The 113425-nt window shown below is 44.8% G+C and carries 122 protein-coding genes, 1 tRNA gene, 1 rRNA gene, 2 pseudogenes and 1 riboswitch (1 of these 127 cut by a window edge); of the genes and pseudogenes, 44 read left to right on the top strand and 82 right to left on the bottom strand.

Annotated elements, in window-relative coordinates:
* A 16S ribosomal RNA gene (locus tag ACINLD_RS19460) occupies positions 1-121 on the bottom strand; the annotation flags it as partial.
* A gap of 747 nt (positions 122-868) precedes the next feature.
* Positions 869-1972 carry a GntR family transcriptional regulator gene (locus tag ACINLD_RS19465; RefSeq protein ID WP_026588404.1) on the bottom strand — a complete coding sequence of 368 codons (1104 nt, stop codon included), beginning with the start codon at positions 1970-1972 and terminating at the stop codon, positions 869-871.
* A gap of 161 nt (positions 1973-2133) precedes the next feature.
* Positions 2134-2233, top strand: a riboswitch (TPP riboswitch).
* Between the two features lie 109 nt (positions 2234-2342).
* Here ACINLD_RS19465 and thiT point away from each other — a divergent pair.
* A complete protein-coding gene (gene thiT, locus ACINLD_RS19470) occupies positions 2343-2927 on the top strand; it encodes an energy-coupled thiamine transporter ThiT (RefSeq protein WP_026588405.1) in 585 nt (194 codons plus the stop codon).
* Between the two features lie 20 nt (positions 2928-2947).
* On the opposite strand, the gene ACINLD_RS19475 is transcribed toward thiT, so the two are convergent.
* Both ACINLD_RS19475 and ACINLD_RS19480 read right to left on the bottom strand, forming a co-directional pair.
* Positions 2948-3520: a class D sortase gene (locus ACINLD_RS19475; protein ID WP_410207165.1), complete on the bottom strand. Its 573-nt coding sequence runs from the start codon at positions 3518-3520 to the stop codon at positions 2948-2950.
* A 93-nt stretch (positions 3521-3613) separates the two neighbouring features.
* A complete protein-coding gene (locus ACINLD_RS19480; RefSeq protein ID WP_410207126.1) occupies positions 3614-4612 on the bottom strand; it encodes a processed acidic surface protein in 999 nt (332 codons plus the stop codon).
* Positions 4613-4792: 180 nt separating this feature from the next.
* Here ACINLD_RS19480 and ACINLD_RS19485 point away from each other — a divergent pair, with 180 nt between their 5' ends.
* The 6 genes from ACINLD_RS19485 to ACINLD_RS19510 all read left to right on the top strand — a co-directional run bounded on the left by ACINLD_RS19485 (position 4793) and on the right by ACINLD_RS19510 (position 9232).
* Positions 4793-4981 (top strand): hypothetical protein, encoded by a 189-nt coding sequence (locus ACINLD_RS19485; RefSeq protein ID WP_026588408.1) that lies wholly within the window; start codon positions 4793-4795, stop codon positions 4979-4981.
* A gap of 136 nt (positions 4982-5117) precedes the next feature.
* The gene (locus tag ACINLD_RS19490; RefSeq protein ID WP_077735459.1) at positions 5118-6227 is read left to right on the top strand and encodes a RapH N-terminal domain-containing protein; all 1110 of its coding nucleotides are present in this window, start codon (positions 5118-5120) and stop codon (positions 6225-6227) included.
* Between the two features lies 1 nt (position 6228).
* The gene (locus ACINLD_RS19495; protein WP_256860181.1) at positions 6229-6357 is read left to right on the top strand and encodes a hypothetical protein; all 129 of its coding nucleotides are present in this window, start codon (positions 6229-6231) and stop codon (positions 6355-6357) included.
* A gap of 93 nt (positions 6358-6450) precedes the next feature.
* Positions 6451-7098, top strand: coding sequence for a pyroglutamyl-peptidase I (gene pcp / locus ACINLD_RS19500; RefSeq protein ID WP_077735460.1), 648 nt, complete (start codon positions 6451-6453; stop codon positions 7096-7098).
* Between the two features lie 152 nt (positions 7099-7250).
* Entirely contained in the window at positions 7251-7907 is a 657-nt protein-coding gene (locus tag ACINLD_RS19505) for a potassium channel family protein (protein ID WP_026588411.1), read from the top strand.
* A gap of 2 nt (positions 7908-7909) precedes the next feature.
* Positions 7910-9232 (top strand): TrkH family potassium uptake protein, encoded by a 1323-nt coding sequence (locus tag ACINLD_RS19510; RefSeq protein ID WP_026588412.1) that lies wholly within the window; start codon positions 7910-7912, stop codon positions 9230-9232.
* Between the two features lie 9 nt (positions 9233-9241).
* Here the strand turns inward: ACINLD_RS19510 and ACINLD_RS19515 are convergent, their stop codons facing one another.
* The gene (locus ACINLD_RS19515) at positions 9242-10153 is read right to left on the bottom strand and encodes a DMT family transporter (RefSeq protein ID WP_077735609.1); all 912 of its coding nucleotides are present in this window, start codon (positions 10151-10153) and stop codon (positions 9242-9244) included.
* Positions 10154-10270: 117 nt separating this feature from the next.
* Between ACINLD_RS19515 and ACINLD_RS19520 the strand changes: the two genes are divergently transcribed.
* Positions 10271-10759 carry a DinB family protein gene (locus tag ACINLD_RS19520; protein ID WP_026588414.1) on the top strand — a complete coding sequence of 163 codons (489 nt, stop codon included), beginning with the start codon at positions 10271-10273 and terminating at the stop codon, positions 10757-10759.
* A gap of 112 nt (positions 10760-10871) precedes the next feature.
* On the opposite strand, the gene ACINLD_RS19525 is transcribed toward ACINLD_RS19520, so the two are convergent.
* The 3 genes from ACINLD_RS19525 to betB form a co-directional block, all read right to left on the bottom strand.
* Positions 10872-11456 (bottom strand): MOSC domain-containing protein, encoded by a 585-nt coding sequence (locus ACINLD_RS19525; protein ID WP_026588415.1) that lies wholly within the window; start codon positions 11454-11456, stop codon positions 10872-10874.
* Positions 11457-11563: 107 nt separating this feature from the next.
* Positions 11564-12772, bottom strand: a complete 1209-nt coding sequence (locus tag ACINLD_RS19530) for an iron-containing alcohol dehydrogenase (RefSeq protein WP_026588416.1) — start codon at positions 12770-12772, stop codon at positions 11564-11566.
* A 17-nt stretch (positions 12773-12789) separates the two neighbouring features.
* Positions 12790-14262, bottom strand: a complete 1473-nt coding sequence (gene betB / locus ACINLD_RS19535) for a betaine-aldehyde dehydrogenase (protein WP_077735462.1) — start codon at positions 14260-14262, stop codon at positions 12790-12792.
* A 323-nt stretch (positions 14263-14585) separates the two neighbouring features.
* Between betB and cudC the strand changes: the two genes are divergently transcribed.
* Together cudC and ACINLD_RS19545 are read left to right on the top strand one after the other, a co-directional pair.
* On the top strand, positions 14586-15140 hold the full coding sequence (gene cudC, locus ACINLD_RS19540) for a choline uptake/conversion transcriptional regulator CudC (protein ID WP_277691554.1): 555 nt from the start codon (positions 14586-14588) through the stop codon (positions 15138-15140).
* A 117-nt stretch (positions 15141-15257) separates the two neighbouring features.
* A complete protein-coding gene (locus tag ACINLD_RS19545; protein WP_409444164.1) occupies positions 15258-16886 on the top strand; it encodes a sodium:solute symporter family protein in 1629 nt (542 codons plus the stop codon).
* 57 nt (positions 16887-16943) lie between these two features.
* Here the strand turns inward: ACINLD_RS19545 and ACINLD_RS19550 are convergent, their stop codons facing one another.
* On the bottom strand, positions 16944-17861 hold the full coding sequence (locus ACINLD_RS19550; protein ID WP_277691555.1) for a class I SAM-dependent methyltransferase: 918 nt from the start codon (positions 17859-17861) through the stop codon (positions 16944-16946).
* Positions 17862-17996: 135 nt separating this feature from the next.
* The gene (locus ACINLD_RS19555) at positions 17997-18911 is read right to left on the bottom strand and encodes a VanW family protein (protein WP_026588421.1); all 915 of its coding nucleotides are present in this window, start codon (positions 18909-18911) and stop codon (positions 17997-17999) included.
* 163 nt (positions 18912-19074) lie between these two features.
* On the opposite strand from ACINLD_RS19555, the gene ACINLD_RS19560 reads away from it, so the two are divergent.
* The gene (locus ACINLD_RS19560) at positions 19075-19749 is read left to right on the top strand and encodes a DUF421 domain-containing protein (protein ID WP_026588422.1); all 675 of its coding nucleotides are present in this window, start codon (positions 19075-19077) and stop codon (positions 19747-19749) included.
* Positions 19750-19763: 14 nt separating this feature from the next.
* Here ACINLD_RS19560 and ACINLD_RS19565 read toward each other — a convergent pair whose 3' ends face one another.
* From ACINLD_RS19565 to ACINLD_RS19595, 7 genes are read right to left on the bottom strand one after another with little or no spacing between them, the layout of a single operon-like run.
* Positions 19764-20630: a DUF421 domain-containing protein gene (locus ACINLD_RS19565; protein WP_201278490.1), complete on the bottom strand. Its 867-nt coding sequence runs from the start codon at positions 20628-20630 to the stop codon at positions 19764-19766.
* 26 nt (positions 20631-20656) lie between these two features.
* Entirely contained in the window at positions 20657-20863 is a 207-nt protein-coding gene (locus tag ACINLD_RS19570; RefSeq protein ID WP_026588424.1) for a DUF1657 domain-containing protein, read from the bottom strand.
* 16 nt (positions 20864-20879) lie between these two features.
* A complete protein-coding gene (spoVAE, locus tag ACINLD_RS19575) occupies positions 20880-21230 on the bottom strand; it encodes a stage V sporulation protein AE (protein ID WP_026588425.1) in 351 nt (116 codons plus the stop codon).
* Complete coding sequence (gene spoVAD / locus ACINLD_RS19580) at positions 21231-22244, bottom strand: stage V sporulation protein AD (protein WP_026588426.1); 1014 nt, start codon at positions 22242-22244, stop codon at positions 21231-21233.
* Positions 22244-22723, bottom strand: a complete 480-nt coding sequence (spoVAC, locus tag ACINLD_RS19585; protein ID WP_026588427.1) for a stage V sporulation protein AC — start codon at positions 22721-22723, stop codon at positions 22244-22246. The genes spoVAD and spoVAC overlap by 1 nt, the downstream gene beginning before the upstream one ends.
* A gap of 11 nt (positions 22724-22734) precedes the next feature.
* On the bottom strand, positions 22735-23202 hold the full coding sequence (locus ACINLD_RS19590; RefSeq protein WP_077735468.1) for a YhcN/YlaJ family sporulation lipoprotein: 468 nt from the start codon (positions 23200-23202) through the stop codon (positions 22735-22737).
* A 59-nt stretch (positions 23203-23261) separates the two neighbouring features.
* Entirely contained in the window at positions 23262-23468 is a 207-nt protein-coding gene (locus ACINLD_RS19595) for a DUF1657 domain-containing protein (protein ID WP_026588429.1), read from the bottom strand.
* A 582-nt stretch (positions 23469-24050) separates the two neighbouring features.
* On the opposite strand from ACINLD_RS19595, the gene ACINLD_RS19600 reads away from it, so the two are divergent.
* From ACINLD_RS19600 to ACINLD_RS19610, 3 genes are all read left to right on the top strand, one after another.
* Positions 24051-24737 (top strand): DUF2278 family protein, encoded by a 687-nt coding sequence (locus ACINLD_RS19600; RefSeq protein WP_410207127.1) that lies wholly within the window; start codon positions 24051-24053, stop codon positions 24735-24737.
* A 197-nt stretch (positions 24738-24934) separates the two neighbouring features.
* The gene (locus ACINLD_RS19605; protein WP_077735469.1) at positions 24935-25288 is read left to right on the top strand and encodes a helix-turn-helix domain-containing protein; all 354 of its coding nucleotides are present in this window, start codon (positions 24935-24937) and stop codon (positions 25286-25288) included.
* 50 nt (positions 25289-25338) lie between these two features.
* Positions 25339-25701 carry a VOC family protein gene (locus tag ACINLD_RS19610; protein ID WP_026588431.1) on the top strand — a complete coding sequence of 121 codons (363 nt, stop codon included), beginning with the start codon at positions 25339-25341 and terminating at the stop codon, positions 25699-25701.
* 258 nt (positions 25702-25959) lie between these two features.
* On the opposite strand, the gene erm is transcribed toward ACINLD_RS19610, so the two are convergent.
* The 14 genes from erm to ACINLD_RS19680 all read right to left on the bottom strand — a co-directional run bounded on the left by erm (position 25960) and on the right by ACINLD_RS19680 (position 35783).
* Positions 25960-26814 (bottom strand): 23S ribosomal RNA methyltransferase Erm, encoded by an 855-nt coding sequence (erm, locus tag ACINLD_RS19615; RefSeq protein ID WP_026588432.1) that lies wholly within the window; start codon positions 26812-26814, stop codon positions 25960-25962.
* A 278-nt stretch (positions 26815-27092) separates the two neighbouring features.
* A complete protein-coding gene (locus tag ACINLD_RS19620; protein WP_156177705.1) occupies positions 27093-27137 on the bottom strand; it encodes an erythromycin resistance leader peptide in 45 nt (14 codons plus the stop codon).
* A 201-nt stretch (positions 27138-27338) separates the two neighbouring features.
* Positions 27339-27530 (bottom strand): hypothetical protein, encoded by a 192-nt coding sequence (locus ACINLD_RS19625; RefSeq protein ID WP_142246038.1) that lies wholly within the window; start codon positions 27528-27530, stop codon positions 27339-27341.
* A 1386-nt stretch (positions 27531-28916) separates the two neighbouring features.
* Positions 28917-28989, bottom strand: a tRNA-Ala gene (locus ACINLD_RS19630).
* A gap of 117 nt (positions 28990-29106) precedes the next feature.
* A complete protein-coding gene (locus ACINLD_RS19635) occupies positions 29107-30051 on the bottom strand; it encodes an ADP-ribosylglycohydrolase family protein (RefSeq protein WP_409444443.1) in 945 nt (314 codons plus the stop codon).
* Positions 30052-30060: 9 nt separating this feature from the next.
* Positions 30061-30429 (bottom strand): DUF4234 domain-containing protein, encoded by a 369-nt coding sequence (locus tag ACINLD_RS19640; RefSeq protein ID WP_163170546.1) that lies wholly within the window; start codon positions 30427-30429, stop codon positions 30061-30063.
* A 14-nt stretch (positions 30430-30443) separates the two neighbouring features.
* Complete coding sequence (locus tag ACINLD_RS19645; protein WP_142246039.1) at positions 30444-30614, bottom strand: IS1 family transposase; 171 nt, start codon at positions 30612-30614, stop codon at positions 30444-30446.
* Between the two features lie 365 nt (positions 30615-30979).
* Entirely contained in the window at positions 30980-31384 is a 405-nt protein-coding gene (locus tag ACINLD_RS19650) for a hypothetical protein (RefSeq protein ID WP_410207128.1), read from the bottom strand.
* Between the two features lie 332 nt (positions 31385-31716).
* The gene (locus tag ACINLD_RS19655) at positions 31717-32184 is read right to left on the bottom strand and encodes a DUF6985 domain-containing protein (RefSeq protein WP_410207129.1); all 468 of its coding nucleotides are present in this window, start codon (positions 32182-32184) and stop codon (positions 31717-31719) included.
* The gene (locus tag ACINLD_RS19660) at positions 32181-33989 is read right to left on the bottom strand and encodes an HNH endonuclease (RefSeq protein WP_410207130.1); all 1809 of its coding nucleotides are present in this window, start codon (positions 33987-33989) and stop codon (positions 32181-32183) included. The genes ACINLD_RS19655 and ACINLD_RS19660 overlap by 4 nt, the downstream gene beginning before the upstream one ends.
* 18 nt (positions 33990-34007) lie before the next feature.
* Positions 34008-34334, bottom strand: coding sequence for a hypothetical protein (locus tag ACINLD_RS19665; RefSeq protein WP_077735473.1), 327 nt, complete (start codon positions 34332-34334; stop codon positions 34008-34010).
* Positions 34331-35038, bottom strand: coding sequence for a DUF5081 family protein (locus tag ACINLD_RS19670; RefSeq protein WP_026588518.1), 708 nt, complete (start codon positions 35036-35038; stop codon positions 34331-34333). The genes ACINLD_RS19665 and ACINLD_RS19670 overlap by 4 nt, the downstream gene beginning before the upstream one ends.
* Positions 35039-35057: 19 nt before the next feature.
* Entirely contained in the window at positions 35058-35402 is a 345-nt protein-coding gene (locus ACINLD_RS19675) for a WXG100 family type VII secretion target (RefSeq protein ID WP_277691560.1), read from the bottom strand.
* A gap of 18 nt (positions 35403-35420) precedes the next feature.
* Positions 35421-35783, bottom strand: a complete 363-nt coding sequence (locus tag ACINLD_RS19680; RefSeq protein WP_026588520.1) for a hypothetical protein — start codon at positions 35781-35783, stop codon at positions 35421-35423.
* A gap of 388 nt (positions 35784-36171) precedes the next feature.
* Between ACINLD_RS19680 and ACINLD_RS19685 the strand changes: the two genes are divergently transcribed.
* The gene (locus ACINLD_RS19685) at positions 36172-36381 is read left to right on the top strand and encodes a zinc ribbon domain-containing protein (RefSeq protein ID WP_026588521.1); all 210 of its coding nucleotides are present in this window, start codon (positions 36172-36174) and stop codon (positions 36379-36381) included.
* An 82-nt stretch (positions 36382-36463) separates the two neighbouring features.
* On the opposite strand, the gene ACINLD_RS19690 is transcribed toward ACINLD_RS19685, so the two are convergent.
* From ACINLD_RS19690 to ACINLD_RS19700, 3 genes are read right to left on the bottom strand one after another with little or no spacing between them, the layout of a single operon-like run.
* Entirely contained in the window at positions 36464-36667 is a 204-nt protein-coding gene (locus ACINLD_RS19690) for a hypothetical protein (protein ID WP_026588522.1), read from the bottom strand.
* A 40-nt stretch (positions 36668-36707) separates the two neighbouring features.
* The gene (locus ACINLD_RS19695; protein ID WP_077735475.1) at positions 36708-38207 is read right to left on the bottom strand and encodes an alkaline phosphatase family protein; all 1500 of its coding nucleotides are present in this window, start codon (positions 38205-38207) and stop codon (positions 36708-36710) included.
* Between the two features lie 16 nt (positions 38208-38223).
* Positions 38224-39357, bottom strand: coding sequence for an MGDG synthase family glycosyltransferase (locus ACINLD_RS19700; protein WP_277691562.1), 1134 nt, complete (start codon positions 39355-39357; stop codon positions 38224-38226).
* A 103-nt stretch (positions 39358-39460) separates the two neighbouring features.
* Between ACINLD_RS19700 and ACINLD_RS19705 the strand changes: the two genes are divergently transcribed.
* The gene (locus tag ACINLD_RS19705) at positions 39461-40009 is read left to right on the top strand and encodes a YkoP family protein (RefSeq protein WP_409444178.1); all 549 of its coding nucleotides are present in this window, start codon (positions 39461-39463) and stop codon (positions 40007-40009) included.
* A 38-nt stretch (positions 40010-40047) separates the two neighbouring features.
* Here ACINLD_RS19705 and ACINLD_RS19710 read toward each other — a convergent pair whose 3' ends face one another.
* From ACINLD_RS19710 to ACINLD_RS19720, 3 genes are all read right to left on the bottom strand, one after another.
* The gene (locus ACINLD_RS19710) at positions 40048-40863 is read right to left on the bottom strand and encodes a metallophosphoesterase (protein ID WP_026588526.1); all 816 of its coding nucleotides are present in this window, start codon (positions 40861-40863) and stop codon (positions 40048-40050) included.
* Between the two features lie 118 nt (positions 40864-40981).
* Positions 40982-41812, bottom strand: a complete 831-nt coding sequence (locus ACINLD_RS19715; RefSeq protein ID WP_026588527.1) for an undecaprenyl-diphosphate phosphatase — start codon at positions 41810-41812, stop codon at positions 40982-40984.
* An 87-nt stretch (positions 41813-41899) separates the two neighbouring features.
* Positions 41900-43051: an AI-2E family transporter gene (locus ACINLD_RS19720; RefSeq protein WP_026588528.1), complete on the bottom strand. Its 1152-nt coding sequence runs from the start codon at positions 43049-43051 to the stop codon at positions 41900-41902.
* Positions 43052-43247: 196 nt separating this feature from the next.
* Between ACINLD_RS19720 and ACINLD_RS19725 the strand changes: the two genes are divergently transcribed.
* Positions 43248-44243, top strand: a complete 996-nt coding sequence (locus tag ACINLD_RS19725) for a Gfo/Idh/MocA family protein (RefSeq protein ID WP_409444180.1) — start codon at positions 43248-43250, stop codon at positions 44241-44243.
* A 28-nt stretch (positions 44244-44271) separates the two neighbouring features.
* Here ACINLD_RS19725 and ACINLD_RS19730 read toward each other — a convergent pair whose 3' ends face one another.
* The 6 genes and pseudogenes from ACINLD_RS19730 to ACINLD_RS19755 all read right to left on the bottom strand — a co-directional run bounded on the left by ACINLD_RS19730 (position 44272) and on the right by ACINLD_RS19755 (position 51344).
* A complete protein-coding gene (locus ACINLD_RS19730) occupies positions 44272-44796 on the bottom strand; it encodes a type 1 glutamine amidotransferase domain-containing protein (RefSeq protein WP_277691563.1) in 525 nt (174 codons plus the stop codon).
* A gap of 112 nt (positions 44797-44908) precedes the next feature.
* Positions 44909-45859, bottom strand: a complete 951-nt coding sequence (locus tag ACINLD_RS19735) for a methyl-accepting chemotaxis protein (protein ID WP_410207166.1) — start codon at positions 45857-45859, stop codon at positions 44909-44911.
* A pseudogene (locus tag ACINLD_RS19740) lies at positions 45854-46891 on the bottom strand (cache domain-containing protein); the annotation flags it as partial. The gene ACINLD_RS19735 and the pseudogene ACINLD_RS19740, both read right to left, overlap by 6 nt.
* 118 nt (positions 46892-47009) lie before the next feature.
* Positions 47010-47960 carry a methyl-accepting chemotaxis protein gene (locus tag ACINLD_RS19745; protein WP_372708721.1) on the bottom strand — a complete coding sequence of 317 codons (951 nt, stop codon included), beginning with the start codon at positions 47958-47960 and terminating at the stop codon, positions 47010-47012.
* Positions 47955-48995, bottom strand: a pseudogene (locus tag ACINLD_RS19750) (cache domain-containing protein); the annotation flags it as partial. The gene ACINLD_RS19745 and the pseudogene ACINLD_RS19750, both read right to left, overlap by 6 nt.
* 363 nt (positions 48996-49358) lie before the next feature.
* Complete coding sequence (locus tag ACINLD_RS19755) at positions 49359-51344, bottom strand: methyl-accepting chemotaxis protein (protein ID WP_026588533.1); 1986 nt, start codon at positions 51342-51344, stop codon at positions 49359-49361.
* Between the two features lie 135 nt (positions 51345-51479).
* Between ACINLD_RS19755 and ACINLD_RS19760 the strand changes: the two genes are divergently transcribed.
* Complete coding sequence (locus ACINLD_RS19760) at positions 51480-52217, top strand: protein-glutamine gamma-glutamyltransferase (protein ID WP_077735479.1); 738 nt, start codon at positions 51480-51482, stop codon at positions 52215-52217.
* Here ACINLD_RS19760 and ACINLD_RS19765 read toward each other — a convergent pair.
* The 7 genes from ACINLD_RS19765 to ACINLD_RS19795 all read right to left on the bottom strand — a co-directional run bounded on the left by ACINLD_RS19765 (position 52210) and on the right by ACINLD_RS19795 (position 58816).
* Positions 52210-53250, bottom strand: coding sequence for a nitronate monooxygenase (locus ACINLD_RS19765; protein ID WP_277691565.1), 1041 nt, complete (start codon positions 53248-53250; stop codon positions 52210-52212). The genes ACINLD_RS19760 and ACINLD_RS19765 overlap by 8 nt on opposite strands.
* A gap of 16 nt (positions 53251-53266) precedes the next feature.
* Positions 53267-53668: a secondary thiamine-phosphate synthase enzyme YjbQ gene (locus ACINLD_RS19770; protein ID WP_026588536.1), complete on the bottom strand. Its 402-nt coding sequence runs from the start codon at positions 53666-53668 to the stop codon at positions 53267-53269.
* Positions 53669-53698: 30 nt separating this feature from the next.
* Positions 53699-55399, bottom strand: coding sequence for a glycoside hydrolase family 13 protein (locus ACINLD_RS19775; RefSeq protein ID WP_409444183.1), 1701 nt, complete (start codon positions 55397-55399; stop codon positions 53699-53701).
* A 106-nt stretch (positions 55400-55505) separates the two neighbouring features.
* Positions 55506-56291 carry a GH12 family glycosyl hydrolase domain-containing protein gene (locus ACINLD_RS19780; protein ID WP_026588537.1) on the bottom strand — a complete coding sequence of 262 codons (786 nt, stop codon included), beginning with the start codon at positions 56289-56291 and terminating at the stop codon, positions 55506-55508.
* Between the two features lie 180 nt (positions 56292-56471).
* The gene (locus ACINLD_RS19785; protein ID WP_026588538.1) at positions 56472-57761 is read right to left on the bottom strand and encodes a hemolysin family protein; all 1290 of its coding nucleotides are present in this window, start codon (positions 57759-57761) and stop codon (positions 56472-56474) included.
* A gap of 52 nt (positions 57762-57813) precedes the next feature.
* Positions 57814-58488 (bottom strand): zinc metallopeptidase, encoded by a 675-nt coding sequence (locus ACINLD_RS19790; protein WP_026588539.1) that lies wholly within the window; start codon positions 58486-58488, stop codon positions 57814-57816.
* A 103-nt stretch (positions 58489-58591) separates the two neighbouring features.
* Complete coding sequence (locus tag ACINLD_RS19795) at positions 58592-58816, bottom strand: hypothetical protein (RefSeq protein WP_026588540.1); 225 nt, start codon at positions 58814-58816, stop codon at positions 58592-58594.
* A 172-nt stretch (positions 58817-58988) separates the two neighbouring features.
* Here ACINLD_RS19795 and ACINLD_RS19800 point away from each other — a divergent pair, with 172 nt between their 5' ends.
* Positions 58989-59243, top strand: coding sequence for a protein mistic (locus ACINLD_RS19800; RefSeq protein WP_026588541.1), 255 nt, complete (start codon positions 58989-58991; stop codon positions 59241-59243).
* A complete protein-coding gene (locus ACINLD_RS19805; RefSeq protein ID WP_409444185.1) occupies positions 59240-60223 on the top strand; it encodes a potassium channel family protein in 984 nt (327 codons plus the stop codon). Before ACINLD_RS19800 ends, ACINLD_RS19805 begins: the two co-directional genes overlap by 4 nt.
* Here ACINLD_RS19805 and ACINLD_RS19810 read toward each other — a convergent pair.
* Both ACINLD_RS19810 and ACINLD_RS19815 read right to left on the bottom strand, forming a co-directional pair.
* Entirely contained in the window at positions 60220-60624 is a 405-nt protein-coding gene (locus tag ACINLD_RS19810) for a YugN-like family protein (RefSeq protein WP_026588543.1), read from the bottom strand. The two genes, ACINLD_RS19805 and ACINLD_RS19810, sit on opposite strands and share 4 nt — an antisense overlap.
* Positions 60625-60670: 46 nt before the next feature.
* On the bottom strand, positions 60671-61237 hold the full coding sequence (locus ACINLD_RS19815; protein ID WP_026588544.1) for a DUF421 domain-containing protein: 567 nt from the start codon (positions 61235-61237) through the stop codon (positions 60671-60673).
* Between the two features lie 252 nt (positions 61238-61489).
* On the opposite strand from ACINLD_RS19815, the gene ACINLD_RS19820 reads away from it, so the two are divergent.
* Positions 61490-61870 (top strand): VOC family protein, encoded by a 381-nt coding sequence (locus tag ACINLD_RS19820; protein WP_026588545.1) that lies wholly within the window; start codon positions 61490-61492, stop codon positions 61868-61870.
* Between the two features lie 106 nt (positions 61871-61976).
* Positions 61977-62495 carry a GNAT family N-acetyltransferase gene (locus tag ACINLD_RS19825; RefSeq protein WP_409444187.1) on the top strand — a complete coding sequence of 173 codons (519 nt, stop codon included), beginning with the start codon at positions 61977-61979 and terminating at the stop codon, positions 62493-62495.
* Between the two features lie 45 nt (positions 62496-62540).
* Here ACINLD_RS19825 and ACINLD_RS19830 read toward each other — a convergent pair whose 3' ends face one another.
* Positions 62541-63893 (bottom strand): glucose-6-phosphate isomerase, encoded by a 1353-nt coding sequence (locus ACINLD_RS19830; protein ID WP_026588547.1) that lies wholly within the window; start codon positions 63891-63893, stop codon positions 62541-62543.
* A 300-nt stretch (positions 63894-64193) separates the two neighbouring features.
* Positions 64194-65357 (bottom strand): iron-containing alcohol dehydrogenase, encoded by a 1164-nt coding sequence (locus ACINLD_RS19835; protein ID WP_409444189.1) that lies wholly within the window; start codon positions 65355-65357, stop codon positions 64194-64196.
* Positions 65358-65492: 135 nt separating this feature from the next.
* On the opposite strand from ACINLD_RS19835, the gene ACINLD_RS19840 reads away from it, so the two are divergent.
* Positions 65493-65729, top strand: coding sequence for a DUF378 domain-containing protein (locus tag ACINLD_RS19840; RefSeq protein ID WP_026588549.1), 237 nt, complete (start codon positions 65493-65495; stop codon positions 65727-65729).
* Between the two features lie 51 nt (positions 65730-65780).
* Here ACINLD_RS19840 and yugI read toward each other — a convergent pair whose 3' ends face one another.
* The 3 genes from yugI to ACINLD_RS19855 all read right to left on the bottom strand — a co-directional run bounded on the left by yugI (position 65781) and on the right by ACINLD_RS19855 (position 68051).
* Positions 65781-66170 carry a S1 domain-containing post-transcriptional regulator GSP13 gene (gene yugI / locus ACINLD_RS19845; RefSeq protein WP_026588550.1) on the bottom strand — a complete coding sequence of 130 codons (390 nt, stop codon included), beginning with the start codon at positions 66168-66170 and terminating at the stop codon, positions 65781-65783.
* 219 nt (positions 66171-66389) lie between these two features.
* A complete protein-coding gene (locus ACINLD_RS19850; RefSeq protein ID WP_026588551.1) occupies positions 66390-67550 on the bottom strand; it encodes an aminotransferase in 1161 nt (386 codons plus the stop codon).
* A complete protein-coding gene (locus ACINLD_RS19855; RefSeq protein WP_026588552.1) occupies positions 67551-68051 on the bottom strand; it encodes an Lrp/AsnC family transcriptional regulator in 501 nt (166 codons plus the stop codon).
* A 203-nt stretch (positions 68052-68254) separates the two neighbouring features.
* Here ACINLD_RS19855 and ACINLD_RS19860 point away from each other — a divergent pair, with 203 nt between their 5' ends.
* Entirely contained in the window at positions 68255-69076 is an 822-nt protein-coding gene (locus ACINLD_RS19860; RefSeq protein ID WP_026588553.1) for an alpha/beta fold hydrolase, read from the top strand.
* Between the two features lie 49 nt (positions 69077-69125).
* Here ACINLD_RS19860 and ACINLD_RS19865 read toward each other — a convergent pair whose 3' ends face one another.
* Together ACINLD_RS19865 and ACINLD_RS19870 are read right to left on the bottom strand one after the other, a co-directional pair.
* Positions 69126-69380, bottom strand: a complete 255-nt coding sequence (locus tag ACINLD_RS19865) for a DUF1871 family protein (protein WP_026588554.1) — start codon at positions 69378-69380, stop codon at positions 69126-69128.
* A 77-nt stretch (positions 69381-69457) separates the two neighbouring features.
* The gene (locus ACINLD_RS19870; protein WP_277691568.1) at positions 69458-69955 is read right to left on the bottom strand and encodes a hypothetical protein; all 498 of its coding nucleotides are present in this window, start codon (positions 69953-69955) and stop codon (positions 69458-69460) included.
* Positions 69956-70059: 104 nt separating this feature from the next.
* Here ACINLD_RS19870 and ACINLD_RS19875 point away from each other — a divergent pair, with 104 nt between their 5' ends.
* On the top strand, positions 70060-71223 hold the full coding sequence (locus tag ACINLD_RS19875; protein WP_409444191.1) for a MalY/PatB family protein: 1164 nt from the start codon (positions 70060-70062) through the stop codon (positions 71221-71223).
* A 14-nt stretch (positions 71224-71237) separates the two neighbouring features.
* Here ACINLD_RS19875 and ACINLD_RS19880 read toward each other — a convergent pair whose 3' ends face one another.
* Positions 71238-71435: a hypothetical protein gene (locus tag ACINLD_RS19880; protein ID WP_077735484.1), complete on the bottom strand. Its 198-nt coding sequence runs from the start codon at positions 71433-71435 to the stop codon at positions 71238-71240.
* A 55-nt stretch (positions 71436-71490) separates the two neighbouring features.
* On the opposite strand from ACINLD_RS19880, the gene ACINLD_RS19885 reads away from it, so the two are divergent.
* Complete coding sequence (locus ACINLD_RS19885; protein WP_026588558.1) at positions 71491-71877, top strand: kinase-associated lipoprotein B; 387 nt, start codon at positions 71491-71493, stop codon at positions 71875-71877.
* Between the two features lie 28 nt (positions 71878-71905).
* On the opposite strand, the gene kapD is transcribed toward ACINLD_RS19885, so the two are convergent.
* Entirely contained in the window at positions 71906-72523 is a 618-nt protein-coding gene (kapD, locus tag ACINLD_RS19890; RefSeq protein ID WP_026588559.1) for a 3'-5' exonuclease KapD, read from the bottom strand.
* A 246-nt stretch (positions 72524-72769) separates the two neighbouring features.
* Here kapD and ACINLD_RS19895 point away from each other — a divergent pair, with 246 nt between their 5' ends.
* The 3 genes from ACINLD_RS19895 (at position 72770) to ACINLD_RS19905 (ending at position 76414) form a co-directional block, all read left to right on the top strand.
* Positions 72770-74011, top strand: a complete 1242-nt coding sequence (locus ACINLD_RS19895) for an MFS transporter (protein WP_035428450.1) — start codon at positions 72770-72772, stop codon at positions 74009-74011.
* Between the two features lie 97 nt (positions 74012-74108).
* The gene (locus tag ACINLD_RS19900) at positions 74109-75986 is read left to right on the top strand and encodes a transglycosylase domain-containing protein (protein ID WP_410207131.1); all 1878 of its coding nucleotides are present in this window, start codon (positions 74109-74111) and stop codon (positions 75984-75986) included.
* A 20-nt stretch (positions 75987-76006) separates the two neighbouring features.
* Positions 76007-76414 (top strand): thiol-disulfide oxidoreductase DCC family protein, encoded by a 408-nt coding sequence (locus tag ACINLD_RS19905; RefSeq protein ID WP_026588563.1) that lies wholly within the window; start codon positions 76007-76009, stop codon positions 76412-76414.
* 57 nt (positions 76415-76471) lie between these two features.
* Here ACINLD_RS19905 and ACINLD_RS19910 read toward each other — a convergent pair whose 3' ends face one another.
* Complete coding sequence (locus ACINLD_RS19910; RefSeq protein WP_026588564.1) at positions 76472-77029, bottom strand: YufK family protein; 558 nt, start codon at positions 77027-77029, stop codon at positions 76472-76474.
* Between the two features lie 185 nt (positions 77030-77214).
* Between ACINLD_RS19910 and malK the strand changes: the two genes are divergently transcribed.
* From malK to ACINLD_RS19940, 6 genes are all read left to right on the top strand, one after another.
* Positions 77215-78816, top strand: a complete 1602-nt coding sequence (gene malK, locus ACINLD_RS19915) for a malate sensor histidine kinase MalK (RefSeq protein ID WP_026588565.1) — start codon at positions 77215-77217, stop codon at positions 78814-78816.
* On the top strand, positions 78809-79516 hold the full coding sequence (locus ACINLD_RS19920) for a response regulator (protein WP_026588566.1): 708 nt from the start codon (positions 78809-78811) through the stop codon (positions 79514-79516). The genes malK and ACINLD_RS19920 overlap by 8 nt, the downstream gene beginning before the upstream one ends.
* Positions 79517-79791: 275 nt before the next feature.
* Positions 79792-80328 (top strand): CDP-diacylglycerol--serine O-phosphatidyltransferase, encoded by a 537-nt coding sequence (gene pssA, locus ACINLD_RS19925; protein ID WP_026588567.1) that lies wholly within the window; start codon positions 79792-79794, stop codon positions 80326-80328.
* Between the two features lie 6 nt (positions 80329-80334).
* Entirely contained in the window at positions 80335-80817 is a 483-nt protein-coding gene (locus ACINLD_RS19930; RefSeq protein WP_077735486.1) for a DedA family protein, read from the top strand.
* A gap of 44 nt (positions 80818-80861) precedes the next feature.
* On the top strand, positions 80862-81653 hold the full coding sequence (locus ACINLD_RS19935; RefSeq protein ID WP_410207132.1) for a phosphatidylserine decarboxylase: 792 nt from the start codon (positions 80862-80864) through the stop codon (positions 81651-81653).
* Positions 81654-81878: 225 nt separating this feature from the next.
* Positions 81879-83222: a 2-hydroxycarboxylate transporter family protein gene (locus tag ACINLD_RS19940; RefSeq protein WP_409444195.1), complete on the top strand. Its 1344-nt coding sequence runs from the start codon at positions 81879-81881 to the stop codon at positions 83220-83222.
* A gap of 59 nt (positions 83223-83281) precedes the next feature.
* Here ACINLD_RS19940 and ACINLD_RS19945 read toward each other — a convergent pair whose 3' ends face one another.
* Positions 83282-83515 carry a hypothetical protein gene (locus tag ACINLD_RS19945; RefSeq protein WP_026588571.1) on the bottom strand — a complete coding sequence of 78 codons (234 nt, stop codon included), beginning with the start codon at positions 83513-83515 and terminating at the stop codon, positions 83282-83284.
* A gap of 245 nt (positions 83516-83760) precedes the next feature.
* On the opposite strand from ACINLD_RS19945, the gene ACINLD_RS19950 reads away from it, so the two are divergent.
* From ACINLD_RS19950 to mnhG, 7 genes are read left to right on the top strand one after another with little or no spacing between them, the layout of a single operon-like run.
* Positions 83761-86163, top strand: a complete 2403-nt coding sequence (locus ACINLD_RS19950; protein WP_277691571.1) for a Na+/H+ antiporter subunit A — start codon at positions 83761-83763, stop codon at positions 86161-86163.
* Positions 86160-86591, top strand: a complete 432-nt coding sequence (locus ACINLD_RS19955) for a Na(+)/H(+) antiporter subunit B (RefSeq protein WP_277691572.1) — start codon at positions 86160-86162, stop codon at positions 86589-86591. The genes ACINLD_RS19950 and ACINLD_RS19955 overlap by 4 nt, the downstream gene beginning before the upstream one ends.
* Positions 86591-86932 carry a Na(+)/H(+) antiporter subunit C gene (locus tag ACINLD_RS19960; RefSeq protein ID WP_026588574.1) on the top strand — a complete coding sequence of 114 codons (342 nt, stop codon included), beginning with the start codon at positions 86591-86593 and terminating at the stop codon, positions 86930-86932. The genes ACINLD_RS19955 and ACINLD_RS19960 overlap by 1 nt, the downstream gene beginning before the upstream one ends.
* Positions 86925-88403: a Na+/H+ antiporter subunit D gene (locus tag ACINLD_RS19965; protein ID WP_026588575.1), complete on the top strand. Its 1479-nt coding sequence runs from the start codon at positions 86925-86927 to the stop codon at positions 88401-88403. Before ACINLD_RS19960 ends, ACINLD_RS19965 begins: the two co-directional genes overlap by 8 nt.
* Positions 88404-88408: 5 nt before the next feature.
* On the top strand, positions 88409-88885 hold the full coding sequence (locus ACINLD_RS19970) for a Na+/H+ antiporter subunit E (protein ID WP_026588576.1): 477 nt from the start codon (positions 88409-88411) through the stop codon (positions 88883-88885).
* Positions 88885-89169 (top strand): Na(+)/H(+) antiporter subunit F1, encoded by a 285-nt coding sequence (locus tag ACINLD_RS19975; RefSeq protein WP_026588577.1) that lies wholly within the window; start codon positions 88885-88887, stop codon positions 89167-89169. The genes ACINLD_RS19970 and ACINLD_RS19975 overlap by 1 nt, the downstream gene beginning before the upstream one ends.
* Entirely contained in the window at positions 89153-89527 is a 375-nt protein-coding gene (gene mnhG / locus ACINLD_RS19980; protein ID WP_026588578.1) for a monovalent cation/H(+) antiporter subunit G, read from the top strand. Before ACINLD_RS19975 ends, mnhG begins: the two co-directional genes overlap by 17 nt.
* A 40-nt stretch (positions 89528-89567) precedes the next feature.
* Here the strand turns inward: mnhG and ACINLD_RS19985 are convergent, their stop codons facing one another.
* From ACINLD_RS19985 to degQ, 6 genes are all read right to left on the bottom strand, one after another.
* Positions 89568-89957 (bottom strand): hotdog fold thioesterase, encoded by a 390-nt coding sequence (locus ACINLD_RS19985; protein WP_026588579.1) that lies wholly within the window; start codon positions 89955-89957, stop codon positions 89568-89570.
* Between the two features lie 19 nt (positions 89958-89976).
* On the bottom strand, positions 89977-90615 hold the full coding sequence (locus ACINLD_RS19990) for a response regulator transcription factor (protein WP_026588580.1): 639 nt from the start codon (positions 90613-90615) through the stop codon (positions 89977-89979).
* A gap of 86 nt (positions 90616-90701) precedes the next feature.
* Positions 90702-93008 (bottom strand): ATP-binding protein, encoded by a 2307-nt coding sequence (locus ACINLD_RS19995; RefSeq protein WP_026588581.1) that lies wholly within the window; start codon positions 93006-93008, stop codon positions 90702-90704.
* A 22-nt stretch (positions 93009-93030) separates the two neighbouring features.
* Complete coding sequence (gene comX / locus ACINLD_RS20000; RefSeq protein WP_026588582.1) at positions 93031-93195, bottom strand: competence pheromone ComX; 165 nt, start codon at positions 93193-93195, stop codon at positions 93031-93033.
* Positions 93196-93203: 8 nt separating this feature from the next.
* Positions 93204-94085, bottom strand: coding sequence for a polyprenyl synthetase family protein (locus ACINLD_RS20005; protein ID WP_026588583.1), 882 nt, complete (start codon positions 94083-94085; stop codon positions 93204-93206).
* Positions 94086-94271: 186 nt separating this feature from the next.
* Positions 94272-94412: a degradation enzyme regulation protein DegQ gene (gene degQ / locus ACINLD_RS20010; protein WP_026588584.1), complete on the bottom strand. Its 141-nt coding sequence runs from the start codon at positions 94410-94412 to the stop codon at positions 94272-94274.
* 494 nt (positions 94413-94906) lie between these two features.
* Here degQ and ACINLD_RS20015 point away from each other — a divergent pair, with 494 nt between their 5' ends.
* Entirely contained in the window at positions 94907-95236 is a 330-nt protein-coding gene (locus ACINLD_RS20015) for a hypothetical protein (RefSeq protein WP_026588585.1), read from the top strand.
* A gap of 49 nt (positions 95237-95285) precedes the next feature.
* Here the strand turns inward: ACINLD_RS20015 and ACINLD_RS20020 are convergent, their stop codons facing one another.
* The 7 genes from ACINLD_RS20020 to ACINLD_RS20050 all read right to left on the bottom strand — a co-directional run bounded on the left by ACINLD_RS20020 (position 95286) and on the right by ACINLD_RS20050 (position 101051).
* Positions 95286-96503, bottom strand: a complete 1218-nt coding sequence (locus tag ACINLD_RS20020; RefSeq protein WP_409444199.1) for an EAL and HDOD domain-containing protein — start codon at positions 96501-96503, stop codon at positions 95286-95288.
* A 164-nt stretch (positions 96504-96667) separates the two neighbouring features.
* A complete protein-coding gene (locus ACINLD_RS20025; protein ID WP_026588587.1) occupies positions 96668-98137 on the bottom strand; it encodes a nicotinate phosphoribosyltransferase in 1470 nt (489 codons plus the stop codon).
* 17 nt (positions 98138-98154) lie between these two features.
* Positions 98155-98706 (bottom strand): cysteine hydrolase family protein, encoded by a 552-nt coding sequence (locus tag ACINLD_RS20030; RefSeq protein WP_026588588.1) that lies wholly within the window; start codon positions 98704-98706, stop codon positions 98155-98157.
* A 152-nt stretch (positions 98707-98858) separates the two neighbouring features.
* Entirely contained in the window at positions 98859-99257 is a 399-nt protein-coding gene (locus ACINLD_RS20035; protein ID WP_026588589.1) for a YueI family protein, read from the bottom strand.
* Positions 99258-99345: 88 nt separating this feature from the next.
* A complete protein-coding gene (locus tag ACINLD_RS20040; RefSeq protein ID WP_026588590.1) occupies positions 99346-99594 on the bottom strand; it encodes a YueH family protein in 249 nt (82 codons plus the stop codon).
* Between the two features lie 75 nt (positions 99595-99669).
* Entirely contained in the window at positions 99670-99891 is a 222-nt protein-coding gene (locus ACINLD_RS20045; RefSeq protein WP_026588591.1) for a spore germination protein, read from the bottom strand.
* Between the two features lie 56 nt (positions 99892-99947).
* On the bottom strand, positions 99948-101051 hold the full coding sequence (locus ACINLD_RS20050) for an AI-2E family transporter (RefSeq protein WP_026588592.1): 1104 nt from the start codon (positions 101049-101051) through the stop codon (positions 99948-99950).
* Between the two features lie 282 nt (positions 101052-101333).
* Here ACINLD_RS20050 and ACINLD_RS20055 point away from each other — a divergent pair, with 282 nt between their 5' ends.
* Positions 101334-102788, top strand: coding sequence for an esterase/lipase family protein (locus ACINLD_RS20055; RefSeq protein ID WP_077735489.1), 1455 nt, complete (start codon positions 101334-101336; stop codon positions 102786-102788).
* Here ACINLD_RS20055 and ACINLD_RS20060 read toward each other — a convergent pair.
* From ACINLD_RS20060 to essB, 6 genes are all read right to left on the bottom strand, one after another.
* Positions 102785-103315, bottom strand: coding sequence for an HD domain-containing protein (locus ACINLD_RS20060; protein ID WP_026588594.1), 531 nt, complete (start codon positions 103313-103315; stop codon positions 102785-102787). The two genes, ACINLD_RS20055 and ACINLD_RS20060, sit on opposite strands and share 4 nt — an antisense overlap.
* 239 nt (positions 103316-103554) lie before the next feature.
* The gene (locus ACINLD_RS20065; protein WP_409444202.1) at positions 103555-104286 is read right to left on the bottom strand and encodes a (S)-benzoin forming benzil reductase; all 732 of its coding nucleotides are present in this window, start codon (positions 104284-104286) and stop codon (positions 103555-103557) included.
* A gap of 88 nt (positions 104287-104374) precedes the next feature.
* Positions 104375-104872: a type VII secretion protein EssA gene (gene essA, locus ACINLD_RS20070; RefSeq protein ID WP_277691575.1), complete on the bottom strand. Its 498-nt coding sequence runs from the start codon at positions 104870-104872 to the stop codon at positions 104375-104377.
* Positions 104856-108017, bottom strand: coding sequence for a type VII secretion protein EsaA (esaA, locus tag ACINLD_RS20075; protein WP_409444204.1), 3162 nt, complete (start codon positions 108015-108017; stop codon positions 104856-104858). The genes essA and esaA overlap by 17 nt, the downstream gene beginning before the upstream one ends.
* The gene (gene essC / locus ACINLD_RS20080; protein ID WP_409444206.1) at positions 108014-112498 is read right to left on the bottom strand and encodes a type VII secretion protein EssC; all 4485 of its coding nucleotides are present in this window, start codon (positions 112496-112498) and stop codon (positions 108014-108016) included. The genes esaA and essC overlap by 4 nt, the downstream gene beginning before the upstream one ends.
* Before the next feature lie 36 nt (positions 112499-112534).
* A protein-coding gene (gene essB / locus ACINLD_RS20085; protein ID WP_026588599.1) for a type VII secretion protein EssB crosses the window boundary here: on the bottom strand, positions 112535-113425 show its 3' portion. It continues 444 nt past the right edge of the window; only the last 891 of its 1335 coding nucleotides appear in the window; its start codon lies off the right edge, out of view; its stop codon occupies positions 112535-112537.

Genomic DNA, 113425 nt, shown 5'->3' on the forward strand with positions numbered 1-113425 from the left:
ACGTGTTACTCACCCGTCCGCCGCTAACCTCAGGGAGCAAGCTCCCATCGGTCCGCTCGACTTGCATGTATTAGGCACGCCGCCAGCGTTCGTCCTGAGCCAGGATCAAACTCTCCATAAATGGAACACAGATGAGTCTGTGTGACCTGCATCGTACAGGCCTGTTTGATAATGACTACGCACACTCGCATGTGCGATTTATAAAAATGAATGAACAGGTACGTTTTGTCTTGTTTAGTTTTCAAAGATCATTTCCGCCTCAAAGAAGCGACTTTATTAATATAACATTCTACCAAAGTGATGTCAACAACTTTTTTAAATCCATTTCAAAACGTTGTTTTTATAAAGCCGTTTTTTAGGCACGGACATTAATATAACATCTATTTATGTTTTGTACAATAGTTTTTTCAAAAAAATAATAATCAAGATGAACGATATTGCACATCGAACGTATATGCACACCTAAAGGATAAACTTTTGCCTTCAATAACCATAGCCAATCAAAGGATAGTATTGCACCGTTTTGTTTCTTCTATTAGATAGGAGATAACTTCCGCTTTATAAGATGAAGCATTTCCGCCCCTTTCTTTAATGAATAAAATGGAGCAAGTTGCCGACCATACTCATAAATGCTTTTCTTCCATTATAGGTTATGTGCTGACAACATAGTTTACCGAAAAAACGTTGACCACTCTTTTCGGCAGCGGTTTCTCTTGTTTCGGGGAGATCTCGGAGCTGTTAAAACCGGAAATCACACCAACACATTTTCATTTATCTTTCCGCTTTAGCTAGCGGTCAGTTGATCCAAAATAAAGACCGCCATTCATTCAGGTGATGGCAGTCCACTTTTTCGATTCCCTTATATTTTTCAGCGCTTTTTTAATTCCGCCGTCGATTGTCTGACAATCAGTTCAGGTTTATAGACAGTGGAATGCTCAAGCTGATCGGCGTTTCGCCCTTCGACTTTAGCGATCATCCACTTGGCCGCATCAATTCCCATCTGCATTTTCGGATGGGTGACTGAAGTCAACTTGACTTCCGAGGCCTGGCTTAAATGCGAATCATCATAGCCGACAATCGAGATGTCCTCAGGTACTTTCAGACCGAGTTCCCTAATCACATCAAGCGCTAAAAGGGCAATTTGATCGTTATAGCAGAAAATGGCCGACGGACGATCTGAAGAAGACAGGCGTTTTCTCACCTCAGAGACGGTCTTTTCTTCCTTGTTTTCTGTCGTATAGGTGACAACCATGTCCGGATAAAAAGACAGGCCGTTTTCTCTGAAAGCGCGGATAAAACCTTTCATTCTGTTGACGCCTTGCATGTCATCCTGTTTAAAAAGGCCGAACACTTTTTCATGGCCGAGCTTGATTAAATGGTCAGTCGCTATAAATCCGCCGTATTCATCGTCTAAAATAAAATGGGGCGGATTCAGCTCCTGATAAAGCTGATTGATCATCAGGTAAGGGATATGATGCTGTTCAAGCGTCAGGTAGTAGTTCAAATTCGGATTGAAGCTTCCGGTTTTCGTCGGTTCAACGATCAATCCGTCAATGTTTTTGTCAAGCATGTTGACAAGGCATTGTTTTTCTTTCTCTATGTCATTATTCGTGCTTGCGACGAGCAGCGTATACCCTTCACTCGACAACGTCGATTCGATCCCCCTGATAATGTAGGGAAAAATGTAGTCAGACAAATAGGTCGTGATGACGCCGATCATTTTATGTCTTTCCCTGCCTTTGTCAGAAGGTCGGAGGCGATGTGAGCAATATGTTCCTGAGCCCTGTTCCCTGTACAGAAGGCCTTCATGAACCAAGTCACCGATCGCCTGCCGAATCGTATGTCTGCTGACATCAAAAATTTTCATTAATTCATTTTCGGAATGAATTTTTTCCCCAGGCTTGACTTTGCCCTCATATATCCATGATTTAATTTGATTTTTGACCATGCTGTATTTTGTATGCTCACTCATCAGATCAACCCTTTACTGCATCTTGTACGTACGAATAAGTCCTATTATAAAGAAAGGAAGATGTGATTGCTACATATTGGAGAAAATAAGCAAATTTTTTTGAATATTTATCTTGTCGTCTGTTTTCTTTTTTAGTATAGTAGAAAATAACTAAATAACATGATGACCACAAGGGGAGCCTTCAGGCTGAGAGTGAACAACCGTTCTGACCCTTTGAACCTGTTAGTTAACGCTGGCGTAGGGATGTGGCAAAGTCATTCTAATTGCATCCAAAGCAGTGCGTGGAAAACTTTCCTACTCCTTCCCCGCATTGCTTTTTTATTGGGAAAGAAGTCCAGTATCCCTTTGTTCATCAAAAGTGAGGGTTACAATGAATCAATCAAAACAACTCGTACAGCTTATTGAAATTGCAATCATGACAGGAATCGCAATGATTTTAGATGCGATTTCCGGGATGTTTTTAAAAATGCCCCAGGGCGGTTCGATTGCCATCATGATGATCCCGATTTTTTTAATCTCTTTTCGGCGAGGACTGAAAGCCGGGCTGATGACCGGATTGCTGGCCGGATTGCTCCAGTTTGTCACAGGGGGGCTTTTTTACGTTCATCCGATCCAATTTCTGCTCGATTATTTTATCGCGCCAACAGCCGCTGGAATCGGCGGTTTATTCGCAGGTCCGATCCGAACTTCGGCCGCGGAAACCGCAAAAGGGAAGCTTGTTGCTTATGTCACGCTTGCGGTCTTTTTTGGAAGCGGACTGAAATTTCTCGCCCACGTCATCAGCGGTGCGGTCTTTTTCGCAAATTATGCGCCGAAAGGGACTCCGGTTTGGATTTATACCTTAACGTATAATGGCACATATATGGTTCCGTCATTTGTCATTTGCACAATCGTGCTCTGTCTGCTGCTGCTGACGGCTCCGAGGCTTCTGAGGACGGGCGATGATATGAGATAAAAAAACAGCGGACACCTGGTTTAGGTGCCGCTGTTTTTCCGTTCCAGCAAATCAGCTACCAGAACATAACGCTCTGGCGCAGAACCGATAAAATCAAACGGGTAGCAGGTGGAAACAGTCAGCGTCGCTCTCGGTTTGGGGACGATCACCGTCCGATCATCCGCATCAACGATTCGAACCTTTTTCACTTGATAGGTAAAGGTTCCGTAGACGGCTTTTATCATTAAGCGGTCCCCTTTCCCCACTTCCCCGAGCCTCTTGAAGATCGTATCGCGATGGCCCGACAGAACGGAATTATCATCTTCACCAGGCAGCACTGATCCGGCAAAATGGCCGACTCCCTTTTGAAGTTCATCCTCGTCAGTTCCATGATAAATCGGAAGCACGGCATTGATTTTCGGGATCACAAGATCACCGATTTTTTCACCGTTTGCAAACGACTGCTCAATCACGGTTTTTTCTTTTTTTTCGGCTGGAACGGGCTTTGTTTCTGGGACTTTCTCTTTTTTCATCTCCTGAAATGAAAACAGGGTATAGCCATGAAGCAGCTTAAATCCATTTGACGTCGTTAAATAGAGCCCTGCCGCTATCATCATGATGGATAACACCAATAACATTCTTTTTTTCCGGGATCTTCTGATTTTGACTCACTCCCCATAAAAAAGCGCCCATTCGCTTGCGTTTCTTTAAGCTGCCTTCCGAAGCCTTCTGACCATGAAAAATCCGCCAGCCATCAAAACGAATCCAAGCATGGACCATTCCGCATAATGCCCTGCAGTTTTTGGAAGCTTTGCCCCTGTAACCGTCTTTTTCACATGAGATTTCTTTGCATCATGCTTAACAGCGGTTTGCGTTTGCTTCACTTTTGAACCTGTATCATGAATGAGATCAGAGCCGATCATTTCAGGTGTAAGCAACACATCCAAAATGAAATTTCCTTTCAGATCGTAGACTTCCACAAGAAGGCTCGCTCCCTTCAGCTCATCTGCGCTGACAAGGGTTGTCAAAGTCACCGCTTTTTTCTTGCCGTCCTTGACAAGGTAATATTTCGTTTTCACTTCAAGCGTCTTTTGAAGATCATTCAATACAGAAATCATTTCCGCGATGTCTTGGCCTGACAGTTCTGATACCGACTCAAAATCAGCTACCGCTTCAAGCCGTTCCCCCAGCGCCAACAGATCGTTTTCAAAATTGGGATTTTTGTCCCGCACATTGCGAAGATGATTGACAAGCCTCTCCCATTCAGAATCGTCAACGCCTAATTCCTGAAAGATGTTGCCGATTTCCACATCATCACCTTCTTCATATGTCACTGAAAAAAGGGCGTCATCCAATTCATATTCAAACAGAAACACGTCAAGGATGTTTTGTCCGCTTTCCATATAGCCGTTTTCCGCGAAAAGCCCGGCGGCTTCTTGTTCAGTTAACCCATATTCTTTTAAATATGAAGCGAGAAGTTCTTTCGTCAGTCTTTCCCCCAAAAAATCTCTTAATTCTTCCGTTGAATCAAAATCTTTCAGACTTTCATCATACGTATTTTGTAAGTAGGCTTCCAATTCTTTTTCTGTCATTCCTATCTCTTCAAGGTACTCTTTAAGCTCCGCCTGTTTCGGTGCAGCAAAAACCCCAGCTCCAGGCATGAATAACAATACGCAGATTACAAGCGGCATCAGCCTTTTTTTCATTGAATTGTCCCCCCTAAATCTATCTTTTCTCTTTGATTATAATGGAATATTTTTAAAAAACATGTATTGTAATAAAAATTGTTTTCATCTATAATATTCCGTCCATTTTGCAGCTTAAAAAAGTCATAAACCTTGCTTCTATTGAATGTAATATAGTATAGCGAATAGGGAGGTATGAAAATGAATCCTTACTATATGATGCTTATATGTTATGTGCTATCCATCATCCATTTTTTAATAGGCTACCGGGAAGCCTTGAAAATTAGCGGAGCCGACGGATTGGTGAATGGAACGGCAATGATCTCCTGTATTCCGCTCGGTGTCGTTTTTGCTTTTTTCTCTCACTTCTTTTGGAAAATGACCATATAGACCGAAAATTGTCCTTTATCAGCTTGCCGACAGGGGCAAACTCGGATTTCAGCGATATTCACAGACGGCGGCAGTTTATGCTATGATTAATAGAACTTCAATTTACAAAAAATTCACAAAGATTGGAGGGAAGAACATGGCTAAAACCGTGGCTTCTCAGGAAGTCGCCAACATGCTGAACGATTGGTACATACTGATGAAGAAACGAGACATTTCACGCTCGATCGAAATGAAAGATGACATAGATAAAGCCATTGAAGAAATGGAACAAGATCAGGATGTCCTCCTCTATTATCAAATGTTGGATTTTCGCTTAAGGCTCCTTCTTGAGGATATCTCCCAATCATCCACCGAAAAATTAGAAGCCATCAGCTTTCATGATAAAGACCCAAAAAGCACCGATGACAAGTTGAACTATTATTTTTATCTTTTCAAGGGAATCTATGAAGACTACAAGCAAAATCATACGGAAGCGCTCAATTTTTTCAGAATAGCGGAAAAAAGGCTTGGAGCGATTCAAAATGAAATAGAAAAAGCCGAATTTCATTATAAAATCGGCGTGCTGTACTACAATTTAAAGGCGACATGGCTGTCGATCCACCATATTCATATCGCCTCGGGAATCTTTCAAGGATACGACGGGTACGCCAAAAGGGTCATCAATTGCAAAATGCTGATGGGGCTTAACTATATTGATCAGTTTAAATTTTCAGAAAGTGAAGATTTATTAAAAGAAGCGATCGCAAAAACCGAAAAAATCGGCGACCGGTATTTGTTGCCTTACGCCTATTACAATATGGGCTTTTTAAAAAGCAAAGAAGAGAAACATGAAGAAGCGCTGGCGTTTTATTCGAAAGCTTTCGCCGTCAAGGATTTTGAAAAAGCAAATTATGCTTATATTCTGTGCGTTTATGAAAACACCAGATCTCTCCTGAAAACCAAAGCATATGATCAAGCTTTTAAATGGATCGATATAGGCTTTAAAAAATCCCGGGAAATGGACAGCGAAATCCTTGAATTAAAATTCAATATTTTAAATACATTATATTCAGATATCGAGAATAAAATGGAAATTATCAAGGACTTTGTTCATCAATTAGAAAATAAAAAAGCTTGGGTAGATCTGGAGGAATTATTGATGGATGTGGCGAATTATTACCGGGAACAGAAATTATATAAGGAAGCGATTTACTTTTATATTAAAACAGATAAGGCGAGCAAACTCGCCGGAAGAGGAGGAGATTAATATGAAAAAGTTTTTACTGGCATTATGCTTGTTGGGAGCTGTTTTCAGTTTTTCATTAGCAGATGATGCATCCCAAGCCGCCTCCCAAAGCGATCAGATGATTCTGGCTTCCCGAGGTGCAAGCGGCTGATCATAACGAAACAATACCCATTCGGCATTTTGCCCGGATGGGTATTTTGCCGTAGCCATGTCTTAAAACACATATTTTAGAGGAGCGATTCGTATGAAAAAGAAAGTTCTTCTAACAGGATTTGACCCTTTTGGGGGTGAGCCTGTCAACCCGTCCTGGGAAGCTGTTAAACGGCTGGACGGCGATCGCACCGATGACACGGTCATTGCCGTCGAGCAGATCCCGACCGTCTTTCACCAGTCGGCGGACGTTTTGGAAAAAGCGATCGCAAAACATGCACCTGATGCGGTCATTTGTGTGGGACAAGCCGGTGGAAGACTTCATATCACACCGGAACGTGTCGCGATTAATATCGATGATGCGAGAATTCCCGATAATAGGGGACAGGAGCCGATTGATGAATACATTTCACCCGAAGGTCCTGCCGCTTACTTGTCCTCGCTCCCGATTAAGCGAATCGTTAAAAGCTTGCGGGAAAACGGGATTCCCGCATCTGTCTCCAATTCGGCCGGCACCTTCGTATGCAATCATTTATTTTACCGGCTGATGCGCTACATTGACCGCACTTCCTCCAATATGCGCGGAGGCTTCATCCACATTCCGTACCTGCCTGAACAAACGGTCGATAAAAAAGAGCCCAGCCTCAGTCTGGAAACGATCATCAAAGGATTGCGAATTGCCGCATCCGTCACTGCCAATCACAAAACAGACATCCGCGAAACCGGCGGCTCGCTCAGCTGACTTTCCGCTTGATAAAGCGAGCCCGCTCCCCAAGACCGTCTCCGCAAATCGTTCATCTCACTTTTGCTCTTTTCCCAAAGATGTAAACCGAGGCGTGTTTTTCGGAAAAAAACGTAAACACTAAAAGAAAAACAGCCAAAAGGGTGAGCAGGATGCAGAAATCTTATGCCGTTTTCGGGCTCGGCCAGTTCGGCGGCAGCCTTGTCAAGGCGTTCCACGAAAAAGGAACCGAGGTCATAGGCATCGATAAATCAGAGGAAAAAGTAAACGAATATTCGGCCTATGCCACCTACACTGTTTGCGCCAATGCTGTCGATGAGAACACATTAAAACAAATCGGCATTCGCAATATTGACCATGCGTTTGTTTCATTTGGAGACGACATTGAGGCCAGTATCTTAACCTCGCTTTTGCTGATCGAAATGGGTGTTCCCCAGGTATGGTCAAAAGCGCAGAATGATTATCATCAAAAGGTCCTTCGCAAAATCGGCGTCAACCGAATCATTCATCCTGAAAAAGACATGGCAAGAAGAATAGCAAACCATATTACGTCTGAAAAAATGATCGATTTCGTCGAGCTTTCGTCAAACTACAGCATTGTCGAAATTGTCGCAACGAAGAAACTGGATGGAAGAAGTCTGGGCGATATTGATGTCCGTGCAAATTTCGGCTGCAATATCGTGGGGATCAAAAGGGACGGTCATTTTATCATTGCTCCCAGCGCCGAAGATATCATTTATGAAAACGATGTTTTAATTGTGATTGGCCAAAATAAAGATATTGAAGCCTTTGAAAAAAAGGGTGATTAAACATGAAATTCAAACAGATTCAGTTAAGCCCGTCGCAATTGCTTGTCCTGGTTTTTTTATTTTTTATCCTGTTGGGCACCCTTTTGTTAAAGCTTCCGATTGCAACACCGGAACGCGTGAATTGGATTGACACGCTGTTTACCGCGACATCGGCCATGACCGTAACCGGGCTGGTCGTCGTTGATACCGCAGCGGATTACACGGCGTTCGGCCAGGCGGTGATTCTTATTTTGATTCAGCTCGGCGGACTCGGGATTATGTCTTTTGCGGTTCTTATATTTATTATGCTGGGAAAAAAAATCGGTCTTAAAGAACGGCTGCTGATACAGCAATCTCTTAATCAGACTTCTTTGGGCGGCATCATTCAATTAATCCGGAGTTTATTTATTTTTTCTTTTACAATTGAAATGACGGCGATGATCATACTGGCATTGAAGTGGGTTCCTGAATACGGCTGGAAAAACGGGGTCTACTACAGCCTTTTTCACTCGGTATCGGCCTTTAACAACGCCGGTTTTTCCGTGTGGCCTGACAGCTTGATGCGCTATGAAGGCGATCCGCTTATCAACCTTGTCATCACTTCGCTGTTTATCATCGGAGGAATCGGCTTTACCGTGTTGTCGGATTTGTGGCATAAGCGAAATTTTAAACATTTAAGCCTGCATTCAAAATTGATGATCTACGGGACATTTGCGATGAATGTTTACGCCTTGATCATGGTCTTCCTGCTTGAAAGCCGGAACCCCAAAACACTGGGGCCGCTGCCGTTCGGCGAAAAACTGTTAGGCGCCTATTTTCAAGGCGTTACACCAAGAACGGCCGGTTTTAACACGGTTGACATCGGAAGCTTGCACGAAGCCACGATCACACTGCTCTTGCTGCTAATGTTTGTCGGGGCGGGAAGCGCTTCAACCGGAGGAGGAATCAAGCTGACAACATTTATCGTCATCCTTCTCTCAGTCGGTTCCTTTCTGAAAGGAAAAAAACATATATCCGTCGCCCGAAGAACATTGAAAGACAAAATGATCGTTCGTTCTCTCGCCATCTCGACCATCAGTGTGCTGTTGATTTTGGCTGCCGTTTTTATTTTAAATATCACAGAGCCCACCCCTTTTTTGAACATATTGTTTGAGGTGGTTTCCGCTTTTGGCACGGTGGGGCTGTCGATGGGCATTACAGCGGACCTGTCGCCCATCGGGAAGGTGATCATCATCTTTATCATGTTCCTTGGGAAGCTCGGACCGCTGACATTGGCGTTTTCACTGGCAAGGCCCGAACAGGAAAACAACATCCGCTACTCAAGCGAAGACATTCTGACCGGATAAAAGCCCGCTTCAAATCATTCTTTTCGCCCTGTTGTTTCGCACATCAATTCTTCCGGGATTACGCTGCGACGCCATGAACAGTAGAATGCCGGCAAAAATGACCGCGCCGCCGACAAGCTGTGTGGTCATGACGGACTCATGCAAAATCCAATAGGCCAGAACAATCGCGCCTGCCGGTTCAAAAAGAATTGCCACAGAGATCATGTTGGTGCTCAGCCACTTTAATACCCAGTTGAACAACGAGTGTCCGAGGAGAGTCGGAATGACGGCAAGCAGAACGAAATAGCCCCAGTCCGCAGGCGGGTAGGAGAAAAAAGCCGCGCCATCAAACAGGCAGTAAACGAGTAGAACAACGGCGCTGATTCCGTAGACGATGAACGTATAAACAGACAGGCTGTGTCGTTTTCTGACGTGCTGCCCGAACAGCAGGTAGGCCGTCACCCATGCGCAGGCGATCAAGGCGAGAATATCGCCATACAACGCCTGCCCGCTCACCTTAAAGTCCCCCCAGCTGATATATGCACTTCCGCCGATAGCCAGAAGCGCGCTGACAACTCCAGCCGCTGAAACCTTTTCTTTAAATAAAACATAAGTCCCCAGAAAGGAAAAGATGGGCTGAAGCGTAACAAGCACGACTGAGCTTGCCACTGTCGTGTATTCAAGTGACTGAAACCATAAAATGAAATGAAACGCTAAAAAAAATCCGGCCGCCCCGGAAAATAGCCAGTCCTTTCTGGAAAAACGCAAAACCTCTTTTCGTTTTCCCCAAAAGAAAGGAAAGATCAGCAAAGTTGAAAAAAACAGCCGGTAAAATGCGATGATGCCAGGTTCGGCTGTTGACAATCTGACGAAAACGGCTGAGGAGGATACGGCCAAAACGCCGACCACCAATGCCGCATACGGATACAGATTCGATTTCAAAAAAGCCCCTTCTCTCATTCATTTTTCTTAAGCATATCTGAATATGATATAAAAATCGAGCGCTTATTTATTTTACCAGCGTTCATTATGGTAAAGTTAACACAGGGGGGATTCACGATGAGCATTTTTAATGAAGCGAGAAAAGAACTTTGGAGCGAACTTCAAGGCCTGTCAGATGAGGATTTGAATAAAAGGCCGGCAGAGGAAGAATGGAGCGTTCAAGAAGTGCTGGATCATTTGAAAAAGATCGATTTGATGGCCGCTCATTTGTTCAAAGAAAAAATTCAGCATGCACCGATCAAAACAATAGAAGAAAAGCCCGTCAAGATCGCGGAGGAGCGAAGCCCTAAACGAAAAGCGCCTCAACATGTCGAGCCTGAAAGAAAAAACACAGATTTGTTAACGATCAAGGCTGAGCTGGACAATGTCAGAACACAGCTGACCTCCGTCATCGCCGCCTTTCAGGAAGAAGATTTTCAGCGGGTATTGCCTCATCCGGTCTTTAAAGAACTGACGGTCAGGCAATGGATCGATTTTATCGGTCATCATGAAAAACGGCATATTCAGCAAATCCAGGAAATCAAACAGAAATTGGGGCGTGATTGAAACCTCTCCGCTGTCTAAGGAGGCCTTGGCATCGGAACGATTTTCACAGCTGCTGACAAGGGAATCGCCGAAATGCTCCAGGAGACCCTTTTTCAAGGGTCTCCTGCTTCGGCTATGCAAATGACCTGGCGTCACCCTTTACCGCATTAGGCGAATAGGACCATACTTCCGCATGATCACCTTGAAAAATAAGGCCCGGGCGTTCGACAACGCAGACGATTCCTCTTCTGCCCATCGCATGACGCACAAATCGGGAAGCAAGCTTCGGCTTGTCCGGAAACTGTTGCTGAATGACTTCCCCGGGCTGAATGCACGGTTCGTTTTCACCTTCGCATAAAAGTGCGGCCCCGCTCGGAAAGATCAATCGGCTTCCCTCTCTCAAGGATGTCAAATGAGGCAGGCCGCTCAAAGCGATATTGGCTCCGAGCCATTCGGGCAAAACGGCGGGAACGCCGAGCTTTTCAGCCATCACCAGACATTCCTCGACTGAGACGATCGAAATCTGCCTTCTGTTAAAAATCTCCGTCCCCTTTTGATACATCGGCTCCCGCGCCCCCGCCTTCTTTGTCAAACCGAAATGAAGGTCGCCGGGAATTCCCCCGTAATCAAGCGAAATCTTTTCTTTTTTGTCTGTCACAAAGGACGGAGTTTCCGCTATGTAAACGTTCTCGGCTACGGCGGTCCATTTTTTCCACATTCGATCCATCCCCTTTATTTGAATATGTGATTTATTTTACATTGCCTGTCTATTTTTCTCAAATTGAAAAAACCCGCTGTGTGAGTTCACAGCGGGCCGCATGTTTTTTATACCGTTTTCGGTGTTAAATCAAAGCAGCGTTTGTAAATCCAATTGTATGCTTTTTCGTTCAGATCCCTTGGATTTCCGACCGTTTGCGGATCTTTCATTGCTTCTTTTGAAAGGCGGTCGATCATCTCAGGTGATACACCTTGTTCCTCAAGGCTAGGAATCTCTAAATCTTCTACAAGCTGATACATCCAATTGACTGAAGCTTTCGCCGCTTCGACCGTTGACATACCGCTTGTATCGATGCCGAATGCTTTGGCGATGCGCGCAAATTTTTCAGGGTAGCCCTTCCAGTTGTATTCCATAACAGGTCCCATCATAGCTGCCACACATTGGCCGTGTGCGACCGGAATGATTCCGCCGAGTGTCTGGCTCATTGCGTGGGCCGCACCCGCTGATTCGCTTCCATATGAAAGACCTGCAAGCATTGCAGCTTGAGCCATTCCGTATCTCGCTTCAAGGTCTTCCCCGTCAGCAAACGCTCTGCGGATGTAATGCGCACCGTATTCAATCGCCAATAACGCTACAGCGTCAGTGATCGGCTGTGCAAATTTCATCGTGTAGCACTCGATCGCATGAGCCAATGCGTCAATACCTGTCATCGCTGTAACATGCGGTGGCATGGATACATGCAATTCAGGGTCGATGACTGTCAAGTGTGCCGCGATCAGCGGTCCGCCTGTATTAAATTTAAATTCGCGCTCTTCATCTGTGATGACCGCCCATTGTGTAACCTCTGAGCCGGTTCCGGCTGTCGTCGGAATGGTCGTGAGCGGAGGGATCCGGTTTTCAAGCGGTTTTTTTCCTTCTGCGGCTTCATAATCAAGGACTGAGCCTTCATGAGTCGCTTCAACACCGATCGCTTTCGCCGTATCCATTGAGCTTCCGCCGCCGACTGCGACAAGGCCGTTGCAGTTTTCTTCTGCATAAAGCTTTGATCCTTCAGCTACAAGGCGTACAGGAGGGTTTGGCTCTACTTTATTAAAGACGACAACTTCAACGCCGGCTTCCTGCAGAGATTCAACGACTGGGTTTGTCACGCCTGCATTGTAAATGCCAGGGTCTGTCACGAGAAGCGCTTTTGTGACGCCAAACTTTTTCACTTCTTCCCCCACATGCTTAACAGCGCCGATGCCGTGCTTAATGACAGTCGGAATTTCAAACGTGTGGAATTTGTTCATTGCTTCTACTTTCATATTTAAAGTCATCAATAATCTCCTCCTTTTTATGCTTTAAACCAATTGACGGCTGCCGGTTTTGTATTGCGGTACACATGCTTGACTTCCGTGTATTCTTCAAGACCCATACGGCCAAGCTCGCGGCCGATGCCTGACTGCTTGTATCCGCCCCAAGGCGCCTGAGCGAAGTAAGGGTGGAAGTCATTGATCCAGACCGTACCCATCCGCAGCTTGGATGCGACGCGTTCCGCTTTTTCGATATCCTGTGTCCAAACGGCGCCGGCAAGGCCGTAAATCGTGTCGTTTGCAAGGGCTGCGGCTTCTTCCTCTGTCGCGAATGCTTCGACTGTTAATACAGGTCCGAACACTTCCTCCTGTACGATTCTCATGTCAGACTTGCAGCCTGAGAAAATCGTCGGCAGGTAGAAGAAACCGTTTTCGAGCTCCGGATCTTCCGGGCGCTTACCGCCAGTTTCAAGTTTTGCACCTTCTTCGAGGCCGATTTCGACATATTTTTCGACTTTGCTGCGGTGCTCAGCGGAAATGAGCGGACCGCTTTGTGTTTCCTCATGGAATCCGTTGCCAAGCTTGATTTTTTTCGCGCGTTTTACAAGCTCTGCCACGAATTCGTCATGGATCGATTCTTCGACAAGCAGACGGGCGCCCGCAGAACAAACCTGTCCGGCGTGGAAAAACACCGCATTCAGCGCCTGGTCAACCGCTACATCAAAATCGGCGTCTTTAAACACAATATTTGGATTTTTCCCGCCAAGCTCAAGCGCGATTTTCTTAACATTCGTGCTTGCCGCCTGCATGATTTTCTTCCCTGTTTCAATTCCGCCGGTAAAAGAAATCAGATCGACGTCTGTATTTCTGGCGAGCTCATCACCCACAGTGGCTCCAGGCCCGAGCACAAGATTGGCAACACCTTTCGGCACGCCCGCTTCTTCCATCAGCTTGAAGATTTTGATCGTTGTCAGCGGCGTGATTTCGCTTGGCTTCACAACGATTGTGTTGCCGGCCGCAAGAGCCGGAGCAATCTTCCAGCTTGCTTGCAGGAGCGGATAGTTCCACGGTGTAATTTGCCCGCAGACTCCGACAGGCTCTCTGACGATTTCGCTTTTTGAATCCGGTATCGGTGAAGAGATCACCTCTCCCCCGTCTTTATCAGCAAGCCCTGCATAATATTGAAAAACGTTTGCAATATCATCCATATCGGCTCTGCTTTCTTCTAATGTTTTACCTGTATCAAGCGATTCCAGCTCTGCCAGTTCTTCATGATCGCGTCTGATCAGTTCCGCGATCTTTAACACGATATTGCCGCGTTCCAGACCTGGTGTATTCGCCCACTCGCCGTCGTCAAAAGCGCGGCGTGCAGCGGCAATCGCTTTCACAGCGTCCTCTCTGTCTCCCTCACTGACGGTTTCAATATGTTCTTGATTGTAAGGATTGATAATGTTGCGTGTTTCGCCTTTTTCGGCGCTCACCCATTTTCCGTCAATGAAAAGTGTTTGACTCATAAAAGCAACCTCCTCATCACGCAAAGTTTGTTAAATAAAAATTTAACGTTTTGAACACTTTGAATTTATCATGCGGATTTTTTTGTGTCAAAGAAAATTCTGCCGATTATTTTTTTTGAATTTTATATGAACGCACTCCTCACATGGGCTGAGCCGGATTTCAAAAAAAATTTAATTTTGACATTTTCATTTCTTTCGTTAACATAAAGAACATACAGAAATAACTTAACAAACTTAACGCGGAATTCGGATTCACCCCTTTATTTCTAAGGATGTTGATCTCGATGATGAATGTTTCCGCTCGCCCTGAAAGGAGGCAAGTTATGAACGATACCCGTGATCTTGCAGCAAAAGAAACCATTGCTCAAGCAAAAGACTTGGTCATTGATTCCATCGCAGAAACGATGGATCTGTACGGAATTACCCGAAGCGCGGGAATTTTGTACGGAACGATGTACTTTTCAGATGAGATGACGCTGGATGAAATGCGGGAAGAGCTGCAGATGAGCAAGCCCAGCATGAGCACGAGCGTAAAAAAGCTGCAGGACTTAAACGTCGTGAAAAAGACATTCCATAGAGGCAGAAGAAAGCACAGCTTTGTCGCTGAAAAGGATTTCTTCAAATTTTTCACAAGCTTTTTCCCGCAAAAATGGGAAAGAGAAGTTAAAGTCAATCTGACAGCGATTAAAGACGCCCAGCAAGCGCTAATGGACATCATCGATAGCGATGATGCCGGTCAAAGCGTTAAAGAAGAGGCAAGTGCTCTTTATGAGCAGCTTGAACATTCAAAACCGTATTACGACTGGCTGCTGAGACTCGCCAAGTCTGTTCAGTCAGGAGAGATATTCGAGTTTATACCAATTGAAAACGAGAAATAAAAAGGTTTTATCCGCTCTGAAGTCATTTTTATGCTTCTCTATAGAGTGGCGCAAAACCTTTTTCACATTTTAATTTCAAGAAAATTCAAAAAATATTTTCGGAGGCGATGTGCATACATGAATTATGCTGAAAAGAAAAAAAATTGGCTGAAGTTATTGATATTTGCAATATTTCTGGGAGGAATATTGGCTTATGTCGGATTTTCCAATGCGGATATCCATTGGGGCGGTTTTATTTCGATGATGATTTTCTTTGCTTTTACTTATTATCTGGGTGCTTTTTACGCAGCGAAGAAATCAAATTCGTTTTCCGATATGATTGTTGCCAAAAGAAGCATGCCGTTTTTCGTCGGAATGGTGACCATGGCCGCAACCTGGGTCGGCGGAGGCTATATCAACGGAACCGCGGAATCGGTCTACAGCAGCGGAATCGTCTGGGCCCAAGCGCCGTGGGGTTATGCGTTAAGTCTGATCATCGGCGGAGTTTTCTTCGCGAGAAAAATGCGCCGTTATGAGTTTATGACCATTATCGATCCTCTCGAACAGCGCTTCGGTAAGCGGATGGCCGGGATTTTGTATATACCGGCGCTGTTAGGAGAATTGTTTTGGAGCGCCGCGATTTTAACGGCATTGGGCACGACATTCGGAATGATTCTGAATATCGATTTTCAAACCTCGATCATTCTCTCGGCAATGATAGCGATTGCATATACGGTTGCCGGCGGAATGTGGGCGGTTGCCTTTACAGATGTATTTCAAATGATCATCATTTTGCTCGGATTGATTCTCGTTGTCCCCTTTGTACTATCTAATGTCGGTTCATGGGATGTCGTATGGACCAATTACAAACATGATTTCGGCGGCGCTGCCAGCCTGTTTCCTCCATTGGACGGCTGGAAGGATTCAGAATGGGGAAACCTTTTTTGGAACTGGTGGGATTATGCGTTTCTCTTGATTTTCGGAGGGATTGCATGGCAAGTCTATTTCCAGCGCGTTCTTTCAGCCAAATCGGAAAATGCTGCCATGTGGCAGTCTATTATCGCAGGAGTCATCTGCATTATCGCCGCTATTCCTTGTGTGATGATCGGAGCTTCCGCAAATAGTGCGGATTGGAGCTTGTTCGGTACAACCGCACCGGATAACCCGGCGATGGTTTTGCCACAGGCGCTGGCTTATTTAACACCGGGTATTGTGGCAGGCATCGGATTGGGCGCGATAGCCGCAGCTGTCATGTCAAGTATGGACTCATCGATTCTGTCGGCATCGTCAATGGCTGCATGGAACATTTACCGTCCGCTGATCAAGCCCAAAGCCACACAAAAACAGCTGCAAAAAGTCGTCAAACGGTCAATCGTTTTGTTTGGGGCAGGAGCAGCCGTGATCGCCTTAAATGTCAAAAGCGTTTACACATTATGGTATTTATCTTCAGATTTAGTTTATTGTATTTTATTTCCCCAGTTAACAATGGCCCTCTTTTATAAAAGAGCAAACTTATACGGGTCAATTGCTGGGTTTGCAGTCGCCATCATTTTGAGGCTCGGCGGCGGGGAACCTGCTTTCGGCATTCCTCCACTTCTGCCGTATCCGATGATTGAAGACGGTGTGGTTCTCTTTCCGTTCCGTACATTGGCTGCAATCACAGCATTTGCGACGATCTTCGTTGTGTCTGAACTGACGCAGCGCAAATGCCCTCCTAAACAGCTTGTACTCCCCCAAGAAAAAAAGAAAGAAGATCAAGCAGCGTAAAATGGAAAAACGCCCGAAGCCGGGCGTTTTTCTTGATTTACAAAGACCTGAGCCGTTTTATTTTTTGACAGCATGAATATAGTGAATCGTTTCAAATGCTGACAGATCATCTTGTCGATCTTTAAAATAGCGTTTATCGATTTGCTCAGGAGATAAATGTTCATAAATCAGCAAACCGGATTGTTCCATCATCATCTCCATTTCACGATAGGAATAGCACGATTTCATCGGTTCTCCGCTTGCCGCAGCCATTTTCACCATATTCTCGACCCGGTTATACAATCCTTTTTCTTGAAACAGATTTTCGTCTGCATAATCAAAAACGATCGAGCTTCCGGAAGGGACTTCGTCCATTACACAACGCATGAGTCTGACCGTTTCTTCTTTGGTTAAATAATAAGAAACACCTAAAAAGCTAAAAAACGTTTTTTTGTTAACATGAAATCCCTTTTCAATGAGATCTTGAATGGAAAACGGTTTGGTGAAATCCAAAGGAATCAAATGAAGATAATCCGGGATTTTCACACGGGCTTGATCGAGCCTGTTTTGTTTAAACTCCTGTGTTGCAGGATAATCAATTTCAAATATATCAATGGTGTCCTTCAATTCGGGATGTCGGAAGCAAAATGTATCTAAACCGGCTCCAAGAATCACATATTGTTTGACCCCCAATGTCACTTCATGATGCAAGATGTTTTCGCAATAACTAGCACGCGCCAAAGGGGTGGGAGAAAGCTGCACGTGTGTCACCCATTTTAATATCTCTTCTTTATCCCCTTTAAGCTTTTGCGCTATGTCTTTGTTGAAAAACTGGATGCCTTGAATCAAATTCTCTTTGATGTCATGGCATTCTTGCGGAGACATCAATTGTTCAGCGATATCGTCGTCAAAGATTTTAGGTTCGTCGTACTGATGATGATAAGCTCTGGCAAAAGCGGATATTAATGAAGTTAAACTGGATTCGTCTTTTTTCATGGAAAGCAACTCCTTCACTTTAGAGCAAAAAAATAGGATTCCCCCGGCCAGGAGAATCCTATTATATAGCTTATATCCAAAATAGTAAATTATAGCATAAATAAATTTTTTTGTCAAGTTTTTCGCAGGCAGCTTTCACGGTTCCTCCGTTTGGATTTCTTTTGGCAAGCTTGACGGGGCCTTCGGAACTTTACGCTCTTCATTATTGATCACATCTGATGAGTAAAGCGTAACAATCATGCTTCCGCCATACCGTTTCGCCCGAATCAACACCGGCTGGTTGTATTTGTTTTGAAAGCGAAAGTCAGGACCGCCCCAGCTCACAGTGGCATCGCGTCCGGGCGGCACATAAGGAACCCGCCTGCTGTGTGAATAGCGCTGAACGATTCGCAATCCGGCGCGATCGACGGCATTAAACAGGGTCGATGAGACCTGGCAAATTCCCCCGCCGACACCTTCGGACAACTCACCCTTGACGATGATCGGAGCGCGCATGTATCCCTTGCCTTGCGTTCTCATACCTACAACTTTGTTAAACGAGAATGTTTCATTCGGGAAGACAACGTGATTGTCAATGGCTTTTGCGGCAAGCGAAATATTGTGTGACCGGCTTTGATTGCTGGAATTAAAATAAGTCACATACTGGCCAATCTGCTGACTCCGGATGTGGGCAAGCAGTTCGCTGTCCACTTTTGGAAAAATGCTCAATTCAGGAGCTTCGATTTTGGAAGGGCCATGGCCGAAAAAATAGTCATAAAACTTTTCCTTAAACGCCTGCCGATACAGTCTGTAACCTATCTTTCCCGGGACGATTCTCCCCTGATCGTTGATCACAGCGTTTACGGGCTTGCGGGAAATCTTCTGATCAAGCCGATCGACAAATTGGCGATATTTTTCATCATCGATCAGCGGCGTACCTGGAAGCGCCGTCTTAAAGTCGGAACGATCGACAGTGGCAATCGTCTCTCCTTGCTGGGTAATCGTCAAGCTATCAGAATGATCGGCGGGCTGAGCCAACAACAAAAGGCCGGTAATCCATATATGTAACATCAAGCGTGCACCTCCAATCGTTATGATGAACTATTGTCGCTCCTTTCATGTATTTCTCCATGAGGAATGATATAAAATAGGGCAATTAAAAATTTTTCTTTTAACCCGCCTCAGAAAAGGGAATATTTAGTAATGATAACAAACCGCGAAATGAGGCCCTGTCATGTTTGTTTTTGTCGCTAAATTGATCCTTTTATTTCTTATATTCATTTTGGCTGTTAAGCTCTTAGGGAAATCTGCACTGGCGCAGCTTACCCCCTACGATTTCGGAGCGATTATCTTTTTAGCCTATTTGGCCTTTGCTCCCATTAAAATTAAAGGGGTTCACGAGGGAATCATCGGAATCGCTGTGATCACGATCGTCCATCTGATCATTTCAAAATTAAGCTTATTCAATTGGCTGAACGACTTTATTATTGGGAAGCCGACGATTCTGATCAAGCACAGCAAAGTCATTTATTCAAATTTGAAAAAAAGCAGATATTCTTTGGCGGAACTTCTCTCGAATCTAAGGGCTTCAGGCTATCCTGATATTCAAGATATTGAGTATGCGATCCTTGAGGCGAACGGGGAAATCAGTATTTTGCCAAAAAAGGATCTGATTCCGGTGACGCCGAAGGATTTGCATATCAAAACAGACTACAGCGGATTACCGATTGCGCTCATTATCGAGGGAAAGGTTCAAAAGCATAATTTAACATTAATCAACAAAGACGAAGATTGGCTAAAGAAAGAACTGAAGGAAAAAGGGTATGACAACATCCATGAGATTTTTTACGCCTCTGTCAGGGACACCGATCATTCATTAACGGTTAATATGATAAATGCCGATGACTAAAACTAGACAAAACGTCAATCATGTAAGGCGGGATCCAGCTTTTTCAGCATATCTTTCAGTTTTTTTGCATTTTTGGCATACATCGCTTTCGCCGATGCTGAGTCAGTGGCAAGAGCGAACAATTCGAGATCAGCCTGGCATTTTTTAATCGTTGCCAATAGTAAAGGCTTTTCTTGAGGAGACGGAACTTTTATTTGATCATCATACAGATCCACGCTCAGCTGCCCGTCAGAGTCGACTTGTCCAAGGTAGACGTTTTCCATCGCAACGCCTAATTTGTCAAGCTCTTCGTTGAGCCAACGGCGGTTTAGCCCGGCTACAGACAACGGTTCATCCAAAACTTCCCCGTCCATGATCACCGTTTGCGGCTCTTTCTCCGACTTGTAAGGCATCTGCAAATCCTTCATGGTAACCGGCCTGTGTTCTTTTTTTAGCAGCACATTTAAATCGCCGCTTTGCTCCAGGATGGCAAATTGCACCTCGGAGACGTTGAATACATTCTTTTTGCGCAGCAGTTCGAGGAGCTCGTCTGCCGAGTATTTTTCTTTTTTCAAATTATCTTCCATGATTTTTCCGTCTTTAATAAAAACCGTTCCGGTTCCTTCAAGAAAATCGCGGGCTTTTTTATTTTTTAAGGAAACCCACTCGACCAAAAAGGGGACGGAAGAGAAACATACAATCGCGATGATTGCGTTAATGATGCTTCTTTCAAGCCCCATGACGACTTCAGAGGTAATGCCTCCAATGGTGATGCCAGCGATATATTCAAACACCGAAAGCTCTGCCAACTGTTTCTTCCCTAACAATTTCGTCATGAGAAACAGAACGATGACAAAAATAACCGAACGTACAATAATATCGAGCCACTCAGGCACATTCATCCCTCCTGCCATAAAATAAAACTAAATCAGAAGCCTTTATATTGGTATTCCTCCCGCTCAAGCTCACCGACCCGCTTTTTCAAGTCTGATACCACTTCTTCGCTTACCATCATCGTTTCATGAAAAAGACGCTTCACATCTTCATCCTGGGATTTCTCCGCCAAAGCCGAAAGACCCGCTTCAACGCTCTTGAGACTGGCCAGGCATTGCTTCACTTGAGCTCCAACTGTCATATTTTAAAAAACCTCCTTACCCTTTTGGTTTAAATAGAAGCGCGCCAATCAATCCGAAGATGATCGCAGCCGAAATTCCGGAACTCGTCACTTTAAACATTCCGGTGATGACACCGATCAAACCATACTGCTCCGCTTCTTCCATCGCTCCGTGAAAGAGCTGATTTCCGAAACTAACGATCGGCACGGTCGCTCCTGCTCCCGCAAAATCAATAAATGGTTCGTAAAGGCCAAACGCATCAAGCAATGCTCCCAGAACAACGAGGATCGACAGCGTGTGGGCGGGCGTCAGCTTAAAAACATCAAACATAATTTGCCCGATCACACAGATGAGGCCCCCGACTACAAAAGCCCAAAAAAATATCACCTATTGTTCACCTCCGAACTCGATTGAGACAGCATGAGCAATGCACGGAATCGTCTCCTTTTGCTGATATGACAATGGAGACAGCAGCGCTCCCGTCGCAACGACGAGAAGGCGCTTGATTTCGCCTTTTTTCATCCGATTGAACAAATGCCCGTAGGCGACGGCTGCCGAACACCCCGCACCGCTTCCTCCGGCAAGAACGGGCTGTCCTTCCCTGTAAATCATCAAGCCGCAATCCTGGAATTGCTTCTCATGAATCGGTGTTCCGTGTTTTTTGAATAAATCCAAAGCGATTTCCCTGCCGATATGTCCGAGATCACCGGTCGCGATGACGTCGTAATAGGAAGGATCAACACCGCGCTCTTTTAAATGGGTTTCAATCGTATCAACTGCCGCTGGAGCCATCGCACCGCCCATATTAAAAGGGTCTGTCAATCCCATATCGACAATTCTGCCGATGGTAGCGGATGTGACAACAGGTCCATCCCCTTGATCTTTTAACAGCGCCGCACCGGCGGCGGTCACCGTCCATTGTGAAGTAGGAGGCTTTTGCGATCCGTACTCCGTTGGGTAACGGAACTGTTTTTCAACTGCCGCGTTATGGCTGGCGGCCCCTGTCAGCAAACAGTCGGCTCCCTTATGATTGATCAGAAAAGCAGCCAGAGCCAAGCCCTCCATTGACGTCGAACACGCGCCAAACAATCCAATGTAAGGCGCTCCCAATGTTTTGGTCGCAAAGCTGGTGGGTGTGATTTGATTGATCAAATCTCCGCCGAGAAAAAACTGGACCTGATCCTTTTGGATGTCTGCCTTTTTAACCGCCGCTTCACAGGCATCTTCCAAAAGAACCTGCTGAGCTTTTTCAAACGAATCCTGATTCAGCCAGATATCGTTGTGAAGGAGATCGAAATCTTCCGGGATTTTACCGTTGCCTTCAAAAGGCCCCGCCGCCGTTCCCGTAGCGGCAATCACCGGTTTATTGTCAAAAATCCAAGTCTGGTGCCCTGAAAGCATTACAGTCCCCCCCACATGATGAGGATCGTTTTGATCGTCGCAAAGACAAACGCGGAAAAAACGCCAAACATAATGACAGATCCAGCCAATTTGAACATATTGCCCCCTACACCAAGTACAAATCCTTCGGTCCGATGTTCAATCGCAGCGGAGATGACCGCATTTCCAAACCCGGTGACAGGAACGGCCGAACCTGCCCCGCCAAACTGTGCGATGCGGTCGTAAACCCCAAACCCCGTCAGCAGCATGGAGATGAATATCATCGTGGCCACCGTCGGATTCCCGGCCGTCAAAGTTGTGAAATTAAAAAAATACATGTAAAACGTTTGAATCGCTTGTCCGATTAAACAAATGATTCCGCCTGTTAAAAAGGCCTGCAGACAATTTTTCAAGACAGGCCGTTTGGCTTCCCTTGCTTTTGCGAATTGCTGATACTCCTGCATAACAGGCGTTAAATTTTTCTTTTTTTGATCAGCCATTTGACCACCTCTTAAGGCTTTTCTTTCATCAATTTTTTGATTTTCTCGATTCTTTTCTTCAGTTTTTTATCGCTCATTTTTTTGCTTTCAATTCTTTGTTCCAGTTTGTCTAACTCCCAAAAAATCTTTTGATCTGTCGAAACTTCAATGCGGTAACCGGGAAAATGTTTTTTGAGCATGTCTTTCGACTGTTTCTCAATATCCTTCAGCCGAAAGCGGTCAAACTGTTCAACCTGAACGGCGAGGACGATATCTTTGTCACGGCTCGCGCCCCTGACTTCAGTCACTTCCTCTTTTTTGAATAACAAGTCTTTCGCTTTGTTTGCAGCTGTTTGGTTCGTCGCCTCATTTCGGGCATTTACGTGCCGGACCGCCATCGACTGGTTTTGGTCGGCGGGATCGTCGGCATTTTGACAGCCGCTGGCGAAGAGTTGAGTAAGCAAAAAAAACCCAATCAGAACATACCTGGAAAAAACCATCTGCGAGGCACCCCCCTTTCAAGAAAAAGGCTGGCTTCATTGACCAACCTTTTCGAACACTACTGCTGCTTATATTGCGGTTCTTCCTGCTCGATTTGCTGAACGCGCGGCTCAAGCGAATCAACGATCGTCTGCGTCTGTTGAGCGGCCTGCTGATACAGCTGTTTGGCCTCCTGATTGTCAGTGCTTAATGAAAAAGTCTCCAGGCTCGCCTGGGCGCTTTTCAGGCTGGCTACAGCCTGTTTAACTTGATTGATAACAGTCATTTGTTTGCCTCCTTCACCTTTTTGCAAAAACTGTATTTATCTTGTAGGTTGAATAACTTTGCCAATCATATACCATCCAATATTTTCAAAACCCAAAAAAATCACCCGTAAGCCAGGCAAAGCATATCATAGATAGGGAAGCAGCTTTAAAAGAATTGACAAAACATTCTTATCAAGCTAAAAGGCTTCATGCCGCATCTCTTTCACTCCTTCAGATATGTTATATAGACGCATAAAAAAGAGCTGCACCCGCTGCGGGCTCTTTTTTTCGAAAACACGCAGAATAAAAACGTTCATCGATGAGTATGCTTTTAGCAAGAACCTCTTTAGCGTTTTTGATACACCGGTTAAGCGATCGGTGTTTTTTTGTGCAATCTATCAAACTTTAGCAGGAAAAGAGAGCAACACGGCTGCTATACCACATTGGCGGCATGCCTTTGCATCTAAATGTTTTATTTCATCATACAATTTGAAGAAATCTTTAGAAAAATGTAAATTTTCTTGCGATCAAATGAGGATTGAATATACACTTATGAATAAAGAAGCGCCTCACCACATTTCAGCAGTGAAGGAGGAAGAATGATGGCGGTTGAAAATTACGGGGTTTTAAAAGGGATTGTGCATGATACGAAAAGAGAGGTCGATTTTGATACGCCCCATTACCAAGTAGATGTGATTGGAGAAGATGACAAACACTACAGGTGCGCCATTAATGTGATGTCGAGTTCAGCCGAATCCGAAGTGCTGTATTATGCGGACGATCAATTTAACGCCAGTGAAATCACCCATGTTCAAAACCTGCCGAATGGATACACTCCGATTCATGAAGATGAGACGAATCAACGAATTGCGCTTGATTATGTAAGAGGCAGCCTGTTCGATCCGACTAAAATGGTCCCTCTGCCCCATGAAGTGACTGGTGAACATAATGATTTGAATGATTTTATCGAAACATATATGAACAAAGCGAAAAACGAAAAAGCTTCGATTTATATTTACGGCTCAAAATTCGGGCCGGAAAATAAAGAGGATAAAATATTTGGCTTCAAACCAACCAATGGTATGCACAATATCTTTATGAATCAAGGGAATTCAGGGAGATGGAAAAAGGACAATGGCGTTTACCATGACGGCGGTATACTCATCCAATTTCGCGATCATTGGGTCGCGATTTTCCTAGCTTTTTTAACACAGTCATGGTGCACCGATAAACAAGGGAATTCCATCAGATTTTGTGCTTTTACAGAGCCTGATAAAGAGTTTGAATAATAGCGCCTGTGACGGCGGACGGCATTATTGACAAACATAGAATGAAAATCAATAAAAGACCACCGATATCGGTGGTTTTTAGTTTTCATTCAATACAGCTACATTGCTGAATTCTTCTTCTAAAATGGACACAATCTTTTGATAGGCGCCTGGGTTCGTACCATTGCAGTAAATTCAATTGTTTATATATTTTTCTGATGCCCATCCTTTCCGTTCTTTTCCCTCTGCTGCCATCCCCCATAAAAAAGTCATCTATTGCTGCATGGTTTGTAACTTCTTTTAATGAAGCACTGGAATTAACAGGTCTTTCTCCCAAAAAGTTAAGCAAAGCAGCGAGGTTTAATCAAGTTCGATTAAGAATATTTTTCACTCCTGAAATAGACCTTCATGATTGTATGCACGAATTTGGCTATTATGACTATGCTCATTTCTCAAAAGACTTTAAAGAATGCATCGGCCTGATTCCGAATGAATATAGAAACTGGATGTTAGAAAAAATGAATCGAGAACAACATAAACATGAAAACGTCGTTTTTTTACAAGATGAATAAAACATATTTGATTACGATAGGAATTGATATTGATTGAAGGAGGATTTCTGATGATCACAAATTTAGGAACTGTTGCAGTCTATGTTGAAGATCAGCAAAAAGCAAAAGACTTTTGGGTAAACAAAGCAGGCTTTGAGGTTATGGCAGAGCATCCAATGGGACCGGAAGCATTCTGGCTTGAAGTCGCCCCTCAAAATGCGCAAACCCGTTTAGTCATATATCCAAAATCCATGATGAAAGGCTATGAAAAGATGAGGGCATCCGTGGTATTTGAATGCGATCATGTTTTCGAGACCTATGAAAAGATGAAAGCAAATGGAGTAGAATTTAAAGGAAAGCCCGAAAAAATGCAATGGGGCACATATGCACACTTTAGCGATGAAGACGGCAACGAATTTCTGATAAAAGGGTAAACAGAAGACAGATCAGTTGGGGACTGGTCTGTCTTTCTTATTCGGGTAAAGTTTGTTCTCTCGCTTATACTTCGGTACGTTAAGGTGGATAACCGCATTGTTGAGTCGGCTTGGTCATTTTTTTATCCGTAATCCATAAAAAAATGAGCCACCTTTTTTAAAGGTGACTCTTGCTTTATTTGAACAATACCCCGGGTGCCTTAAATCAAAAGAAAAACTTGATTTCTCATCGTGGCTGCTGAAGCTGGCCGACTTTTTTCATATTTTCTTTTTGTTTACTCTTGGCCAACGAGCTCGCGGTACATGTTGAACCATTGTTTTAAAAACAACCCCCCATTGATATTCATTAAGCCTTTCGATAGACGTTCCACTGTTGATGTTTAAATTTCTTTTCAAATGCTTCATTTGGGGAGAAGTAAAGATCCCTCTTAAAGCAAGGTCTAAAGGAGCTTGCGGCTTCTTGAGCGCATATTGGGCAAGCCCCATAAAAGCCATGTAATCCTTATGAGAAATGACCGCTTCTTTCTTTCTGGTGATCATAACCAGTGCTGAGTCCACTTTTGGCGGAGGGGAGAAATTTTCTTTAGATATCACTTGAACGAGTCGGATATCATACCACATTTTCCAAACCAAAACATAAAAGTTTTTTACTGAATTTGAAGTGAATCGTCGAGCTGCTCCTTTTTCCATTACGATGATACCTCTTTGAAACCTGTTTGAAGGATTGTTCAAAAGCATCTTCATAATCGCTGTTGTGATGGCATATGGAATATTCGAGACAACAACAAACTTTTCTCTCGGTAAATGGATTTTCATAATGTCTTGATGAATAATTTTCGTATTTGCGTTCTGTGCGGTTTTGCGTTTAAGAATATCGACAAACTTTTGATCATACTCTACGGCCAAAACCTTGCCGGCTCTCTGACTTAAAATAGTTGTGAGCGCGCCTTTTCCGGCTCCTAACTCTAAAACCGTTTCATGTTGGCTTACATTTGCTCGATCTACGATTTCATTCAGCAGCTTTTTATTGTACATTAAATGCTGTCCAGAAAAATTGGGAGGTTCTTCACGGCTTCGTTTTTTTCCGCTGTCCTTACGAATTTTTTTCGCCATATGATCTCTTCCTTTCAAATAAAAAAATCACAAGCCACCTGCCTGTGATTTAGAGTAAAGGGAAGAAAATCTATCCTTATTAAATTGGCGAAAGGCAAAACAGTCGTCGTCAAATAAACCTTTCTTTCAAAAACAAAAGAGGGAAAAAAAGAAAGGCACAACGATCCGCCTTTCTACACAAATTACATATTTCAATGCGAAAAATGAAGATTATTAAAAAAGGACAGACTGATCCCGTTTACTCTGTTTGCACAAACAGAGCCTTTGAACGTATTAAATTAACGGTTCAAAGTTGGGAATCGAAGTCTCATTGAATGTGTCATTTTTTAATAAACCTCCATAAAATTCAAAATCATTAACATTATAAAGGGGTTCAAAGCAAAAGTCAAAATCAAAAAATAGGAAATAAAGACAAGAAGCAACATTATTTATTAGGCGGTGGAAAACCAATTTAAAGGTTTGAAAAAAGGCGGCTGATCAGTATAAAAAGACCCACCTCTTTTATAAGGGGGGCTCTTTAATAATTAATTCTTCTTGGTGTTAAATGCATTTTGGTTAGGTTTTATTTCATTTGCAAACTCATTGGTAAGCGCAGCATTTTGCAGATTGCCTTGTTGTGTAAAATTTTTCATTACATTTTGCACAGGGTTATTTTGATTGCCATTCCTTCTGAACAAAAATGCAGCTACACCAATTCCTAAGCCTAATAAAGACATCCACATGGTTCCTCTGTTTCTTCTTCGGCCAAATAAAAGACCTCTGTTTCTAAACAGTGTTGTTATCCACTGGAAATTCAAATTGTCTCACTTCCTTCTCTTCATATTCACCGTTACTTTTTACAACATGAGCATTGTTTATGCTGGTATGTTTCAGGGGATTTTCCAGTTGAAATTGATTTTTTTCTTTTATTTATCTCGTCATGAGGGAATATTAATAACCGACTTTTTCAAGATGCGCTTTTCATAAAAAGGAAAATAAAAAAACCCTTGATATATCAAGGGTTTCCAATATGGAGCATAGCGCTCTACACTGTCAGTGTAGATGATGCTTTCTGAACAAGTATATTCGATTCTGTCCATCCCTTTTATTTCAGCTTAGGAAAATTTAAAGAGGATTTGGATATAGAAGAAGCAGCAGAACACCTGGCAAAATGCTTAAAATCTTGTCCGGAAGAGATGAAACTGGGGTGTCATGCACTAGGAAAAGCTGATGTTAAACAATTGAATCGAAGTGATCTAGTTACCGTTGGCCGGAACCTTTCAGAGAAATTGGTTATGCCGGAAAGGTTTAATAAAGTCTTGTTTATGTAAGCTAAGCTGTTGACAAATATACCCGGTTATAACTCCTGCAATTTTTTTTGCATGCTTTGTCGGGACTTCTTCTATCCCAAAGCTAAATACGAATATTCGTTCCTATTTAATTTTCTCAAAGAAGAATAACTTCATGAAAGATGACAAGATCGGGGAACAATCACATGGACAGGCATAATGCTGCCGTAACATGTCAGTTTGCTTCGAGAGTTGGACAGCAACCACAACAGAGTGAGAAAGACCAGTACTCGACATGGTCCATATAAAAGACATGGAAAGGATAATATGTGAAGTCCGCAAGGTTTTTCATGTCATGGATTCAAAAGGAGACACCAATTTCAATTAAATTTGAGGACGTTAACTAGTGTGGAAATAAAATAGGCCCTCTAGAAATTGGCAACAGTTTTTTTTATAATAAATTAAAAATCCCGATTAAAATCCAACTAAGAAAGGAATGTCCCCAATGGGTACATTATATTTATTACTGTATTTTATTGGTGGATTAGCTTTATCCGGCTTTATTACGGTTTACGGACTGAAAAAACTTTTAAAAGCTTTTAAAAGCTGAAAAAGAGCGCTGATATTTAATGATATATTAGCAGGCCGGGGATGGCCCGCTTTTATGTTGCGAATAACTTCGTCCACGTAGCCATTCCGGTAATACTATCCACAGACAAACCTTAAAACATTAGAATTGATCACTGACAAAAGGTTTTGCCAACAATTCAAGAATACACCCCAATTTCTTAACAGGAAAATAAAAAACCCTTGATATATCAAGGGTTTTCAGTATGGAGCATAGCGGGCTCGAACCGCTGACCTCTACACTGCCAGTGTAGCGCTCTCCCAGCTGAGCTAATGCCCCGTTTATTTGAGACATGATTTATTATAGATGGAATTTCGAATAAAAGCAAGGGGTTTTTTGATTTATTTCATATTAGCTCAATTAAAAGAAAATACCGATTTAAAACGGTATTTTCCTTCATGACTTTGCTGCTTGTTCAAGGCAAAATTGCGAAAACTTTTTACACAAGGCCAATATGTCGTCTTTTCTCGCCAAGGCGTTGATCCATTCTTCCGGAATGCCTTCCAGCTGATGATACGCGCCTGCCAGCGTCCCCGTGATAAACGCGATGGTGTCCGTATCCCCGCCAAGATTCACGGCTTCTAAGACAGCATCGGCATAGCGATCATGATGGAGAAAACACCAAAGCGCCGCTTCTAATGAATGGACGACATAGCCGTCGGAGATGATGTCTTCTCTTTGAAGTCCGGCCATTTCCTCATTAAGGACTCTCTTATATGCTGCAAATTCACGCTCGTATTCGCTCTCAGAAAGATGGTCCAAACATAAGTGAACCGCTTTTCGATAAGCCATGTCAGGTTGATCATGACGGATTAAGTTGATTAAACATTCGATGTAAATGATGCATCCGAGCGTTGAACGGGGATGGCGGTGTGTGATATGCGCCCAACGTTCGATCTCCGCTTTCCTTTTGGAAAAATCGGGTTCTGCCGACTGGGTAAACGCCAGCGGAGATATACGCATCAATGCCCCGTTTCCATTATCAAACTCAGAGGCCCCGCCGCATTGCTCGACAGGTGTTCCCCGCATGAAACGCTCAATCGCTTCATCTGTCGCTCTTCCAATATCAAACATGCGGCCGTATGGCGTCCAGTATCCTTCTCGGTAGGCCGCAAACTTTTTCATCAATTCTGTTTCATCTTTTTCTTCTATCAAATTCTCCATGAAACACAATGTTAACGATGTATCGTCCGACCATGTACCGGGCGGCTGATTGTATGTGCCATACCCGGTCATTCCTTTAATATTCAAATTTCTCGCTTTAAATTCCGCCGGCACGCCCAGCGCATCACCGACAATACCGCCGATGATTACGGGGAAAAGACGATCCGCCATTTTCATCACACTCGCTTACTTCTGCTGATTTTTTCTGCTCTCCAAAAAGTGCAGCGTGTTGATATTCGTTTGAATCAATCCCATCGAAATGATCCAGCCCCCTGACGGGATGAGAGAACAGAGCAGACAGATCATCGATTGGTCGCTTATCCCTTTATACCCTTTAGACTGTGCGAAATGGTAGACCTTTTTAGCCGTTTTATAATGCCAATAAACAAAGTAAATCCCAAGGGTGATGATACCGAAGAAAACCTCTGTTGCTGGCAGACGGCTTTCATCCTCCATATGCTCGGATGTGTCGAAAATCCAGTAAATATAATAAATACCCAACGTAAAGATCGTTAAGATTAACATTAGAAAGACGTTTTTTTCTCTTGTTTTCATACGTGTCTCCCGCGTCAGCTGTAATCCGCTTTCCATTCCATAAACTTCTTCCCGCAGTCATGGCATGTATATCGCATTTGATTCATTCCGAAGACACCTGTCGTAATCGTCCAGCCTCTTTTTTTCTTGGTGAGGTTGTCACTGCCGCATAGCGGACATTTTGGTTTTTTGGTTTGGTTGGTCATTTGTTTGCTCCTTGGTGTGGTTTCTGGTTTATTTCAAAGGTCTATGAATTGCATAATTTTGACCAATGTGTTTTAGCCGCACATTATTAATTTCAAATACACCCTTTATATCCCTTCTCCCCTGTTGAATTCTGACTCTTGTATGAAGCTTTGCAGGAGTAGGTGAGCTATTGCGTTGAGATCAGTGCTTATTTGGGAAAGATACCAACAGCTTGTGTAAGCCTAAAATGCATATAGTGAGACAATGTTTTTATCAACCAATGTCTTATTATAAGAATTATCCTGAATTGTGGTACTTTTTCTATACTATTTAAAAGATAAATAAAGTGGAGCCCTTTACAAGCAATAAATAATTTCAAAAACGATTAATTTTTGGGCGCAGGAAACCCCCACATAGGTATTTTAATTTCTTCAATTTTCTCTATTTCGTTTTTATCAACCCATTTTTCATATTCAAAGCGATCAACTTGAACAAATCCATAATGTTTAATAACATCTGGACCATTCAGTCCACTCCCAAGTAAAACTCTGTTATCTTCTTCACGAAAGACAGGGAACTCAAGACCATTCATAATTGCCTGGAATCTGATATCGTAAACAGAAGAAATTTCATTCCTTCGAACATGTTTACAATAATACCCTGTCATATCTAACTCAAAACCAACTTGTGCAGTATCAGGATCTTTGGTGAATAATTCGTAATTGTCATGGTCATGTTGAATAACTTCGTATTCTTTACCTTTGTAAAGAGCCCAAATGCCATTTCTCATAAACTTGCCCTCTATTTATTCATTAATTGCAATCACCTGGCTACGTTTTAGTAACAGGGTGACGCTGGCTGCACCCCGTTTTTGAAGAGTTTTTCTTAATGCCTCTGCCGGATGTTTAGCTTACCATTGTAACTCTTTTATATTAATATTTTTGCAAACGATAAATTACAACCTAAACCCTTGAAAGGCTATAGCCGATCAAGGTTCTACTATCTAACATGTGAAATGTAACTAACAAACTTCGATTGTTTCAAGTTTCTCCTAATATCTTTAAATTATGATCAATATAGGTGGGTATTAAAATATAAAACTCTATTTGTAATGATTCGTATTCAAATCGCAACATCCTGGTAGCCAACCTCAATTACCTTTTCATTTATAAGGCGAAGCCCCAAGCCATTCTCTGTATCCCACGAACAGTCGAAGATTATCCCAATATCTCGTCCTTCATAAATATCTGAATATGGAACAATAATCCCAACTAAATTTATATCTTCAAGTAATTGCTCCTTTGTTTCAATTAAAGGATAATTTTCGTTAAATTCAACATCATAACCTAGTTCATGTCGTTTTTGATTATAATAATCTAAAATAGACTGCAAAAAACTTTGTTGTAATCCTTCCCAATTTTGCAATAATGACTGATATGCTACATATTGATCTTCATCAAACTTACCATCTTCTTCACCATCTATCATCAAAGCAATCTCGGTTTCTTTTCCAAAGAAAGCAATGGTAGTATCCTTTGACCAACCATAGTCATACTCAAGTTCTCCAAAAATTGGATCGTTTACAGTCATTTTAAAACCTCCTCTTTTTGTTTATTAGCAAATCCTTCAGGTTTAAAAGCACCTGCGTTTATCTCTCCTACTCCACCCAAATGTCCGAATTCACTATTTATTTTCGTTGGCACGAGTTGCATTGTTTTAACATCATTTAATTCATGCCATGTTAATTTGTTTTTTTCACGGTATTTCTTTATATCTCTAGCACTTATTTTACCAGACTCCATTCCAAATTGACTTGCTAGTTCTGGTGAATTGTTTAGTTGTTCTGCTAATTTTTTATCTGATTGAACGAAATTAGCTCGTCTAGCTTTCCCACCATAACCTCCTTTACCTCCTAACATATAATTAATCTCTACCTCTGCTTTTGCTACTGGTGAAAAGTCAGGAACAGCATTTTTATATTGGATGCCGTCAACCCCAACCTCGTCTAAAATTTGTTTTAATTGATGATCTGGTGGCGGCTTAAGTATACATTTAGATTCGCCCCTTGGTCCTTCAAATCCAACCTTTAGATTATTAGGCGCTGGGGTTTGACTTATTCTTGATTCATACGAACTAGCAAATTCAGTTTGCTTAAAAGCAGGCGGAATATCAATAGTATCTTTACCAGTGTCCTTAAATCCTACCTCACCACTTCTCTTCCCACCCTCAATCTCCCTCTCAACCCGCTGAATCGAGTCCTGCATCTTCGCTTTCGAAGCTGTATGGGCGTCGTTGACATGGCCGTAGTAATTGGAGCCTTTTCGGGCGAGGGTGCCGCCGGCGCCTACTTCTGTGCCGCGGGCGATGTCGTTTAAGGCGTCCGCGCTTTTGGCGAACTGTTTTTTAATGGCAAAGCCGGCGTCATTGAGTTTGTCTTGTGCTTTTAGTGTATGGACTCTCATGCGGTTCGCCCAGAGGGACTTGCTCTCTTTAAGAGATTGTACCACAGGCTCCGTTCTGCCTGATAATTTTCCGACGGTTGCCGCTGTTTTGAACGATTTTGTCGCCGCTCCTGCCGCTGGGATCATATCAAGGGCGCCGAATGCGGTTCTTTCAATGCGTTCGCCTTTGTTTAACTCGCGTTTCGTCATCCAGTCTTCCCCTGTTAACCCGCTGGAGATTTGCGCTCCTCCGTATGCGATTCCTACAGTGATAGCCGCGGGTGCGCAGAAGATCGCCAGCACGACAATACCGCCGCCAACGATCAGATCGCGCCAAAATTCCTGACCCTTTTGGACGTCGCTGATCGATTCGTACTCAAAACCGCGGGCGGACACAATCGCTTTCGAGTATTCCTCATACGTCAATTCAACATCCGGATTGACTTCCTTATATGCTTTATATTGTTCACTCAGCACATCATCAAACGCTTTTGAATCTTTGAAAATATCATCTACGGTGATGTCACTTTTGTCCTGTTCGACAGCCGTCTTGTTCATGCCGTAGCCGACATAAGTTGTCTCTTTGGAGCCGATGCGGTTTTTCGTCTTGTAGTTGTGGATGGATAAGCCTTCCATCTGATCTGCAAAAGCGTCCAGCTCTTTGTAGAAAGGGTTGTCAATGTGGTCATCTACTAGAGTGCCGGCTTTCAGGCAAAAGTCAGACAGTTTTTGATAATCCTTGAACAGCTCCTCGATCTTGCTCTTTTTACTGGTATGGCTAAAGCCGATCGCTCTGTCGCTGTCCTTGTCTTTAATTTTTGATTCGATATCTTCCATGAGGTTATTCAGATTTAAAAGGCCGGATTTCGCTCCGCCTCCGTATTTTCCGCCCGTTAACGTATCCAGGCCGTCCTTCATGGTCTGCCAATCTTCCGGGCTGAATTTCACATCCATCAGGTGATCGCCTCGCTTCTATTTCTGGATCTTGTAAAGTTTTTGGAGCTCTTTATCTGTTTCATACATTTTTTCCGCTGCATAGTTGACAATCTGGGCGGCCATCGCGTAATTATCCATGAGCTCCATTGTTTTCCCGAGAATCTCCGGGTAGCTTTCAATCGTTTTCAATGCTTTTCCAGCTTTATAAAATTTAGAATTTGTCAATTTTTGAATTTCCGGCTGAACACCCTCTGTGTAAATCTCGCAAATGCTTTGCAGTTTATTTGAAATGTTGATCATTTCCTCAAACTCCAGTTGGATGTTTGTGCCTCCGCCGCCAGAACCTGCGCTTTCCGCATTCATACCATCGCCCTCCCTGCTCTGAAGTTCATGTGAAGCGCGTCGAAAATCCGATTGTTCATGATGTAAAGGCTGATCCATTCATATCGTTCATTTAACGGATCGATGCAAATAAAATCTTCACCCTTTGTGAAATACAGGCTGGTTGTTTGAAAACCAGGGTCTGTCAGGTTTTGAACTGCAGCAAACTTGAATGTTTCAACAGCCAGGACCTCTCTTTGGTCGAGATCCATCGCCCTCACTTCCGCTTTTTCATCGGGATTCATCGGTTTTGTTAAAAAGGTCCGGTCTTTTTCCCGCGGCTCTCTCATGAAAAAGGACACTTTTGAAATCAGCGATAAATAAACTTCCCGCTTTTCCAAAAAGTCCAATGTGTAGGCTGTGCCAGGGGTGATTTCTGTTAATGCGATGACGCGGTCTTCGTCGTCCGGCAGAAAAGCGCACATCACATTATTGAAACGCACGTATTCTTTGCTTTCGTGATAGTGTTTCAGCATTTCCGTCAGCAAAAAAGCAGCATGTGTCAAATCTCCTTTTTCTGTCAGGATGCCCTTTCGAATGAGGCCGTCCTTAGCCGTCACCGCGCAATCGGGCTCAACCAGTGCGAGCTGTTCGCGCTCGGGAAGGCCGAATATGTATGATACTTCGGCCGCTCCAGCCAAAGCGTAGAGCTCAGCCGCTGTCAGCGTATCTATTTTCACCTGCATGTCCGTTCCCCTTCCATGTTTATAGGCTTTGTATATCCTTCACTTCGCTGAGCTTTGAAAAATCGCCGATGTGTTTTTCTAAATGCTTCAAAGAAGACGTATGATCTTTCAATGCCTTTTTCATATCTGCATTTAAATCAATAATCAGTTCAAGATAGCTCAGAAAAGCATCACGCGTTTTTCCGCTCCATCTACCGCTCTCAACATATGATTTTAATTCGTTCGCCTTGTTCAGCGAGTCGCTGACATGCTTTTCGATTGCTTTTGCATGGGCAAGAGCTTCAGCCGCTCCGTTATGGGAAATTTCCACGGCTTCTCCGCTTACTTTCGACTTGGCAGTATTATAGTTGTAATATCCGTACATGATCCGCCTTTCCCTCCTTTAGCCCTTTTTCTCTTCAGCTTCCGCTTTCGCTTTATAATGCTCCCACTTGCTTTTGGCCTTCGTCTTAGCGTGTTGAATATCATCGAGCATATCGTCAAAATGCTTGATCAATTTCTTTAGATCGGCATCTTTTTCATGACGGGTGTCCTCAAATTCATGAGAAGGAATTTTCATGTCTGGCAGATTGCTCGTCTTATAACTGTTCTTTGTCGATTTAACATCCGATAATTCGGTTTTGACTTCGCTTTCTTTATCAGCCAAATAGTCATATAAATCTTTATACTGATCCCGTTTGCGTTCATTTTCCGTGTAGGAAATGTGCAAAAAGTTACCTGCTGAATCCCAAAAACTTTCGCCCACGGCAGCGGCTCCTTTCGATTCTACTAGTCAATAAAAACTATTTTCCTCTAGTGGATGATATTGTAATAGGTTAATTTTACATGAAGGTCCTATATGAATGAATAGGTTAAATGAATCGTTTTTATGAAACGAATGAGATCATAGGCCTATTTACTAAGGATAAAGGATTAGTCTTATTATCCTTTTTCACTTTATTTCCGAGGCCATTTCTTCATGCTCTGATCCGTGTATTTTTGATGTCAACACAGCTAAAGACGCATTTTCAAACTTGAAAAACAGGGATAAACGAGCGGTTCTTCTAATCATTTCCTGAGAAATATTTTTCTTATAAAGGACATTACAGTATAATGGAATTATTCGATTAGACACCGTGAAAGGAGAAAGCGTCATGAGTGAACAGAAAGGATGCATCAAGTGCGGGAGTACGGAAGCCGGCCAGAAGGAAATTGCAGCCACAGGCACCGGACTTTCCAAATTGTTTGATGTGCAGAATAACCGTTTTCTCGTCGTTTACTGCAAAAAATGCGGCTATTCTGAGCTTTACAATAAAGAGTCATCAACAGCGGGAAACATTCTCGATTTGTTTTTTGGAGGATAAAGAGACTCATGAAAGTGAGTCTCTTTTTTATGTTGCCAGCAGAAATAAAGGCTATAAACACCAAGTGAACGGATAGCTGACGCTAAAACACGATCGCCAAAAACAAGCTTCCGCTGGAATGGCGATGAAAGGAGAAGAGAACTGTGACAGACAAGAGGATGCCGATCACAAAATCAACCAGCCAAAAGGTCCCCAATATGTTAAACGGTCTGGCATATCGAAATAAATAATTTGTGATATAGAAAAGATTCAGGATCAGGAAGACGGCTAAAATGGCTTTCTTCACATTCCCGCCACTTTCCATATTTGGAATTTACATGATTTCATCACCCTTTTCCACCAATGTCAGCGGCGTTTTCGGTTTCGACCAAACGGATGATCCACTCCTTCACATCGACGAGCCTGTTATATTTCGGCAGAGAGTCCGTTCCGGTGATGATCATCGGGATAAGAGAATCCTGTTTGTGCAAAGCACCGTGGCTGGCGCCGCCGACGTGTGTCGGTGAACTTTCGCCGATAAATTCATATCCGGGCTTTGCGCTGACGATGAGATAATCGCCTTCATGTGAAAAAAACGATGAGTGGAGCCGCGCCAGCGCATCCGGAAACCGGCCGAAGGTGATGCTGTCATTTTGGAGCGTCAAATCCAAAACGTCAGGATCGCCTTCAAGCGTCCATGTTTGTCCATATTCATCTGCGGCAGCGCCGCCCGGTTTGAATGTCAGCTTTCCTTCACGGTCACCCGAGATGACCTCGATGGCGTTCGCGTCATTTTTCCATGCGATGACGTCGATTCTCGCGTCTTTCTCCAGAATGGCAGCCAGCTGTTCCAGTGAAAGCTTTCGTTTGTCCAGCGTGTATATAAAGGCCATTCTTTCGTTGACAGCAAGGACGATTTGATCATCCGCCGCCACGCCTTTTTTTAATTTGACGATTTGATAGCGATCCAAAAGACCTCTTAAATCGATCAATGCTTCTGTCTTCGTTTTGCTGATCCAGGCCTGTCCGTTGTCGCCCAAAATGATCCAAATATAATTCCTTAATGCATCTTCCCATGACCGAAAGCTGTTTAAGATGTTTTGGACGTGCCGGTCGACTTTGGCCACTCCCTTGACATCAAATCTCCCGTTTTTATGTACATGCTGATCAAGGTCGGGAAAATAGACGAGGGTAAGCGGAGGAACTGTGTTTGAATCGATGAGATGGTTTAATTCGTTAACCGAGAAGCGGTCATTGAAGCCGAATTTTTTCAACAGTGATCGGTTCCGCGGATTGATTTTGGAAAAGCCTCCGTATGAAAACAGCTGCGGCGCATTGATATTCAACATCTGATTCAGACCTGTAATCCATGAAAACAGCGCGGGAACATGCAGATAGCCATCCCTGGCGCCCCTGTGCATCAGCGCATTGATGGAGCATGTGTCGATCCCTTTTTCGGCAAGCTCTTCATGAACGGTTTTCACTTGTTTGCTTAAATGCGTCTGATTCAGGTTGTAAAAAACGTCTTTTGCAGATCGTTTGATGCCCAGTTTCAGCAGTTCTCTGACATGACTTCCATAATTGATAATCCGCCTCTCCTGTTTGTTATACCAAACGAGCCCAGGCACTTTATGCCCGTCACAATTGACACCTGTCAAAAGTGTGCTGTCAACATTGACTGACATTGTCGGAAACGGGCTGACGACCTCCGGTTCATATCGGCCGTTTTCAAGAAAAAACTTGAAGGCGGGAGCCTGACCGCTTTTAACGGCTTCCTTTAGGGGCTCATCCATCAAAGAATCGACAAGCAGCATGATGACGGGTTTGCTTCGGCTTTCAGATCTCATGGATTCATCTCCTTTCTTATACGTGAGCATTCCCTAAATCGGGCCGGTTATGAATAATCCTTTCGAGTATTTCGCTGATGTCCAGGTCCGACTTTTCTTGCAGATATTGACTGACATTCGCCTGGAAACGAGTGAGGCTTTCTTTCGAGCGAAAAAAAGAAAGCAGCTGTTCTTCGATCGGCTGTTTGTTCCCGTCCTTCAGCTCAATGACAAGGTTCCGTTTCTTCAGCAAGTTCATGTTCATTTCCTCCTGCCCCGGCAGCGCATGATAGATGAAAGCCGGAAGCTGTTTTTCAATGCATTCGCTGATCGTAACACCTCCGGGCTTTGTGATCATTCCCGAAGCCCGTTCGTATAAGCGGTTCATCTCAGACTTGCTCTCAATATAGGGAAAGGCTTGGATCAAGGGATGGTTTAAGCTGTTGACATAACGGTAGAGCTTTCGGTTTTTTCCGCATAGAATGTGATAGGCGACATCTCCTTTTGGCGAGAGCTCCCGCACGAGCTTAAAAATACCGCCCACCCCCATGCTTCCGCCGGTAATCAGCATGTTGTAAAACGGTTTTTTCTCGCTATGACGGACGGTTTGATCCTGCGCTTTGTAGGCGCGGTGAACCGGTATGCCGGTTAGAAAAATCTTCTCTTCATCAACTCCTTCGGATAAGAGCTGCTCTTTAATATCTTTGATCGGCGCAAAGTGATAATCAATATGCTCCCTGCCCCAGATCCGGTTGACGAAAAAGTCGGTATAGACGTTGACGACTTTCATGTTTGGAAATTGACCTTTCAGCTTGTTTAATAAATAAGAGGGCAATGCGTGCGTACAAAACACAATATCCGGCTGTTTGTCTTCGATCATCTGCTTCATGCTTTTTAAAAAGATCAGTTCATACATGAGGTGGCGCCGATACGTCTCATGGCTCCCGCAGGCAAGGATGTGATAGACGGAGCTGTAGACTTTCGGGAAGTATTGTATCCATTTTAAATACGCCGCGGAGGAAACCTTTTCAAGGCGCCGATATGTATGTGAAAAAATATCAATTGTCTCAGAGTGGTGCGCTTTCAGGCTCAGCTCGGCCTGAAGTGAATCGGCAACATGATGATGACCTGTTGAAATGCTGAGAAAAGGGAAAATCAGTGCCGTTGTCATTTCAAGGTCCTCCATTTCAGATGATAAATGTTTTCCATTTATATTTTGAAATAATCCAGCCAAAATATAAGTGAATTTTTTGAAGCGAAAGGAAGGTGACAACTTGAGAAGCTGTTTTTTGTCAATATGGAGTGTGATTGACCCGTTTTATTATTTTTTTTCCAGACTGACGCTGATCGATAAAAACAAAAGAAGCATTTTTCGCGTCCGTTTGACGAAGTATAAAGGGATCGATGTGATATTAAGCGATGGAACGGTGATTAAAAAGAACGATGTTCTCATTAAAATTCATCTGCATAATATTAAACTGATCAAAGAGCTGCAAAATATCGAAAGCGCTGTCAGAAGGGGAATTATCATTTATCAAAAGGCTTACGTATCGATGCCGATTCTGGCACAATATGTAAAAAGCCATAAGCACACTGATCAAATCAAAGGGATCATCGGCATAACAACGCTGCACAAAGGTGTTGAACGGCTCGGATTTGAAGCGGTTGAGCCTGCCAATAAGTTTTACAGGACATTTAAGAAACTCACGCAAATCCCGATTTTATTTTTAATGACAAAGCAATTTTCTTTTCGCAACATCCCGCCATCCCATTATTTGTTTATCTCAAAAGAAAAACTGTTTCATTCCTACCTTCAAAAATAACAAAAAAGAGACTGATGCTATGCAGCAGCCTCTTCTTTTTATGAAATATGATGGAATGTCACTTCCGGCCTGCTTCCGATGCGGATGTTGGCTCCGGTCTGGCCCAATCCTTCACTGATATAAAAAGGTTTATCATGATGATAGTGCAAGCCTTTGATCATATTCATTCGCACAAGCTTTCCCATCTTCACGAGATGATAAGGCTTCGGCCAATGAATTTGTCCGCCGTGAAAATGCCCTGACAAAAGGTAGTCGAAGTGAAATTCCTTCATATCAAGCACAACATTCGGATCGTGCGTCAGTACGAGATGATAGCCGTCTTTTACCCCTTTATATGAGTCTCGGACATTGCTTCTTTTTGTACTGTAGTCATCAATGCCGATAATGTTTAATACCTCGCCTTCCACTTCTATGGAGACGTGTTTGTTTTGCAGGGTGACACATCCGTTTTCCTCCAGAACGCTTTTCAGCTTTTGAAAATGTTCACCTTTCAAGACGTAGTCATGGTTCCCGAACACGGCATACATCCCGTAGGCCGGCTTGAGCTCCCGCAACGCTTTCAAGTACTGAATCAGCTTGGGAATGCTTCGTTTTCGATCAAGAAAATCGCCTGTCAACGCGATCAGATCGATTTGTTTTTTGCCGGCAAGATCAACAATCTTTTCCGGAGAGATCGAAATGTTTTCTAAATGAAGATCTGATAGATGCAGGATGTTCAGCTTTTTTTTGAACGTCTTTGCATGTGTCCGGTTGACGGTAATCGTGTTGACTTTCACATCTTTTGTATTGTGATTCGCTTTATATAAAATAGGAATCATTCCTAATATCAACAATAAGAGTACAATGATAAACATAACAACATCTCCTCCCTCTTACTAGTATAGTAAGCCGGCAGGATGTTTGATAGTGGGAAATAATAGTATATCAATCTATTGACCTATATAAAAAACCGATTTCTCTTCGGAAATCGGTCTAAAGAAATAAAATGAACAGGAGAATGCCGAGAATGATCCGATAAATCGCAAACGGAACGAGCTTAATTTTATTGATCAGTCTGAGGAAAAAACGGACGACGAAAAGGGCAACCACAAAAGCGCTGATAAATCCCGCGATAAAAAACGGGAGAACGTCCGCGCTTAAGAATTCGCGGTTTTTAATCAAGGAAAGCAGGCTTGCCCCCATCATGATCGGGATCGCCATAATGAACGTGAAATCGGCGGCCGCTCTGTGATTTAATCCGAGAATGACACCGCCCGAAATCGTTGAGCCTGACCGGGAAAAGCCCGGCCAAAGCGCCAGACATTGAAACAGCCCCATACCAAGCGCCTGTTTGTATGTCATTCTGTCGACTGAGTCAGTCGTAGATTTCCGTTTATTGATCACATCCGCAATCAGCATCAGAACCGCCCCTGCGATGAGTCCGACGGCGACGGTGCGGACGGAGAACAGGTACCGGTCAATATAATCCTCGAATAAAAACCCAAGCACTGCGGCGGGAACGAGCCCGACGGCGATTTGTGCGAGCGACAGCCGGCTGCCTTGCTTCTGCTCCTCCGTGATGTTTTTCTTCATGCCGAGCAGATTGAGAATCCGGTCTTTGAAGACGATGGCGACGGCCAGAATGGAGCCGAGCTGAATCACAACTTTAAAGGTGTTGGCCGCTTCCGGAGTAAGCAGCTCTTTTGACTTGAGCCACAGATCATCGGCGATGATCATATGCCCTGTTGACGAGACAGGCGCATATTCAGTGAGCCCTTCAACAATTCCCAACATAACGGCGACAATAAGATCCCAAAAATTCATATGTCATTCCTTTCTCTTTTTTCGCATCTCACGGCGCGAAATTGGAAACCTGTCCTTATCAGCATTTATATTGTTCGTTTCCGGGGTTTATGTTTGGTCTTCTTCTGTTTTTTCATACAGGTGTGAACGCTGTTTAAACCACTCAAACAGATGGATGACAATGACTTTGATGACGGCATATCCCGGAATGGCAAGGATGACGCCGATGACGCCGAACAGCTTGGCGGCCGTCAGCAACACAAAAATGATCGTCACCGGATGGATATGCAGATTTTTCCCCATGATCTGCGGCGAAATAAATTTGCCTTCAAACAGCTGGACAACGGTCCAGACGATAATCAGCTTCACAAGCATAAACGGGGATGTCACAAGGGCGATAATAATCGCCGGCGTGATCGCAATCGTCGGCCCGAGATACGGGACAATGCTCGTACATGCGGCGACAACCGCCAAAAGAGAAGCATATTCAAGGCCGATGATCATATACCCAATGAACAAAAGACAGCCGATGCAAAAGCTGACGATGATCTGTCCCCTGATGTAGGAGCTTAAGCGGTGGTTCATCTCAGACATCATGACATACGTCTGTTCTCTTAAACGGACCGGGACGACTTTCAAAATAAACAACGGCAGTTTTTTGCCGTCCTTCAGCAAGTAAAACAGGATAAAAGGCACGGTCACAATGGAGATAACGACTTCGGTCACAGCCCCGATAAAGGTTCCCACACCGGTGAACGTACTGTTTAAAATACTTGTTGCCTGATCGGATAATTTTCCGGCCAGATCCGTCAGGTTAATATTCAGCGTCTGCTGCACTTGGTTGAAAAACCGGCTTCCGATCAGCTGTTTAATTTGATCCTCGACAATGTGGACATACCTTGGAAAATTGTTGACGAGGCTCATAATCTGTTCCTTCAAAAACGGGATGACCGAGACGATCGAGATCGTAATCAAACCGATGATCACGATGTAAAGAAGGAGTATCGAATACACTCTCTTCACTTTTTTCCGTTCCAAAAAATCGACGATCGGATTTAGCAGATAATAGACAACGCCTGTCAGCACAACCGGCAGAGCGACCGTCTCGATGAGAACAATAAAAGGTGTGAAGACAAATGAAGCTTTCGTAAATACTAGGATGTTCAGTCCGATCAGCAGCAGGACAAGCAAAAACAACACGAATTTATTGTCTAAGAAAAACTTTTTAAACCTGCCGCCCCACATTTGCAATGATTCCATGGCGTTCCTCCATTAACGTCGTTTAAATAGATTGTACACTATTGCTTCTTTACTGAAAAATAAAAACCGTGCATTTTGGTCTTTTTTTCCGCTTGTTCATCAAGATGGTGATCAAGTGTTTCCGACTTTTGTCTTCCGGCTGCAAAACAAAACGCGGTATACTATTCTTATATCACCTGCAGAGGGGGAAATGAGCATGATACGGTTCGGTGTAGTCGGAACCAATTGGATTACAGACCGCTTTCTTGAAGCGGCAAGGATGACGGACGATTTTCAATTGACAGCCGTCTATTCAAGGACGGAGGAGCGCGGGAGCGAATTTGCCCAAAAATACGGCGTGACCGCCGTTTTTACTGATATTGAAAAGATGGCTGCAAGCGACTGTCTTGATGCGGTTTACATCGCAAGTCCCAATTCTTTACATAAAGAACAAGCGGTGACCTTCATGAAAAACGGGAAACACGTTTTATGCGAAAAGCCGCTTGCGTCCCATGTCGGAGAGGCTGAGGAAATGGTGAAAACAGCCCGAGCTCACCGGGTCGCTTTGATGGAGGCCATGAAAACCACGTTTCTTCCAAACTTTCAAAACATCATCAGCCATTTGCCGAGGATCGGAAAAATCCGTCGCTTTATAGCCAGCTACTGCCAGTATTCCTCGCGTTATGACGCCTATCGAAACGGCACCGTTTTAAATGCGTTCAATCCCGCTTTTTCAAACGGCTCCCTGATGGATATCGGCGTCTATTGCATCCATCCGGCTGTCGTTTTGTTTGAGAGGCCGCTCGATATTAAGGCGAACGGGCTGATCCTTGAATCGGGAGCGGATGGGGAAGGAACGGTGCTTTTAACATATGAGGGGCATGAAGCCGTCCTGATGCATTCGAAAATCGCCGACTCCTACATCCCGGCGGAAATTCAGGGGGAAGACGGCTCAATCATCATCGATAAAATCCACCGGCCTGAAAAGGTCGAAATCCGTTTCCGCGACGGCAGCATTGAAGATATCACACTCGCTGATAAAAAGCCGGCGATGTTTTATGAAACAGTCGAATTTATCAATTTAATTAAACAGGGCCGGATCGAATCAACCTGGAATTCGTTTGAACGGTCTCTCGCCACTTTAGCGGTCATGGATGAAGCGCGAAAGCAGATCGGCCTCGTTTTTCCGGCAGACCGAAAGACAAACAAATGAGCCGCCGGATTGAAGGGCGGCTCCTCTCTTAATATTGCGCCAAAAGATCGGCAAATGCTTTGACATAAGCCGGCAGATCGGGCGGGCGGCGGCTGGACACGATATGGCCGTCAACGACAGCGGGTTCATTCACCCATGTGGCGCCGGCATTTTCCATGTCATCTTTAATCCCCGGCGTGCTCGTCACCTTCCTGCCTTCCAAAATGCCGGCGGAAATCAGCACCCAGCCGGCGTGGCAGATTTGTCCGATCGGCTTCCGCCTTTCGTTGAATGTCCGGATCATGTCAAGCACTTCGGGGTATCTTCTCAGCTTATCAGGCGCCCATCCCCCCGGAACAAGAATCGCGTCATATTCTTCGATGTTCACGCTTCTCATATCATAATCCGATACCGCAGGGACGCCGTGTTTCCCTTTGTATTCATGATCCGCTTTTTCACCGATGATATGAACGATCGCCCCTTCTTCCTTAAGCCTTAAAATCGGATACCAAAGCTCTAAATCTTCAAATTCATCGCTCACCAAAGCCATGACTTTCTTTCCTTCCAATCGCATTCGGATTCCCTCCCATTTTTCCATCAGGTCCTATATTTATTCCCTTCCCGTTCTGGCGGTAAACATGCCTCTTTCCGAAAAGGCCGCCGGATAAAGCCGGCAGCCTGGGAAATTAGTCTATTTTAAATTTTTTCGTCAAATCGCGAAGCTCTTCAGCCATTTGTTCGAGCGTGGCTGCGGATGAACTGATTTCTTCCATTGAAGCAAGCTGCTCTTCCGCGGAAGCGGCGATATCCTGAATGCTGCCTGAGCTTTCTCTCGATACTTCGGCGATTTCTTCCACCGCACCGGCGACTTGCTGTGAGCCCTGTGACAGCTGTTCAACAGCGGTGTTCATCATCTGCAGTTTTCCTGCGATTTCGTTTGTCATGTCATAGATTTGTTTAAAGCTTGCATCTGTTTCATCTGTTATGTTGAGCCCGGACTGTACCTCGCGGTTAACGTTCTGGAACATTTCAAGGGACTTTCCGATTTCATTGACGATTTCCTGGATCAGGCCTTCGATTTCCTTAGCGGATGAAGCGGATTGTTCGGCCAGTTTGCGCACTTCCTCAGCTACGACTGAGAAGCCCCGTCCGGCTTCTCCAGCCCTTGCGGCTTCAATCGCCGCATTCAGCGCCAGCAAATTCGTTTGATCCGCGATCCCGTTGATGACGCGCAGGATGGCTGTAATGTCTTTTGATTTGCCTTCAAGGCCTTTGACGACAGATTCCGCCTGTTTGACTGACTGGTCGATTGAGTTCATCTGTCCGACTGTTTTTTGCACAAGCTCTCCGCCTGTTCCGGCGATTTCGGTCGATTGCAGCGATGATTCCGTAATCGAGGCGGAGGTTTTGGACATGTCAAGCAAGCGGTTATTCATGTCTGTCAGCTGCTCAGCGCTTGTTTCGACTTTCTCATTCTGGCTTTCATTTCCGTTGGAAAATTGTTCGATCGCCGATGTAATATGCTCTGTCGCCTTGCTTGTCTGATCTGCGCTGGCCGTCAGCTGTTCTGACGAAGAAGCGACATTTTCAACAGAGGTCTGGATGACGCTGATCAATGAACGAAGCGACTCAGCCATTTCATTAAAGCTTATGCCCAGCTGTCCAAGCTCATCCTTTGTACGGACATTGATCGTCTGTGTCAGGTCTCCGCTGCTGATGTTTTTCGCGGACGAAACAAGCCTTCTTAACGGGCCTGTGATCGATCTGATGATCAAGATCATCAGAAAGACGCCTGCTGCGATGCTGACGGCGAGCGTGATCAAAGCGGCGTTTAAAACAGGCTTTGATGCTTCGGCGATTTCATCTGAATACATCGTTCCGCCGATTTTCCAGCCGGTCAGTTTGTTTGTCGCGAATGCCATTTGCTTATCGCCGTCTAATCGATATGATATTGTCCCTTTTTCCTTGGCGTAAACCGCTTTAGACCAGCTGCCGTCAACAGCTGAGCCCGCTTCATTTTTCGGGTGGGCGACATACTTTTTATCAGCGCTTGTGATAAAAGCGTAGCCCCTCTTGCCGATTTTGACGCGCTCTGTTGCTTTAATCAGCTCATCGATTTTCATGTTGATCGCCACAACGCCGGAGCCGTCCTCATTTTGCTTGGCGATCGTGATGACCATCGTGCCTGTTGACGCTGTCTTGTAAGGATCTGTGATGACCACTTCTCCTTTATGTTCAACAGCCTTTTTATACCAATCTCTTTCAACCGGATTATAGCCGCTTGGCATTTCCTGAAACGGATAGCGGACGAACAGCCCGTCTTTTGATCCCGTAAAAATACCTTCGACATCAGGATGCAGTTTGGCATACTGTTCAAATTTGTCTTTGATGGAGGCATTCCCTTTCTCTTGATATGAACTTTCCTTAAACAAACTTGAGAAATGGGATGCCGCATCCGCTTTTTGACTGATATTCTGATCGATGATGTCATTCAGCTGTTCGACGTTCTCCCGCGCATTGTCCATGATCTCCGTTTTAAGCGTACTGCTTGCCGTCTGGTAAGCGCTGTATGAGAGAACAATGATCGGAACGGTTAAAATAAACAAGAATGAAAGAATTAATTTCTTGCCTATTGAAGGATGTTTGATCCATTTGATCATTTTTGACATGTCTTGTTGACTCCTTTTCTTTTATATTCTTTAATATCGGTTTTCCCATATGGGTTTTTTAACTTTTTTATAGTCAAAATGAACTAAAAACACCCAGAATGGTTCTGGGTGTTCTCACTTATTCGATCTTGAATTGCTTTGTCAAATCCCGCAGCTCCTCAGCCAGTTCCGCCAATGTTGTTGAAGAAGCGCTGATCTCCTCCATTGAGGCGAGCTGTTCCTCCGCTGAAGCGGCGATATCCTGGATGCTTGCGGTGCTTTCTCTGGAAACATCTGCAATCTCTTCGACAGCGCCCGACACTTCCTGTGATCCTTGCGATAGCTGCTCTGCAGCGGCATTCATCGTCTGCAGCTTGCCGGCAATATCATTTGTCATCTCATATATGGTTCTAAAGCTTGACGCCGTTTCATCAGTTATGTTGAGCCCTGACTGGACTTCATGGTTGACCGATTGAAACATGTTCAGAGAGTGATCGATTTCTTTGACGATTTCCTGAATCAGATTTTCGATTTCTTTCGCCGAATCCGCTGATTGGGCCGCAAGCTTCCTTACTTCTTCGGCTACGACCGAGAAGCCTCTGCCCGATTCCCCGGCACGGGCAGCTTCGATCGCGGCATTCAGCGCAAGCAGGTTCGTTTGATCAGCGATTCCGTTAATGACGCGCAAAATGCTCGTGATGTCTTTTGATTTGCCTTCAAGTCCTTTGACGACCGCTTCGGCCTGCTTGACGGACCGGTCAATTGAATTCATTTGGCCGACCGTCTTTTGCACAAGCTCTTCCCCTTTGCCGGCAATCTCCGTCGATTTGACAGAAGCATCGGTAATGACTGCGGACGTTTTGGACATATCCTGCAGTCCGTTGTTCATCTCATTCAGTTGCTGTGCGCTCGCTTCTACTTTTTCTTTCTGGCTTTCATTCCCGTCAGAGAATTGTTCAATGGCCATTGTGATATGTTCGGTCGCTTTGCTTGTCTGTGCAGCGCTTGCGTGCAGCTCTTCAGATGAAGACGCCACATTGTCGACCGACGTTTGAATGACGCTGATCAGCTTCTTGAGAGAATCGGCCATTTCATTAAAGCTTGTCCCAAGCTGGCCGAATTCGTCTTTAGAACGGACTTCGATTTTTTGCGTCAAATCTCCGCTGCTGATGCTTTTCGCCGAGGAAACAAGCTGATTTAACGGTTTGCTGATTCCGCGAACGATGAAGTAGACGAGAATCCCTCCGAGGGCGATCGCAGCCGCCAAAATGATCATCGCCATATTAAATACCGGCTGGGCCGCTTCAGATATTTCCTCCGTAAACATCGTTCCGCCGATTTTCCAACCGGTCAGCTTGTTTGTTGTGAAGGCCATCTGCTTTTCTTTGCCTTGGAACGTATATTGAAAAGAACCTTTTTCTTTGCCGTACATTTGTGCCACCCAATCACCTTTGCCCTCCGTTCCGGCTTTAATGGTCGGATGGGCCACATACTTTTTGTCATCGCTTGAAATAAACGCAAACCCGTTTTTGCCGATATTGACGCGCTCTGACGCTTTAATCAGCTCATCGATTTTCATGTTGACAGCGACAACACCGGAGCCGTCCGCCGTCTGCTGTGCGATCGTGACGACCATCGTGCCGGTCGAAGCCGTTTTGTAAGGGTCTGTCACAATGACTTTGCCTTTATTTTCAACGGCTTTCTTATACCAGTCCCTTTCAACCGGATTATAATCGCTTGACATCTTTTCATTTGGGTAGCGGACGAACAATCCGTCATTTGAACCTGTGAAGATTGCTTCCACGTCTTCATTCAGCTTGGCGTACTGCTCGAATTTTTCCTTCAGTGACACATTTCCTTTCTCTTTATAAAGCTTCTCATTCACCCAATCGCTGAAATAGGAAACCGCATGTTCTTTCTTTCCGATATTTTGATCAATGATTTCATTGAGCTGTTCAACATTATCCTGGGCGCTTCTCATGATCTCGCTTTCGAGAGAGCTTCCCGCCGTGTGATAGGCGCTGTAGGATAGAGCTAAGATCGGTACTGTCAGCACCAATAAAAAACTCAAAAACAGCTTTTTTGAAATAGACGGACGTTTGAGCCAGTCCAATTGTGTTTTCATTTGATATAACTCCTTTAGTTCAAGATTATGAAACTAATATCGGAGACCGGGCTCATTTGTGTATATTAAAAAACTTTTATAAGTATTTCAGAAAATTCTTTAAAGCGAAGCAAAAAATCCTAAAACGGTTAAAGTTTTAGGATTTTGTCTTCCTTTCAGCGTGACCTTCAACCCTTGCAGTCTAGGAAGGCCGAGCATCGAAGCGGGCTTTCACAGGATGTGATGACGGCGGCGTTCAGGCAGGACGCCTGCGCAATTAGCCGCCGTTCCTTTTTCTATTCGTGCGCACCGACTTAGCAGGCCTGACAACGAATGCGAGGGTTTGTCGACACGCAGAAAGGGCTGTTAAAACAGCCCTTTCTGCTATTCAAGCTTAAATTTTTTCGTTAAATCGCGAAGCTCTTCTGCCATTTGTTCAAGAGTTGCAGCTGATGAGCTGATCTCTTCCATGGAAGCGAGCTGTTCTTCCGCCGATGCGGCAATGTCCTGAATGCCGGCGGAGCTTTCTCGTGAAACATCTGCAATCTCTTCGACCGCTCCCGAAATCGCTTGTGAACCGTCTGTTAATTGTTCGACCGTGCCATTCATCGTCTGCAGCTTTCCGGCGATTTCATTTGTCATATCATAGATTTGCTTAAAGCTTGATTCCGTCTCTTCTGTAATGACAAGACCTGACTGCACTTCCTCGTTGACGGATTTGAACATGTTGAGAGAGTGTTCGATCTCTTTGACGATGTCCTGAATCAGCGTCTCGATTTCTTTCGCCGATCCTGCTGATTGTGCGGCGAGCTTCCTTACTTCTTCAGCGACGACTGAAAAGCCTCTGCCCGATTCTCCGGCGCGCGCTGCTTCGATGGCGGCGTTCAGCGCCAAAAGATTCGTCTGGTCGGCAATGCCGTTGATCACGCGGAGGATTGCCGTGATGTCTTTGGATTTTGATTCCAATCCTTTGACAACGCGTTCAGCCTGCTTGACTGATTGATCAATCGAATTCATCTGACCGACGGTTTTCTGGACGAGCTCTCCGCCTGTTTCGGCAATTTCCGTCGATTGAATGGATGAAGCCGTAATCGTTTCTGATACACCGGCCATTTCGGTCAGCTGGTCATTCATTTGGCTGAGCTGTCGTGAGCTTGTTTCGACTTTTTCGTTCTGATTTTCAGCGCCGCTTGAGAACCGCTCGATGGCCAATGTAATATGTTCGGTCGCTTTGCTCGTCTGATCAGCGCTTGCTGTCAGCTGTTCTGAGGATGAGGCTACATTGTCAACCGATTCTTGAATGGCACTGATCAGCGCGCGCAATGAGTCGGCCATCTCGTTAAAGCTTGTGCCAAGCTGACCGAGTTCGTCCTTGGAGCGCACTTCGATTTTTTGTGTCAGATCCCCATTGCTGATGCTCTTGGCAGATGAAACGAGCTGATTTAACGGTTTGCTGATCGCCCGGACGATGAAGTAGACGAGAAGGCCGCCCAATACAATGGCTCCAGCCAGCGTGATGATCGCCATATTGAAGACCGGCTGTGCAGCATGTTTGATTTCGTCTTTATACATCGAGCCGCCGATTTTCCAGCCAGTCAATTTGTTCGTCGTGTAAACCGTTTTCTTTTCTTTACCTTTTTCCGTAACATCAAACACGCCGCTTGCTTTGCTGTACATGTTGTCGGTCAAAGCCGTTCCCGCTTCAGTGCCGGCCTTGATCTCAGGATCGGCGATATAGTTTTTGTCATTGCTTAATATGAAAGCATGGCCGGTTTTGCCGATATTGATGCTGTTCGCCGCTTCGATCAGCTTGTCAATATTCATGTCAAGCGCGACAACGCCTGATCCGTCTTTCGTTTGCTTTGCGATGGTGACAACCATATGTCCTGTTGATGCCGACTCATATGGTTCTGTGACGATCGTTTCGCCTTTTTTTTCTACCGCCTGTTTATACCAATCCCTCTCCACCGGATCATATCCATCCGGCAGTGGTGCATTAGGATATTGAGCATAGATGCTTTCATTCGAGCCGGTGAACACGAGCTCCACATCAGGATTTTGCTTCGAAAATTGCTCAAATCTTTGTTTGATGGAAGCCTGTCCCTTCTCCTCGTACGCCTTTTGATCCACCCATTCGCTGAAATACGCGATAGATGTTTCCTTGGCGCCGATATTTTGGGTGATCACTTCATTCAATTCATCGACATTGTCTTTGGCGCTCCTCATGATCTCGTCTTCAAGCGTACTGCTCGCCGTGTAGTATGAAGTAAACGAAAGTACTAAAATCGGAATGGTTAAAATTAATATAAATGAAAAAATGAGTCTTTTTGAAATAGAAGGACGCCTTGTCCAGTCCAATAGCCTTTTCATAAATGATGTCTCTCCTTTCTCTACTTTTATCGGAGAGAGATCATATTTTTTAAATAAAAAAAGCGGGAAATGAAACCATTTTCGTGCCCAAGCTTTAAGGCATATCTTAATAAAAAAGGAAAAGGGTGTTTTTCCATGATAAATATTTCGGGCTATTGGCTTCGCCCTGAGGATGCGGAAAAACTGAATGTCAGCGGGATGCAAAAAGAGATTGCCGACCAGATGCTCGCCATGCCTTCCAGCTACAGCTACAGCACGGTGTCTGAACTGTTATTCGAGCTCAGCTTCAGGGAGAATACGATCGAATCAGCCAGGGCGCTGATCAACAGCGGTGCCAGGTTTGCCACATTTTCAAAAACATATGGCAATGAGGCGTATTGGAGGGTGTCGCCTGAAGGGGCATTGGAGTTGAGATACAGAGTGTCCCCTTCCAATGCGATAAAAGACATTTTTGAAAGGGGCTCTCTTTATGCGTTTGAATGTGCAACTGCCATCGTCATCATCTTTTATATGGCGTTGATCAAAACGATTGGCGGGCAAACGTTTGATCAGCATTATGACAGAATCATCTTATATGACTGGCATTATGAGAAGCTTCCGATCTACACGGATAAAGGGAACGATTATCTGCCCGGAGACTGCCTGTATTTTAAAAATCCCGAATTTGATCAGGAAAGGCCGCAATGGCGTGGAGAAAACGCCATTTATTTAGGCCATAATCAATATGCGGCACACGGATTGGGTATCCTGAGCGCCGAAGCTATCATAGAAAAGTTGAATAAGCTGAGAAAACCGAATGCACAGACCTCCGCCTATTTGATGAGTCAGGTGACACGGGTCGATATTCCGACGATCTTTCAGATCATCAGATAACGCCGGCGGGACAGAGCTGTTCCATCAGCTCTTCTACGGTTGTTTCTTTTTCTATAGCGCGCGCGGCCTGACCGCACCATAAAGACATGTTGCCGGGGTTGTTTTCAAGCTGCGCCTTTTTTCTCATCGGTTTTGTCAATGCGTTTTGCAGCGGATACGGCAATGCCTCATCCTCATCTTGCCGCCTGTCTTCCATCCACTGATTGACAATGCCTCTTGCCGGTTTTCCTGAAAACAATCTCGTCAGCCTTGTGTCCGTCTCAGCCGCCCTGATCAATTGTTGCTTGTAAATTTGAGATGTTCCGCTTTCACTGCACGCCAAAAATACGCTTCCCAATTGGACGCCTTGTGCGCCCAGCGCGAATGCTGCCGCTACTCCTCTTTTGTCAAAAATGCCTCCCGCCGCGACTACTGGAACCGACACATGGTCTGCTGCTTGCGGAATCAGGGCCATTGACCCGACGGCGGCCTCTCCCTTCGTATGTAAGAAAGCTCCCCTGTGACCGCCCGCTTCACTTCCCTGAACAACGATGACATCCATGCCTTTCTCTTCAAGCAGCAGCGCTTCTTCAACAGACACTGCGGTTCCGATCAAACAGCATTGTCGTTTTTTAAGCTCTCCTACAACCTCGGCGGGCGGCACACCAAACGTAAACGAACAGACTTTGACATCCGATTTGAGAATGATGTCAATTTTTTCATTAAAATCAGACCAATCCTGTTCCTCGCTTGTCTCAGGCTCTGCCGACTGTGATAAAGGGATTTTCTTTTGCCAGCCTTCCAGTTTTTCGCGGCTGACCTGTTCCCTTTTTTCCGGAACAAACAGATTGACTTGAAACAAGGCGGGTGTGAGCTCTTTCGTTTCTTCGATCTGCCTTTTTAAAGCTGCAGGTGTCAAATAACCCGAAGCCAGGCTGCCCAGACCGCCTTGATTGGAAACAGCGGCAGCAAGCCGGGGCGTTGCCGGTCCGCCGGCCATCGGCGCTTGTATAATCGGCTTTGACAGCGAGAGAAGCTTCATTAATTCGTTCATTGCCGTGATCCCCCTTTTAATCGGCTATGATTTTAAAATAGCAGGTTCGCGATCTCGGACCGTCGAATTCGCAGAAATAAATGCCCTGCCATGTGCCAAGAATCAGCTTTCCGTCTGCAATGATGATGTGTTGTGACGCCCCGACAGTGCTCGATTTCATGTGAGCGGCAGTATTGCCTTCCATATGGCGGTCAAGTCGATGCTCCCAAGGATACACTTCATCAAACCGTCTCAGCATATCGCGTTTTACATCGGGATCAGCGTTTTCGTTTATCGTAATCCCGGCTGTTGTATGGGGGCAATAGATGATCACGGCGCCGTTTGAAACGCCCTTTTCCGTGATAAACTGTTGCACTTCATCAGTGATGTCAAGCATTTCATCGCGCCGGGCTGTCTGTATCCGTATTTTTTTCAGCATATACAATCGGCTCCTTTCTTTTCGCGCCCATTACTTCACTTCGTTAAAAGTCGCCGATTTCCTTTCTGAATATAAGTAAATGCGTGCTTCATACGGCTTCATGATAAAGGAAGTCAGATGTTTATGGTTTTGGATATCGATATTGGACATGAGGAGCATGTCGCTTGATAATGGATATGCTGAATGCTGATAAAATGCAATACGCCGGCTTAAGTTCACAATCACAATCGCTTTCTCTCCCCCAAGCTTGCGCAAATAGGCTATAATCTGCGGGTCCTCTGGAAGAAGCAGCTCAAACGTTCCATCGATGAAAACGTCATGGCGTTTTCTGAGGGCGATGATCTGTTTATAAAAGCGGTAGATGGAATGCCTCTCTTTTTGCTCGTTTGCGACATTGATCGTGCAATAATTGTCATTGATGTTCAGCCACGGCTTCCCGCAGGTAAACCCGGCATTTTGCCCATCCGTCCATTGCATCGGTGTTCTGGCGTTGTCTCTGCTCTTTTTCCGCACCGCCTTCATGATGTCTTCATGTGAGCGGCCTTTTTCTTTCTGAATACGATAGAACCTTTTGACGGAAACATCGTCATAATCTTCTATACGAGAGAATGCCGCGTTTGTCATGCCGATTTCCTGGCCTTGAAAAATAAACGGTGTTCCCTTCATCAAAAAATACATCGCAGCCAAAGCTTTTGCACTTTCAATTCTGTAAGTCCCATCCTCCCCCCAAACTGAAACGGCGCGAGGCTGATCGTGATTTTCGATAAAAAGCGCATTCCATCCCGTCACTTCAAGAGCGGTCTGCCAGCTTGACAAAATTCGCTTCAGGCGCACGATGTCGATCTGTTCTTCATCGTCAATATCCCAAAGTCCGAGATGTTCAAATTGAAAAATCATGTTGAAGATGCCGTTTTTCTCGCCGACCCATGCCTCCGCTTCTTCAGCGCTGACTCCATTCGCTTCTCCGACCGTCATGATATCAGGATGCCTGGCGAATGTTTCTTCCTTCAGTTCCAGGAGAAAGTCCATGATTCCCTCAACATTCATATGGAAGGCAAAGGACGGGACAAATCGGAGCCCTTCTGGATTGGGGAGATCCGGAAGCCCTGCTTTTTTCTTAATATGCGAAATCGCGTCCACTCTAAAGCCGTCGATTCCTTTATCAAGCCACCAATTGATCATGCTGTAGAGCGAGCGGCGCATATCACCGTTTTCCCAATTCAAATCGGGCTGTTTTTCGTCAAAAATGTGGAGATAGTACTGATCTGTTTTTGGATCAAAGCTCCAGGCGGAACCGCCGAATATGCTTTCCCAATTGTTTGGCTCATGCCCGCCTTTCCCGTCCTTCCAAATATACCAGTCCCGTTTTGGCGATGTTTTGTCTGACCTTGATTCAATGAACCATGGATGCTCATCACTTGTATGATTGATGACGAGGTCAATGATCAGTTTCAAACCGAGCCGGTGCGCTTCGGCCAATAATGCGTCAAAGTCGGCCATCGTCCCGAATTCTTTCATGATGCTTTGATAATACCTGATGTCGTAGCCATTGTCGGCATTAGGGGAATCAAAGACCGGACAGATCCAGATCGCATCCGCACCAAGCTCCTGAATATAAGGCAGCTTCATCCTGATCCCGTTCAAATCCCCGATCCCGTCCCCGTCGGAATCCATAAAACTGCGCGGATAGATTTGATAGACGACCGCTTCTTTCCACCATGCCCTTGTCATTCAAACACTCCTTAGCTGTTGTTTCCATATTATATAAGGAAACAATACAAGTTATGAACTGTTTCATAAACAAACCACCGCCCTTTAAAAAGAGCGGTGGCAAAAATCAATGAACCTTCACATCCCAATTGGAAATATTGATTTGTCCTGTTCCTCCGAATACTTCTGTACCAAATTCGACACTGCTGACATACTTCGTTTTGCTGAGCCAGTTTTTTGAATCGGCCAAATAATCGGTGAAGTCGCGGATGTTCAGGCTAGCACTCCGGGTGTTTGACGTTCTGACAAATGAATAGACATTCCAGCCTTTTCCGCCTCCGGCATCAATGTAGCCTTTATACACCTTCCATTTGTGCCCGCCGACTGACACGGTTTCGACATAGGAACCTGCGGGGCCTGCATTGGTGTTGTTCAGCCAGATCATGATTTCATCGGTTGGAGCGGTGTCCCAGCTCGCATGATTCGTGTTGTGCAGCCAAATGTCGTATGCCGCGTTGTATGTGCCGTTCGCACTGATCGAATAACTGACATTCGTGCTGATGTTTTTCTGATCTGACAAACGGGTCGGGAAGCCGCTTCCTTTCGTATAGCCTTCCGTCCAGTGCCAGCCGCTGACGATCGACGGATAGGCTTTAACTGTGCTTGTCGTGCTCGGCCAATTCCATACCCAGCCTAAATCCGAATCACTGTTATGATAAATCGTCTGCCACCAGCCGCTGACCTGGTCGGCTCCCCAGACATTGTTGAATATGTAGTATTGATTGTTTTTAAAATACATTTTTTCCGCTGGCTTGGATGAAGACGCGGCAAGCGCCGTGAACGGTCCCGCCAATAAGATGGTGAGCGCGAAGCCCCACAAAAGAAGCGATTTTGCGAACGAATGTTTTTTCAACGTTTTATGAACCTCCTCGTGATAATACACGACCATTATAAAAAAGAATCGGCAGCAGCACATTCATAGAAAGTCATGATTTTCCATAGATCATTATACTTAACTTTAAAAAAATCGCCAAAAAAAAGAAGTTTTCAGCTGCTATCGAACTAAAAACAGACTTTTAAACCGCAATCCGGGTTAAAAGTCTGTTTTTTTTATTTCAACAAAGCGAATATGGTGATCTTCGGCATCAAGAATTTTAAATTCGCATCCTTCCGTCTTAAAGACATCGCCGTTTTTCAGCTCCATTTTTTGCGTCAAGAGCCACCCGGCGATCGTATCCACCTCTTCATTATCGATCGCAATATGAAGAAGATCATTCACTTCGTCAATTAACGCTTTGCCGTCCATAATATAATGATGCTCGCCTTTTTTAACGATGTGAGGCATTTCATCCTGATCAAATTCATCCCTGATTTCCCCGACGATTTCTTCCAAAATATCTTCTACCGTCACAAGCCCCGCCGTTCCGCCGTACTCATCAGCAAGGATCGCCATATGAATACGCTCTTTCTGCATCCGAATCAATAGTTCCTGAATCGGGATGCTTTCAATCACCCTGATCACCGGCCTCATGATTTCGGTTAAATGGATCGACTGATCAAGGAAATAGGATTTAAACAGATCCTTGCTGTTGACGATTCCGATAATATGATCTTTATCATCCTTAATGACCGGATATCTCGTATAGCGTTCATTCATAACGGTTTCAATCGCTTCCTTGATGGCCTGATCTTCATCAAGCGTCGCCATCTCCGTTCTCGGAACCATGATTTCCCGCGCCAGCCTGTTGTCAAACTCAAAGATTTTGTTGACATACTTAAACTCCGACTGGTTGATCTCGCCTTTTTTATAGCTTTCAGACAGCATAATTCGCAGCTCTTCCTCACTGATGGCCACTTCATGTTCTTTGACCGAATGGAAACCAAAAAGTCTGGTCAGCAGACGGGCCGAGCCGTTTAATAATTTAATGAAGGGATACATGATTTTATAAAAAAGAATCAGCGGCTTCGCCGTCCAGAGGCTGACGGCTTCCGCCTTTTGAATGGCAATCGTTTTCGGAGCCAGCTCACCGACCACAACATGCAAAAACGTAATAATCACAAAAGCGGTCACCACTGACCCGATCCTTATGACCGACTCAGGCAGACCGAAGAGTTCGAAAAGCGGGTGAATGATCCTCTCAAATGTAGATTCCCCGAGCCAGCCGAGCCCTAAAGCGGTGATCGTGATTCCCAGCTGGCAGGCCGATAAGTATTCATCTAAATTTGAAATCACCTTTTTGGCTGCAATCGCCCGCGTATCCCCGTTTTCCACCAATTGATCGATTTTTGTCCCGCGAATTTTAACAATCGCGAACTCGGCGACAACAAAAAAAGCTGTTGCTGCAATTAAAAGCATGACGAGTATGAGATTTAAGATATTCAAAAAAAACCCTTACCAAATGAATTGGTAAGGGGTCACCTCCTCTGACGAATGGTTAGTCATTACGGCCGGACAGGAAAATCGCTACGAAGCGCAGCAGTTCAAACAATGAAACGAGCGCTGCGGCTACATATGTCAATGCCGCGGCATCAAGTACTTTGCTGACGCCTCTTTCTTCAGTGTTGCGGATCATTCCTTCCGAGACGATGATCCGTTTTGCCCTGGAGCTTGCGTTGAATTCAACAGGCAGCGTCACAAGCTGAAAGAGTACGGCTGCGGAAAACAGTATGATGCCGAGGCCGATCAGATTCAGGCTTCCAAGCAATAAGCCGCCAAGAAATAAAAACGGCGCCACTCCCGAAGAAAAGTTGACAATCGGGAACATCTTATGCCTTAAAACAAGGGCGCCGTATGATTCCTGATGCTGCAAGGCATGTCCGCATTCATGGGAAGCAACGGAAACTGAAGCGATCGAACGGCCGTAATATACGGGTTCAGATAACCGTACAACGCGCGCTGTCGGGTCATAATGGTCTGTCAAGGTTCCTCTTACCGGTTCAACCGGAACATCGTAGAGGCCGTTGCGGTCGAGAATCTGTCTGGCCACTTCCGCCCCCGTTCTTCCGCTTGAGGCCTCCACTTTTGAATATTTTTCAAAGTTACTCTTTACTTTAAATTGTGCCCAAATTGATAAACCTAATGCAGCAAATGTCAATAACAAAAAAATCATGCTCATCAAATCATCTTCCCTCTTTAAAGTAAAATGGTTTATGAATTCGAAATGGTTAAAATATATTTTATTTGAGGGGATCCCCTTTGTACAGGAAAATGCATTACCTGCTTTTCCGCGGAAAACAAATCCCGATAAAACAACAGGCCATTCCCGAAATCATCACATACAATGGCGGCCTTACCGTCAGCTCCTTGAAAAACTCGCTCCAAAACACTTCATTTGTCGTCAGGTAGACGGAATTCAAATCAAAAATGAATTGAATGGCCGCGCCCGCCATCAGCTGCACGCCGATCAACACCAGGATGATTCTCAATAAACAGGACATTCAACTCGCATCCCCCACCCGTTTTGTAAAATTGTATGGAGGGATCGGAACTGTTATACCGGCGCATCAAAAATATCATATCTCTCATATCTATTGTCGGTAACTCCCTGTTGTTTTCTCCTGAAAATATTTGGATATACTGAATAAAAAAAGCGCAGCGGGTGGTGGCACGGTGAAAGTTACAGACCAAGAAAAAGAACAGCTGAGCACAGCGATTGATAAAATGAATGAAGGGCTTGATGCATTCATTCTCCTTTACAACGAATCGGAAAAAGACGAGCCGCTGATCGAGTATGAAGATGAAACCGCGGACATTATCAAAAAAGCGATTGAACACCATGGAAAAGAAAGCATCAATCAAAAATTAAACGCGATCATAAAAGAAATTTTATCGTTTTCCCTTTTGCAGGATGGTGAAAAAACGTGAAATCAAACCGTATTTTTATCGCATGGCTTAGATGGCCGATGTATGTTCGGGTTTCTATCATCATCCTTTTATTGATCATTATTTTTGGAGAACTGATCACAATCGTTGAACCTGATCAATTTTCAAATGTCTTTGACGGGATTTGGTGGTCGCTCATTACCGTCTCGACCGTCGGATACGGCGATGCGGTGCCGAAGACGGCCGCTGGAAAACTTGTCAGCATGGTGCTCATTTTATTAGGCGCCGCTTTTGTGACGGCCTATTTTGCAACGATGGCGACAGCGGCTTTCAATAGGCAGCAGCGCTATGCAGAAGGCAAGGTGAATTACAAAGGAAAGGGGCATATCGTTCTGGTCGGCTGGAACGAAAAATCCAATAAACTGATTCGCTCTCTGCAAGCCAACAATCCCGGCAAAACGATCGTGCTGATTGATGAAACATTAAAGGAAGGCCCGCTGATGGAGGACGTTCACTTCATCAGCGGACATGCCGCAGACGATGCCACATTAACAAGTGCCAATATCGAAAAGGCCGGCATTGTTTTGATAACCGCTGATCAGCATAAAAACGAAGCGGCCGCAGATACGCAGACCATCTTAACATTAGTGGCTGTCAAAGGGCTGAACCCTTCCGTTTATTGCATCGCCGAAATCCTGACGGAAAAACAAAAAAAGAATGCCGAGCGGGCCGGAGCAAGTCAAATTATCAGTACGGCTGAGTTATTAAAAACCGCGATGCTGCAGCATTTTCTCATTAAAAGCCAGCTTCCTGGTCCGGTTTTCGAAGAAGCCGACATTCATTTAAAAGTCCATGCCTTTCCTGTTCCGGCATCTTTGCAAGGAAAAACGTTCCAAGATGCGATCCATCACTTTTTGAATGACGATATTTTGCTTGTCGGTATTCAGCAAAAAGACGGACCGGCTTTATCGCCTTCCTTTTCGTACAAACTCGAGCCGACTGATCAGTTGCTGGCGCTTTAAGACAACAGCGCCTGTTCGAGTTCTTTTACATAAGAACGGCCCAGATCTTCATAGACACTTGCGATATCGGCATCTTTTTCCTTTGGCTCTGCAAATTGGTCAAAGGAGGCACGAAAATTCCCCTGAATGACGTGATCATCGAGCGCCTCCTGATAAACATGGCGCAGCAAAAACGGCTTGCCCAATTTGACTGTCGCGTTTTGCGAATCAAGCTGTCCGTCTTCCGCCTCAAACGGCACCCGCAAAAACAAATATCCGTCTTGATCATCCATCTTATAGTCAAAAAAGCCGTGGTCGTACTCCCATCCCCCGCTGATCACATATCCGAGCGGTTTTAGCGTTTGTTCAAGGTGATAGAGCGAGAAAGAACGATTTTCCAATTCAGATGGTATGTTTATCATAAAAAAACCCCTTTTTCGTTTTTACATTTACCTTACATCAGCATCACTACCGTAATTCTTTGTCAGGCTTGTTCAAATGGCCTTCTGTAATTTCGTTAAAGAGCGTACCCTCCGGCTGCAGTGCATTGTTTTGCATTTGCAGAAATTTTTTATACTCCCCGACGGTAAAAGGCTTTGCATCATCAGTTAATTCATAGCCGATCTGGCCATTAGACTCCAGGGTTGCGTTTTTGACATCAGATAATTTTGAAATTCCCTGGGTTCTCAGCCTCATTTCCAGCTGGTCGACGGTCAGTCGGTGTTTTTTGAGGTTGTCTGTTTGCAATTCCCCATTTTCGATCAGGACAACCGCTTTTCCCGCTATAAGGGTTTCAAAAAAGTCAAATTTCATTTTTAAATACTCGATCAACAAGAGAACGATGATAAAAATTGATGCGGCTGTCACCGTTTTGAAGACGCTGTCTTCGATGATTGGCTGAACGATGATCGTTCCGATGGAAATCATGACGACGGTTGTCGCTATCGTCATTTGCGATATCGATTTTCTTCCGGAAATTCTCAACAGGATAATCCCCGTTAAAATAAGAAGAAGTGTTTTCAGAACAAAAAGCATGACCTCACCCCAAACCTTTTTATTTCTTTATTATGGTTCAGAAGTGTTTTCTTATGAGTATGTTTGCGGCAAAACTGGCAAATAACGAATATTCAAAAGAGGAAATGAGATATATCGAATGCTCCGAAAGACCTCAGGACCGGTCCAGTTTTCATTGATCTGCCCATTAAAAGAAGGATTTTTATTTTCGATTGAAGAAAATGTAATTGATGAAAATTACTGTATCGCATATAAAGAAAGCAGGTGCAAAAGGTGAATGTTAAGGTTTGCATGGTATCCATTAAAGTAACGGATATGAAAGAAGCGAAGAGTTTTTATTGTGAAAAATTGAATTTTAAATTGGAAAAAGAGTATGGGGAAAATATCATTGAATTAAATGTCGACGGTTTTCCAATTATTCTTGAGAAAGCTTCGAAACCGAACACCTTAGAGTATGGAGAACATTCACAAGTCGTACTTGGTTTACAGACCGATGATATAAAGAAGGACATGAATCACCTGAAACAAAACGGTGTACACGTTTTGTACGAAGAACCGCAAACATGTCCTCCGGGTCATTATACGGTCATTGTCGACCCGTTCGATAATAAAATTGAGCTGCTTGAAGTTTCTAAATCAATGGCGAACATGTAATAAAAAACAGACTCATCTGGAGTACTCCCCTTCCCAGTCCCCCTCTTTTGCCAGCGGAAGCCGTGGTAAAATCATGATGAGGAATCTATAGGGAGTGGATAGATGAATGAGGGACTATTTTCTGCAATCGAAACGGATTGGGTTTTCGCTATGGTCAAAAGAGGATATGGATTTAGCAAACGTATTGTGGGGAGATCCGGATGTAACAGCATATATATCCAGCCGCGGCAGGCTTGAAGCTGAAGAGGTAAAAAACCGTTTACAGCAAGAAATCGAACAATATCAAACGGACGGTGTTCAATATTTTCCGATTTTCGCCATAGACAATCATGCCTTTATCGGATGTTGCGGACTCCGTCCATACAACCTTGATGAGCGGGTTTATGAAATCGGATTTCATCTCGTGCGTTCGATGTGGCATAAAGGCTATGCTAGTGAAGCTGCCATATCCATGATTGATTATGCTTATACAAAAGTAAACGCAAGCAAGCTGTTTGCCGGCCACCATCCTGAAAACCAGGCTTCACGAAAGCTCTTGAACAAGCTCGGCTTCCGTTATACACATGACGAATTTTATCCGCCAACAGGCCTTCACCACCCGTCCTACATATTGCACAAAACGTAAAAATGGCCGGCTGCACTTCACTGTGCTGCCGGCCATTTTCTCTTCTTATTGATTCAAGCGTTTTTCAAGCTCCGCTTTTTTCTCTTCAAATCCCGGTTTGCCGAGAAGGGCGAACATGTTCACTTTGTAAGCTTCAACCCCAGGCTGGTCAAACGGGTTGACACCGAGCAGATATCCGCTCATCGCGCAGGCTTTTTCAAAGAAGTATACAAGGTAGCCAAACGTATAGGCGTTCATTTCCGGTACGTTCACGATCAGGTTCGGCACATTTCCGTCCGTATGTGCGAGCATCGTGCCTTGGAACGCTTTTTTATTGACGAAATCGACGGTTTTGCCCGCTAAATAGTTCAGGCCGTCAAGGTCATTGTCCGCTTCTTCGATCGTCAGTTCATGTCTTGGCTTTTCAACATTCAAGACGGTTTCAAACATATCTCTTCTTCCTTCTTGAACATATTGTCCAAGTGAGTGAAGATCGGTAGAGAAATTGGCGGAAGAAGGGTAAATCCCTTTTTCGTCTTTTCCTTCGCTTTCGCCGAACAGCTGCTTCCACCATTCCGCAAAGTACTGAAGGCCAGGCTCGTAGTTGATCAGCATTTCGATTGTTTTTCCTTTATTATAAAGAACGTTTCTGACAACCGCGTATTGGTAAGCCGGGTTATCCTCTAGCTCTGATACGGAAAAATCTTTGCTTGCATCTTGAGCGCCTTTCATCATGTCATCGATATCAACACCGCTGACGGCAATCGGAAGCAGCCCAACCGCAGTCAGGACAGAATACCGTCCGCCGACATCGTCAGGAATGATAAATGATTCAAAGCCTTCTTCATTGGCCAGCGTTTTTAGTGCGCCGCGCTCTTTATCTGTTGTCGCATAAATGCGGCGTTTCGCTTCTTCTTTTCCGTATTTCTCTTCCAGAAGCTTGCGGAAAATCCGGAAGGCGATCGCCGGTTCAGTCGTTGTTCCTGATTTGGAAATGACGTTGATTGAAAAATCGGCGTCTTCGAGAAGGTCCATGACATCTTTCATATAGGAAGAGCTGATATTGTTGCCGATAAAAATGACTTGAGGCGTTTTCCGTTTTTCTTTCGGCAGGGTGTTGTAGAATGAATGATTCAGCATTTCAATCGCTGCTCTCGCGCCGAGATAAGAACCGCCGATTCCTACGACAAGAAGGACGTCAGAGTCGTTTTTAATTTTTTCGGCGCTTGTTTGAATGCGGGCAAATTCTTCTTTGTCATAGTTGGACGGAAGATCCACCCAGCCTAAAAAGTCGCTGCCGGCACCGGTTTTTTCATGAATCGAGTGATGGGCAACCTTTACGAAATCACGCAGATATGTAAGCTCTTTTTCTTTAAAAAATGGCAATGCTCTTGAGTAATCAAAACGGACATGCGTCATATGAATAAACCTCCAGTTCTCACTGTTTTCTAATATTCCCGCCAGCGCTTTCATTTTTGACTCGGGCTCCGGCTAGTATGGGTCTGTTAAACATGTCGATTTAAGGCGACAGCCTCTTCCCTTTTCACTTTATATGAACTCCATCGCGAAATCAAGTGATGAACAGGAGCGACCAATGCCTTGATGGCGGCTTGGCAGCCAAAAATGCCGAATTCGCATGGAACTTTGAATTTTTGTCAAAATGACAACAAATCAAAAAGCGGCTCGGAAAGAGCGTTCCTTTCCGGAGCCGTTTTGTAGTTACAGCGAAGCTTTCAGGATGGACAGAACATCCGCTTTATTCAACGTTTTAAAACGGCCGAATTCTCCGTTGGCCATCGCTTTGTCGGCAATGAGATCAAGCTTTTCATCCGTGATATCATAATCGCTGAGGCGGCTCGGCGCTCCAAGACTCGTCCAGAATTCTGAAAGCTTTTCAATACCCGCCAGAGCCACTTCACGATCTGTTTTGCCTGTTTCATCAACGTCAAACACACGGACGGCAAGCTGTTTAAAGCGGCCGACATTTTCAGAAAGCGTGTGCTTCATCCAGTTCGGGAAGAGGATGGCAAGTCCTCCGGCATGAGGAATATCGTAAACGGCGCTGACGGCGTGCTCGATGTTGTGTGTCGCCCAGTCGCCGCGGGCTCCCATTGACAGCATGCCGTTTAAGGCAATCGTACCCGTGAAGAGAATCGTTTCGCGCAGTTCATAATTTTCAAGGTCGTCAATGAGCTTAGGAGCGGTTTCAATCACCGTTCTTAACAGGCTTTCACACATCCGGTCCTGATAAGGGGTATTTTCGACATGATGAAAATATTGTTCAAACACATGGGACATCATATCGACCATGCCGTAAATCGTATGATCTTTAGGTACCGTAAACGTGTTGACCGGATCTAGGATTGAGAACTTAGGGAATACAAGCGGGCTCCCCCATCCGTATTTTTCATTTGTTTCCCAATTGGTAATCACAGACCCTGAATTCATTTCAGATCCGGTCGCCGCTAATGTGAGTACCGTTCCGAACGGGAGCGCTTCAGTCGGAATATGTTTTTTTGTAACAATATCCCAGGCGTCACCATCATATTTAGCGCCCGCTGCAATCGCTTTCGTACAGTCGATGACACTTCCGCCTCCAACCGCCAGAAGAAAATCAATATCATTCTCCTTGCAGATCGCCGCGCCTTTATTGACTGTGGCGACGCGCGGATTCGGTTCAACACCGGCCAGTTCATGAACATTTGCACCCGCTTTTTCGAGGATCGAGACGACTTGATCGTATAAACCGTTTCGCTTAATGCTGCCTCCGCCGTAAATGAGCAAAATGTTGGAGCCGTATGGTTTAATTTCTTCTGGAAGTTTTTCCACTTCTCCGCGTCCGAAAATCAGTTTGGTCGGATTCCAATATGTAAATTGATCCATCTAATCTCCTCCTTTAACCACTATTATGTGAAAAGGCTGTACGCTATGTAAAGCGATCTGCTTTTATACGTATAAACTATCCAAAACGTTCACAATCTATAAATGTTCATGACAAATAAAGGAGGAAAATGAAAAATGAGTGTGCTTCAGCGTATTGCATTGGTATTGACGATTATCGGAGCAATCAATTGGGGACTGATAGGATTTTTTCAATTTGACTTGGTTGCAGCCATTTTCGGCGGACCCGGTTCTGCCATATCCCGTACGGTTTATGCGCTTGTCGGGATTGCCGGTTTGATCAATCTCGGCCTTTTATTTAAACCGCAAGAAGAAACCGCCGGGGAAGACGCGAAACAGCCGGAAATGCGGTAGCCGTCCATAAAAAAATAACTCCGGCGGGGGCCGGAGTTATTTGCGTTCAGCTTACTTTTTGATTAAATCTTTTCTGTTAGACTGCTCAATCCACTCTTCAAGCTTGTCTTTTAGCGTATTGAAGCCTTGCGGAGCAGCCGCATCTTCAGTTTGGACAGCCTTTTGTCTTCTAGGCTTGCTTTCTTTTCGTTCAGGAGCTGCCTGTGTAGCACGAATGGATAGGCTGATTTTGCCTTTTTCCTCATCGACAGAAAGAACTTTAACCTGCACTTCATCACCGATGGCCAAGTGCTCGTTGATATCTTTAACGAAACCGTGTGTCACTTCAGAAATATGCACAAGTCCCTGTGTTTCTTCATCTAGGGCAACAAACGCTCCATACGCCTGTAATCCAGTCACTTTACCAGTGTAAACACTGCCCACTTCAAATTTTGCTGTCATAACTAACAACTCCTACATCTAATGAATTTAACTCTTTTTATACGCAATAAAAAATTATATCACACAAGTCCTTTTTAAGCAAAAAAACTTTTTTTAAAACATACATGTTTAAAACTCACGCCAAAGGGGAATACTGAGAATAATCAAGGCTTTCTAGTATCCCCCCCTTATTTTGTATGCGGACCTGTCAAAAGGTGCGTATTTTTTTGTCCTTATAACTTACAAGCTGCCGACGAACCGCTTCATCCTGACAAGCGCCTCCTGAAGCTGTTCAAGCGAGGACGCATAGGAGCACCTGATATAGCCTTCTCCGCTCGGCCCAAAGACATTGCCCGGAACGACGGCGACTTTTTCTTTCATGAGCAGCGCTTCTGCAAACGCTTCAGAGCTCATACCGGTTTTTTTGATCGACGGAAACGCGTAAAAAGCGCCGCCCGGCTGATGGCAGTCAAGTCCGATCTCATTGAGGCTGTCGACAAACACATTTCGCCTGCGCCGATAGCTTTTTCTCATCTTTTCGACATCGTTGAGCCCGTTTTTAAGCGCTTCCTCTGCGGCGAATTGAGCCATGCTCGGAGCACACATCATGGAATATTGATGGATTTTCAGCATCGGCTCCCGTAAAAAAGCCGGAGCCGCGACATAGCCGAGGCGCCATCCCGTCATAGCGAAGCCCTTTGAAAAACCGGATATCAAAATCGTCCGCTCTTTCATCCCGCTGATTTCCGCAAAGCTGGTATATGGTTCATCATATGTAAGTTCGGCATAGATTTCATCCGCAATGACAATCAGGTCATGCTTTTTCGCAAATGCCGCAATGTCGTTTAGCTCTTCTTTTGAATACACAGAACCGGTCGGATTGGACGGCGTGCAAAGAATGATCGCTTTTGTCCGTTCCGTGACGGCCGCTTCAAAGTCTTCGGCCTTCGCTTTAAATCCCCGTTCAGCATTCGTATGGATGTGGACGGCTCTTCCGCCTGCCAGGGAGACAAGCGCTTCATAGGCGACAAAACACGGTTCGGGAATCAGCACTTCTTCTCCCGGATCGAGAATCGCCCTTACCGCGATGTCGAGGGCCTGGCTTGCCCCGACGGTCACGATCAGCTCGCTCTCCGGCGAATAGTCAAGCTGAAAGCGTTTATTCAAATAAGCGCTGATCTCTTTCCTCAAGGAAAGGAGACCGGCGTTTGCCGTATAGGATGTATAACCCTGTTCAAGGGAAAGGATGCTCGCTTCCCTGACATTCCACGCCGTCACAAAGTCGGGCTCTCCGACGCCTAAGGAAATGACGCCTTCCATCGTTGATGCGAGATCGAAAAACTTGCGGATGCCGGACGGCTTGATTTGCTGTGCTGCTTTGGATATATAACTCGATCTCATTTACGGAGACACCACGATTCTTTTGTCATCATCACCGGAGTCAAAAACTTTCCCGTCGTGCTTGTATTTCTTCAAAATAAAGTGGGTGGTTGTCGATACGACGGAATCAAGCGTCGATAATTTTTCTGATACGAAGTGCGAAATATCAGACATCGTTCTGCCGCGAATGACAACTGACAGATCATAAACTCCTGACATTAAGTAAACGGATTCAACTTCATCAAACCTGTAAATCCGTTCGGCCACTTCATCAAACCCGACGCCGCGCTTCGGTGTCACCTTGACATCGATCATCGCCGTTACGCCTTCATGGCCGTCGACTTTGCGCCAATCGATCATTGCCGAATAATCGATAATGACCTTCTCTTTTTCCAGCTTTTCAATAATCGCTTTCGTTTCTTCCTGAGAGATATTCGCCATTTTCGCGATCGTTTCAGGTTCGAGGCGGCTGTTTTCCTCTAAAATTTCCAATACTTCGGTTTCTTTTTCAGTAAGCTTCATCTTGTTATCACACCTTTAAATGTCTGAGAAATCTTCTGAATATTATAGCACGTTTTTCGGCGATTGTAAGTCGGTAAAAAAAGCGAAATTACGGGGTGAAAAAAATTTTTTCGGGTACGATAAATAACATACTCAAACAGGCTCCGCAACATGCAGTCGGGCTTGTTTTACATGAAGAAAACGATCTCGGAGTGATTTTGATCATGCAGTTATCGAAACCTACCACACAGCACATTCATGGGGTTAATATCTATTATGAACATTATGAAAATCCCGGCAGGACAACGCTGATTTTAATTCACGGCTTTCTTTCCTCTTCGTTCTGCTACAGAAAGCTCATTCCTCTTTTGAAGAATGAGTTTAATATCATCACTCTTGATCTACCCCCTTTTGGACAATCGGAAAAATCGCAGACCTTTGTTTATACGTACCAAAACATGGCCAGAGTGGTGATCGGGCTGATCGAACGGCTGAAGATCACAGAAGCGGTCTTGGTCGGGCATTCAATGGGCGGACAGATTTCCCTTTATGCCGTAAAGGAGCGGCCCGAGCTGTTTAAAAAGGTCGTGCTGCTCTGCAGCTCAGGATATTTAACACGGGCGCCGCGGCGGCTCATTTTCGGGAGCCACATCCCCTATTTCCACTTGTATATCAAACGCTGGCTCTCCAAACAAGGCGTGCTCAAAAACCTGATGAATGTCGTTTATGACAAATCCCTGATCGATCAGGACATGATTGACGGCTATTTGAAGCCATTTCTCGACGATCAGATTTTCAGAGCGCTCGCACGCCTGATCAGACATCGGGAGGGCGATTTAGCGCCCGACGAATTAAAACAAATCGAAACGCCGTCCCTTTTGATCTGGGGGGAAGAGGACCGGGTCGTGCCCGTTCAGATCGGAAAAAGGCTTCATCAGGACTTGCCCAATTCCTCTTTTTATTCTTTAAAACACACCGGGCATCTCGTTCCCGAGGAAAATCCGGATTTTGTTTCAGACAAAATCGCTAATTTTGTCATCACATAAAATAAAAAACCGCCGGCGGCGGTTTTTTAAACAGTTTGGACTCTATGTTTTAGCAGGAACTGCTGTCTTTCAGTACAAGGAGCCGATCTGCCATTTTTATGCATTCCTCCAATGGCAGTGTCTCGTCAAATGACACTTCAAAAACGGCTTGAATCGCCTTGCCGAGCCGGTTTCTATCGTCCTCGGTGTAGACGGCCTGAACGATTTCCGCCGCTTCTGTTTCGTAAAAATCAGCCCCGGCGGAGAAAGGGTCCCATTCTTTGATCATCTGTACAATTTGAGCTGCTGCCTGACTTTCTTTCATATGGATCACCGCTTAAACTGAAATTTTTCAAAGCTATTGTATCATAACCTGGCCAATCTTTGATAAAAAACACCGTTTTAAAGATCCGCGTTTTCCTTTTTCCGCCGCCGAGTGATCAAATAAATTCCGAGGCCGTTGACGAGAACGAGGCCGAAAACCGTATTGCCAAGCGGCGCCCAGCCGCTTTCCCCCGTCATAACCAGCGACAGGACAACTTTGCCGACAAGAGTCGCATTCAATACCGCGAGCCCCCATCCCAATGAGCGCTGCCAAAATGCCGCACATATCAACACGAGAAACCCCATCATCAAAGCAATCGTCAACATGGCTGTAAGCGAAGAGGACAAGAGCATTTGTTCATATTCCAAAACAGTCTGCATCCGGGGATCGATCGTCTCAGGGACTGGGAACCAGACCATGCTGCTCATCATCAGCAAAAAGGTGATGATCACGCCTTTCCATGATCGTTTATAACAAAAATAACAAAGCACAATGAGAAATAACGGGCGGATATACCAGCTAAGCGGATTGAGATGGCGCTGAAAAGCCCATTCAAGCACGCTGTTCCATTCCATTTGCACCCACTCCTTTTTTAAATGAGGCTTTCTCCGCGAAAAGATTGCAATCTCTTGCTATCATCGTTAATGTATAACATATGAAAAAGACATGAGGTGAGATCATGGATTTTAATACAGAACATAACAGACGCGGAACGCAGTCTGTGAAATGGGATTTAACACAAGAATTATTCGGCGTCAATGACGCGCTGCCGATGTGGGTGGCGGATATGGACTTCCGCGCGCCTGAAGCGGTTATTGATGCTCTTCAAGAGCGCCTGGAGCACGGGGTTTTCGGCTATACGTCGGCAGGCGCAAAAACGAAGGAAGCTGTCGTCAGCTGGCTCAACAGACGCCACGGCTGGGAGACTGAACCGTCGTTTATTACGTTCAGCCCCGGCATCGTTACAGCGATTGCCACCGCTGTCCAGGCATTCACTGAACCGGGTGACAAAGTCGTCGTTCAGCCGCCTGTTTACACCCCGTTCTTTGACATGGTGACGAAAAACGGACGGTCTGTATTACATAACCCTTTAATCGAACAAGACGGACGCTATGAGATCGATTTTGCCGATCTTGAAAAAAGCTTGAGCGAACCGGATGTAAAGCTTTTCATTCTTTGCAGCCCGCATAATCCTTCCGGCCGCTCCTGGACGAAACAAGAACTGACAAAGCTTGGCGAGCTCTGCCTTGCCCATGGGGTGACGGTCATTTCTGACGAAATTCATTCCGATTTGATGCTGTATGGGCGCAAACATACCCCGTTTGCCTCGATTTCCCGGGAATTCGCAGAGCTTTCGATCACATGCATCGCTCCGAGCAAGACATTTAATTTGGCCGGACTGCAGGCCTCGGCCATCATCATTCCCGACCGGGCGAAAAGGGCGGCTTTCACACAGGTGATGCAGCGCCAAGGGCTGTCATCGCTAAACGCATTTGCGGTCTCAGCCATTGAAGCCGCATATTCAAAAGGCGAACCTTGGCTGGACCGATTAATCCCCTATATCGAACATAATATGGAGGAAGTGAGCCGCTTTTTGCAGCAGGAGCTGCCTGAGGTGCGGATGATGAAGCCGGATGCCTCATATTTAGCATGGCTGGACTGCAGAGCCCTCGAACTGTCAGATCAGGAATTGAAGCGCAGGCTCCTTCATAAAGGAAAGCTGATTCTTGAATCCGGACCGAAGTACGGCCCGGGTGGAGAAGGGTTTGTCAGAATGAATGTCGGATGTTCACTGTCCGTGGTAAAGGACGGACTGAGCCGCTTAAAAACGGCTTTTTCATAAGCATCACGGCATGTCTATCGTTTATGCGTTTCTTGCTGCATTTCTTGTTCGAGCTTTTCCGCTTTTTCAGCTTCTTTTTTGGAATGTCTGATGATCAGCCGGAATACAAAAAGAGCGATGATAAAGAAAATGGCCAACGTGATAAAAGAAGGAATATACTCTCTTTTATCTTCAGGAAAATAAAGCATAAACTGAATGAGCAATGGCGCCACTCCCCCGATTGTTTATTGTTTCCAAATATAATCATACCATTTGGAGGTGGACGCAGTGAATCAGTTTCAAGTCGGAGATCAGGTAAAAGGTTTTTATAAAACAGGCGTTTATATAGGAGAAATAACGGATATCAAGCCGATGCACTATTTAGTGAAAATTCTCGCCGTCTTAACCCATCCGAAGCAGGGGGATCTTCATCATCCCAAAGATGCCGAAGTGGCATTTTTCCATGAACGAAAGGCTCTCGCTTACCGTGAGCAGACAAACATTCCGCACCATATGGTGAAGCCTTACGACGGCCCTGTGCCGGATTACGAGGATTCACTTCGCGAGGCGCTGAGCCGTTTTCAAGCGGAATTGGCAAACGATCCGTCAGATTACGCGGCGAAATCGCTGGCATGCGCCGCTGCACTTGAAAAAGAATATTTTCCAAACAAATAACCCAATCTTCTGTTTAAGATTGGGTTGTTTATGTTGCATGTGGAAATACCTTTGACAGATCGATCCGGTCGCCGATCGTCGTCGGCTTCGGATTCTCCAAGTACTGTTTATCACGTTCGACAAGCTGAAATAATTTATAGGTCGTCATGGCGTCATCAAGCGCTTTATGCTGCTTCCCGGTGCCGGAGTCCCCGTACTCCTCAGCCGCTTTCCACAAATTCGTCAACGTTTTGTCGCCAAAGAATTCCTTGTACTCCATCGACAGATCCCTCATTTCTCCTTTAAATGGAAACGCGACATGGTTAAACATGCAATTTTGCTTTAATACTTTCATATCCATGTTTCCCCATGTAATGATGACGCTGTTTTGATCAGGATCAAGCTCTTTCAGCTTTTCAATCAATGCTTGAAATGTAATGCCTTGATCGACTTCTTCCTGCGTAATGTTCAAAAAAGATTTGCAGCGCCGCGTCAGCTTGGGAAACTTCTTTGGCTTGATATAGCTTGAAAACGTTTCAACCACCTCATCATCAACCGCCTTTACAATCCCTGCTTCGATAATCTCCGGGAAAAAATTTTGCGGATGATACTTCCCCTCCGGCATTGTAAATTCAAAATCAATAACAAGTAAGGGGCTTTGTTTCAATGTTCACACCTGCCTTTCTATCGCAGTATAAAACCTTCCCAACTGTGGGCAGCGGATGTTGATCGTCCGGGGCCAAGGCTCATTGTCTGTTTTTTTAAAAATTCCGTTCTTCTTTCTTTTATTATATCATTATATTTCTATATTCACGCTCATATTTTCTGAAAATGACGAAAATTCATTCAAACGCCTTTTTCACATTGAAAAGTCGCCCGTCCCGTCCTTCTGCAACATTTCCTTTATAATGAAATGGAACTTCATTTTTTTAAGAAGGTGATTCTCATCTCTGTTCATAAGAAAAACCTAGTCATCATGTGGTTTGCAAATTTTTTTGTCGCGGCAAGCTCCACAATGGTTCTGCCGTTTCTTTCTCTCTATATCGAGACGCTCGGCAGCTACTCCGACGGATTTACGCAAAAATGGAGCGGATATGTGTTTGGCGTCACATTTTTGATGGCTTTTTTGGTCTCTCCTTTTTGGGGGAGATTCGGTGATAAACACGGCTATAAAAAAATTCTGCTGATCACCGGGACCGGCATTGGAACGAGCATTCTCCTCATGTCGATTGTCTCCTCTGTATATGAGCTGTTTTTTCTGAGAATGGCAATGGGCCTTGTCACAGGCTTCATCCCTACCTCCCTCGCGATGATTTCGGCGCAGACGCCGAAATCGAAAGCCGGCAAAACGCTTGGCACATTGCAGATGGGCACGGTTTCGGGAGGATTGTTCGGCCCGTTGCTCGGCGGCCTTCTCGCCGATCATGCCGGTTTTACATATACCTTTTTTATTACGGCGTTTGTGATTTACGGTGCGGTTTTCCTCGTTTTTGTCGGTGTCCGGGAACATCCGCTGAAAGCGCACCGCAGCCGGACAGTTCCATATACAAGAAAACAAGTGCTCCTAACGATATTAAAACGGCGTCCGCTGATCACTGTCATGGTGCTGACGGCGGTGATTCAAATCGGGAACTTCAGCGTCCAGCCGCTGCTCGCCTTGTATGTCAGCGAGCTGCACGGCCCAGAGCACCTTGCGTTTTTTTCCGGGCTCGCTTTTTCAGCAACCGGTCTCGGAAACCTTTTGGCCGCGAGAAAATGGGGTGCCTTGGGCGACCGGTTCGGGCATGGAAAAATATTAGCCATTCTGTCGCTTTTGGCAGCGGGATGTGTCATTCCCCAAGGGCTCACATCGACTTATGAAACGCTTGTGGCTTTCAGATTTCTTTTCGGAATCGCCTTAGGCGGAATGATTCCCTGCATCACGGCATCCATCCGCGTTCAAACACCGGGTGACATCCAGGGGGAAGTGCTTGGCTACAATGTCAGCTTCAGATTTTTGGGCAATGTGATCGGTCCGGTGCTCGGGGGTATGCTGTCAAGCGGTTTCGGCATTTCTTCCGCCTTTTACGCAACCGCTGTTCTCTTTTTCAGCGGAGCCTGCCTCCTGCTGTTCCAAAGGTCCCAGCAAAAGAAATCAGAAGCAAAGGCAAGCTGACATATAAAAATAAGGAAATCTATCAAATTATTCTTCTCGATCTTGAAAAAGAATGGTACGATATGGCTAGAATTTAGCGAAAAGAGTGTGACATAGAGTGACAAAATTGCGTTTGATCCTTGGATGGATTTTGCTGATCATGTTTATTCCCATATTTGTATATACTTTAATGGCCTCAGGTGAAGAAGCCGAAAAAATGAAGCCTCTCGACCAAGTGCTCGATGAGAAAATCAACTTAAAGGACATCGGCCTTGTACAAAACAGCTACATGTATGACAGGGACGGCGCCCTGATTTCAGAGATTGTCTCTGATCACCAGAATCGGGTGTTTGTCTCTTACAAAAATATTCCCGAACATGTCAAGCAGCTGTTTTTGACATCGGAGGATCGCCATTTCTTTCAACATAAAGGCTTTGACTTTCTCGGGATGGTCCGGGCCGCCGCAGCCAATTTAAAAAAAGGCGGCATTGATCAGGGAGCGAGCACGATTACCCAACAGCTCTCGCGAAACTTGTATTTGAGCCATGAACGGACTTTCGACCGCAAGCTGACAGAGCTTCTGTATTCCTATCAGCTTGAAAAAAAGCTATCAAAAGAAGAGATTTTCGAGAAATATTTAAATACGATTTATTTTAATAATGGCGTATACGGGATTGGATCTGCGTCCAGATATTATTTCAACAAGCCGCTCAAATCTCTTACGCTCGCTGAAACGGCGTTTATTTGCGCGATCCCTAATAACCCTACATTATATGATCCTTTGAAACATTTTGACTACACAAAAACCCGTCAAAAACGGCTTCTCGGAGAGTTGAGAGAAGCGGGCGTCATCAATGAGAAAGAATATAAAAAAGCGGTTAAGGAAAAAATTAAACTCAATGTGAAAGAAAAGAAAGACGCCTATCCCGATTACGCAACATATGTCAATGATGAATTCACCAAATTGGTTTCGTCTTCCGAAGGCTTTGACAAACGGCTGAAAAAGGCGAAAACAAAGGAAGAGAAGGAGAAAATTGAAAAAGAGCTGTCAAACCGGATCAGCTCCCTTTTGACAGGCGGCATTAAAATCTACACGGCGCTTGATCCCGAGATGCAAAACAGAGTCGTCCAGCAAGTCAACAGCCGGCTCCCGTATGCAGAAGTCCAGGGAGGTGCCGTCGTCATCAACCACCAAACCCATCAAATCGTCGCCATGTCGGGCGGGAAAAATTATAAGAAATACGATTTCAACCTGGCTTATCAAGCCCATAGGCAGCCCGGCTCATCGATCAAGCCGCTGCTTGACTACGGACCTTATATGGAAGAAACGGGCGCCACGGCCGGCAGCATGATCGATGCCAGCAGATTTTGCAGCAAAGATTACTGCCCGAACAACTTTAATGAAAAAACATATGGAACCGTCTCGATCAAAACGGCTTTTAAATATTCCTATAATACACCGGCCGTCCGGGCGTTGAATCAAATCGGCGTCCAGAAAGGGTTCAGCTATTTAGAGCCGTTTGGATTTGAAAAAATCGATCCGAAGGACTACCGTCTCCCAGCCGCTTTGGGCGGGTTTACGGATGGCTTTTCACCGCTTGAGATGGCGAACGCTTATACGACGTTTGGCAATGATGGCAGCTATACGCCAAGCCATGCGATCACAAAGGTTACGAATTTAAAAGGAAAAACGCTTTACAAGTGGAAAGATAAACCGAAGCAGGTCTTCAGCCCGCGGACAAACAATCAATTGCGCATCCTCTTGTCAGCGGTTGTTCAAGAAGGAACCGGACGAAAAGCCAATTTCAGCGGTGGATATGTCGGAGGCAAGACGGGAACGTCAAACGACTACAGAGACCTGTGGTTTGTCGGATTGACCGATACGTATACAATGAGTGTATGGGTTGGAAAAGAGAAAAAAGGCAATGTCGAATTTCTTCATCATACAGGACCCCAGCTTTTAATATGGAAAGGGACGCTTCAATACGCATATTAGAAGGGAGAGCTGATGCACGTATGACGGAAATGCCTGATCGCATCGTTCTGTTTGATGGCATCTGCAATTTTTGTGACGGAGCTGTTCAGTTCATCATTAAACATGATCCGAAAGGCTTATTTTCCTTCGCTTCTCTGCAATCCGACATCGGCGGGGAGCTGCTCAAGAACCATCAGCTCCCAACCGATCATTTTGACAGCTTTATATTGATCGATAACGGCCGCATCTACCAAAAATCGGCGGCGGCGCTCCGCGTGCTGAAAAACCTTTCAGGTCCGTGGAAGGCGGCGGCCGTCTTTCTAATCGTGCCGCGCCCGCTTCGCGACGCCGTCTACAGCCTGATTGCGAAAAACCGCTATAAATGGTTTGGCCAAAAAAATGAATGCACGATCCCGGGACCAGAAATCAGAAAAAGGTTTCTATCCTAAAAAAACCGGAGCCTCTGGACAAATGTCCATGTTCCGGTTTTTTTTAGCCTAATCCGCCTATACAGGCAAGCTGGCCATCATGCTGTTGTAAAGCTTGATGACAATATAGATCGTTCCAATCAAAAATGTAAACCAAAACAACAGTTCAAACATCACAAAACCGATGAGTGAAAAAAATGACAGCGTACCGTGAATCGTATACACGATATAGACAAAGTAAACAAGTGTCGCCAATACGAGAATCGCTGCAATTCCTATCGCATATTGGACAAAAATAAAGGACAAAAGGCTCGCTCCGAGATAAATCGCGGAACCGGCCCTGATTTTCTTCAAGTTTGCCCCTTCAGGATCCTTGGCAAAAAATAAAAGCGAGAGTTCTGTTACCGTATTGGCAATCAGCTTGAGTGCGGAAAACACCATAAAAAAGACAAGCGCAAACACGATAAATAAGGCCATTCTAATACCGCTCTCAGAAAAAAACTCAAGCATCCCTTTATAAATACCGAAGGATGACAGGACCTGCATAGCATACATCACGGAGGAAATGGCCAACGATGAACTAAAAAGAAGGATTGCAATAAACGGGAAAAAACCTGATATATACGTATTTTTCATAAAAAAGACCCTTTCTGATATGTTCCATCATTCATTATGTACGACTTAGTACCTGTTGACAAGAATATTTTCCATTATTTTAATCTAAGTTTATGTCAAGGGACATGCAGGATTCTTCACAAATTCGCCAATTACCTGTAAAGTATTACTTGTTGACTTTATCAATAGATCGCGAGGAATCGCCATTGAAAAAAACATTAAAGCTGCAGACACGGTTAACGATCTTTGTCTGTGTTGTTGTCTTTATCTCTTTATTCATCACTTTTTTTATGATTGGCGCGGAAACCGCACGGGATATCCGCGAGCAGGAGCAGACGATCGCGCTCCAGACGGCGAAGATGGTCGCTGAAGCTCCGATTACGGCGCAGTCGCTTGAAAGCGGCCGATACAAAGAGCTGCAGCGCTATACACGCCGTGTTCAAGCAGCGACAAAGACCGAATTTGTCGTCGTCATGGACATGAACAGCATTCGAAAAACCCATCCGGATCCCGACAAAATCGGAAAGAAATTTGCGGGCGGAGATGAAAAAGAGGCGCTGAAAGGCCATCAGCATATCAGCACGGCGAAAGGTACGCTTGGTGAATCACTGAGAGCTTTTGTTCCCGTCTTCAATGAAAAAGGAAAACAGGTCGGCGCCGTTGCCGTCGGCATCACTCTTAACGAAATTGAGCAGATCATCGAGCAAAATCTTCGGCCTTTATATACGGTCATTGTCCTCAGCATCTGTGTCGGCATCATTGGAGCCGTCATCGTGGCCAGAAAAGTGAAAACGATCATGTTCGGCATGGAACCGTATGAAATCGCAACGCTTTTGAACGAGCGGAGCGCCATGCTTGAATCGACCAAAGAAGGCATTCTCGCCGTCGACCAAAACGGAAAAATCAAGCTTGCCAACGCGGAAGCAAAACGCCTCTTCAAAAAAATGGGGATCGATGAAAATCCGATTGATCGGGACGTGAGCGAGCTTCTGCCAAACACCCGGCTGAAGCAGGTCATTAACACCCAGCAGCCGGTCAATGACCGCGACGTTAGGATCAACGGGCTTGAGCTTGTCTTTAACGAGGTTCCGATCCATTTAAAAAAAGGAGACATCGTCGGGGCCATTGCTACATTTCGCGACAAAACCGAGGTCAAACACTTAGCTGAACAGCTTTCTGGCGTTAAAATGTACGCAAACGCGCTCAGAGCGCAATCCCATGAGTTCATGAACAAGCTTCATGTCATTCTTGGACTTGTCCAGCTGAAAAATTATGATGAGCTTGGCAACTATATTAAAGACATCGCGATCTATCAGCAGGCCGAAGCGAACGAAATTATCAACCACATTAAAAATTCCGTGCTCGCCGGCTTTTTGCTTGGCAAGCAAAGCTATATAAGAGAACAGGGTGCCGTCCTTGAAGTCCATTGCAGCACAAGGATTCCGAATGCCGCAAACACTGCGGTGATCCACGACTTGATCACCGTCATCGGAAATCTCCTCAACAATGCGCTGGACGCCGTCTCCTCTGCTGACAAAAAAAATATTTCGATTTCTTTCCGGTATCATGACGGCCTTCTGGACATTGAAGTCACAGATACGGGTATCGGCTTATCGCAAGAGGAGCAGGAGAAAATGTTTGATCAAGGCTTTTCAACAAAAGGCGCCAACCGCGGATTCGGACTTTATTTTGTCGAGCAAGCCCTGGAAAATGTAAACGGACATATTGTCGTCACGAGCGAAAAACATGAAGGAACGACATTCAGTCTCCGCATACCGTATGAACCAAAGGAGGATGACTATGATTGATGTATTAATCGTTGAAGATGACCCAATGGTGAGAGAACTGAATAAGCGCTACCTCAGCCAAATCGACGGCTTTCAGTTAAAAGGCGTCGCCGCTTCTTTCAGAGAGGCTCTCTCCGTTCTCAGAGAGGAGCACATCGATTTAATTCTGCTTGACATTTATATGCCCGGCAGAAACGGAGTCGAACTGTTAACGGAAATCAGGCGGCAAAACAAGGCCGTCGATGTGATTGTCATCTCAGCGGCGAGCGAGATGGACGTTGTGCAAAAAACGTTGCGCTTCGGAGCTGTCGATTATTTAATCAAGCCGTTTGAATTTGAACGGTTTCAGTCCGCACTCACCGATTACAAACGGAAACAGCACCTCTATTCAAGCAACCGGAACATCAGCCAAAAAGAACTGGATGTCGAGCTGTTCCAAAAAAAGCGGACACCGGAAAAAGTCCATTTGCCAAAAGGGCTGACAAAAAGCACGCTGAAGCTTATTTGGTCAAGCATCAAATCGTTTGACAGCATGACGTTCACGACGGAGGATTTAGCCAAGCACACCGAAATTTCGCAGGTTTCCATCCGCAAATATTTGAAATTCCTTGAGGAAATCGAAGTATTGGATGTGGAAATGGCCTATGGGACCATCGGAAGACCGGTATTCCAATATAAATTAAATACCAATGACATGAACGCGATCAATCAATATTTATAAATCCTCCTCCCCTTTTTGCCATCAGGCGGAAGGGGATTTTTCGCGGGATCGAAAATAGATTGATGGAATAAGAGGGCATCTCTATTTGCCCGGACCTTAATTGAAGATAAAATTTTTGCGAGGGCGGCAATGTTTTTACCACTTTTATGGTATGATGAAAAAGTCTTGTTAGCAAATCATGACAGGAATTTTATTGCAGATGCAGTTTAAATCGTATACAATTAACTATTGTTTATTTCTATATTAATCGGCTTTATTTAAAGGATGCGAAAACATTGAAAAAATCTATCATACCTTCTTTGATAACGATTGGAAACTTTGTTTCAGGCTTGTCTTCAATATTGCTGGCATTCAGAGGGTATTTATTTTTAGCGATTATATTTGTGATCATCGGCGCCATTTTGGACAGCCTTGACGGCATGGCGGCGCGGAAATTAAACGCCGTCAGCCTGTTCGGAAAAGAGTTGGATTCTTTGTCTGATATTATTACGTTCGGTGTCGCTCCGGCTATTATTACATATTCGATCGTTTTTCATGATGCTCCGGTTCTGGGCCTCCCTTCTACACTATTATTCCCGGTCTGCGGGGCTCTGCGGCTGGCCCGATTTAATATTCAATCTGAGAACCAAACTTATTTTACGGGGCTGCCCATTACCGCTGCCGGCACCATTTTGGTGTGCCTCAACCTTTTATGGGGGATTATCGGCCCAAAAACGGTCATTATGTTCTCTTTATGTTTGTCCTATCTCATGGTCAGCAAAATCAGAGTCATCAGTTTAAAAGGGAAAAATCTATTGAAGAAAGTGAGCTAGGATTTCATGGAGTTGGCAAAAGAATTAATTTCCCACTACGGGTATTTTGCGATATTCGGCATGCTCGTGCTCGGCATCGTAGGCCTTCCGATACCCGACGAGGTGATGATGACATTTGTCGGGTATCTGTCTTCTATACATATCCTAAACTATGAGCTGTCGCTGTTGATCAGTTTCTCCGGTGCGTTGTCGGGGATGATCATCAGCTATTTTTTAGGGAATAAAATCGGCAAGCCGCTGCTTGACAGATTCGGTAAATGGATCGGTTTAACGCCGAAAAGATTGGATACTGTTCACCACTGGTTTGATAAATACGGTCCGTGGACGATTGTGTTCGGCTATTTTGTTCCCGGCATTCGCCATGTCACATGCTATTTGTCCGGAATGAACGAAATGAAAATGAAAAGGTTTCTGATATATGCCGGTTCAGGAGCTTTAATTTGGTGTCTCGTTTTTATTACGATCGGCTATACGCTCGGCGTTATATAAAAGCAGGCTGCTTTTTACCGATGACAACAAAAGGAGTGAACAGCTTGAAAAAGCGGCTTTACCGATGTTTGATTGAATTGACAAATAAAAAGAAAGTTTCAACGGCATTGAAAAGATTTGCCCAGTCAAAGCTCAGCAAACCGCTCATCCCCTCCTATATCAAAACCTTTCGTATCAACACCGAAGAAATGCTGGAAGACGTCGGCTCTTTTAACAGTCTGCATGAGCTGTTCATCAGAAAGTTGAAAAACGGAGTGCGCCCGCTTCCCTCTGATCCAAACAGCCTGATCAGTCCGGTGGACGGGGTTGTTGAAGAATGGGGCACAATCTCTTCCGACAAACAGTTTATTGTGAAAAATAAGCCTTATTCTCTGGAGGAAATGATCGACAGAGATGAAGTCGCAAGCCGCTATATAGGCGGAACATATATCATCATCTATTTAAGTCCGAGAGACTACCACAGAATCCACAGCCCGGCCGACGGGACGCTTGAAAAGCAATATTCATTGGGAAGCGCTTCATACCCGGTGAACACCATCGGTTTGACATATGGAAAATCGCCGCTGACGAAAAACCACAGAATGATTTCCGAATTCAGGCATCAATATGGTTCAGCCTTACTGGTGAAGGTTGGCGCGATGTATATTAACTCGATCGTCATGCTGTCGAATTCAACTGAATGGCGGAAAGGAGAAGAAATCGCTTATTTTTCGTTCGGTTCAACCGTTATTCTCCTGTTTGAAAAAGACACCTTTGTCCCCGCTGAGCGCCTCGCCCCCTCACTGAAAGTCAAAATGGGAGATGTGCTGGGCTCTCTGACAAAGCGGACTTCGTAATCCCCCGAAAACGACTTCGGGGGATTTTTTAATCTTCACTTTAAAAAATGGGGCCAAAAGCTCCCCATTTAAGTCAAAATTCCTATAAAATATGCTGATTCAGCAAAGAAAACACCCTTTTCTCTCTTTTATTTAATTATCAATCACTTATTTTAATTAAAAAAACGCACAAAATTGACACTTCTCTTCTACAATTGAAACCATACAAACATGGGGGTGTTTTTCATGGAAGCAGCAAAAGATTTGAAACCGATTACAAATCAGAATGATCAACAAAATAAAAATATTTTCCAAAAATTGATCAGCTGGAAGGTTGGTGTGATTCCCTTCCCGCTGTACATTGCGCTCGCACTGATTATTTTTTTGGCAGCCTATTTCAATCAACTGCCGAATGACATGCTCGGCGGCTTTGCCATCATCATGATTCTCGGAATCATTCTCGGGGATGTCGGACAGCGCATTCCGATCTTGAAAGACATCGGCGGTCCGGCTATTCTATCGTTGTTCGTTCCTTCATTTTTAGTCTTTTTTAAAGTGTTGAATCCCGTTTCTTTGGAAGCGGTTACCACACTGATGAAGACATCGAATTTTCTATATTTCTATATTGCCTGCCTTGTAGCGGGAAGCATTTTGGGCATGCATCGGACGGTTTTGATTCAAGGGTTTATGAGAATGTTCGTTCCGCTTTTGGCCGGTACGATCGCCGCTGTGACCGCCGGAATTCTTGTCGGCTTTTTATTTGGCTACAGTCCTTATGAAGCATTTTTCTTTATCATTGTGCCGATTATCGCCGGCGGCATCGGCGAAGGGATCTTGCCGCTTTCTCTCGGCTACTCGCAAATATTGGGCCAGTCTCATGAAGCGTTTGTATCACAGCTGATTCCAGCCGCTATTATCGGAAACGTGGTGGCGATTATCGCCGCAGGCCTGATGAAAAAACTTGGTGAAAAACGGCCGGAATTAAACGGGAACGGACGCCTCGTCAAATCGAAAAAAGATCATGAATTATTCAATCAGAAAGAAGAGGAAGCTAAAATCGATTTGAAATTAATGGGTGCGGGCGTCTTGATCGCTTGTTCATTCTTCATTTTCGGCGGCCTGGTATCCAAGTTCATCGCGATTCCGGGAGCAATTTTAATGATTATCTCCGCAGCCCTGGTCAAATACGCGAAGCTTCTGCCGGCGAGCATGGAAAAAGGCGCTCACCAGCTTTACAAATTCATGTCCTCAAGCTTTACGTGGCCATTGATGGTCGGACTTGGCATTCTTTATATCCCGCTTGATGATGTCGCATCCGTCATCTCGCTTCGCTTTATCGCCGTTTGTGCTTCTGTCGTAATTGCGATGGTGGCATCAGGATACTACGTCGGAAAATTAATGAACATGTATCCTGTAGAATCAGCCATCGTCACAGGCTGCCACAGCGGACTTGGCGGAACCGGGGATGTCGCGATTCTTTCAGCTTCAGGACGGATGGGGCTCATGCCTTTCGCGCAAATTTCAACGCGTATCGGAGGTGCGTCCACCGTCATTGCGGCGACTATATTATTGAAGCTTTTCACCTCGTAAAAAGCGCATAAAAAAACAAAAAGGAGTCTGATCTATACGATCGGATTCCTTTTTTGCTTTCAGCGTTTTTCAACTCTGATATATTCTCTCGGTTTAAAAGGGACGCGTTCATTCGTTGTGAAGCGCATATCATCGGTCCCTGTTTTAATCGGGGTGTAATCGCCGCGGTACTGCCGTTTTTCGGCGGCTTCTGCATCGGCTGGAGCCTCACGGGTCATTTCCCTGTTGATCAGAAACGCTCCCGCAAAAAGCGAACAAAATAAACTGCAGCTGACAAAAGCTTTTCTTTTCATCTTTCATCACCTCAGTTTTCAGCTTGTTCAAAAAAACTTTCCATTATACAAATCGTTCATTTTTTGTTAAAATTGTTTTCAGGTTCATAAGACCGCATAAACAGCAAACCTTTTGCGATCATGCAGCCGATTAAAATTTGAGTTATAATTTGTCTAGGTCACCAGCTCTAAAAAAGTACATAACGTTTGAAAATTTTAGTATGGATCAGAATGTATTTATACATGCTACCTAAGGGAGGTTAACGATGACGTCTTTACATATTGCTATTTTATCGCCTTTTGCACTCGCTTTCTTGATCCCGCTCTTGGCGAAATACGCCCGGAAGATTCATACGGGATGGTTTGTCCTGGTACTTCCTGTTCTCTTATTTATTTATTTTTTCCGTATGATCGGGATGACGGCCGATGGCGGCACATTAAAAGCCGTCATGGAGTGGATTCCGTCCTTCGGGATCAATTTCACCGCTTATGTCGACGGCCTCGGACTGCTGTTTGCCCTCTTGATAACAGGGATCGGCTCTTTGGTTGTCCTCTACAGCATCTACTATCTGTCTAAAGAAAAAGAACAGCTCGGACCGTTTTACGTTTACCTGCTCATGTTTATGGGCGCAATGCTCGGAGTTGTTCTTGTTGATAACGTCATTGTACTTTATCTATTTTGGGAATTGACCAGCATATCCTCTTTTCTGCTTATCGGCTATTGGTACAAGCGGGAAAAATCGCGCTATGGCGCAACAAAATCGATGCTTATCACGATTTTCGGCGGTCTGGCGATGCTCGGGGGCTTCATCCTGCTTTACACGATAACGGGTTCATTCAGCATTAGAGAGATGATCGGCCAGGTCGATCTCATCTCGGCCAGCGGCTTCTATATTCCCGCACTCGTGTTGATTTTAATCGGCGCCTTTACAAAATCGGCGCAATTTCCATTTTATATCTGGCTTCCTGATGCCATGGAAGCGCCGACACCCGTCAGTGCCTATCTGCACTCCGCTACAATGGTAAAAGCGGGTATTTATATTGTCGCAAGATTCACACCAATCTTCGCTTTTTCGGGAGAATGGTTTTGGATTGTCTCAATTACGGGGATTGTCACGCTGTTCTGGGGCTCTTTCAATGCGGTCAAACAGACTGATTTGAAAGCGATTCTCGCATTTTCGACGGTCAGCCAGCTCGGGATGGTGATGTCGATGCTTGGCGTCGGCTCCGCCGCATTGCACTATCAAAACTTTGAATATTACATGGTCGCGGTTATCGCCGCCGTCTTTCACTTGATCAACCATGCGACATTTAAAGGCAGCCTGTTCATGGCCGTCGGGATTATCGACCATGAAACAGGAACGAGAGACATCCGCAGGCTCGGCGGTTTGATGACGGTCATGCCGATCACCTTTACGATCACGCTGATCGGCGCGTTTTCGATGGCCGGACTGCCGCCGTTCAACGGTTTTCTGAGTAAAGAAATGTTTTTCACCAGCATGCTCAGAATCACGGATTTCGGTCTTTATCATGCCGATACATGGGGTGTCCTGCTTCCTGTTTTGGCATGGATCGGCAGCGTGTTTACCTTTATTTACAGCATGGTTTTATTTTTCAAAACATTCACCGGAAAATATCAGCCGGAAAAACTGGAGAAAAAAGCGCATGAGGCTCCGCTCGGCATGCTGATTTCGCCGATTGTTCTCGCCTCTCTCGTTGTGATTTTTTTCTTTTTCCCAAACATTTTGTCGTACAGCATCATCGAACCTGCCGCCGCATCGATTATGCCGACCCTTTTGGGCGATGATGAGAAGTTCAAAGTTCATATATACATGTGGCACGACTTTTCACCGGAGTTCTTCATGACGGTCGGCGTCGTTGTCCTTGGAGTTCTCGCATATTTGACCATCAGCAAATGGAAAAAAGTCTATGGTCTGTTCCCGGAAAAGCTGACGCTGAACAAGCTCTATGACAGCTCCCTCACCGGCCTTGAGAAAAGCTCCAACAGGTTGACCAGGGGATATATGACGGGTTTTCTCCGCGATTATCTTGTCTATGTTTTCGTCTTTTTTATTGTTCTCATCGGCGGCTCGCTTGCGATCACAGGAGGCTTTTCATATGACGTCAAAGGAAATGCTTCAATCGGCGTGTACGAGCTCGTCCTGTCGATCGTGATGATTGCCGCGACATTTACGACCGTTTTCGCGCGGTCAAGGCTGACGGCGATTATCGGACTCGGTGTCATCGGCTATACGCTCGCTCTATTCTTTGTCATTTTCAGAGCGCCGGATCTGGCGCTGACACAGCTGATTATTGAGACCATCTCCGTGGCGCTGTTCTTGTTGTGCTTCTACCATTTACCGAAGCTCAGATTCAAGCCGAAGTCGGCAAAATTCAGGCTGACCAATGCCATCGTCTCGATCGGAGTCGGTGCGGTCGTAACGCTTCTGGCTTTGTCGGCAAACAGCCAGCGGACGCTGGACAGCATTTCGGCTTTCTTTATCGAAAACAGCTATAAACTCGGGGGCGGCCATAACATCGTCAACGTGATTTTGGTCGATTTCAGGGGATTTGATACATTGTTTGAAATTACCGTCCTTGCCATTGCCGCGTTAGGCATTTACGGAATGATCAAGCTAAGAATGGAGAAAGGGGGAGAAGAGCATTGAGAAAACACGAGACAAATGATGTGATCCTTCAAACGGTTACGAAGATCGCCGCCTTTATTATTTTGCTCTTTTCTTTCCACATTCTTATGGCCGGCCATAACGATCCCGGTGGAGGTTTTATCGGCGGTTTGATGACCTCCTCGTCAATCGTGCTGCTATTGCTCGCCTATGACTTAAAAACGGTGCGGAACATTCTCCCCATCAACTTTATTTATGTGGCCGCAACCGGATTATTGATATCCCTCAGCACGGGGATCGGTTCTTTTGTCTTCGGCGCTCAGTTTCTCTCGCACGCTTTTGATTATTTTGATCTTCCGCTGCTTGGGAAAACGGAGCTTGCCACCGCCGTATTGTTTGATATCGGCGTGTATCTCGTGGTGGTCGGCGTGACCATGACCATTATTCAGACGATTGGAGAGAGAGAATAATGGAAATTTTAATGTCTTTTATCGTAGGGATCCTATTTATGGCAGCGACTTATTTAATGCTGTCCAAGAGCCTTCTGCGGGTGATTATCGGAACGGCCGTTCTCAGCCACGGCGTCCACCTTCTGTTGCTGACGATGGGAGGGTTAAAAAAAGGTGCTCCGCCCATTTTAAAAGAGGGAACGGCATCATATGTCGATCCGCTGCCGCAGGCTCTGATATTAACGGCCATCGTTATCGCTTTCGGTGTGACATCATTTCTTTTGGTCATGGCCTTCCGCGCCTACCAGGAGCTGAAAATGGATGATATGGATCAAATGAGGGGAAATGATCAACATGAATAATCTTGTAATCCTGCCAATTCTCATTCCGTTATTGGCAGCCGCTTTGCTTATCTTTATGAACAAATCGATAAAACTAATGCGTGTATTCAGTGCCATATCTTCCCTTGCAGCTGTGATTGCGGCAGGCTTCCTCGTGCAAACCGTGTTTACAGACGGCATCCAAACGCTGTACGTCGGCGGCTGGAAACCTCCGTTTGGGATCAGCCTTGTCGCCGATCAGTTCGCGAGCCTTCTCGCATTCACAACGGCCATCATCGGATTTCTGACCGTTCTTTATTCGTTTCGTTCCATCGGGGAAAAGCGGGAGCGCTTCTTTTATTATCCCGCTGTCCAATTCCTCCTGGCAGGCGTCAGCGGCGCTTTTTTGACAGGAGATTTGTTTAACTTGTTCGTCTTCTTTGAAGTATTGCTGATGTCTTCTTATGTACTGATCGTCATCGGGGGAACGAAGATTCAGCTGCGGGAATCTTTAAAATACATCGTTTTTAATATCATTTCTTCCGCCCTGTTCGTCATTGGAGTCGCTTATTTATACGCTGTGACGGGGACCTTGAACATGGCGGATTTGAGCGTTCGGATCGCTGAATCCGGCCAAACCGGACTGATCACCGTCATCGCCGTATTATTTCTGATCGTTTTCGGTCTGAAAGGCGGGATTTTCCCGCTTTACTTCTGGATGCCGGGTTCATACTACGCACCGCCTGCGCCAGTCTCGGCTTTGTTCGGAGCGCTCCTCACCAAAGTCGGAATGTACGCGATCGCAAGGGTGTTTACGCTGATTTTCACACAAGATGCCGCTTTCACCCACCAGCTGATGGTCTGGCTCGCGGCACTCACCATCATCTTCGGCGTGATCGGCTCCATTGCATATTGGGATGTCCAAAAAATCATCATCTACAATATCGTGACAGCGGTCGGCGTGATCCTTTTGGGGATCGCCGCCAATACACCGGCGTCGATCGAGGGGGCCATCTATTATCTGATTCATGATATGATCATCAAAGGAGCGCTGTTTATGCTTGCCGGAACGCTCTTTGCGCTGACCGGAACACACAACCTGAAAAAAATGAGCGGACTCATCAAAAACCATCCCGTCCTCGGCTGGATGTTTATGATGTCCGCCGTTTCATTGGCCGGAGTCCCTCCTTTTAGCGGATTTATCGGCAAGCTGAAAATCGCTGAAGGCGGATTTTTAAGCGGAGAGTTCGTCATCACACTGCTCATGCTTTTATCAAGCTTGCTCGTATTATATTCCGTTATGAAAATTTTTATTAACGGCTTTTGGGGTGAGGAACGGGAAGACGCCCCGGCGGCAAAACCGCTCAAAAGCTACCTTTATCCGGCGGCGATACTGCTCTTTCTGTCCCTTGCCATCGGAATCGGCACCGAGTTTGTCGCACCGTATTTTCATCAGGCGGCCGACACGCTGGTCAACCCGGAAAAATATATTGAAGCCGTTTTGAAGGAGTAGATCGCATGGCATTACAAATCTTGTTGAATTTTATTCTTGCGTTATGCTGGATGTTTTTAAACAACGACTACACCGCTGCCAGCTTTATTATCGGTTACGCGATCGGATTGTTCACGCTCTTTTTGATGAGGCGTTTTTTCCACCGCCGTTTTTATTTGATTAATATATGGGCGATTGTCAGGCTGCTGTTTATTTTCATGAAAGAGCTGATTTTAGCCAATGTGGCCGTTCTGAAGACGATCCTGTCGCCAAAGCTGAAAAATAAACCGGGCATTTTCGCGTTCAAGACAGACCTTAAAGAGGACTGGGAAATCACGACTTTGGCGAATCTGATTTCGCTGACACCCGGCACGCTAGTCGTCGATGTCTCCGATGACCGTTCGATTCTTTATATTCATGCGGTTGATATAGATGATGCCGAAAAAGCCATCAGCGACATTCGCGATTCATTTGAAGAAGCCATTAAGGAGGTAAGCCGCTGATGTTTGAATTTATTTTGCAATTGTCGCTCGGTATTCTGGCGGTCTCCACTTTGTTATACGTCCTGAGGGTCATTAAAGGACCGAGCATCCCGGACAGAGTGGTGGCCCTTGATGCGATCGGCATCAACCTGATCGGAATTACGGCTCTCGTCTCCATCCTGTTAAATACGACGGCCTATTTAGAGGTTATCCTCTTGATCGGTATTCTTGCCTTTATCGGGACCGTTGCCTTTTCTAAATTCCTTGAGAAGGGAGAGATTATCGAAAATGATCGAAGCCGCTAAATTGTTGATCGCTTTTTTCATTTTATTGGGCGCGTTGATCTCCCTGGCCGCTTCTTTTGGGACATTGAGGCTTCCTGATGTCTATTCGAGAATTCATGCCGCTTCTAAAGGAGCCACATTGGGAGTCATCGCTGTTCTCCTCGGCGTGTTCTTTTATTTCTGGCTGCTACACGGCATCATTACAGCCAAAGTGCTGCTCGGCATCGTTTTTGTCTTCCTGACGTCTCCGGTGGGCGCCCACCTGATCGCCAGGGCCGCCTACAATACGGGGGTTAAAATGGAAGAGAAAAGCGTGCAGGATGATTATGAAGGCTATCGGAATGTAATCGGCAAAAAGAAGGAAGATTCACATGTATAAAGAAAACTCGCCGTTTGGCGAGTTTTTTTACAACGTATCGTTATGATGAAGGCCGCTGGATGACCGCCATCGTACACCTTGAAATGCAAATGAGCCGGTCTTGTTCATCGCGGATTTCAATGTTGAACACCATCGTCGTTTTCCCGACATGAAGAGGGGTTGCGACAGCTTGAACGGTTCCGTCCTTAACGGACTTGATGTGATTGGCGTTTATCTCAAGTCCGAAGCATGCCTGCTGTTTTGGATCGATATGCTGATATGCTCCGATGCTGGCGACCGTTTCGGCAAGCGCGACAGATGCGCCTCCGTGAAGATAGCCAAAAGGCTGTCGCGTCCGTTCATCAACAGGCATAACGGCGACACACCGTTCCTTGTTGCATTCCGTCAGTTCAATCCCTAAAGCTTCGAGAAGTGTGTGCTTTGTCTCCACTCTACAAGTCCCTCCTTGATTACAGTACACCTTCGGATTTCGCGATCAGCACAGCCTCGGTCCGCGAGCCGACATTCAGCTTGCTGAATACCGACGTCAGACTGTATTCAATCGAGCGCTTGCTCAAATGGAGGGCATCGGCAATCTCCTGATTCGTATAGCCTTTTTCAACTTCTTTCAGAATCAGGCATTCCCTTTCTGTCAAAAGCTCGTGCTCGGTCTGCTGGCTGTTTGTCTTCGTCTTTTGCTGTGTAATCAGCTGTTTAAAATAATCGTAGTCGACGACAATTTTATTGTCCAACACCTGGTATATGTACTCGATGATCTTTTCTTTTGATTCCGTCTTGCTGATCGCACCGTGCATACCTGAACGAATCGCTTCTTCAAAATAATCTTCCACCTCATATCCGGTATATACGATAATTTTGCATGATGAACAGGTCTCAAGGATTTTCTTGGATAGGTCCATTCCGTTGATTTCACCTAGATTCAAATCCATTAAGATCAGGTCATACGCAGAAAAATCATGGTTCGTCAGAAATTGTTCGCTGGCTTCAGGGCTGAGGCAATCGACAATGAAGTCCTGATTTGTTTCAAGAATTGCCTTCGTCCCCTCCATAACAGCCGGATGATCATCGATCACAAGTAATCTTCTCATAATTTCCTCCCTTTTGCGTTACCTTGCCCTATCACCATTTTATAGAAAAAACTTGGCAGATGCCAAGCAAAATCGTTAACGAATCATTACAATTCCATTTCAATGACGACTCTGAATCCTTTCCCTTCTGCCGTTTGAATATCCAGGTTTCCATTCAATGCACGGACGCGCTCGCGAATCCCTGACAGCCCCATGCTTGCGCTGTTTTGATAAAGCTTGTCCTGATCGACGCCGATGCCGTTGTCCTCATAATGCAGCACGACTTTTTCCTTAATGCAGACAAGCATAATCAACACCTCAGTAGCTTTTGAATGCTTGACCGCATTGCTCAAGAGCTCCTGGACAATCCTGTACAGATTGAGCTGTGTATCGAGATCCAATACCTTTGTAAACTTTTCCGTATTCAGGCGGATTTTTTCAATCGCCGAAGATTCACGATGCTGTGCCGCCAGTTTGGAAAGCGCCTTAACAAGGCCTAGATCATACAAGAGCTGCGGCCTCAGCTCCTGGCATGTTTCCCTTGTCGTCTGGATGACGGTGGACATTTGCTCATTCATATTGATCAGCCTTTGCCGGATTTGATTCGTACAGACTTTATCTTTTTCAAAATCGGCCAGAAACATCTCGCCCTGATGCTTCAATGAAATCATGTCCTGCAGCACTGAATCGTGCAAATCACGTGCCAAATCAGACCTTTGCTTTTCCTCGATCGCAAACATCAGCTTGTTCAGCCAAGCCGGATTCGGCCCTTCTTGTTTGACATTTTCCAGATGCTCCATCAGCTCGCCGATCTTCAGCACGTTTTCCAAGGACACGCTCGTATAAAAGGCCAGCGTCTCCAGCCAGGAAATCTCATCACGGGTCAATCTAGGCGTGTTTAAAACCGACAGGCACAGCATCACATACGACGTTCCGCCCCGCTCCCCGATTTTAATCAAAAACCCGCGGTCGACTTCGACGATTTTGCCGATTTCGGTGATGACCTTGGCGACTTCTTTTTCATACGGAATCCAAGGGTACTCTTCCGTTTCTCCTTCGAGTAAGGAAATTGATCCATTGTTTTTGACCCTCAGTACATGCGCCTGACTGACAACCAGTACATCTAAAATGGTTTGCTTCAATTCCAACAGAACCTGGTTTAAAGATGTGAAGGAGCGAATCGTTTGTGTGAATTTAAAAATGCTGTCTTGATAATTGAACTTCTCCGAGAACCGCTTCAGACGGAAGCGGTAGTCTAAGATTTCTTTTAAATAGAAGACTCCGAGCATGAGAAGATAAATATAAACAGCTAATCTTAAATCATAATAATCACCTGTTTGATATTTCATTAACTTAATAGACGATATCAGAATTATTGTCGGAATAATTGCTAATAACCCATAGTATTTTAATCTTCCTACCAAAAACTCTACATCATAAATTTTATTAGAGATAAATTGATAAACTAAAGAAAATGGTATAATTAATATACATGGAGCAACTACTGCCGCAGAATAAATATAATCACCAATTAATAAAATTGGAATAACAAAAAACACTACAAAAGGGAAGACTCCAAAGAAATTTCCCAACATAAGCATTTTCAGAAAATATATTTGTTCATTATGCTTATACTTAATTAAACCATAAATAATAACTGCGTAAACTAAAGCAATTCCAATAAAAAACGAAAATAAATTGATATATGTTATAGGCTCTTCAAGAATTCCAAAAAGATCATATAAAATTTCTATTACGATGTTTAGGATTGGCAAGATATAAAGCAACAACATTTTATTGCTGAAGAATTTTTCTCCAACTTCTTTGAAATATTGAAGTATAAAGTGATAATAACTAGCAGGTATGGATAAGAAAGTTAACAAATTTAGATATCTACTAAATTTATCACCTCTTGATACGCCGCCAATACTAACATATGCTATTGAAATTACGAGTAAAAATAAAATCAACAAAAAAGATGATGTTTGTTTTTTAGTTTTATTTGATTTTAAGATCAAAAAAACACATAACATACATAATAAATAAAATACAACCGGAATTAAAACAGTAAATAAGATATCATAGCTTATAATAGTTTCTCTAGTATCAGTAGTAATGATTTCTCCGTTTCTTTCAATCGACAATGAGCGAACGTCAGACAGAATACTTTTCTTTGGTTCATTTGTAGATGGTTTTTCGTTATTTACTTCAAGAATGATATCTCCAGATTGTAAACCGGTATAATCCGCTAAGGAATCTTTCTCAACATATTCAACAACAAGCTGATTTTTAGAATTGTACTCTAAATATGCACCTACAAACATGTTGTTATAGCATAGAAATACAACAAAAACAGTATAAATAAAACTAATAGCAACTAAGGCGACCGAAATCAATTTCAACGAAAACTTCATTTTAAACGTCCTAATTTTAAATTTATCCCCAAACAGGAACTCTTCTTCCAATAGATTCCCATTCTTTAAAACCTTCTACTATACTTAGTATTTGATCTTGATCTAGTCCAATCAAGCTGGCATTTCCCTTAATAATCTGTTCTAAAACCTCTGGATGTTGGATTAAATAACTTACAATCTCCTGCACGATTTATTTTAATCCTCCCTTTCAAACTTATTTAAAATCAAAGAAACCAGTTTTTTCTTCTCTTTCTCTCCCAGTTCCAACTTTTCGATTCCTTTTTTAAACTTCTGAATAGCAAGCTGGTTCATGACATACATATATTGGGTGACGCCTGCTTCTTTCAATTTCTCTTTATAGCATTTTATTTCTATATCGGCAATTTTATCCTTGTATTCAAATATTTTTAACAAATCAATTGAAGCTTGATTAAATTTTCGTGACAAATATAAGTATGCGAGCGTTCTTTTCTTTTTAGCGATGTCGCTTTTTGAATCATAAAAAAGGGCCTTAAAATCGTTTTCGATTTGAAAGGCGATCCCGAGCTGATAGGCGTATTCTTCAACTGTTGGATTGAATTCTCCTGTGGCTAGAACCGTCCCCAAAACGCATGGTATAACAATTAGCGAACCAGATTTTCTCTGGATCATATCAAGACATTCTTCTTCAGTGGCGGGCTTATCACTAAGATCGTCATGCTGTCCTTGCGATGATTGCAATACATATTCCATCAGCTTATGCACAAACAAAGGATCATTTGAAACAGAACTGATTACTTTGATGCTGAGGGTGTAAAGAGCCGTCGCCGCGTTCAGGGCGATTGAGCGGTTCGCCTTCATCCAAGGTGCGTCAAAGCTGTCTTCATCCTCCAAATCATCGAAAATATCAAAAGAAAGGATCAGCAGTTCAATTCCGGCTGCGAGCGTTTCTGCCGCTTTGGTGTCCGTGCCGCCGAAACTAAAGTAATGGTAAAAAACAAGCTCGGCGAAAGGCAACTGGTCCTTTGCATCTACAAAGGAGCGTAAAGTCTGATTTAAGTCGGGATTGGGAATGTCATCGTCTATAAAATGATTCATTCTTTGCTTGATTTTGTTGCGGTCTAGACAAAAAAGCTTAGAGATGGTGCTCACTCCTTTCTTAATATTTTACTAAATCAAATTCCCGATTGACAGAGCATTTTTTTTATTTAACAATTATATAATAATTTAACCTTTTTTTGGTTTTCGGCACAAAAAAAAAGACTTGTCTGAAAACAAGTCTTCTTAAGAGGATTTCAAATATGTGTATTTGTCGTATTGATCAATGCTTTTGTTAATCTTGCGCAAGGAGTCCTTTGTTTCTCTGATTTCATTTTCCAGCCGCCAAAGCAATTGCTTTAATTCTTCAATTTGTTGCTTTTCCACCGATTCCACACTCCTTTTGGAAGATCAATCAATTTGTGTATAGTGAACGAGTCATAGGTATTTGATCTGTTAATACAAGTTTAAAGGGAATTGGTCTCTTTTTCACCGAAAAGTTGCCCTTCTATTCATGCGTTACACCGCAAACTTTCAATAGACCATAACACCTATTTTACACGATGTGTCAATGGTACTCAATTCCTAATGAAACATAAAATTTTTAATTGATTTATTCATTTTCAAATTTTACATTCCGCTAAACCCCTATATATATCATGTCTGGAGGTGAAATCTGTTCGCTTTATGAGTGTAGAACGAAAGTATGACCTTTCCTCCAATAGAAAAACTTAAGATATTGCGGCACGCAATGACGGGTACAACACCGAAAAAAACGCAAAAGACCCCCGCGCAAATCCAAGCCGAAAAAAACCATTCGTCCGGCTCACACCGCAAAAACCGCAATTGGACCCGTAAAATGAAAGAAAGAGGTGTTCAATGTGTATCCTCCATACTGTTTTCCGTATCATTATTACCATTGGCGTCCGGTCTATCCCGAAGTCGAAACAAGTACATTTCGCCGTTCCGCGAAAGATGCGGGCAATCTCTTGGCCGACGGCCATACGATCTTAAACAGGCTTTCTTCCTCCAGGGATCTGGCTCATAAAATCATGACCGCCGCCCAAAGCTCCCAAAAGGAAACCGTTATTTCATTGCTCAGGCAAACCGGCGTCCGGAGCGGGCTTGATGCATCCTTTAATCCGGACGGCATCACGATCATGCTCATCAACCCCAACAGTCGGATATTTTTGATTTTGCGCTGGTCTTAAATCAAAAAAAATTCCGGCCTCTTCTTGGAGAAGAGCCGGAATTTTTTGTTTACAAGATCTTATGGCACCAGTCAATGGCTTCAAGGTAGCATCGATATGCGTCCTCTTTTGTGATGCCTTCTGATTCAGCTGCATCATTCCATTCATTTCGTTCGATCGACTTCGCAAGCCTTAAGATTTTCAGGTAATCGTTTTCTGTGCCGAGCAAAGCTTGACCTACTTCCTCTGTCAGCGGCAGTTCATTGACGACTTCTTTCAGCTCTTTATGCAGCAGCGTGTCAATAAATGAGAACATGCCTGTCAGCAAATAGGCTGACGGCTGGGAGCGGCGTGTTTTTTTCGCCAGCAGTTCACACAGCTTGGCACGGATCAGCGATATTTTAACCACTTCGTTTTTGCTGGAATTTTGCTTCTTCGTTAAATCTTTAAAAGAGAGGATGAAGATCCATCTTTTAATTTCTTTAAACCCAAGCAGCACGATCGCCTGGCGGATGCTTTTGATTTTTTGCGTCGGCCTGTTGGCGGGAGAATTCAAAAGCCTCAGCAGCTGATAAGAAAGCGACAAATCCCGCTCAATGATATTCGTGACCTTTTCAATATCAGGCTGATCTTCACTCAGCTCGTGAAGCAATTCGTAATAGGCATGAAAATGGTATGTAATATCGTGGCCGTCAATGACAATCGGTTCGCTGAAGAAATAGCCCTGAAACAGATGAAATCCATCTTTTGCCGCCTGTTCATACTCTTTTCTCGTCTCCACTTTCTCGGCGAGAAACATCAAGCGGTGAGCCCGGCACGACTGCAAAATGCTCCGCCTTTCCTGCTGCGTCGTTTTGAAAAAATCGACCTTCAAAATATCGACGGACTCCAAAAGCTGGTGAAGCAAATCGCAAGTGACGAAGCGCTTTAAACAAACATCATCCAAGGCGATCGTATAGCCGAGTCTTTTCAATTCCCTGCAATTTTGAATCAATTCAACGGTGATCGGCACATCTTCAAGAATTTCGACTACCAGCCGGTCCGGATCAAAATAAGTCGGCAAACCTGATGCCAAAAGACCCTCTGTAAAATTCACGTAATACTTTTTGCCCTCAGTTAACTTATCGATTCCTATATTTAAAAAGCTGTTAATCATTAATTCCGTCGTCGCTTGGTCACCATCTATACCAGAGTAAAAGTTCTCTTCACTTCCTCTGTATAAAAGCTCATATGCGACAACTTGCTCTTTTCGGTTAAAGATTGGCTGTCTGGCAACAAATACCCTCATTCATCTTCCCCCTAGCGGACTGAGGCGCCTTTGCTCTTCAGTGATCAATGAGCGGATTTTGCCGGATGGATAAACCGCTCAAAATGCGTATTGAAAAACAGATAATCCCCGAAGAAATTATCTGTTTCAATCCCGAGTTATGGTAAAAACTATCGTTTACAGAGTCAGCTTTGATCTAGACCTTTTTTCGCTTTCATTTTGGCTTCGTGAATCTGCTGCATTTTGTTATTCCAGCATGCTTCACTTAAATCGACCGGATATTCCTCAGGCTTGCTGATCCGTTTATACTCTTCCCAAAGCAGATTAAGGTTCTCCTGGACATACAGCTTAATGTCTTGAATGCATGGATTGTCATAAACAAGCTTGCCTTTTTCAAAGATCGGTTTGTGAAGGTCTTTGGCATCAAAGTTCGTCACAAATTTGCTGATAAACGTGTGAACGGGATGGAACATTTTAAGCCGTTCCTGCTCATTGACCTTTTCGTAGTCCAAAGCGATATAATCCCCTTCAGAATGGTGGTTCAGCTGATTGATGATTCTGTATACCTTTTTCAGGCCCGGGGTCGTCACCTTTTCCGGATTTGAAGAGATTTTAATCGTATCGGTCATTTCACCGTTTTCTTCGATGGACACGAGTTTGTAAACCGCTCCGAGCGCCGGCTGATCATAAGCGGTGATCAGCTTTGTTCCGACGCCCCAGACATCGATTTTCGCCCCTTGCGCTTTCAGATTCATGATCGTGTATTCATCAAGATCGCTTGATGCAACGACTTTTGTATCCTTAAATCCGGCTTCATCAAGCATGGCTCTCGCTTTCTTGGAAAGATAGGCAAGGTCGCCGCTGTCAAGGCGGATTCCCGAAAATTCAATTTGATCGCCGAATTCCTTTGCTACTTTAATCGCATTGGGAATGCCGGAACGGACCGTATCATATGTATCGACCAAAAAGACGCATTTTTTATGGGTTTCCGCATATTTTTTAAAAGCTGTGTATTCATCGCGATAAGCTTGGACAAGCGCGTGTGCATGCGTACCCGAGACTGGAATGTCAAATCGCTTGCCGGCGCGGACATTGCTTGTCGCATCAAAACCGCCGATAATCGCCGCTCTTGCTCCCCACATCGCGGCGTCCATTTCATGCGCCCGCCTTGTTCCGAATTCAAGCGCCGTTTCATCTCCGATCACACTTTTGATTCTGGCCGCTTTCGTAGCAATTAATGTTTGGTAATTCACAATGTTGAGCAAAGCCGTCTCAATCAGCTGCGCTTCAGCCAAAGGCGCTTCGATCCTCATGATCGGTTCATTGCCAAAGACAATTTCACCTTCCTGCATGGAATAAAGCGAACCGGTGAATCTCATATCTTTTAAAAAGCCGAGAAAGTCATCCTTAAATCCCAGCTGTTCTTTTAAATACGTTAAATCGCTTTCAGTAAACCGGAAATCACGCAAATATTCGATCGCCTTCTCCAAGCCGGCGAATACGGCAAAGCCGCTGTCAAAAGGGAGTTTTCTGAAAAACAGCTCAAATACCGCTTTCTTTTGGTGAATGCCGTCGCGCCAATACGTTTCCGCCATATTAATTTGATATAGGTCTGTGTGTAGTGATAGACTGTCGTCTGTAAACCGGTGTTCCAACCTTCATTTCTCCTTCCTCAATCTGACACTGAGGCTCCCAGGGTGTTTGCAAAATGAGAAAGAGCCCAGTTGTGTCCGTCCGGGTTAAAGCTAGCCACTGCTTTTTGATGAATGACAAGGTCAAACCCTTTATTGTAAGCATCTACTGCCGTATGGAGCACACATATATCCGTGCAAACACCAATTAAGTGCAGCTCTTTAATATCCCTTTCGCGAAGCTTGATCTCAAGATTTGTCCCCGCAAAAGCAGAATACCTTGTTTTTTCCATGTAGTAAACATGGTTGTCGTGTGCGTGTTTTTGATAAAGCGTTTCAAGATTTCCGTACAAGTCTTTCCCTGTTGTCCCTTTCACATTGTGGGATGGGAACAGGCGGGTTTCCGGATGATACGGATCTTCCGCATCGTGCGCATCGACAGCGAACACGACATAGTCCCCGTTTTTAATAAACGCTTCCGTCAGCCGCACGACGGCGTCTTCAATTTTCTGTCCGGGTTCTCCGCACGTCAGTCTGCCGTCAGAGGCAACAAAATCGTTCGTATAATCTATACAAATAAGAGCTTTTTTCATTGCCGCCCTCCCTGCCTTTTGGATGATAGATAACATTATACCTTATCTATAAAGACAAGTGAATGGCTTAAAACGAGCGAAAACCCTTGATAAGCCGCGCCACAAGCGGCTTATCACGTTTTCAGAAAAAAACAAAAGCTAGCGCCAGACGCCTACTCTTTTAGCGTCGAGCGTTCAAATATATCATCTTGAATATAAATCGTTTCCTTCTCCACCGCATCCTTCGACACCAAAATCAGTCCGAGCGGCGTATCCGTCTCATGATCAGATACGATCGAAAATGGGACTCCATGCTTGTTCGCCTCCTTGATGTAGGCCGAAAAGCGGGAGTAGTCGATCTCACCGTTTAATAGCAGCTCGGCATCGGCATGTGCCCCGATCGCTTCAATCACCTCGTTGTATGCTTTCTGGCGGAGCACTTGTCCCTTTGTCAGGGCGATCAGCACCCTTTCTCTCAGCGAACCTAAAAACAGCCGGCGTTCATCCGGTTTTGTCTCGCGTGGTCCGTGCATCCCCTGCTGTAAATATAGATCCATTGATTGATCGCTCACATTCAGACCCTCCAGTTTTATCATTGCTTACACATTTGCGGCTGCTTTTTATCAGTATGCCTTGAAACGAAAGAGCATAAACTGAAGGCTACATTTCCGTCACCCAATGCGCGATTTTTTGGGAAAGCTCTTCAGCGGCCTCTTTTTCTGCGATGTTGGCCAAGGAAGCATTCAGTTTTTGAATGAGTTCCGCCTTTTCTTCTTCATATGAGATCAGCGTGCTCCATTCCAATTGCGGCACTGCCACAAGCGTATGAAACTGCTGTTTGTTTTCATGAAGATATACATCTGTGATCATTTCTTTTTGATTGATGATGTTGGCTTTCCTTATTTTCAACTCTCTTTCACCTGCCCTACCCATCTTTTTTCCCATTATACTATAAAAAACAAACAGCCTCTTTAAAAGAGGCTGTCAGCCGTTAAAGCCTTGTATTCCATCCAAGACATCGGCATCTGTCAGGACCGTATTGCTGATTCCGCTATGAACCACGCTGTAATCGCCTGTTGAAAAAGAACCCGCCCCTCCTCCGGAAAAATCCGTCGATTTCGGGGAAATCGCAAACACATCTCCAAAAAAGGCTGCACTGTCGTCAGCGAGTGTCCTGATCAAAACCGGACCAACGATTGCTGGCATCTTCACACCTCCGCCCACCATTTTATTTGCATGATATGTGAAAGCGGAAAAAACGTTCAAGTACGTTCGGCCGATTCTTTTTTGGAGCGCTGCCGCAAACGGACAAGCCTGATGATATTGAGTGTAAAAGCCTTCAGCAAAGCATAGGCAGGCACCGCGACAATCATGCCGAGAATCCCCCCGAAGCTGCCGGCGCCGATCAATAAGAGAATGATGGTCAACGGATGCGTGTTCAGGCGCTTTCCGATAATAAGCGGAGAGAGCAGATTGCCGTCCGTCTGCTGGACGACGACAACGATAATCAGCGCGATGATCGCTTTTGTCGTCGAATCGAGAAACGCGATGATCACAGCCGGGGTCGCGCCGAGAAACGGGCCGACATAGGGAATAATGTTTGTCACCGCAATAATCAGACCGAGAATAAGCGCATACTTCACTCCGGCGATCCAAAAGCCGATAAAACAAGCCGTTCCGACAAAAAGGCAGACGATCAGCTGGCCTTGAATATACGCCGCAAGCGTATCATACAGATCTTTAAAAATCTTCAGCCCTTCATTTTTGTAATTGGCCGGGAGAATTTTGACCGCCAGATTCGGAAAACGATGACCGTCTTTCAGCATGTAGAACAAGATGAACGGCACGGTCACGGCGGTTAGCGCGATATTGGTGACAAAGCCAAATACAGATGTCAGGCTTCCCGTAATATTTTCAGGAAGACTTGTCAGAAACTCTCCGATCGAGTTTTCGATTTTTGCAACCGACACGAAATCCTGATTCATCATCCAAGTGAACCATTGGGAAGTGGATAATTGCTTAATAAAAACCTGTATCTGCTTCACATATCCAGGGATGCTGCTGAATAGGTCGCTCACCTGTTTTGTAAAAATCGGCCCGACAGATGATAAAACAAAGCCGATGAAAGCCAAAAACGCCAAATAGATCAGCAAAATGGACAGCGTTCTCGGCAGCTTTTTCTCGAGAAACCGTACGATCGGGTTAAATATAAAATACAAAATGCCCGCGATTAAAATCGGGGTAAATAATGTTGACGCAAATATGATAATCGGCTGGAAAAGAAAAGTCACCTTCGTCGACACATAAATAATCAGCAGAATCAATAATATCTGCACGGTCCAAAAATGGGTTTTTGATTTAAACAAGCTTTGTTTCCTCCCGGTTTATTCATTACTCTAAAAAGTACTATTGACACCATCGTCTGTCAACTGTTTTCATCCTTCAATACGGACAAACAGGAAAAAGAGTTTCATCTAAAGGAAAGAAAGACCAAATAAAACAATGGGAAGACCGGCGGCATCTGGTCTTCTTTAAATATGCCTGCTATTTTCGAAAATTTTCTAAATTTTTTTCACCCGCTGGGAATAAAGTGCACTTCAAGAAAATATTATGAAAGCGTTTACAATAAAACATGAGGTGAACACTTTATGAAAAAAATGGCGCTGGTGCTGCTTGTTCTATTGTTTTTGTTTCCTCTCGGCTCACATGCTGGAGGCTTTAAAGGCGGAGGAGGCAATCCTGGTTACTGGTTTACAGGCGATCCTGTTGAAAAGCCCGATCCGGCAAAACCGCCGCTTGTTTTCGTCCACGGCTTAAACGGCTCGTCCGCTGCCTGGTTTGATGAAAACGACATGGCGGAACAGGCTTGGAAAAGCGGTTATGAAACGGCTTTTATCGATCTCCATCCCGATAAAGACATGGATGATAACGGGGCCCTCCTCGCTGCCAAGCTCCGCGAGATGTATGATCATTTCGGCAGGAAAGTGATTCTCATATCCTACAGCAAAGGCGGGATTGACAGCCAGTCCGCCCTGATCCGCCATGATGCTTACCGCTATGTCGAACACGTCATTACACTCGGGACTCCCCACTACGGTTCACAGCTTGCCGACCTTGCATACAGCAGCTGGGCCGGATGGCTTGCGGACATTTTAGGCCAGCAAAATGATGCGGTCTATTCTTTGCAAACCGGGTATATGAAAGCATTCCGCGAGCAGATCGACAGCCATCCCAACAGACAGAAAACCGAGTATTTTACACTCGCCGGCAATAAAATCGGCGGATTTGGGAGCGTCTTGTTTTTCGGAGGCATTTATTTAAACATGTTTGGCGCAAATGACGGGGCCGTCGTTGAAAAAAATGCCCGGCTTCCATATGCCGTCAATCTCGACACCGGCAGCTGGGATCATTTCTCCATCATTAAAGGAAGCGAGACGTTCCCTGTATTGAAGTCTTTATTGGGAACTGATGAAAACATGCAAATGAACAAGCTGACAAAAGAAAATAGGTCCTATCCTTATATAAGAGGCGGGGTGAATGAGGGCCTTACAGAAGAAGAATTTGCGGTGGAGAAAGGGGTAGAAGAAATAACCATTCACTGGCTGAGCAATCATTCCTCGGGAAATATCAAACTGACAGATCCTCATGGCAAAGCGACGAAAGATTTTTCCCTTTCCAAAACAGCAGATGTGTTTGCGGGCGGATATGCTCACTCCGCTGTCATCAAAAATCCGGCCTCTGGCAAGTGGAAAATAACGTCTTCCGTCAAACAGAAAGAAGCTTTTTTATTCGTCGTCACCTTTGACTCCCCTCTTGATCAGCAAATTGAAAAGGAATTTAAGGCACAAGGGTCAAGTCTTGCAAATGTGAAAACGGCCGTCCGCTCAATCCGTTATCAAAATGGAAAGCAAGTGGAGAAAAAAGAGCTCCGCTCCGCTTCACTCCATGCCTTGCAGCACGTTCAAAAAGCGGGGATGTATTCCGTCACGATCGATGTTTCCGGTCAAACAGCTGACCGCGTGCCGTTTAACAGAACGATCATCCGTTCCGTCTATGTAAATGACAAAGGGGAAAGGTTTGAATATAACCCTTTGTCAGATTAAACCGTTTCTTTCATGGGTAAACGCGCTTGATCCACCATCCGATCAAGCTGCTTGATTTTTTCGATCGCAAGCTTATGGTCGATTTTGCGGTAGTGGTGATTGCCGCCCGGCTCTTCATCGAGTTCATCCGCTTTTTTGACAATCTGCTGCAGCGTGTTTTTGTCCAGATCGCCTTCAGGCAAGTATGAATCGGTATGAAGGAGAATGGCCAAAGCGATCTCTTTTGCGGCTTTCGGGTCCTCGCCGAGCCGGATCAGAAGCTTGTGGGCCCGCTCAGCTCCTTTAATGGCATGAATATCATTTTGTTTGTATTTTTCATAGTCCCACTCCCCGTCCGTATACCATTCATAATGGCCGATATCGTGGAGCAATGCCGCTTTTGTCGCAAGATCGGGGTCTATTCCCGTTTTTACCGCCAGACGATATGCGTGGAAAGCACAGGCAACGGCATGGGCGACGCCTGAACGAGTCAAATATTTTTGTGCAATGGGATGGGTGAATACATCCATTAATGTTACGTTTCTCATGTAAACCCCTCCTTTATATATTTTTAGAATCCTAACATATTTTCGCGCAAATCTCAATTGATCTGGCACATCATTTTTCATCATGACCGCTTTTATCATTCACAGACAAAACACATTGTCATCGAATGATTACACCCCACACAAAGAAATGTGGGCAGCCCTTCTTAAAGAACACTAAAGCCTGAGGGCGAAAATAAAAAAACAAGCACAATATATCTCACTGTGCTTGTTTTTGCCTTTCACAAAAATTCTTTGATGTCGTACACTCTGCCGGTTTCAAACTCCGTCTCAAGCAGATCAAGAAGCATTCCGGCAACAAAGGCAGTGCTTCTCAGGCTGCCCTTTGTTTGATAGTTTTTAAACCGCTCAATCTCATGGAAGTCTTTTTTGGATGATGAGCGAATGATCTCTTGCATGCCGGTATCCATGACTCCCGGAGAAAACGAAATCATCCGCACAGGATATTCCTCATCCTCCTGTTCAAAGGCGAATGTTTCAGTGAACATATCAAGCCCGGCTTTTGAGCTGCAATAGGCGCTCCAGCCTTTGTAAGGGTTTTTGGCTGCACCGGACGAAATATTGACGATCGTTTTTTCGCCATTAAATGGAGTGAGCCACTTTGTAAACTGCTGGCTGAGGATAACCGGAGCAAGCAGATTCAGGTTATAGTGCCGGCTCAGTTCCTCCTGCCCGGCCTCGCCTGCGCGCTTGATCGGCGTCACCATGCCGGCGTTATTGACCAGTGTGATCGAAGCCAACTCGTCGATTTGCACAGAATCAGTCAATTGCTGAAACCACTTCTCTGTTTCCGCCGGATTTGTCAGATCAGCCTCATGCTGAATCAGTCTGTCATGGCAAATATCGGACTTGGTCCTGGAGACGGTGTGCACCAAATGGCCGTTTTCCAAAAAACCGTTGGCAATCGCTGCGCCGAGGCCTTTTGACGCTCCTGTGACAATGGATAAATGCATCTGAATTCCCTCCTTATCCATCATTGTACTGATTCGTCGGCAGGCTTCTCAAGTGCTTCCGCGGTTTGTCCCGGAAGAAAGGCAGCCCCTATTTCTTCTGCTGGCCGCTGACAACTCTCGGAATCAAGAAGAACAGGCCCGCAATACAGAGAAGGATCAGGACTCCATACAAGATAGGCAGGAAGATGGATTGCTTGTCTTCTGCCATGTCATCTTCCTGTTTGCCTAATGATGGCTCCGCTGAAAATGACAGATTGAGCTCTTTCAGCTTTGAGGCGACGGAATTGCTTTTATTTGTGAAGCTTCCCGATAGACCTTTCAGCTGTTCGAGGGGACCGTCTTTTTTCTTGTCCGAAAATGAGAATTCCTTCAGCTCTTCCGGTATCGGTATATCTTCTTTGTATACAGCATCGTCTTCCTGCAGGTAGTCCGTTTCGATTTTGACATCCTGCTTTTCATACTCGTTTGGCTTGACGTCGACTTCATCGGTTTCATCCGCTTTCACAAGCGGTGTGAAAAGAAAGAAGGAGAGCATGACAGCCATGATCCCCTTCTTTCCCCATCTCGCATTACGCATCAATGTCATTCTCGCTTTCCTCCGTTTTTGATTTTGCAAAATCGACAATAAACGGAACGGCCAATGCGATGATTGCGATAAGAACCAATGCTCCCATTCCGAGTGCGAACATATCGCCTGTTCCATACTGAATGGACATATATACGGTTGACACCGGATTCTCGAAGCTGAAATTCGGCATGGCCAAATCAAGCAGCGGAGCAATGTAGAACAAAATCATGAAAGCTGTTGCCGCGCCTCCGGCAATGGAGCCAAGCATGAATGCCGAACGGATGACGGCGGAGCTTGCGACAAGCAGCATGATCGTAAAGGCCGACCACATCACGGCCTGGTCATCTGCCAGAGAGTAGATGTTCAAGCCGAACAGGCTGATCATCAATCCGACAATGATATTCAGTATTCCAAACAGCGCGCCTCTGACGAGAAGCGGAGCGTTTTGGTAGTGGTGGCTGAAGTATCCGATCAACAAACTTGAGATCATGACAATGACGAGAATGACAACCGGCGGTACGTTTTGCGCTTTTGATTCAGGAACATCCCCGCTGATTTTCACAGGACTCGCCAGATGATCGTATACATATCCGTCATTTCCTCCAAAAGCATTGCCGAGGATGCTGTACACATCACCGCGGACGAGCTTTGTCGTATTGACGTTCTGACCCCAGTTTGAATTCAGGGTATCCGCTTTTTGCTGAACATCGTTTACACTTTCCGTAATATTGTTGGTGTACTCGATGACACCTGATTGCGTTTCTGACAAGGAACCAAGCATATCTGACAGCTGCAGAATGTCATTTCCAAGCGTATCCTGCATGCTGATCACCATGGAGCCGTCTGTCGCATCTCCTTCAAAGACCGCCGTTCCGGCACCCACCGGATTGCTGAGCTGTTCAGAGACGGCATTTGCTCTCTCTGAGATTGTGCTAAGCTCATTCAGCGTTTCCGTCTGCTTTTCATCAATGAATTCTCCGTAGGTTGTTACAAAATCGGACATGCCTTCTGTGTAATCTTGAATGTCCTCATTTGATAACAGCATGTTGTTTTTAAGGTTTTCCCATTTTGTATTTTCGTCTTCATTGACTCTGAGGACTGATTTCACTTCTTCTTCTTTTTGGTATAAAAGTTTATTTTTATCGGGATATCCTAATTCTAACGTTGCTTGATACTTTGAAATAGATTTAAAATACGCTAGTAAATTATTAAGGTCATTACTTTTAAGTTCAGATTTAAAAACTGCATCCAATTTGAAATATCTTTCTTTAATTAAATTAGGAGACCTTAAAATTTCATTTTCAGTTTCAATAATTTTAGAATAGATTTCTTCACTTTGTTTCTCTTCAATACCTTTAATATCTTGAACCAATTCATCTATCTTCGTGTTTAATTTTTCGACCTTTTTCTCAACATCTTCGTTATGATCATTTTCTTTTGTCTCAATATCAGTCTTGACTTTACTAACATTGGCAGAAATATCGTTTAACTGCTGTTTTAATTCTTCTAGATTATTTTTATTCTGATCAGACGGTGATTCTTCACCAGATGTCGGATTTTCACCAGTTGTATCGTCCCCGTTTCGACTGTCTGGCTCCTGTTCACTATTTTCAGTATCAGATGACGTATTCCCTTCCGTTTGTCCGTTATTGTCAGAAGCCGTTGCATCTTCCTGATTTAATTGATCCCCGACATTACTTGTAGAAGTGCCAGTAGGTTGTAATTGATCCTCGCTTCCAGAAGATGGTTCATCACCCGATTGCGCTTGATCCTCGCTTCCAGAAGACGGTTCGTTACCCGGTTGCGTTTGATCCTCACTTCCTGACGACGGTTCGTCGCCCGGTTGCGTTTGATCCTCACTTCCTGACGACGGTTCGTCGCCTGGTGTACCATTATCAGGACCTTGGGTATCTTCATCCTCAGAGACATCAATACCATCAGACAGTTTTGAAAGTTCCTTAGAAATCTCATCTAACTTTGTCATCTCTTCACTAAGATCAATGTCTTCGATGTCTACTGGTTCTTCTTTATTATCGGAATCTTCACCTGGGTCGTTTGACAATTGGGCACGTGTAGAAATAATTGAATCCTCAATTTGATCCAAGGCATATTCTCTAGTGTTAAATTGATAAGTATTAACCAGATCATTCTGTATCGTATTTATTCCATCAAGTTGCTGTTGTGGCACTAAATCATAACGGTATTTCGCCAAATTCTCAAGCGAACTTCCAGCAAGGCTAAACTGGTTTTGTAAACCATTGAGCGACATTGCCATACCGTTCATTTGTTCGCTGAAGCGGCTTTGGGCGCTGGCTTGCTTTTCTTTGATGGATGTCAGGCCGTCTTGAATTTGTTCTTCACTGTCCGCCTGGGCTGATTGAAGCAGCTCTGACTGCTTTTCCTGGTACTCTTTATACTGATTGACATTGTCAACAAAGCTGTCCAGCTGCTTTTTCGTTTCTTCAACGCTTGCGTTGCGTTCTTTTGATGTGCCGTGTGTTTCATTGATCGACTCCTTGAGGCTTTCGATCATCTCTTTTTGTCTGTTCACCTCGCCCGCTAAGTCATTGGAGCTCGGCTTATAAAAGTTGTACATGGCGTTTTGGAATTCCGACTCTTTGTTGACGATGCTGTCGAATTCTTTTCTGACCTTTTTGACCTCCTGTTTGACAAGCCCCCAATACAGAGTCGTCATTTTCTTGCTCACCGTTTTTTGGGCGTCCTGAAGCTCACGCTGGACTTTTTCCTTGTTGACGGCGTCAAGCTGGCCCTGAATTTTAAATTCCAACTCCGCTTTTTGCGGACGTTTATGATTATAGCTTAAAATGTTTTGCGAAAAATCGGACGGGATGTAGACAATCGCATCGTATTGCTTTTCCGCAAGTCCGCTTTCGGCGGCGCTTCGGCTGACGACCGTCCATTTGTAGTCCGGACGTTCAGCCAAAAACGCCGATATTTGGTTTCCAAATAACGTATCTTCATCAACGGTTCCGTCCTCTTTCAAGACGCCGGTATCCTCATTGACAACGGCGATTTCCCTTGTCGCGCTCGAAACCTTTTTCGTCGGATTCTCGCCGATGAAATGAAAGAATAAGACGGGCAGAAGGATGATGATGACCATCGCGCTGATGATTTTCAGAGTGCTTTTTTGTTGTTCCGTCATGTCGTTTTCTTCCTTTCTACAGAACATAAAGGAATTTGAATTTTTCTTTCCCTGCCGTTTTCAACGATATAGCCGAAGCCCGGCTGAATTTCCGGCTCCTGCCGTTCATACGGAAGCTGGATCAAGTTTTGCTCGGACTTTTTCATCAGCAGGACGGCATGTCTGACTTGCTTGACTTCGCTTGTCAATGCATCATATCCTTTTGTAAATTCATTGTGGTTTCCGGCAGGTATAAAGTGGAAACCTAAATGGGCATAAGACTTCATGAACATCGCCATCTTATCTTGGATCGATGCGTCAATCGTCTGCTGGAACCGCGAAATTCCGTCGACGATAAAGACCATCGGCGAAAAGTCAAGGTTTGCGATTTCCCCTTGTCTGACAGCCTCCACATACATGGCTTCCCTCGTCCGGCAGATTTCTTCTGTTTCGGACAGCCATAGAAGAATGTCATCCTTTGTTTCAAGGTAGCTGATCTGATCCTCTGTCGCGTATTGAGATAAGCCGCGGTCGATGGAGTCAAACACAGCGATCTTTTTCGTATCATGATCAAGCAGATGCTCAAGCATGATTTTGATGACATTTGTTTTTCCGCGCTGGGTCTGCCCCATGATAAGGCAATGTTTATTTTTCTCAAGGTTAAAGTAAACAGGTTCGACAGACTCTTCATCAAGCCCCATCGGAATCAGTCCTCTTTCAGGCTGAAGCGGATAGTCCCTCATCAACTGCGTCACGGAAAGCTCCAGCGGCAGCATCGGCACCGGCGCAGGCTTTCTCATGTCCTTGAAGCGCTCGGCAATGTCCTGAATATCGGCTTTGATGTTTTCAAACAGTTCGATATCGCTGTTTGCTTCAACAGGCAAAAACATTTGCGCAAAGTATTGGTTTTCTTTGTTTAAGATGACACGCCCCGGAATCGGTTCAAGGCTGTATTCCGGCCTTCCGATAATGGAATAGGCTTCGGACTGGTCCATCAAATAATGAACGACCCTTGTTTTCAGATTGTTCAACAGCGACTGTCTGATCGCGTTGACCCTCGTCGCCGTCAGGATCAAATAGATCCCCAATGACTGGCCGTCGCGGGCGAACTGAATAAATTCAGCTTCGAGATCGTGCATTTCATCTTTGATGATGTCGAAGTTGTCAACCGTGATGAAAATGAACGGAAGCTTCTCTTCGTTCAGCGCATTGTACATCTTAATATGGCTGATTTCTTTGGCGCGGAACAGATTTTTCCGATGCTCGATTTCCTCTTTGATGCGGACCATGAATTTTTCGATTTTTCTTGTCTGATCCATCAGGAAATAATCGGCCGTATGCGGAAGTCTCGCAAGCGGCAGAAGCGTTCCGTTTCCAAAGTCAAAAATGTAGTTGTGCAGTTCTTCTGGCGTGTATTCAGCCGCAAAGCTCATCAGGAAGGTGATCGCACTCAGCGATTTTCCGTAGCCGGATGATCCGACGATGGCGATATTGCCGTCGTCCATCATGCGGTAGCTGATCGGCTCCTGACTTTGCTTTTCCGGTTCATCGATAAAGGCGAAGTTGAATGTATCGGCCTCCTCCGACGGATAAAGCGCTTTGGGAATACGTTCCTCAAGCGGCGGCAGCCAAGGACTCGGGAGCTTTTCGACTCCCATTTCCTCCTGAATGCGCTCAATTTGTTCCACAACAGCGGAAATTTCCGTCTGAACCTCTTTTTTCGAGGCATGGTCTGCGTCTACATCTGATAAAGGAATTAATCCGGTATCGGTGACGATTGCCACCTCATCTTCCGTTCCGTAGGCGTCCTCGGCATAAGGCGCTCCGCTCCAGGCAGACTGGAACAGCTCATATACCTCATTGTTGCCGACCTGCAAATACCCCCGGCCGGTTACCGTGATCGTGGCCGCATCCCCGTTTTTGAGGATCTCTTTACTGTCATTGGCGTCCTGCACCTTTAAAGCCACTTTAAATCTCGAGTTGCTCCAGATCTGGTCATCGATGATGCCGCCCGGTTTTTGCGTCGCCAAGATCAAATGCACGCCGAGGCTTCGGCCGATCCTTGCCGCACTGACGAGCTCGCGGATAAATTCCGGCTCTTCGCTTTTTAATTCGGCAAACTCATCCGATATTAAGAATAAGTGAGGCATTGCCGTTTTCGCTTTTTTCTGCTTGTAAAGCTTTGTGTAATCATTGATATGATTGACGCTGTACTGATCAAAAAGGCGCTGCCTTTTCTTCAGCTCGCTTTTAATTGATGCCAATGCCCGCGTACTGAAGTTTTTGCTGCCTTCAATGTTCGTGATCGTTCCGAGCAGGTGGGGAATGTTCCGGAACGGCTGCGCCATTCCGCCCCCTTTATAGTCGATCAAAAGAAAAGCGACTTCATGCGGATGGAAGTGAACAGCCAAAGACAAAATATACGTTTGCAAAAATTCACTTTTTCCCGATCCGGTCGTCCCCGCAAGCAATCCGTGGGGACCGTGTGCTTTTTCGTGCAGGTTTAAATACACGATGTCATCTTTTCCTTTATAGCCGATCGGCACAGCCAACGATTTGGCCGATTCGCTTGTCAGCCACTTTTGTCCGATACCGATGTCATCGACTTCTTTCGCATGGAACAGCTCAAGGAACGAAACCGTATCAGGAATTGAATTGGTCATTCCAAGCTGGTGGTCAAGCGTCCTTAATGTACGTGAAAAGATCTCATTGTCTTCCCTTGTATGCTGATCCAATTGAAACGGGATCTGCACGGCTTTCTTTTGCTTGATCAGAATGTCGCCTTCCTGTTCGGTAATATAACGAACGAGGGTATGGATGTTTTCGGACAGGCTTTCTTTCGTCTCTGCCGCAACGATTGTCGACACTCCGAGGTTTTTCTGCTTCCCTTCCAAATATTCAAGTATGACGTGTTCAGCGATCAGCTGCTGGTTTGTGATAATAAAGACAAAATGCGGTCTGAACCGGGTCTTGTCTTTGTTTTCATCCAAATCGCGTTCTCTTAACAGCTCGTAGACGCTTGAAAGAAGTTGATCCCTCGTCTGTTCGTTGTAAATAAATCCTCGCGCATATGTATGCGGCATCTGAAAATGCGGAAGCCACTTCATCCATTCCCATTCTTTATACTCGGCTTCGTCAAAAATAAAGACAAAGCGTAAATCATGATAGCTGTGGAAGAAAGCGAGCTGTCCGACGAGCTGATGGATCTCGTTTTTGACGACAGCTTCTTTTCCGACAACCCCCATCGGTCCTTCGGCGAGATTGACGGTAATCGGCGCGTTTTTTAGTTCTCTGTAAACCTCTTCCATCTTTTGCGTCTGTTCGAGCAGATGGTCTGTATCACGGTTTGCCAAATCTCCGCCATTCAGGTTGATTTGATAGGAAGAGGCAACCGTTCCCGTGCCAAGGCGGATTTGCAGGAAATCTGCGCTTTCAATTGTTTTTTCCCAAATTCGGCCGCTGATTTCCTTTGTTAAATATTTCATCCGTTCAAAGGCAGGAAAATGGAACTCCAGGACGAATTTTTGTTTTTCCGCCAGTTCATGCAATTCCTTCTTTTTATTCTCAAGGTAAAGCGTATAGACGCGCTCCCTTTTTTCTTCGCGTTTTTTGCGCTGGCTTTTATCACGGAAGTATTGCACAGTTGATGTAATCAGCGTCATCATAAACATCGCCAGGGAAACGACGATAAAGATGCCCCGCGGCTGAATGATCGCCACGATTCCCATCACAAGCAGCATGACAAGCGGAGGCAATATCATCAGCCATAAGCCTCTGTTGTTCTCATCGCTTTCCTGCGCCGGAAAGCTGAAGGATATTTTCTCATCCGGCAGGTCGTAAATCATCCTCGGCGGCCTGCGGTAATGCGGATATTTATTTTTCGTTTCAGAGGTAGGCCTGAGCATTTTTTCCAGGTTTGTAGCAAACTCCTCTTGTCCATGAATTTCCAAAAGGTCGTTTTCAATGATGCGGAACGCATTCAGGCCGTATAAAATTTCATCCCCATTTTGCACCAGGGCAGGAGCGGTTATTTTTTCCCCGTTCATATAGACGAGCGCACCATTCGGGATCACATGCCACTTGCCTTCAAGGCGGATAAATAAGAAGGTGCCGCGGTCTCCGAAAGGCGAATCCGCTTCGGTAAAAGAGACATCCGCCTCCTCATTGCAGGAGGAAACAGCGATTTCTTTTCTCTCTCCTAAATAATAGGCAGGGGCGTCTTCGGATTCTTCCGTTAAAAAGAGCGTCAGCTCCCCGGCGCCGTCTTTTAGGACCGTTTTATCACCAAGCGCCAAAGAAGAGGCCGGCTCATCCTTGCGATAGACGCTGTACAGATCGGAGTCCTTTTGTTTTTCCAATGTCACCGGACCTTTTTCAAACGGAAAACGGCTGATGGTGACGGAATGCTTGACATCCGGTCCGATTGTCAGCGTGCGGCTGCTGTGATCATCCAGTTTTATTTTTTGATAATTTTCATGGTAAAAAATCCATAACAGACTCATTTTTCCGCCTCCTGCCAACAACAGGTTATCTTCACTTTATTTATCATCTTTTTTCTTTTGCTCTTCCTTTTCTTTATTTTCTTTTTTCTCCTGCTCCTTTTCAGTCTTTTCCGCTTTTTCTTGTTCAGTCTTTGCAGCCTCTATATCAGCCTGTTTTTGCTCAGTCGTTACCTGCTGGTTTTCTTCAGTATTTTTCTGCGCGTTTTTTTCCTTTTCCAATGTCTCATACAATTCGTCATATTCCTTTTGCAGCGGATCCAGCTGTTTCTGCCTCTCTTCGCTTGACAATTGGTTATCCGCCTTGATCTCAATGATATATTTCGAGATTGCAAATATGATTTGGAAGTTGTTTTCCAGCTTACGAGCCGTCTCTAACGCCTCTTTATTTTCCCCGCGTCCGATCTGAATCCAGTAGAGGAAGTTATTCGGATCGACCTGCAGCGTAAGGCTGTTCAGGGCATCTTCCTGCCAGTCTAATTCCTTCAGCGCGTTTTCAACAATCATATAGGAATATGCGAGCTGATATTGAACGGAATCCGGCATCTCATCAGGTTTGTATTTATCAAGCGTGCTGATGACTTTGCTGTACTGTTTATTTAAAAAGTAGCGGTTGCTTTCGACAAACGCCTCCTGTTTTGGCTGAGCGAAGAATAAAGAATAGAAGGAAAACAATAAAGCCGGTACTAAACATAAAATAAGGCCCAATCCTATGTATCTTTGCGTCTTCCACTTCTTCTTCGGAAGGTGGACAAGCGTTTTTTCTTCGGCGTCAAGCTCATCAAGCCGTCTTTGAATGACAGCTTTTAAATCGCCGTATGTCCCGCTTGAGACGATGTTTTTCACTTCGTCTGAAAACTTGATGGTTTCGCTGTATTTTAAATACTCTTCAAAGGTGAATTCGCCGTCAACGGCAAGCGCCGCTGCTGC

The sequence above is a fragment of the Bacillus sp. z60-11 genome, from assembly GCF_046464135.1.
Taxonomy (GTDB): Bacteria; Bacillota; Bacilli; order Bacillales; family Bacillaceae; genus Bacillus; species Bacillus sonorensis_A.

What these genes read in the sequence shown, in the direction of transcription:
- esaA (WP_409444204.1), bottom strand. Translation starts at nt 108,017, where the DNA reads ATGACGGAACAACAAAAAAGCACTCTGAAAATCATCAGCGCGATGGTC.
- ACINLD_RS19695 (WP_077735475.1), bottom strand. Translation starts at nt 38,207, where the DNA reads ATGAGATCTGAAAGCCGAAGCAAACCCGTCATCATGCTGCTTGTCGAT.
- ACINLD_RS19685 (WP_026588521.1), top strand. Translation starts at nt 36,172, where the DNA reads ATGAGTGAACAGAAAGGATGCATCAAGTGCGGGAGTACGGAAGCCGGC.
- ACINLD_RS20060 (WP_026588594.1), bottom strand. Translation starts at nt 103,315, where the DNA reads ATGAGAAACGTAACATTAATGGATGTATTCACCCATCCCATTGCACAA.
- ACINLD_RS19590 (WP_077735468.1), bottom strand. Translation starts at nt 23,202, where the DNA reads ATGGTTTTTTCCAGGTATGTTCTGATTGGGTTTTTTTTGCTTACTCAA.
- ACINLD_RS19550 (WP_277691555.1), bottom strand. Translation starts at nt 17,861, where the DNA reads ATGAAAAAAGACGAATCCAGTTTAACTTCATTAATATCCGCTTTTGCC.
- ACINLD_RS19815 (WP_026588544.1), bottom strand. Translation starts at nt 61,237, where the DNA reads ATGCTTTTTGTTCTGAAAACACTTCTTCTTATTTTAACGGGGATTATC.
- essA (WP_277691575.1), bottom strand. Translation starts at nt 104,872, where the DNA reads ATGACATTGATGCGTAATGCGAGATGGGGAAAGAAGGGGATCATGGCT.
- betB (WP_077735462.1), bottom strand. Translation starts at nt 14,262, where the DNA reads ATGAGTCAAACACTTTTCATTGACGGAAAATGGGTGAGCGCCGAAAAA.
- thiT (WP_026588405.1), top strand. Translation starts at nt 2,343, where the DNA reads ATGAATCAATCAAAACAACTCGTACAGCTTATTGAAATTGCAATCATG.
- spoVAD (WP_026588426.1), bottom strand. Translation starts at nt 22,244, where the DNA reads ATGCTTTCAGGGCACCAGACTTGGATTTTTGACAATAAACCGGTGATT.
- ACINLD_RS19725 (WP_409444180.1), top strand. Translation starts at nt 43,248, where the DNA reads ATGATACGGTTCGGTGTAGTCGGAACCAATTGGATTACAGACCGCTTT.
- ACINLD_RS19850 (WP_026588551.1), bottom strand. Translation starts at nt 67,550, where the DNA reads ATGAGATCGAGTTATATATCCAAAGCAGCACAGCAAATCAAGCCGTCC.
- ACINLD_RS19570 (WP_026588424.1), bottom strand. Translation starts at nt 20,863, where the DNA reads ATGACAGTTGGAGCTCAAGTGAAGCAATGCCTGGCCAGTCTCAAGAGC.
- ACINLD_RS19485 (WP_026588408.1), top strand. Translation starts at nt 4,793, where the DNA reads ATGAATCCTTACTATATGATGCTTATATGTTATGTGCTATCCATCATC.
- ACINLD_RS19770 (WP_026588536.1), bottom strand. Translation starts at nt 53,668, where the DNA reads ATGCTGAAAAAAATACGGATACAGACAGCCCGGCGCGATGAAATGCTT.
- ACINLD_RS19930 (WP_077735486.1), top strand. Translation starts at nt 80,335, where the DNA reads ATGGAGTTGGCAAAAGAATTAATTTCCCACTACGGGTATTTTGCGATA.
- ACINLD_RS19945 (WP_026588571.1), bottom strand. Translation starts at nt 83,515, where the DNA reads ATGAAAAGAAAAGCTTTTGTCAGCTGCAGTTTATTTTGTTCGCTTTTT.
- ACINLD_RS19700 (WP_277691562.1), bottom strand. Translation starts at nt 39,357, where the DNA reads ATGACAACGGCACTGATTTTCCCTTTTCTCAGCATTTCAACAGGTCAT.
- ACINLD_RS19950 (WP_277691571.1), top strand. Translation starts at nt 83,761, where the DNA reads ATGACGTCTTTACATATTGCTATTTTATCGCCTTTTGCACTCGCTTTC.
- ACINLD_RS19940 (WP_409444195.1), top strand. Translation starts at nt 81,879, where the DNA reads ATGGAAGCAGCAAAAGATTTGAAACCGATTACAAATCAGAATGATCAA.
- ACINLD_RS19795 (WP_026588540.1), bottom strand. Translation starts at nt 58,816, where the DNA reads ATGTCCTGTTTATTGAGAATCATCCTGGTGTTGATCGGCGTGCAGCTG.
- ACINLD_RS20065 (WP_409444202.1), bottom strand. Translation starts at nt 104,286, where the DNA reads ATGCATTTATCCATTGTCACAGGAGCGTCAAAAGGCCTCGGCGCAGCG.
- pcp (WP_077735460.1), top strand. Translation starts at nt 6,451, where the DNA reads ATGAAAAAGAAAGTTCTTCTAACAGGATTTGACCCTTTTGGGGGTGAG.
- ACINLD_RS19995 (WP_026588581.1), bottom strand. Translation starts at nt 93,008, where the DNA reads ATGAAGTTTTCGTTGAAATTGATTTCGGTCGCCTTAGTTGCTATTAGT.
- essC (WP_409444206.1), bottom strand. Translation starts at nt 112,498, where the DNA reads ATGAGTCTGTTATGGATTTTTTACCATGAAAATTATCAAAAAATAAAA.
- yugI (WP_026588550.1), bottom strand. Translation starts at nt 66,170, where the DNA reads ATGACAGCAAAATTTGAAGTGGGCAGTGTTTACACTGGTAAAGTGACT.
- ACINLD_RS19910 (WP_026588564.1), bottom strand. Translation starts at nt 77,029, where the DNA reads ATGAAAAATACGTATATATCAGGTTTTTTCCCGTTTATTGCAATCCTT.
- ACINLD_RS20055 (WP_077735489.1), top strand. Translation starts at nt 101,334, where the DNA reads ATGAAAAAAATGGCGCTGGTGCTGCTTGTTCTATTGTTTTTGTTTCCT.
- ACINLD_RS19520 (WP_026588414.1), top strand. Translation starts at nt 10,271, where the DNA reads ATGAGCATTTTTAATGAAGCGAGAAAAGAACTTTGGAGCGAACTTCAA.
- ACINLD_RS19790 (WP_026588539.1), bottom strand. Translation starts at nt 58,488, where the DNA reads ATGATTTTTTTGTTATTGACATTTGCTGCATTAGGTTTATCAATTTGG.
- ACINLD_RS19965 (WP_026588575.1), top strand. Translation starts at nt 86,925, where the DNA reads ATGAATAATCTTGTAATCCTGCCAATTCTCATTCCGTTATTGGCAGCC.
- ACINLD_RS19970 (WP_026588576.1), top strand. Translation starts at nt 88,409, where the DNA reads ATGGCATTACAAATCTTGTTGAATTTTATTCTTGCGTTATGCTGGATG.
- ACINLD_RS19865 (WP_026588554.1), bottom strand. Translation starts at nt 69,380, where the DNA reads ATGAAAGAAAGTCAGGCAGCAGCTCAAATTGTACAGATGATCAAAGAA.
- ACINLD_RS19710 (WP_026588526.1), bottom strand. Translation starts at nt 40,863, where the DNA reads ATGTTTATCATTGTACTCTTATTGTTGATATTAGGAATGATTCCTATT.
- ACINLD_RS19525 (WP_026588415.1), bottom strand. Translation starts at nt 11,456, where the DNA reads ATGTGGAAAAAATGGACCGCCGTAGCCGAGAACGTTTACATAGCGGAA.
- ACINLD_RS19735 (WP_410207166.1), bottom strand. Translation starts at nt 45,859, where the DNA reads ATGGCTGAGTCGCTTCGTTCATTGATCAGCGTCATCCAGACCTCTGTT.
- ACINLD_RS19810 (WP_026588543.1), bottom strand. Translation starts at nt 60,624, where the DNA reads ATGATAAACATACCATCTGAATTGGAAAATCGTTCTTTCTCGCTCTAT.
- ACINLD_RS19670 (WP_026588518.1), bottom strand. Translation starts at nt 35,038, where the DNA reads ATGCAGGTGAAAATAGATACGCTGACAGCGGCTGAGCTCTACGCTTTG.
- ACINLD_RS19625 (WP_142246038.1), bottom strand. Translation starts at nt 27,530, where the DNA reads ATGTCTTTATTAGGCTTAGGAATTGGTGTAGCTGCATTTTTGTTCAGA.
- ACINLD_RS19530 (WP_026588416.1), bottom strand. Translation starts at nt 12,772, where the DNA reads ATGACTTTAAATATGAAAGTAGAAGCAATGAACAAATTCCACACGTTT.
- ACINLD_RS20045 (WP_026588591.1), bottom strand. Translation starts at nt 99,891, where the DNA reads ATGCCAGCAATCGTTGGTCCGGTTTTGATCAGGACACTCGCTGACGAC.
- ACINLD_RS19675 (WP_277691560.1), bottom strand. Translation starts at nt 35,402, where the DNA reads ATGTACGGATATTACAACTATAATACTGCCAAGTCGAAAGTAAGCGGA.
- ACINLD_RS19860 (WP_026588553.1), top strand. Translation starts at nt 68,255, where the DNA reads ATGCAGTTATCGAAACCTACCACACAGCACATTCATGGGGTTAATATC.
- ACINLD_RS19830 (WP_026588547.1), bottom strand. Translation starts at nt 63,893, where the DNA reads ATGACGCATGTCCGTTTTGATTACTCAAGAGCATTGCCATTTTTTAAA.
- erm (WP_026588432.1), bottom strand. Translation starts at nt 26,814, where the DNA reads ATGGCGAAAAAAATTCGTAAGGACAGCGGAAAAAAACGAAGCCGTGAA.
- ACINLD_RS19610 (WP_026588431.1), top strand. Translation starts at nt 25,339, where the DNA reads ATGATCACAAATTTAGGAACTGTTGCAGTCTATGTTGAAGATCAGCAA.
- cudC (WP_277691554.1), top strand. Translation starts at nt 14,586, where the DNA reads ATGAACGATACCCGTGATCTTGCAGCAAAAGAAACCATTGCTCAAGCA.
- ACINLD_RS19755 (WP_026588533.1), bottom strand. Translation starts at nt 51,344, where the DNA reads ATGAAAAGGCTATTGGACTGGACAAGGCGTCCTTCTATTTCAAAAAGA.
- ACINLD_RS19605 (WP_077735469.1), top strand. Translation starts at nt 24,935, where the DNA reads ATGCCCATCCTTTCCGTTCTTTTCCCTCTGCTGCCATCCCCCATAAAA.
- mnhG (WP_026588578.1), top strand. Translation starts at nt 89,153, where the DNA reads ATGATCGAAGCCGCTAAATTGTTGATCGCTTTTTTCATTTTATTGGGC.
- ACINLD_RS19720 (WP_026588528.1), bottom strand. Translation starts at nt 43,051, where the DNA reads ATGGAATCATTGCAAATGTGGGGCGGCAGGTTTAAAAAGTTTTTCTTA.
- spoVAC (WP_026588427.1), bottom strand. Translation starts at nt 22,723, where the DNA reads ATGGCTGATCAAAAAAAGAAAAATTTAACGCCTGTTATGCAGGAGTAT.
- ACINLD_RS19875 (WP_409444191.1), top strand. Translation starts at nt 70,060, where the DNA reads ATGGATTTTAATACAGAACATAACAGACGCGGAACGCAGTCTGTGAAA.
- ACINLD_RS20020 (WP_409444199.1), bottom strand. Translation starts at nt 96,503, where the DNA reads ATGAGGGTATTTGTTGCCAGACAGCCAATCTTTAACCGAAAAGAGCAA.
- ACINLD_RS19665 (WP_077735473.1), bottom strand. Translation starts at nt 34,334, where the DNA reads ATGAATGCGGAAAGCGCAGGTTCTGGCGGCGGAGGCACAAACATCCAA.
- ACINLD_RS19650 (WP_410207128.1), bottom strand. Translation starts at nt 31,384, where the DNA reads ATGAGAAATGGCATTTGGGCTCTTTACAAAGGTAAAGAATACGAAGTT.
- ACINLD_RS19745 (WP_372708721.1), bottom strand. Translation starts at nt 47,960, where the DNA reads ATGGCCGATTCTCTCAAGAAGCTGATCAGCGTCATTCAAACGTCGGTC.
- ACINLD_RS19595 (WP_026588429.1), bottom strand. Translation starts at nt 23,468, where the DNA reads ATGACTGTTATCAATCAAGTTAAACAGGCTGTAGCCAGCCTGAAAAGC.
- ACINLD_RS20030 (WP_026588588.1), bottom strand. Translation starts at nt 98,706, where the DNA reads ATGAAAAAAGCTCTTATTTGTATAGATTATACGAACGATTTTGTTGCC.
- ACINLD_RS19640 (WP_163170546.1), bottom strand. Translation starts at nt 30,429, where the DNA reads ATGAAAACAAGAGAAAAAAACGTCTTTCTAATGTTAATCTTAACGATC.
- ACINLD_RS19475 (WP_410207165.1), bottom strand. Translation starts at nt 3,520, where the DNA reads ATGATAGCGGCAGGGCTCTATTTAACGACGTCAAATGGATTTAAGCTG.
- ACINLD_RS19495 (WP_256860181.1), top strand. Translation starts at nt 6,229, where the DNA reads ATGAAAAAGTTTTTACTGGCATTATGCTTGTTGGGAGCTGTTTTCAGT.
- ACINLD_RS19895 (WP_035428450.1), top strand. Translation starts at nt 72,770, where the DNA reads ATGGAACTTCATTTTTTTAAGAAGGTGATTCTCATCTCTGTTCATAAG.
- ACINLD_RS19960 (WP_026588574.1), top strand. Translation starts at nt 86,591, where the DNA reads ATGGAAATTTTAATGTCTTTTATCGTAGGGATCCTATTTATGGCAGCG.
- ACINLD_RS19760 (WP_077735479.1), top strand. Translation starts at nt 51,480, where the DNA reads ATGATAAATATTTCGGGCTATTGGCTTCGCCCTGAGGATGCGGAAAAA.
- ACINLD_RS19655 (WP_410207129.1), bottom strand. Translation starts at nt 32,184, where the DNA reads ATGACTGTAAACGATCCAATTTTTGGAGAACTTGAGTATGACTATGGT.
- ACINLD_RS19565 (WP_201278490.1), bottom strand. Translation starts at nt 20,630, where the DNA reads ATGAATGTGCCTGAGTGGCTCGATATTATTGTACGTTCGGTTATTTTT.
- ACINLD_RS19660 (WP_410207130.1), bottom strand. Translation starts at nt 33,989, where the DNA reads ATGGATGTGAAATTCAGCCCGGAAGATTGGCAGACCATGAAGGACGGC.
- ACINLD_RS19920 (WP_026588566.1), top strand. Translation starts at nt 78,809, where the DNA reads ATGATTGATGTATTAATCGTTGAAGATGACCCAATGGTGAGAGAACTG.
- ACINLD_RS19975 (WP_026588577.1), top strand. Translation starts at nt 88,885, where the DNA reads ATGTTTGAATTTATTTTGCAATTGTCGCTCGGTATTCTGGCGGTCTCC.
- ACINLD_RS19560 (WP_026588422.1), top strand. Translation starts at nt 19,075, where the DNA reads ATGTTTGTTTTTGTCGCTAAATTGATCCTTTTATTTCTTATATTCATT.
- ACINLD_RS19870 (WP_277691568.1), bottom strand. Translation starts at nt 69,955, where the DNA reads ATGGAATGGAACAGCGTGCTTGAATGGGCTTTTCAGCGCCATCTCAAT.
- ACINLD_RS19555 (WP_026588421.1), bottom strand. Translation starts at nt 18,911, where the DNA reads ATGTTACATATATGGATTACCGGCCTTTTGTTGTTGGCTCAGCCCGCC.
- ACINLD_RS19765 (WP_277691565.1), bottom strand. Translation starts at nt 53,250, where the DNA reads ATGAACGAATTAATGAAGCTTCTCTCGCTGTCAAAGCCGATTATACAA.
- ACINLD_RS19715 (WP_026588527.1), bottom strand. Translation starts at nt 41,812, where the DNA reads ATGAATTTTTGGGATCTTATTGTCGCCGTTATGTTGGGAATTGTTGAA.
- ACINLD_RS19635 (WP_409444443.1), bottom strand. Translation starts at nt 30,051, where the DNA reads ATGAAAATGGCGGATCGTCTTTTCCCCGTAATCATCGGCGGTATTGTC.
- ACINLD_RS19840 (WP_026588549.1), top strand. Translation starts at nt 65,493, where the DNA reads ATGAGTGTGCTTCAGCGTATTGCATTGGTATTGACGATTATCGGAGCA.
- ACINLD_RS19775 (WP_409444183.1), bottom strand. Translation starts at nt 55,399, where the DNA reads ATGACAAGGGCATGGTGGAAAGAAGCGGTCGTCTATCAAATCTATCCG.
- ACINLD_RS19990 (WP_026588580.1), bottom strand. Translation starts at nt 90,615, where the DNA reads ATGAGAAGATTACTTGTGATCGATGATCATCCGGCTGTTATGGAGGGG.
- ACINLD_RS19825 (WP_409444187.1), top strand. Translation starts at nt 61,977, where the DNA reads ATGAGGGACTATTTTCTGCAATCGAAACGGATTGGGTTTTCGCTATGG.
- ACINLD_RS19510 (WP_026588412.1), top strand. Translation starts at nt 7,910, where the DNA reads ATGAAATTCAAACAGATTCAGTTAAGCCCGTCGCAATTGCTTGTCCTG.
- ACINLD_RS19905 (WP_026588563.1), top strand. Translation starts at nt 76,007, where the DNA reads ATGACGGAAATGCCTGATCGCATCGTTCTGTTTGATGGCATCTGCAAT.
- ACINLD_RS19480 (WP_410207126.1), bottom strand. Translation starts at nt 4,612, where the DNA reads ATGAAAAAAAGGCTGATGCCGCTTGTAATCTGCGTATTGTTATTCATG.
- ACINLD_RS19505 (WP_026588411.1), top strand. Translation starts at nt 7,251, where the DNA reads ATGCAGAAATCTTATGCCGTTTTCGGGCTCGGCCAGTTCGGCGGCAGC.
- ACINLD_RS19835 (WP_409444189.1), bottom strand. Translation starts at nt 65,357, where the DNA reads ATGGATCAATTTACATATTGGAATCCGACCAAACTGATTTTCGGACGC.
- ACINLD_RS19600 (WP_410207127.1), top strand. Translation starts at nt 24,051, where the DNA reads ATGGCGGTTGAAAATTACGGGGTTTTAAAAGGGATTGTGCATGATACG.
- ACINLD_RS19545 (WP_409444164.1), top strand. Translation starts at nt 15,258, where the DNA reads ATGAATTATGCTGAAAAGAAAAAAAATTGGCTGAAGTTATTGATATTT.
- ACINLD_RS20005 (WP_026588583.1), bottom strand. Translation starts at nt 94,085, where the DNA reads ATGAATCATTTTATAGACGATGACATTCCCAATCCCGACTTAAATCAG.
- ACINLD_RS19645 (WP_142246039.1), bottom strand. Translation starts at nt 30,614, where the DNA reads ATGACCAACCAAACCAAAAAACCAAAATGTCCGCTATGCGGCAGTGAC.
- ACINLD_RS19465 (WP_026588404.1), bottom strand. Translation starts at nt 1,972, where the DNA reads ATGAGTGAGCATACAAAATACAGCATGGTCAAAAATCAAATTAAATCA.
- ACINLD_RS19490 (WP_077735459.1), top strand. Translation starts at nt 5,118, where the DNA reads ATGGCTAAAACCGTGGCTTCTCAGGAAGTCGCCAACATGCTGAACGAT.
- ACINLD_RS19730 (WP_277691563.1), bottom strand. Translation starts at nt 44,796, where the DNA reads ATGCGATTGGAAGGAAAGAAAGTCATGGCTTTGGTGAGCGATGAATTT.
- ACINLD_RS19855 (WP_026588552.1), bottom strand. Translation starts at nt 68,051, where the DNA reads ATGAAGCTTACTGAAAAAGAAACCGAAGTATTGGAAATTTTAGAGGAA.